At 70.4% G+C, this 111,884-nt stretch carries 117 protein-coding genes, 1 tRNA gene and 2 riboswitches (2 of these 120 cut by a window edge); of the genes, 63 read left to right on the forward strand and 55 right to left on the reverse strand.

Annotated features, from left to right (window positions below):
* The 5 genes from JOF40_RS08070 to JOF40_RS08090 all read right to left on the reverse strand — a co-directional run.
* On the reverse strand, window positions 1-80 hold the start of the coding sequence (locus JOF40_RS08070) for a hypothetical protein (protein WP_129185398.1). It extends 526 nt beyond the left edge of the window; only the first 80 of its 606 coding nucleotides appear in the window; its start codon is at window positions 78-80; its stop codon lies off the left edge, out of view.
* Window positions 77-1,135, reverse strand: a complete 1,059-nt coding sequence (locus tag JOF40_RS08075; RefSeq protein ID WP_149712875.1) for a hypothetical protein — start codon at window positions 1,133-1,135, stop codon at window positions 77-79. Before JOF40_RS08075 ends, JOF40_RS08070 begins: the two co-directional genes overlap by 4 nt.
* Window positions 1,084-1,515 carry a hypothetical protein gene (locus JOF40_RS08080; protein WP_129185400.1) on the reverse strand — a complete coding sequence of 144 codons (432 nt, stop codon included), beginning with the start codon at window positions 1,513-1,515 and terminating at the stop codon, window positions 1,084-1,086. Before JOF40_RS08080 ends, JOF40_RS08075 begins: the two co-directional genes overlap by 52 nt.
* Window positions 1,516-1,641: 126 nt before the next feature.
* Window positions 1,642-2,415: a sulfite exporter TauE/SafE family protein gene (locus tag JOF40_RS08085; protein ID WP_281286534.1), complete on the reverse strand. Its 774-nt coding sequence runs from the start codon at window positions 2,413-2,415 to the stop codon at window positions 1,642-1,644.
* 62 nt (window positions 2,416-2,477) lie between these two features.
* Entirely contained in the window at window positions 2,478-4,664 is a 2,187-nt protein-coding gene (locus JOF40_RS08090) for an MMPL family transporter (RefSeq protein ID WP_129185401.1), read from the reverse strand.
* A gap of 138 nt (window positions 4,665-4,802) precedes the next feature.
* Here JOF40_RS08090 and JOF40_RS08095 point away from each other — a divergent pair, with 138 nt between their 5' ends.
* Both JOF40_RS08095 and JOF40_RS08100 read left to right on the forward strand, forming a co-directional pair.
* Window positions 4,803-6,116 carry a sensor histidine kinase gene (locus JOF40_RS08095; protein WP_129185402.1) on the forward strand — a complete coding sequence of 438 codons (1,314 nt, stop codon included), beginning with the start codon at window positions 4,803-4,805 and terminating at the stop codon, window positions 6,114-6,116.
* The gene (locus JOF40_RS08100; protein WP_129185403.1) at window positions 6,068-6,715 is read left to right on the forward strand and encodes a response regulator; all 648 of its coding nucleotides are present in this window, start codon (window positions 6,068-6,070) and stop codon (window positions 6,713-6,715) included. Before JOF40_RS08095 ends, JOF40_RS08100 begins: the two co-directional genes overlap by 49 nt.
* Before the next feature lie 4 nt (window positions 6,716-6,719).
* Here JOF40_RS08100 and gluQRS read toward each other — a convergent pair whose 3' ends face one another.
* Genes gluQRS through JOF40_RS08115 form a run of 3 tightly spaced genes read right to left on the reverse strand, consistent with a single transcriptional unit; the run spans window position 6,720 to window position 8,798 of the window.
* Window positions 6,720-7,592: a tRNA glutamyl-Q(34) synthetase GluQRS gene (gene gluQRS, locus JOF40_RS08105; RefSeq protein ID WP_129185404.1), complete on the reverse strand. Its 873-nt coding sequence runs from the start codon at window positions 7,590-7,592 to the stop codon at window positions 6,720-6,722.
* Entirely contained in the window at window positions 7,589-8,089 is a 501-nt protein-coding gene (locus tag JOF40_RS08110) for a GNAT family N-acetyltransferase (RefSeq protein ID WP_129185405.1), read from the reverse strand. Before JOF40_RS08110 ends, gluQRS begins: the two co-directional genes overlap by 4 nt.
* A gap of 28 nt (window positions 8,090-8,117) precedes the next feature.
* Window positions 8,118-8,798, reverse strand: coding sequence for an SGNH/GDSL hydrolase family protein (locus JOF40_RS08115; RefSeq protein WP_188111898.1), 681 nt, complete (start codon window positions 8,796-8,798; stop codon window positions 8,118-8,120).
* 133 nt (window positions 8,799-8,931) lie between these two features.
* On the opposite strand from JOF40_RS08115, the gene JOF40_RS08120 reads away from it, so the two are divergent.
* The 7 genes from JOF40_RS08120 to JOF40_RS08150 all read left to right on the forward strand — a co-directional run bounded on the left by JOF40_RS08120 (window position 8,932) and on the right by JOF40_RS08150 (window position 17,833).
* Window positions 8,932-10,164, forward strand: a complete 1,233-nt coding sequence (locus tag JOF40_RS08120; RefSeq protein WP_129185407.1) for an ATP-binding protein — start codon at window positions 8,932-8,934, stop codon at window positions 10,162-10,164.
* 83 nt (window positions 10,165-10,247) lie between these two features.
* A riboswitch (cobalamin riboswitch) is annotated at window positions 10,248-10,430 on the forward strand.
* Window positions 10,431-10,490: 60 nt separating this feature from the next.
* Window positions 10,491-11,486, forward strand: a complete 996-nt coding sequence (locus JOF40_RS08125) for an ABC transporter substrate-binding protein (RefSeq protein WP_129185408.1) — start codon at window positions 10,491-10,493, stop codon at window positions 11,484-11,486.
* Window positions 11,486-12,544: a FecCD family ABC transporter permease gene (locus JOF40_RS08130; RefSeq protein WP_129185409.1), complete on the forward strand. Its 1,059-nt coding sequence runs from the start codon at window positions 11,486-11,488 to the stop codon at window positions 12,542-12,544. Before JOF40_RS08125 ends, JOF40_RS08130 begins: the two co-directional genes overlap by 1 nt.
* Window positions 12,541-13,302 carry an ABC transporter ATP-binding protein gene (locus JOF40_RS08135; RefSeq protein ID WP_129185410.1) on the forward strand — a complete coding sequence of 254 codons (762 nt, stop codon included), beginning with the start codon at window positions 12,541-12,543 and terminating at the stop codon, window positions 13,300-13,302. Before JOF40_RS08130 ends, JOF40_RS08135 begins: the two co-directional genes overlap by 4 nt.
* A complete protein-coding gene (locus JOF40_RS08140) occupies window positions 13,299-13,943 on the forward strand; it encodes a (2Fe-2S) ferredoxin domain-containing protein (protein ID WP_129185411.1) in 645 nt (214 codons plus the stop codon). The genes JOF40_RS08135 and JOF40_RS08140 overlap by 4 nt, the downstream gene beginning before the upstream one ends.
* Window positions 13,944-13,968: 25 nt before the next feature.
* A riboswitch (cobalamin riboswitch) is annotated at window positions 13,969-14,200 on the forward strand.
* A 142-nt stretch (window positions 14,201-14,342) separates the two neighbouring features.
* A complete protein-coding gene (locus JOF40_RS08145) occupies window positions 14,343-16,850 on the forward strand; it encodes a ribonucleoside-diphosphate reductase subunit alpha (RefSeq protein WP_129185412.1) in 2,508 nt (835 codons plus the stop codon).
* Complete coding sequence (locus tag JOF40_RS08150; protein WP_129185804.1) at window positions 16,847-17,833, forward strand: ribonucleotide-diphosphate reductase subunit beta; 987 nt, start codon at window positions 16,847-16,849, stop codon at window positions 17,831-17,833. Before JOF40_RS08145 ends, JOF40_RS08150 begins: the two co-directional genes overlap by 4 nt.
* Before the next feature lie 39 nt (window positions 17,834-17,872).
* Here the strand turns inward: JOF40_RS08150 and JOF40_RS08155 are convergent.
* Window positions 17,873-17,945: transfer RNA gene (locus JOF40_RS08155), tRNA-Glu, on the reverse strand.
* A gap of 26 nt (window positions 17,946-17,971) precedes the next feature.
* Between JOF40_RS08155 and JOF40_RS08160 the strand changes: the two genes are divergently transcribed.
* From JOF40_RS08160 to JOF40_RS08185, 6 genes are all read left to right on the forward strand, one after another.
* Window positions 17,972-18,322, forward strand: coding sequence for a metallopeptidase family protein (locus JOF40_RS08160; RefSeq protein ID WP_129185413.1), 351 nt, complete (start codon window positions 17,972-17,974; stop codon window positions 18,320-18,322).
* Window positions 18,315-18,974, forward strand: coding sequence for a pirin family protein (locus JOF40_RS08165; RefSeq protein ID WP_129185414.1), 660 nt, complete (start codon window positions 18,315-18,317; stop codon window positions 18,972-18,974). Before JOF40_RS08160 ends, JOF40_RS08165 begins: the two co-directional genes overlap by 8 nt.
* 74 nt (window positions 18,975-19,048) lie before the next feature.
* Entirely contained in the window at window positions 19,049-20,407 is a 1,359-nt protein-coding gene (locus JOF40_RS08170) for an FAD-binding oxidoreductase (RefSeq protein WP_307800764.1), read from the forward strand.
* Window positions 20,404-21,693, forward strand: coding sequence for a class I SAM-dependent methyltransferase (locus JOF40_RS08175; RefSeq protein ID WP_129185416.1), 1,290 nt, complete (start codon window positions 20,404-20,406; stop codon window positions 21,691-21,693). The genes JOF40_RS08170 and JOF40_RS08175 overlap by 4 nt, the downstream gene beginning before the upstream one ends.
* A 21-nt stretch (window positions 21,694-21,714) precedes the next feature.
* The gene (locus JOF40_RS08180; protein ID WP_129185417.1) at window positions 21,715-24,165 is read left to right on the forward strand and encodes a glycosyltransferase family 2 protein; all 2,451 of its coding nucleotides are present in this window, start codon (window positions 21,715-21,717) and stop codon (window positions 24,163-24,165) included.
* A gap of 84 nt (window positions 24,166-24,249) precedes the next feature.
* A complete protein-coding gene (locus JOF40_RS08185; RefSeq protein WP_129185418.1) occupies window positions 24,250-26,364 on the forward strand; it encodes an acyltransferase family protein in 2,115 nt (704 codons plus the stop codon).
* Here the strand turns inward: JOF40_RS08185 and JOF40_RS08190 are convergent.
* The 4 genes from JOF40_RS08190 to JOF40_RS08205 form a co-directional block, all read right to left on the reverse strand.
* Window positions 26,361-28,043 (reverse strand): CDP-glycerol glycerophosphotransferase family protein, encoded by a 1,683-nt coding sequence (locus JOF40_RS08190; RefSeq protein WP_129185419.1) that lies wholly within the window; start codon window positions 28,041-28,043, stop codon window positions 26,361-26,363. The two genes, JOF40_RS08185 and JOF40_RS08190, sit on opposite strands and share 4 nt — an antisense overlap.
* Window positions 28,040-28,384: a hypothetical protein gene (locus JOF40_RS08195; RefSeq protein WP_129185420.1), complete on the reverse strand. Its 345-nt coding sequence runs from the start codon at window positions 28,382-28,384 to the stop codon at window positions 28,040-28,042. Before JOF40_RS08195 ends, JOF40_RS08190 begins: the two co-directional genes overlap by 4 nt.
* Window positions 28,381-30,843, reverse strand: coding sequence for a glycosyltransferase family A protein (locus JOF40_RS08200; RefSeq protein ID WP_129185421.1), 2,463 nt, complete (start codon window positions 30,841-30,843; stop codon window positions 28,381-28,383). The genes JOF40_RS08195 and JOF40_RS08200 overlap by 4 nt, the downstream gene beginning before the upstream one ends.
* A gap of 78 nt (window positions 30,844-30,921) precedes the next feature.
* Window positions 30,922-32,073, reverse strand: coding sequence for an HNH endonuclease signature motif containing protein (locus JOF40_RS08205; RefSeq protein ID WP_129185422.1), 1,152 nt, complete (start codon window positions 32,071-32,073; stop codon window positions 30,922-30,924).
* 382 nt (window positions 32,074-32,455) lie between these two features.
* Between JOF40_RS08205 and JOF40_RS08210 the strand changes: the two genes are divergently transcribed.
* From JOF40_RS08210 to JOF40_RS08240, 7 genes are all read left to right on the forward strand, one after another.
* Window positions 32,456-33,379, forward strand: coding sequence for a C39 family peptidase (locus JOF40_RS08210; RefSeq protein ID WP_129185423.1), 924 nt, complete (start codon window positions 32,456-32,458; stop codon window positions 33,377-33,379).
* A gap of 185 nt (window positions 33,380-33,564) precedes the next feature.
* Window positions 33,565-34,602 (forward strand): hypothetical protein, encoded by a 1,038-nt coding sequence (locus JOF40_RS08215; RefSeq protein WP_129185972.1) that lies wholly within the window; start codon window positions 33,565-33,567, stop codon window positions 34,600-34,602.
* A gap of 654 nt (window positions 34,603-35,256) precedes the next feature.
* A complete protein-coding gene (locus JOF40_RS08220) occupies window positions 35,257-35,640 on the forward strand; it encodes a peptidase inhibitor family I36 protein (RefSeq protein WP_129185425.1) in 384 nt (127 codons plus the stop codon).
* A gap of 57 nt (window positions 35,641-35,697) precedes the next feature.
* Window positions 35,698-36,243 carry an RNA polymerase sigma factor gene (locus tag JOF40_RS08225; protein WP_188111897.1) on the forward strand — a complete coding sequence of 182 codons (546 nt, stop codon included), beginning with the start codon at window positions 35,698-35,700 and terminating at the stop codon, window positions 36,241-36,243.
* On the forward strand, window positions 36,240-37,352 hold the full coding sequence (locus JOF40_RS08230) for a hypothetical protein (RefSeq protein ID WP_129185427.1): 1,113 nt from the start codon (window positions 36,240-36,242) through the stop codon (window positions 37,350-37,352). The genes JOF40_RS08225 and JOF40_RS08230 overlap by 4 nt, the downstream gene beginning before the upstream one ends.
* Window positions 37,353-37,877: 525 nt before the next feature.
* On the forward strand, window positions 37,878-38,240 hold the full coding sequence (locus tag JOF40_RS08235) for a glycosyltransferase (RefSeq protein ID WP_129185428.1): 363 nt from the start codon (window positions 37,878-37,880) through the stop codon (window positions 38,238-38,240).
* Window positions 38,241-38,276: 36 nt separating this feature from the next.
* On the forward strand, window positions 38,277-39,017 hold the full coding sequence (locus JOF40_RS08240) for a glycosyltransferase family 4 protein (protein WP_129185429.1): 741 nt from the start codon (window positions 38,277-38,279) through the stop codon (window positions 39,015-39,017).
* Window positions 39,018-39,040: 23 nt separating this feature from the next.
* Here JOF40_RS08240 and JOF40_RS08245 read toward each other — a convergent pair whose 3' ends face one another.
* From JOF40_RS08245 to JOF40_RS08280, 8 genes are read right to left on the reverse strand one after another with little or no spacing between them, the layout of a single operon-like run.
* Complete coding sequence (locus JOF40_RS08245) at window positions 39,041-40,267, reverse strand: hypothetical protein (RefSeq protein ID WP_129185430.1); 1,227 nt, start codon at window positions 40,265-40,267, stop codon at window positions 39,041-39,043.
* Window positions 40,268-40,309: 42 nt separating this feature from the next.
* Window positions 40,310-41,101 carry an exodeoxyribonuclease III gene (locus JOF40_RS08250; protein ID WP_129185431.1) on the reverse strand — a complete coding sequence of 264 codons (792 nt, stop codon included), beginning with the start codon at window positions 41,099-41,101 and terminating at the stop codon, window positions 40,310-40,312.
* Between the two features lie 9 nt (window positions 41,102-41,110).
* A complete protein-coding gene (mnhG, locus tag JOF40_RS08255; RefSeq protein ID WP_129185432.1) occupies window positions 41,111-41,479 on the reverse strand; it encodes a monovalent cation/H(+) antiporter subunit G in 369 nt (122 codons plus the stop codon).
* Window positions 41,476-41,862, reverse strand: coding sequence for an MrpF/PhaF family protein (locus JOF40_RS08260; protein ID WP_129185433.1), 387 nt, complete (start codon window positions 41,860-41,862; stop codon window positions 41,476-41,478). The genes mnhG and JOF40_RS08260 overlap by 4 nt, the downstream gene beginning before the upstream one ends.
* A complete protein-coding gene (locus tag JOF40_RS08265) occupies window positions 41,859-42,410 on the reverse strand; it encodes a Na+/H+ antiporter subunit E (protein WP_129185434.1) in 552 nt (183 codons plus the stop codon). The genes JOF40_RS08260 and JOF40_RS08265 overlap by 4 nt, the downstream gene beginning before the upstream one ends.
* A complete protein-coding gene (locus tag JOF40_RS08270) occupies window positions 42,407-44,014 on the reverse strand; it encodes a Na+/H+ antiporter subunit D (RefSeq protein WP_209674457.1) in 1,608 nt (535 codons plus the stop codon). The genes JOF40_RS08265 and JOF40_RS08270 overlap by 4 nt, the downstream gene beginning before the upstream one ends.
* Window positions 44,011-44,541: a Na(+)/H(+) antiporter subunit C gene (locus JOF40_RS08275; RefSeq protein WP_209674459.1), complete on the reverse strand. Its 531-nt coding sequence runs from the start codon at window positions 44,539-44,541 to the stop codon at window positions 44,011-44,013. The genes JOF40_RS08270 and JOF40_RS08275 overlap by 4 nt, the downstream gene beginning before the upstream one ends.
* Entirely contained in the window at window positions 44,538-47,405 is a 2,868-nt protein-coding gene (locus JOF40_RS08280; RefSeq protein WP_129185436.1) for a Na+/H+ antiporter subunit A, read from the reverse strand. The genes JOF40_RS08275 and JOF40_RS08280 overlap by 4 nt, the downstream gene beginning before the upstream one ends.
* Before the next feature lie 129 nt (window positions 47,406-47,534).
* Here JOF40_RS08280 and JOF40_RS08285 point away from each other — a divergent pair, with 129 nt between their 5' ends.
* The gene (locus JOF40_RS08285) at window positions 47,535-48,701 is read left to right on the forward strand and encodes a peptidoglycan-binding domain-containing protein (RefSeq protein WP_129185437.1); all 1,167 of its coding nucleotides are present in this window, start codon (window positions 47,535-47,537) and stop codon (window positions 48,699-48,701) included.
* A gap of 53 nt (window positions 48,702-48,754) precedes the next feature.
* Complete coding sequence (locus JOF40_RS08290) at window positions 48,755-49,360, forward strand: hypothetical protein (RefSeq protein ID WP_129185438.1); 606 nt, start codon at window positions 48,755-48,757, stop codon at window positions 49,358-49,360.
* Window positions 49,361-49,387: 27 nt separating this feature from the next.
* On the opposite strand, the gene JOF40_RS08295 is transcribed toward JOF40_RS08290, so the two are convergent.
* Both JOF40_RS08295 and JOF40_RS08300 read right to left on the reverse strand, forming a co-directional pair.
* On the reverse strand, window positions 49,388-49,906 hold the full coding sequence (locus JOF40_RS08295; protein ID WP_129185439.1) for a hypothetical protein: 519 nt from the start codon (window positions 49,904-49,906) through the stop codon (window positions 49,388-49,390).
* A gap of 32 nt (window positions 49,907-49,938) precedes the next feature.
* Window positions 49,939-50,784, reverse strand: a complete 846-nt coding sequence (locus JOF40_RS08300) for an SDR family oxidoreductase (RefSeq protein WP_129185440.1) — start codon at window positions 50,782-50,784, stop codon at window positions 49,939-49,941.
* A 152-nt stretch (window positions 50,785-50,936) separates the two neighbouring features.
* Here JOF40_RS08300 and JOF40_RS08305 point away from each other — a divergent pair, with 152 nt between their 5' ends.
* Entirely contained in the window at window positions 50,937-51,779 is an 843-nt protein-coding gene (locus tag JOF40_RS08305; protein WP_188111896.1) for an exonuclease domain-containing protein, read from the forward strand.
* On the opposite strand, the gene JOF40_RS08310 is transcribed toward JOF40_RS08305, so the two are convergent.
* From JOF40_RS08310 to JOF40_RS08320, 3 genes are read right to left on the reverse strand one after another with little or no spacing between them, the layout of a single operon-like run.
* Window positions 51,769-52,608 carry an alpha/beta fold hydrolase gene (locus tag JOF40_RS08310; RefSeq protein ID WP_129185442.1) on the reverse strand — a complete coding sequence of 280 codons (840 nt, stop codon included), beginning with the start codon at window positions 52,606-52,608 and terminating at the stop codon, window positions 51,769-51,771. The genes JOF40_RS08305 and JOF40_RS08310 overlap by 11 nt on opposite strands.
* 39 nt (window positions 52,609-52,647) lie before the next feature.
* Window positions 52,648-53,409, reverse strand: coding sequence for a lysophospholipid acyltransferase family protein (locus JOF40_RS08315; protein WP_246152935.1), 762 nt, complete (start codon window positions 53,407-53,409; stop codon window positions 52,648-52,650).
* Window positions 53,410-53,418: 9 nt separating this feature from the next.
* On the reverse strand, window positions 53,419-54,093 hold the full coding sequence (locus JOF40_RS08320) for a lysoplasmalogenase family protein (RefSeq protein ID WP_129185443.1): 675 nt from the start codon (window positions 54,091-54,093) through the stop codon (window positions 53,419-53,421).
* Between JOF40_RS08320 and JOF40_RS19675 the strand changes: the two genes are divergently transcribed.
* Window positions 54,092-54,262, forward strand: a complete 171-nt coding sequence (locus JOF40_RS19675) for a type II toxin-antitoxin system RelE family toxin (protein ID WP_129185444.1) — start codon at window positions 54,092-54,094, stop codon at window positions 54,260-54,262. The two genes, JOF40_RS08320 and JOF40_RS19675, sit on opposite strands and share 2 nt — an antisense overlap.
* An 8-nt stretch (window positions 54,263-54,270) precedes the next feature.
* On the opposite strand, the gene JOF40_RS20235 is transcribed toward JOF40_RS19675, so the two are convergent.
* From JOF40_RS20235 to JOF40_RS08390, 13 genes are all read right to left on the reverse strand, one after another.
* Window positions 54,271-55,212, reverse strand: a complete 942-nt coding sequence (locus JOF40_RS20235; RefSeq protein WP_281286533.1) for a GGDEF domain-containing protein — start codon at window positions 55,210-55,212, stop codon at window positions 54,271-54,273.
* A gap of 52 nt (window positions 55,213-55,264) precedes the next feature.
* Window positions 55,265-55,639: a VOC family protein gene (locus tag JOF40_RS08335; protein ID WP_246152927.1), complete on the reverse strand. Its 375-nt coding sequence runs from the start codon at window positions 55,637-55,639 to the stop codon at window positions 55,265-55,267.
* Complete coding sequence (locus JOF40_RS08340; RefSeq protein ID WP_188111895.1) at window positions 55,636-55,782, reverse strand: hypothetical protein; 147 nt, start codon at window positions 55,780-55,782, stop codon at window positions 55,636-55,638. Before JOF40_RS08340 ends, JOF40_RS08335 begins: the two co-directional genes overlap by 4 nt.
* A gap of 39 nt (window positions 55,783-55,821) precedes the next feature.
* Entirely contained in the window at window positions 55,822-57,252 is a 1,431-nt protein-coding gene (locus JOF40_RS08345) for an LCP family protein (RefSeq protein ID WP_129185446.1), read from the reverse strand.
* Window positions 57,253-57,400: 148 nt separating this feature from the next.
* Window positions 57,401-57,541 carry a hypothetical protein gene (locus JOF40_RS08350; protein ID WP_188111894.1) on the reverse strand — a complete coding sequence of 47 codons (141 nt, stop codon included), beginning with the start codon at window positions 57,539-57,541 and terminating at the stop codon, window positions 57,401-57,403.
* 85 nt (window positions 57,542-57,626) lie between these two features.
* A complete protein-coding gene (locus JOF40_RS08355) occupies window positions 57,627-57,800 on the reverse strand; it encodes a CsbD family protein (protein ID WP_129185447.1) in 174 nt (57 codons plus the stop codon).
* Between the two features lie 35 nt (window positions 57,801-57,835).
* On the reverse strand, window positions 57,836-58,423 hold the full coding sequence (locus JOF40_RS08360; RefSeq protein WP_129185448.1) for an Asp23/Gls24 family envelope stress response protein: 588 nt from the start codon (window positions 58,421-58,423) through the stop codon (window positions 57,836-57,838).
* Window positions 58,413-58,940 (reverse strand): DUF6286 domain-containing protein, encoded by a 528-nt coding sequence (locus tag JOF40_RS08365; RefSeq protein ID WP_129185449.1) that lies wholly within the window; start codon window positions 58,938-58,940, stop codon window positions 58,413-58,415. Before JOF40_RS08365 ends, JOF40_RS08360 begins: the two co-directional genes overlap by 11 nt.
* Window positions 58,937-59,353 carry an Asp23/Gls24 family envelope stress response protein gene (locus JOF40_RS08370; RefSeq protein WP_129185450.1) on the reverse strand — a complete coding sequence of 139 codons (417 nt, stop codon included), beginning with the start codon at window positions 59,351-59,353 and terminating at the stop codon, window positions 58,937-58,939. The genes JOF40_RS08365 and JOF40_RS08370 overlap by 4 nt, the downstream gene beginning before the upstream one ends.
* Window positions 59,346-59,522, reverse strand: coding sequence for a hypothetical protein (locus tag JOF40_RS08375; RefSeq protein ID WP_188111893.1), 177 nt, complete (start codon window positions 59,520-59,522; stop codon window positions 59,346-59,348). The genes JOF40_RS08370 and JOF40_RS08375 overlap by 8 nt, the downstream gene beginning before the upstream one ends.
* Window positions 59,523-59,539: 17 nt before the next feature.
* Window positions 59,540-59,815, reverse strand: coding sequence for a hypothetical protein (locus JOF40_RS08380; RefSeq protein WP_129185451.1), 276 nt, complete (start codon window positions 59,813-59,815; stop codon window positions 59,540-59,542).
* Window positions 59,812-60,108, reverse strand: a complete 297-nt coding sequence (locus tag JOF40_RS08385) for an Asp23/Gls24 family envelope stress response protein (protein ID WP_188111892.1) — start codon at window positions 60,106-60,108, stop codon at window positions 59,812-59,814. Before JOF40_RS08385 ends, JOF40_RS08380 begins: the two co-directional genes overlap by 4 nt.
* On the reverse strand, window positions 60,098-60,586 hold the full coding sequence (locus tag JOF40_RS08390; RefSeq protein ID WP_129185453.1) for an Asp23/Gls24 family envelope stress response protein: 489 nt from the start codon (window positions 60,584-60,586) through the stop codon (window positions 60,098-60,100). Before JOF40_RS08390 ends, JOF40_RS08385 begins: the two co-directional genes overlap by 11 nt.
* A gap of 193 nt (window positions 60,587-60,779) precedes the next feature.
* Between JOF40_RS08390 and JOF40_RS08395 the strand changes: the two genes are divergently transcribed.
* The gene (locus tag JOF40_RS08395) at window positions 60,780-61,340 is read left to right on the forward strand and encodes an RNA polymerase sigma factor (protein WP_246152925.1); all 561 of its coding nucleotides are present in this window, start codon (window positions 60,780-60,782) and stop codon (window positions 61,338-61,340) included.
* Window positions 61,331-61,810, forward strand: a complete 480-nt coding sequence (locus JOF40_RS08400; protein ID WP_129185454.1) for a hypothetical protein — start codon at window positions 61,331-61,333, stop codon at window positions 61,808-61,810. The genes JOF40_RS08395 and JOF40_RS08400 overlap by 10 nt, the downstream gene beginning before the upstream one ends.
* Window positions 61,811-61,819: 9 nt before the next feature.
* Here the strand turns inward: JOF40_RS08400 and ptsP are convergent, their stop codons facing one another.
* Complete coding sequence (gene ptsP, locus JOF40_RS08405) at window positions 61,820-63,460, reverse strand: phosphoenolpyruvate--protein phosphotransferase (protein ID WP_129185455.1); 1,641 nt, start codon at window positions 63,458-63,460, stop codon at window positions 61,820-61,822.
* Window positions 63,461-63,664: 204 nt separating this feature from the next.
* Here ptsP and JOF40_RS08410 point away from each other — a divergent pair, with 204 nt between their 5' ends.
* From JOF40_RS08410 to JOF40_RS08430, 5 genes are all read left to right on the forward strand, one after another.
* Window positions 63,665-64,432, forward strand: coding sequence for a DeoR/GlpR family DNA-binding transcription regulator (locus tag JOF40_RS08410; protein WP_129185456.1), 768 nt, complete (start codon window positions 63,665-63,667; stop codon window positions 64,430-64,432).
* Window positions 64,429-65,427 carry a 1-phosphofructokinase family hexose kinase gene (locus tag JOF40_RS08415; RefSeq protein ID WP_129185457.1) on the forward strand — a complete coding sequence of 333 codons (999 nt, stop codon included), beginning with the start codon at window positions 64,429-64,431 and terminating at the stop codon, window positions 65,425-65,427. Before JOF40_RS08410 ends, JOF40_RS08415 begins: the two co-directional genes overlap by 4 nt.
* The gene (locus tag JOF40_RS08420) at window positions 65,405-67,441 is read left to right on the forward strand and encodes a PTS fructose transporter subunit IIABC (protein ID WP_209674463.1); all 2,037 of its coding nucleotides are present in this window, start codon (window positions 65,405-65,407) and stop codon (window positions 67,439-67,441) included. Before JOF40_RS08415 ends, JOF40_RS08420 begins: the two co-directional genes overlap by 23 nt.
* Window positions 67,442-67,484: 43 nt before the next feature.
* Window positions 67,485-67,745, forward strand: a complete 261-nt coding sequence (locus JOF40_RS08425) for an HPr family phosphocarrier protein (protein WP_129185459.1) — start codon at window positions 67,485-67,487, stop codon at window positions 67,743-67,745.
* Between the two features lie 363 nt (window positions 67,746-68,108).
* Window positions 68,109-70,628 (forward strand): ATP-dependent Clp protease ATP-binding subunit, encoded by a 2,520-nt coding sequence (locus JOF40_RS08430; RefSeq protein WP_129185460.1) that lies wholly within the window; start codon window positions 68,109-68,111, stop codon window positions 70,626-70,628.
* An 82-nt stretch (window positions 70,629-70,710) separates the two neighbouring features.
* On the opposite strand, the gene JOF40_RS08435 is transcribed toward JOF40_RS08430, so the two are convergent.
* Window positions 70,711-71,040, reverse strand: coding sequence for a DMT family transporter (locus JOF40_RS08435; RefSeq protein WP_129185461.1), 330 nt, complete (start codon window positions 71,038-71,040; stop codon window positions 70,711-70,713).
* 63 nt (window positions 71,041-71,103) lie between these two features.
* On the opposite strand from JOF40_RS08435, the gene JOF40_RS08440 reads away from it, so the two are divergent.
* Window positions 71,104-71,643, forward strand: coding sequence for a TetR/AcrR family transcriptional regulator (locus JOF40_RS08440; protein ID WP_129185462.1), 540 nt, complete (start codon window positions 71,104-71,106; stop codon window positions 71,641-71,643).
* On the opposite strand, the gene JOF40_RS08445 is transcribed toward JOF40_RS08440, so the two are convergent.
* On the reverse strand, window positions 71,626-72,531 hold the full coding sequence (locus JOF40_RS08445; RefSeq protein ID WP_129185463.1) for an iron-sulfur binding domain-containing protein: 906 nt from the start codon (window positions 72,529-72,531) through the stop codon (window positions 71,626-71,628). The two genes, JOF40_RS08440 and JOF40_RS08445, sit on opposite strands and share 18 nt — an antisense overlap.
* Window positions 72,532-72,577: 46 nt before the next feature.
* Here JOF40_RS08445 and JOF40_RS08450 point away from each other — a divergent pair, with 46 nt between their 5' ends.
* Window positions 72,578-73,360 carry a hypothetical protein gene (locus tag JOF40_RS08450; RefSeq protein ID WP_188111891.1) on the forward strand — a complete coding sequence of 261 codons (783 nt, stop codon included), beginning with the start codon at window positions 72,578-72,580 and terminating at the stop codon, window positions 73,358-73,360.
* Between the two features lie 109 nt (window positions 73,361-73,469).
* On the opposite strand, the gene disA is transcribed toward JOF40_RS08450, so the two are convergent.
* Window positions 73,470-74,570 (reverse strand): DNA integrity scanning diadenylate cyclase DisA, encoded by a 1,101-nt coding sequence (gene disA, locus JOF40_RS08455; RefSeq protein ID WP_129185464.1) that lies wholly within the window; start codon window positions 74,568-74,570, stop codon window positions 73,470-73,472.
* A 67-nt stretch (window positions 74,571-74,637) separates the two neighbouring features.
* Entirely contained in the window at window positions 74,638-76,029 is a 1,392-nt protein-coding gene (radA, locus tag JOF40_RS08460) for a DNA repair protein RadA (protein WP_129185465.1), read from the reverse strand.
* Between the two features lie 168 nt (window positions 76,030-76,197).
* Between radA and JOF40_RS08465 the strand changes: the two genes are divergently transcribed.
* Window positions 76,198-76,854, forward strand: a complete 657-nt coding sequence (locus JOF40_RS08465; protein WP_129185466.1) for a DUF2238 domain-containing protein — start codon at window positions 76,198-76,200, stop codon at window positions 76,852-76,854.
* A 73-nt stretch (window positions 76,855-76,927) separates the two neighbouring features.
* Entirely contained in the window at window positions 76,928-77,908 is a 981-nt protein-coding gene (locus JOF40_RS08470) for a hypothetical protein (protein ID WP_129185467.1), read from the forward strand.
* A 34-nt stretch (window positions 77,909-77,942) separates the two neighbouring features.
* On the opposite strand, the gene JOF40_RS08475 is transcribed toward JOF40_RS08470, so the two are convergent.
* Both JOF40_RS08475 and JOF40_RS08480 read right to left on the reverse strand, forming a co-directional pair.
* Entirely contained in the window at window positions 77,943-78,581 is a 639-nt protein-coding gene (locus JOF40_RS08475; protein ID WP_129185468.1) for a VOC family protein, read from the reverse strand.
* A gap of 42 nt (window positions 78,582-78,623) precedes the next feature.
* Window positions 78,624-79,367, reverse strand: a complete 744-nt coding sequence (locus tag JOF40_RS08480) for a DUF3109 family protein (protein WP_129185469.1) — start codon at window positions 79,365-79,367, stop codon at window positions 78,624-78,626.
* Between the two features lie 65 nt (window positions 79,368-79,432).
* Between JOF40_RS08480 and JOF40_RS08485 the strand changes: the two genes are divergently transcribed.
* Window positions 79,433-80,344: a Ppx/GppA family phosphatase gene (locus JOF40_RS08485; RefSeq protein ID WP_129185470.1), complete on the forward strand. Its 912-nt coding sequence runs from the start codon at window positions 79,433-79,435 to the stop codon at window positions 80,342-80,344.
* 170 nt (window positions 80,345-80,514) lie between these two features.
* On the forward strand, window positions 80,515-81,300 hold the full coding sequence (locus JOF40_RS08490) for a sugar phosphate isomerase/epimerase family protein (RefSeq protein WP_209674465.1): 786 nt from the start codon (window positions 80,515-80,517) through the stop codon (window positions 81,298-81,300).
* An 86-nt stretch (window positions 81,301-81,386) separates the two neighbouring features.
* Here the strand turns inward: JOF40_RS08490 and JOF40_RS08495 are convergent, their stop codons facing one another.
* A complete protein-coding gene (locus JOF40_RS08495) occupies window positions 81,387-82,364 on the reverse strand; it encodes a bile acid:sodium symporter family protein (RefSeq protein WP_129185472.1) in 978 nt (325 codons plus the stop codon).
* Window positions 82,365-82,387: 23 nt separating this feature from the next.
* Here JOF40_RS08495 and proC point away from each other — a divergent pair, with 23 nt between their 5' ends.
* The 6 genes from proC (at window position 82,388) to JOF40_RS08525 (ending at window position 87,322) form a co-directional block, all read left to right on the forward strand.
* On the forward strand, window positions 82,388-83,194 hold the full coding sequence (gene proC, locus JOF40_RS08500) for a pyrroline-5-carboxylate reductase (RefSeq protein WP_129185473.1): 807 nt from the start codon (window positions 82,388-82,390) through the stop codon (window positions 83,192-83,194).
* Window positions 83,195-83,204: 10 nt separating this feature from the next.
* Complete coding sequence (locus tag JOF40_RS08505) at window positions 83,205-84,431, forward strand: acetoin utilization protein AcuC (RefSeq protein WP_188111890.1); 1,227 nt, start codon at window positions 83,205-83,207, stop codon at window positions 84,429-84,431.
* A gap of 168 nt (window positions 84,432-84,599) precedes the next feature.
* The gene (locus JOF40_RS08510) at window positions 84,600-84,785 is read left to right on the forward strand and encodes a helix-turn-helix domain-containing protein (protein ID WP_129185474.1); all 186 of its coding nucleotides are present in this window, start codon (window positions 84,600-84,602) and stop codon (window positions 84,783-84,785) included.
* 192 nt (window positions 84,786-84,977) lie between these two features.
* On the forward strand, window positions 84,978-85,079 hold the full coding sequence (locus tag JOF40_RS08515) for a 30S ribosomal protein bS22 (RefSeq protein ID WP_019143756.1): 102 nt from the start codon (window positions 84,978-84,980) through the stop codon (window positions 85,077-85,079).
* A 12-nt stretch (window positions 85,080-85,091) separates the two neighbouring features.
* Window positions 85,092-86,072: an NAD-dependent epimerase/dehydratase family protein gene (locus JOF40_RS08520; RefSeq protein WP_129185475.1), complete on the forward strand. Its 981-nt coding sequence runs from the start codon at window positions 85,092-85,094 to the stop codon at window positions 86,070-86,072.
* On the forward strand, window positions 86,069-87,322 hold the full coding sequence (locus JOF40_RS08525; protein ID WP_246152919.1) for a lysophospholipid acyltransferase family protein: 1,254 nt from the start codon (window positions 86,069-86,071) through the stop codon (window positions 87,320-87,322). Before JOF40_RS08520 ends, JOF40_RS08525 begins: the two co-directional genes overlap by 4 nt.
* 175 nt (window positions 87,323-87,497) lie before the next feature.
* On the opposite strand, the gene JOF40_RS08530 is transcribed toward JOF40_RS08525, so the two are convergent.
* The 3 genes from JOF40_RS08530 to JOF40_RS08540 form a co-directional block, all read right to left on the reverse strand.
* Window positions 87,498-88,577 (reverse strand): DUF5667 domain-containing protein, encoded by a 1,080-nt coding sequence (locus tag JOF40_RS08530; RefSeq protein WP_129185973.1) that lies wholly within the window; start codon window positions 88,575-88,577, stop codon window positions 87,498-87,500.
* A gap of 121 nt (window positions 88,578-88,698) precedes the next feature.
* Window positions 88,699-89,370, reverse strand: a complete 672-nt coding sequence (locus JOF40_RS08535) for a sigma-70 family RNA polymerase sigma factor (protein ID WP_246152939.1) — start codon at window positions 89,368-89,370, stop codon at window positions 88,699-88,701.
* An 86-nt stretch (window positions 89,371-89,456) separates the two neighbouring features.
* Window positions 89,457-90,332, reverse strand: coding sequence for an HAD family hydrolase (locus tag JOF40_RS08540; protein WP_129185478.1), 876 nt, complete (start codon window positions 90,330-90,332; stop codon window positions 89,457-89,459).
* 58 nt (window positions 90,333-90,390) lie between these two features.
* On the opposite strand from JOF40_RS08540, the gene JOF40_RS08545 reads away from it, so the two are divergent.
* The 7 genes from JOF40_RS08545 to hemB all read left to right on the forward strand — a co-directional run bounded on the left by JOF40_RS08545 (window position 90,391) and on the right by hemB (window position 97,901).
* Window positions 90,391-91,956 carry a class I adenylate-forming enzyme family protein gene (locus JOF40_RS08545; protein WP_246152918.1) on the forward strand — a complete coding sequence of 522 codons (1,566 nt, stop codon included), beginning with the start codon at window positions 90,391-90,393 and terminating at the stop codon, window positions 91,954-91,956.
* Window positions 91,953-92,216: a glutaredoxin family protein gene (locus tag JOF40_RS08550; RefSeq protein ID WP_129185479.1), complete on the forward strand. Its 264-nt coding sequence runs from the start codon at window positions 91,953-91,955 to the stop codon at window positions 92,214-92,216. Before JOF40_RS08545 ends, JOF40_RS08550 begins: the two co-directional genes overlap by 4 nt.
* Before the next feature lie 124 nt (window positions 92,217-92,340).
* Window positions 92,341-93,030, forward strand: a complete 690-nt coding sequence (locus JOF40_RS08555) for a redox-sensing transcriptional repressor Rex (RefSeq protein WP_129185480.1) — start codon at window positions 92,341-92,343, stop codon at window positions 93,028-93,030.
* Entirely contained in the window at window positions 93,027-94,319 is a 1,293-nt protein-coding gene (locus JOF40_RS08560) for a glutamyl-tRNA reductase (RefSeq protein WP_129185481.1), read from the forward strand. The genes JOF40_RS08555 and JOF40_RS08560 overlap by 4 nt, the downstream gene beginning before the upstream one ends.
* Window positions 94,316-95,257 (forward strand): hydroxymethylbilane synthase, encoded by a 942-nt coding sequence (gene hemC / locus JOF40_RS08565; RefSeq protein ID WP_129185482.1) that lies wholly within the window; start codon window positions 94,316-94,318, stop codon window positions 95,255-95,257. Before JOF40_RS08560 ends, hemC begins: the two co-directional genes overlap by 4 nt.
* A gap of 29 nt (window positions 95,258-95,286) precedes the next feature.
* Window positions 95,287-96,921 (forward strand): bifunctional uroporphyrinogen-III C-methyltransferase/uroporphyrinogen-III synthase, encoded by a 1,635-nt coding sequence (locus JOF40_RS08570; RefSeq protein ID WP_129185483.1) that lies wholly within the window; start codon window positions 95,287-95,289, stop codon window positions 96,919-96,921.
* Between the two features lie 2 nt (window positions 96,922-96,923).
* Entirely contained in the window at window positions 96,924-97,901 is a 978-nt protein-coding gene (gene hemB, locus JOF40_RS08575; RefSeq protein WP_129185484.1) for a porphobilinogen synthase, read from the forward strand.
* Between the two features lie 72 nt (window positions 97,902-97,973).
* On the opposite strand, the gene JOF40_RS08580 is transcribed toward hemB, so the two are convergent.
* The gene (locus tag JOF40_RS08580) at window positions 97,974-99,197 is read right to left on the reverse strand and encodes a lytic transglycosylase domain-containing protein (RefSeq protein ID WP_129185485.1); all 1,224 of its coding nucleotides are present in this window, start codon (window positions 99,195-99,197) and stop codon (window positions 97,974-97,976) included.
* A 182-nt stretch (window positions 99,198-99,379) separates the two neighbouring features.
* Between JOF40_RS08580 and hemL the strand changes: the two genes are divergently transcribed.
* Genes hemL through ccsB form a run of 6 tightly spaced genes read left to right on the forward strand, consistent with a single transcriptional unit; the run spans window position 99,380 to window position 105,212 of the window.
* Window positions 99,380-100,696 (forward strand): glutamate-1-semialdehyde 2,1-aminomutase, encoded by a 1,317-nt coding sequence (gene hemL, locus JOF40_RS08585; protein WP_129185486.1) that lies wholly within the window; start codon window positions 99,380-99,382, stop codon window positions 100,694-100,696.
* 42 nt (window positions 100,697-100,738) lie between these two features.
* Complete coding sequence (locus tag JOF40_RS08590; protein ID WP_129185487.1) at window positions 100,739-101,389, forward strand: histidine phosphatase family protein; 651 nt, start codon at window positions 100,739-100,741, stop codon at window positions 101,387-101,389.
* A gap of 4 nt (window positions 101,390-101,393) precedes the next feature.
* On the forward strand, window positions 101,394-101,972 hold the full coding sequence (locus JOF40_RS19980) for a TlpA family protein disulfide reductase (protein WP_129185488.1): 579 nt from the start codon (window positions 101,394-101,396) through the stop codon (window positions 101,970-101,972).
* Entirely contained in the window at window positions 101,969-102,721 is a 753-nt protein-coding gene (locus tag JOF40_RS08600) for a cytochrome c biogenesis CcdA family protein (protein WP_129185489.1), read from the forward strand. Before JOF40_RS19980 ends, JOF40_RS08600 begins: the two co-directional genes overlap by 4 nt.
* A complete protein-coding gene (resB, locus tag JOF40_RS08605; RefSeq protein ID WP_129185490.1) occupies window positions 102,718-104,280 on the forward strand; it encodes a cytochrome c biogenesis protein ResB in 1,563 nt (520 codons plus the stop codon). Before JOF40_RS08600 ends, resB begins: the two co-directional genes overlap by 4 nt.
* Window positions 104,277-105,212, forward strand: coding sequence for a c-type cytochrome biogenesis protein CcsB (gene ccsB / locus JOF40_RS08610; RefSeq protein ID WP_129185491.1), 936 nt, complete (start codon window positions 104,277-104,279; stop codon window positions 105,210-105,212). The genes resB and ccsB overlap by 4 nt, the downstream gene beginning before the upstream one ends.
* 100 nt (window positions 105,213-105,312) lie before the next feature.
* Here ccsB and JOF40_RS08615 read toward each other — a convergent pair whose 3' ends face one another.
* Window positions 105,313-106,299 (reverse strand): type IV toxin-antitoxin system AbiEi family antitoxin domain-containing protein, encoded by a 987-nt coding sequence (locus JOF40_RS08615; protein ID WP_129185492.1) that lies wholly within the window; start codon window positions 106,297-106,299, stop codon window positions 105,313-105,315.
* A 186-nt stretch (window positions 106,300-106,485) separates the two neighbouring features.
* Here JOF40_RS08615 and JOF40_RS08620 point away from each other — a divergent pair, with 186 nt between their 5' ends.
* Complete coding sequence (locus JOF40_RS08620; RefSeq protein WP_129185493.1) at window positions 106,486-107,388, forward strand: ABC transporter ATP-binding protein; 903 nt, start codon at window positions 106,486-106,488, stop codon at window positions 107,386-107,388.
* Window positions 107,385-108,458, forward strand: coding sequence for an ABC transporter permease (locus JOF40_RS08625; protein ID WP_209674467.1), 1,074 nt, complete (start codon window positions 107,385-107,387; stop codon window positions 108,456-108,458). Before JOF40_RS08620 ends, JOF40_RS08625 begins: the two co-directional genes overlap by 4 nt.
* A 9-nt stretch (window positions 108,459-108,467) precedes the next feature.
* Here JOF40_RS08625 and JOF40_RS08630 read toward each other — a convergent pair whose 3' ends face one another.
* On the reverse strand, window positions 108,468-108,743 hold the full coding sequence (locus JOF40_RS08630) for a PLD nuclease N-terminal domain-containing protein (RefSeq protein WP_129185494.1): 276 nt from the start codon (window positions 108,741-108,743) through the stop codon (window positions 108,468-108,470).
* Between the two features lie 68 nt (window positions 108,744-108,811).
* Between JOF40_RS08630 and JOF40_RS08635 the strand changes: the two genes are divergently transcribed.
* Entirely contained in the window at window positions 108,812-109,078 is a 267-nt protein-coding gene (locus JOF40_RS08635; RefSeq protein ID WP_129185495.1) for a DUF4229 domain-containing protein, read from the forward strand.
* On the forward strand, window positions 109,059-110,144 hold the full coding sequence (cds1, locus tag JOF40_RS08640; protein WP_129185496.1) for an L-cysteine desulfhydrase Cds1: 1,086 nt from the start codon (window positions 109,059-109,061) through the stop codon (window positions 110,142-110,144). Before JOF40_RS08635 ends, cds1 begins: the two co-directional genes overlap by 20 nt.
* Window positions 110,145-110,230: 86 nt before the next feature.
* Here the strand turns inward: cds1 and JOF40_RS08645 are convergent, their stop codons facing one another.
* Together JOF40_RS08645 and JOF40_RS08650 are read right to left on the reverse strand one after the other, a co-directional pair.
* A complete protein-coding gene (locus tag JOF40_RS08645; protein WP_246152916.1) occupies window positions 110,231-110,728 on the reverse strand; it encodes a metallophosphoesterase family protein in 498 nt (165 codons plus the stop codon).
* A 1-nt stretch (window position 110,729) separates the two neighbouring features.
* Window positions 110,730-111,614, reverse strand: coding sequence for a 1,4-dihydroxy-2-naphthoate polyprenyltransferase (locus JOF40_RS08650; RefSeq protein WP_129185497.1), 885 nt, complete (start codon window positions 111,612-111,614; stop codon window positions 110,730-110,732).
* Window positions 111,615-111,689: 75 nt separating this feature from the next.
* Here JOF40_RS08650 and JOF40_RS08655 point away from each other — a divergent pair, with 75 nt between their 5' ends.
* Window positions 111,690-111,884, forward strand: the start of a protein-coding gene (locus JOF40_RS08655) for a hypothetical protein (protein ID WP_209674469.1). 366 nt of this gene lie beyond the right edge of the window; 195 of the gene's 561 nt are visible here — the first part of the coding sequence; it begins with the start codon at window positions 111,690-111,692; the stop codon falls past the right edge of the window.

Raw genomic sequence — 111,884 nt, forward strand, 5'->3', positions numbered from 1 at the left:
GCTCGGAATCGTGCGCGGCCCGATGCGATCGACTCCGGTACGGCCACCGTCGACAAGCCGGGCACGGCGAGGTCGATCATGCGACGATCTCGGGCGGTTGGATCCATGGACCGCCCCGGACGATCCGCTCGACGACATCAACGCCTTCTTCGATCGGCAACGTCAGGATGTCGATCAGGTCGCTGACGTCGCGCGCCTGTCCGATCATCTCGACGGCGTCGTCAACCCGGGTGAATGCCTGACTCGCGAACCGCAGCCCCACGAGTCCGGCCGCCACGCCGATGACGTCGTCGATGAAGCTCTCGTCGGTGACGACGGCGAGCCAGTCGCCGCGGTGCTCGGTGAGCAACGGTCCGACGCTCGCGACGAGGCCCAGCGTCGACAGGACGCCGGACAGCACCGGGATCGGTAGGAGGGAGGCCACGCCCAGCGCGTCGGACAGGAAGGCCAAGGCCGGACTGGCCATCATGACGAGGGCGAACGTCTCGTCGCCGAAGGTCAGGAAGTCGATGCCCCACTGCTCGGCGGCCTGCTGGAAGGCCAGGGCGATGGCCACCGCGAGCGTCGGAGCCGTCGGGGCCAGCGAGATCGCCGAACCCAAGGAGTTCGCGAGCTCGGCACCGCGGGTCTCGTAGAGCTCCTTCAGGCTCCAGGCCAGTCCTTGGATGCCGTCGCGGTGCGCCTGGGCCGTGTCGAGGCGATGTCGGGCCTGCTCGTCCTCCGGGTCGGCGGCGACCTGCGCTGAGAAGCGGTCGACATCACCCTGGGCGACGAGCGCCTCAGCCTCGAGGCGGCGCGCCCGCGCCTGGAAGTCGCGCAGCTCGATCGACCACGTCGAGATGACGTCCTGGGCGACGCCGAAGGCTTCGGTGGCGGCGGCCACCCGAGGCGCGAACTGGTGCGCGAGAAGATCGCGGAATGCGACGGCAGCCTCGCCGAGCCACTCGCGCTGGTCGGCGGCGACCAGGAGCGCATCCACCTCGGCCATGGACTCGCTGGCACCGGAGATGACGCCCGCCAGGGCGGAGACGTCGTCGGGGTCGCCCGGTGCCGGGTCGAAGCCGAGGGTCGGGTAGGAGGGAATCACGGTCCGGCGCTCCGACCGCCCGTCGCCGGCGCGGGCCAGGTCGGCCACGGCGGACCCGTCGGCAACGGGTTGCCGTTGGCGGAAGGCTGCCACGCCGGTTGCGTGGACCGACCTCCGTCGGCAGACCTCAGCGGTCCGGGCTTGTCGTTGTTGAGCTCGGCCGCTAGGTCTTCGTCGGCGGTGATGAAGGCGAGCCGGATGTCATCGAGTGCCTCGACGGCCTCGGCGGAGCATCGCCCCAGCTCGTCGATGCCGTACGCCCACGCGTCGGAGAACTCCTCGACTGCCAGCGTCAGCCTCGTCCGGCCCAGATCGTGCAACGTGGCGGACTGCATCGCCCGTGCGGGGCGTTCGAGCACCCGCTCCATGGTGGCCAACGTCGTCTCGATGCGCTGCAGCATCTCGTCGGTGAAGTACAGGTCGGCCATGGCCCCCCTCGGATCGGGTGCAGACAGCATAAGTGAGAGGACGTCGCGAGTGCACCGGGTCCTCGCCGGGGCGACGCCAGCACGAGCTCGTCTGCCGAGGAATGGCCCGACGAGAAGCGGACGACGTCAGTCGAAGAACACGATGCGCACCAGCGCGAGCGTGCCGACCACGAGGATCACGGCCCGCAGGGCGTTGGGCGGGAGCCGGCGGCCGATGCGGGCCCCGAGGTAGCCGCCGATCAGGCTGCCGCCGGCGATGAGGCCGACGACCTTCCAGTCGATGTGCTCGCGCGCCACGAGCACGAAGACGATCGCGGCGACGCCGTTGACGGCACCGGCGAGGACGTTCTTGAGAGCGTTGATGCCCTGCATGCCGATCGTGAGCATGACGCCGAACAGGCCGACCAGCAAGATGCCCTGGGCGGCACCGAAGTAGCCGCCGTAGACCCCGAGCGCGAAGACCAGCAGCACCAGCGAGACCCGCGGACGGGCAGAGGCAACGGCGTCGGCGTCGGCCCCTCGTCGCGCCGCCGTCCGGCGTTGCAGCGTCGGACCGACGACCACCATCAGCAGGCCGATCGCGATCAGCACCGGCACGATCGCGCCGAACGCCTCCGCGGGCAGCACCAGGAGGAGCAGTGCCCCGACCAGGCCGCCGGCGACGGACGCCGGCAGCAGCCTGACCACCAGGCCGAGGTGCTGGCGCGCCTCCGCGCGATAGCCGTAGATGCCCGACGCGCTGCCGGCCAGGAGCCCGATGTTGTTCGAGACGTTGGCGGTCAGCGGCGGGTAACCGAACAGCAGCAGCACCGGGAACGTCACGAGCGTCCCGGAGCCGACGACCGTGTTGATCATGCCGGCCCAGATGCCCGCGGCGAAGATCGCGCCCAGCTCGAGCACAGCGTCTCCGATCGCAGTCCGGCCGCGGAGGTCCCCACGTCAGCTGCCATCGTGCCCGAAGGTCAGGCGGGCTGCAGACCCGCAGGCTCGGGCTCATGGTCGTCCTCCTCAGTGCGGCGGACGTCGCCCAGGCCCTGCAGGCGTCCCTTGAACCCCAGCAGGAGCGCCGGCAGCAGCACGAGCCGCACGACGGTCGCGTCGAGCAGGATCGCGACCGACAGCCCGACGCCCATCTGCTTCATCTCCAGCAGGTCGAGCGTCGCGAACACCGCGAACACCGACACCATGACCGCGGCGGCGCTGGTCACGACGCTCGCCGTGTCCCGGACGCCGTGCTCGACCGCGGCCTCGTACGGGAGACCGCGGCGCAGCCCCTCGCGCACCCGGCTCAGCACGAACACGTGGTAGTCCATCGACAGGCCGACCAGCACCACGAAGCAGAACAGCGGGATCCAGTCGACGACGAACCCCGACGACGTGTAGCCCAGCAGGCCGTCGGCCCACGAGTGCTGGAACACCAGGGTCAGGACGCCGAACGCCGCACCGACCGACAGCAGGTTGAGCGCCGTCGTGATGAGGGCCAGCGTGAGGTTGCGGAACGTCCACATCATCATCAGGGCGGTCAGTGCCAGCACGAACCCGATGACCAGCGGGAGCCGCGACGTCTGGTGCTCGTAGTCGTACGTCTCGGCGACGCCGCCGCCGACCGCAGAGGTGACGCCGGGCAAATCGCGGACGGCATTCCTGACGGTGACATCGCGCAGCTGCTCGACGGCTCGGTCGTTGCGGGGGTCGCCGTCACGGTGCGCGGCCGACATCGTCAGGGCCAGCGTGCGCCCGTCCTTCGAGGCCCGGACGTCCTGGTCGCCGGCATCGGTGACGCCGGACGAGACGGCGTCCGCCGCGATGTCACCCAGCGCCGATCGCGCGGCGTCCGCACCGCCCCGCGTGGTCTTCAGGACGACCTCGAACGTCGGGTGCTCGGACGGGAAGCTCTGCTGCACGCGCTGGAAGGCCTGCACGGCGGGGATGTCCTGCGGCAGCGCGTCGACCGTCGACTGGTGGGTCGACATGCCGAGCGCGGGCACGGCCAGCGCGACGAGCGCCCCCACGGCCAGCGCGGCGGACAGGAAGGGCCGGCGGACGACCGGTCCGACCAGACGGCTGCTGATGCCGCCGGTGCCGATGCGGCGGTTGAGCCGCCACAGCAGGGGGATGCGGGGACGGTCGACGAAACGTCCGAACGCCACCAGCATCGCCGGCAGCACCGTCAGGGAGCCGACGATCGCGACCAGGACCACGATGATCGCGCCGGCGGCGATGGAGGTGAAGACGGGCTCGCCCGACAGGAACAGCCCCGACATCGCGACCATCACGGCGAATCCCGACACGACGACGGCGCGTCCGGCGGTGGCTGCAGCGATCTCGACCGCGTCGATCGTGGAGCGTCCGCGCTGACGTTCCTCCCGCTCGCGCTTGAGGTAGAACAGCGAGTAGTCGACGCCGACGGCCATGCCGATCAGCAGCACGATGTTGGCGACCGATCCGGAGTCGGGGGCGAGGTACGACAGCGGCGCGTAGAGGCCGAGCGCCGTGACGACCGAGGTGATCGCCAGCAGCACGGGGATGCCCGCGGCGATGAACGCGCCGAACGCGACCAGCATGATCAGGAACGTGATCGGCAGGCTCGACGTCTCGGCGGTCGCGAGGTCCTCGCCGACCTTGTCGTTCACGCCCGCGTCGAGGGACGCCGCGCCGGCCTGTTGCACGTCCAGCTCGGGATGGTCCTCCTGCACGCGCTCAGTGGCCCGGATCAGCGCGCCGACGTGATCGGCGGCCGTCTCGGCGTCACCGGTCATCTCGATCGGCACCAGGACGGCGTCCTTCTTCGGTGACACGACGGGCGGGCCGACGTCCGAGACGCCCTTGACGTCCGTGGCCGCCCTGCTGACCTGCGTCGCCACGGAGGAGGCGCGGTCGAGGTCGAGCGGCCCGCTCGGGGCCGTGATGAGCACCGACTCGGTCGGGCTGGCGACCAGGCCGGCGTCGTCGAGCATCGCGGCGGCCCGGCCGGACTCGCCGACGCGGAAGCTGTCGTCGGGCAGGGTGCGGCCGGGCACGAGGGACGACAGGGCGACGGCGACCGCGACGAGCGCGAACCACCCGCCGATCGCACGCCAGGGGTGCGTCGCGCTCCAACGGGCGACGCGGACGGTCGAGGCTCTGCGGGGACTGGGTGGGCGAGACATCGAGGTCTCCTCTGGGAGGCGGGGTGGGTTGCCTCCAGCCTCGTGATCCGGTGCCCCGCGCACGATGGTGCTGGGACCCGCTGTCGAGGTGGGTCCAGGCCCACTGTGGTCGGCGCTCACGTCTGGGAGGCTCGAGCCATGACCACTCCGATCGCCTTGGCTGTGCCGCGCCGCGAGAGCTTCGTCGCCGGCCTGCGCCGCCGCGTCGCGCTCACCGGGGTCTCGCTGGGATACGTCCTGCTGGCACCCCTCGCCCTCGTGATGCTGTGCGCGCTGACGACGGCCCTCAGCGTCGCGGTCGTCGGCGTCGGTCTCGTGCTGCTCCTGGTGCTGGTGCCGCTGACCGGGCAGCTGGCGGGGCTGCACCGCCGGCTGGCCGGACGGCTGCTGGGCGTCACGATCGACACGCCCTACGCCCCGGCGCGCACGGGATCGTGGTGGGCCCGCCTGCGCGGGTGGGCCGCTGACCCCGCTCGCTGGCGCGACGTCGCCTGGACGTACGTGTCGGTGACGCTCGGCTGGGCGCTCGCGTGGCTCGGCTTTGGCCTGGGGCTCGCGGTGGTCTGGTACGCGGTCTTCCCGGGCGTCTACGCGCTGGTGCCCGAGGGGGCCCTCGCGAACGACTACGGCTTCGTCAACCTCGACACCCAGTCGGAGGCGTACCTCAACTGGGTCCTGGTGCCGGTCGTTTTCGCGCTGTGGTGGTGGCTCGAGCCCGTCCTCGTCCGCTGGATCGCGCAGCTCGACCGGGCGATGCTGGCACCGTCGCGGGCGGCGCTCGAACGGCGCGTGGCCGAGGTGTCGCAGTCGCGGGCCGAGTCGATCGACCACTCGGCCGCCGAGCTGCGGCGCATCGAGCGCGACCTGCACGACGGGGCCCAGGCGCGGCTCGTGGCGCTCGGCATGAACCTCGGACTGGCCCAGGAGCTCCTGGCGGACGACCCCGATGCGGCAGCTCGCCTCATCGCGGAGGCGCGCGCCGTGACGACGTCCGCCCTCGGCGACCTGCGGTCGGTCGTGCGCGGCATCCACCCGCCGGTGCTGGCCGACCGGGGACTGGCCGGCGCGGTCCAGGCGTTGGCGCTCGACATGTCGTTGCCGGTCTCGGTCACGGTCGTGCTGCCGGGACGTCCGCCTGCCCCCGTCGAGTCGGCCATGTACTTCGCCACGACCGAGCTGCTGGCCAACGTCGTCAAGCACGCGGGTGCCCGCCGGGCGTCGATCGACGTCGGGCACGACGGGCGGGTGCTGCGGGTCGTCGTCGAGGACGACGGTGCCGGCGGTGCCTCGGTGTCGTCGGGATCGGGCCTGGCCGGGGTGGGTCGACGGCTCGCGGCGTTCGACGGCACGATGGTCGTGGCCAGTCCCGCCGGGGGACCGACCACGATCACCCTGGAGGTGCCGTGCGCGTTGTCATCGCCGAGGACCTCGCCCTCCTCCGGGACGGCCTGACCCGGCTGCTCGAGGCGTACGGCTGCGAGGTCGTCGCGGCCGTCGAGGACGCGGTCGCCCTCGCCGAGGCGCTTCGCGTGCACGAGCCGGACATCGCGGTCGTCGACGTGCGGATGCCGCCGACGTTCACCGACGAGGGGCTGCGGGCCGCGATCGCTGCGCGTGCCGAGCGTCCTGGGCTTCCGGTCCTGGTGCTGTCGCAGTACGTCGAGCAGCTGTACGCGCGAGAGCTGCTGAGCAGCGGTGACGGGGCGGTGGGCTACCTGCTCAAGGACCGGGTGGCCGATGTCGCGACCTTCGTCGACGCGGTGCGCACCGTGGCCGCCGGCGGGACGGTGCTCGACCCCGAGGTCGTGTCGGCGCTCATCGCCCGTGCGCCCGACGACGGGCCGGTGTCGCGGCTGACCCCGCGGGAGCGCGAGGTGCTGGGCCTCATGGCGGAGGGTCGCTCGAACGCCGCGATCGCCGCAGCCCTGTTCGTCACCGAGAAGGCCATCAGCAAGCACACCAGCAACATCTTCATGAAGCTCGACCTCGACCCCGACGACGACAGCAGCAACCGCCGGGTCATGGCCGTCATCGCCTACCTGCAGGCGTGAGGTCTCACGTCCGTTCCGGGTCGAAGATCCAGGGCGCGCGGGGGATGGCGGCGACGTCGAACGTCCGCAGCAGCTCGTGCGGCGTCGAGCCCTCGAGGCCCAGCGAGGCCGCGATGAGCGCAAGGACGTCGACGCCCCGGGCCTCGAGCTCGCTGCGCGACACCGCCCCGTCGCGCTTCGCGAGCCGCTGGCCCGCGGAGTTGAGCGCCAGGGGCACGTGCACGTACGTCGGGGGAGTGGCACCTAGGAGCGTCGCGAGGTAGGCCTGCCGTGGTGCCGAGCTCAGCAGGTCGTCGCCGCGCACGACCTGGTCGATGCCCTGCTGGGCGTCGTCGACCACGACCGCGAGGTTGTAGGCGACTGCGCCGTCTCCTCGGCGCAGCACGACGTCGTCGACCACGCCGCTGAACGCACCGTGGAGCTCGTCGTCGACCGTGAACGTCGACACCTCCGCGCGCAGGCGCAGGGCCGCGGGACGGTCGCGACGTCGCTCGTCGCGCTCGGCCTCCGTGAGGTCGCGGCACGTCCCCGGATAGGCACCCGGCGGGGCGTGGGGTGCCGAGGGCGCGTCGAGGATCTCGCGGCGCGTGCAGAAGCACTCGAAGACGAGGCCACGTCCGGCCAACGAGGCCAGCGCGGCGTCGTAGAGGCGAGCCCGCTCCGACTGGCGCACGACCGGGCCGTCCCAGTCGAGGCCGATGGCCGCCAGGTCGTCCAGCTGGCGCTGCTCGGCCCCCTCGCGCACCCGGTCGAGGTCCTCGACGCGCAGGACGAAGGAGCGTCCGGTCGATCGTGCGCACAGCCAGGCCAGCAGGGCCGTGCGCAGGTTGCCGACGTGCAGGTCGCCCGACGGCGACGGCGCGAACCGGCCGGTCACTCGAGGCCGAGCCGCGAGCGCTCCTCGACCTGACCCTCCCACACGAAACGCAGGGTCTCGGTCGACTTCTCGTACGAGCGGTAGACCTCGTCGAGCTGGTAGCCGTGGCGCTCGTAGACGGCTTGTGCGCGGGTGTTGGTGTGCGCGGTGCTCAGCTCGACGGCGACGGCTCCGGCATCGGCGGCCATGCGGGCGACGGTCTGCAGCAGCTCGTCGACGGCTCCCGTGCCGCGGGCGTGCTCGACGACGTAGAGGTCGTTGAGCACCCAGACCCTCGCGAGACGGGTGGACGAGAAGAAGGGGTATATCTGCGCGAAGCCGACGACCTCGTCGTCGTCGAGGCCCAGCAGGACGATGGACTCGTCGCGCACGATGCGAGCAGCCAGGAACGCCCCCGCCTTGGCGGTGTCGTAGGGCTCCCCGTAGAACTCACGGTAGGCCGCGAAGAGCTGGGCGGCCTCGAGCACGTCGGCGAGCTCGGCGCGGATGACGGTCACCCGTCCAGCCTCCCACGAACCGGCCGGTTCAGGGCGCTGACGCGATGGCCCGTCGCATCGTCTCGGCCAGGTACGCGGCACCCTCGCGGTTGGGGTGCTTGTCGTCGAGCGTCATGCGCGACGGGAGCGTGCGGGTCTCGACGTACGTGAAGCCCTCGTGCTTGCGGTTGGCGAACAGCCGCATGTAGCCCTGGATGCGGTAGCCGCGCTTGCGGTCGGCCTTGCCCCACGGCGACACCAGCAGCACGTGGCTGCGCGGGATGCCCAGCGCGTCGACGCGGGCCCCCAGGCGGTCGAGGTACGCCCCGATGCCCTTCTTCTGCTGGGCCTTGGTCAAGGTCTTCTTGGTGTTCGTGCTCGTGCACCCGTACATGTCGTTGCGACCGCCCTGGATGATGACGTAGTCGACCTTGGTCAGTGCCTGCAGCCGCTGCCCGTAGGTCGTGCCGAGGCACTTGTTGCCGCGCACGTTCATGCCCGATCCTGCCTCCGCCAGGGTGCGCACCGAGGCGGACAGCTCGCGGCCGAGCATGGCCCACCACCCGTCCGAGACGCTGCCGGGCTCGTCGCGGAACCATGACGTGATGGAGTCGCCGACCACGATGATGCTGGGTCCGGTCGGTGCCGGGTCGGCGGCGTTCGCCGGAGCTGCGAGGACGACGGTAGACGTCACGACGGCAGCGACGGACAGGGCGAGGGCGCGGAGCATAGGGAGAAGGCCTCTGGTCGGTGGGGAGGTCCGCACATCGTACGTCGTGGGGGTTGCGGGGCGACGCGGCTGGACAACCGAACAACTTGTTAAGTTTAACTCCTTGTCACGGTGGTGTGTTAAATTTAACAGCATGCGCACTGCCGTCGAGAACCCGTTCGTGCCTGGATCGGACACGATCCCTGAGGTGTGGGCCGGTCGCACGAGCCAGGTCGGCGACTTCGAGAACGTCGTCCGGCCGCGGCGGATGGCGGGCCTGTCCGAGCGGGGACGCACGATCTTGGGAGAACCGGGACTGGGCAAGTCGACTTTGGTGCGCCGGTTGGCTGAGCGTGCTCGTCGCAACCACGGCGACTGGACAACCGCACAGCTGCGGATGCCGGTGGGTGCCGATCCGCTGCAGATCGTCGCGACTGCACTGCTGGGCCTGGCTGCGGATGCCGGGTTGGCGGCGGCCACGGAGAAGCGCTTGCGCACGCTGATCGACCGGGTCAAGGCGATCTCGGTCGCCGGGTGGGGGCTCACGCTCGAGCCCACTGCCGGGCCCCAGCCGTTCGTTGCGCTGACGGACCTGCTGATCGAGATCGGGCTGGCCGCGCACGAGCAGAAGCGGCTGGTGATGATCCACGTTGACGAGGTGCAGAACATCACCGACCAGGCGGCGTTGTCGCAGCTGCTGGTCTGCCTCGGTGACGCGTTGACGTACGAGCACACCGTCGTCGTTCCTGGAGGGGCACACATCGACCGGGTGCTGCCGGTAGCGGTCTATCTGACAGGGCTGCCGGACTTCGACGACATGGCCGGCGCGCGCAAGGGTGCCACGTTCACGCGCCGCTTCAAGACGATCACGCTGGCACCGATCTCCGACGACGACTTCAAGCTGGCATTGACATCTTTCCTGGACCCCGGGTGGCCGGTCGAGGTCGACGGGTTGCCGGCGACGGTTCGGATGACGCAGGAGGCGCGGGACGCGATCGTTGCCTGCTGCTGCGGGGAGCCGTTCCTCTTCCAGCTGGCAGGGCAGGAAGCCTGGTACGCGTCGCCGGACTCGCCGCTGATCACCGTCGACGACGTGCGCCAGGGGTGGGAGGAGGCCAAGCCCGAGGCGGTGACGCACGTGGAGCGCATCCTCGGGCGTCTGCCCGAGCGGGAGCAGCAGCTGATCCGGGCGATGTCCCTCCTCGACCCGCAAGAGCGCACCGCGTCGGCGATCGCCGCCCGGATGGGGTTCGACTCAGCGACGCAGATCGGCCCGTTCGCGTCCCGTCTCGATACGGTGCGGGGGATCATCAACCGCGGCAAGCCGTACTCGTTCCGCCATCGCGCGATCGAGGCGTACCTGACGACGGAGTGGCCGCACATCTGAGACAGGGCGGGACGTGGAGCCAGCGGCATACCCGCCCCGGCGGGTTGCTGAGACGCACGCCACATCGTCACTCGACGGATCGCTGCTAGATTGCGACGGCCAGTCAACTCAGTGATGAGCCAGGGAACCCGGTGTGAGTCCGGGACTGTCGCGCAGCGGTGAGGGTGACGGGCGGAGCACGAGGCCACTGGACCGATACGGGTCTGGGAAGGCGCGCCGCCTGGTTGATCCCGAGTCCGAAGACCTGCTGGCCGTGGACCCGATCGTCCGCGTCACCCACTCACCAGGCTTCGCGAAAAAGCCTTCGGACTCGGAAGAGATCTCTCATGACGTCATCTCGTCGTACCCTGCTGCCCCCTGCCCTCCTGGTCGCCGCGGCGCTCTGCCTGTCCGCCTGCGGCGGTGCTCCGGAGGCGGAGAAGACCGCCGCGGCCGACTCCGCCGACCACCCCGTCAAGGCCACGAGCTGCGGGTTCACGTCCACCGTCGCCGCCGCGCCCGAGCGGGCCGTGACGATGAACCAGGGCGCCACGGAGGTCATGCTGGCGCTCGGTCTCGAGGACCGGCTCGCCGGTACGGCATACCTCGACGACTCCGTGCCGACCAAGTGGCAGAAGGCCTACGACTCGGTGAAGGTCCTCTCCAAGGAGTACCCCGACCACGAGAGCCTGCTGGCGGCCCGGCCCGACTTCGTCTACGCGTCGTACATCAGCGCCTTCGATCCCGAGGTCGCCGGCTCGCCCGCCGAGCTGGCCACGCTCGACATCGGCTCCTACAACTCTCCCCTCGGGTGCGGTGACAACGACCTTCCCGCCGTCTCGTTCGACACGGTCTGGGACGAGATCGAGACCGTCGCCACGGTCTTCGGGGTCCCCGAGCGCGCCGATGCGATCAAGGCCGAGCAGCAGAAGGCCCTCGGGACCCTGGCGAAGCAGGGCGCCGGCGACGGTGTCGACGTCTTCTGGTTCGACTCCGGCGACAAGACCCCGCTGGCCGGGGCGGGAGAGGGCGGGCCGCAGCTGATCCTCGACGCGGTCGGAGCCACGAACCTGTTCTCCGACCTGAAGGGCGGCTGGGCCGACGTCAGCTGGGAGCGGGTCGTCAAGGCCGACCCCGACGTCATCGTGCTCGGCGACGCGAGCTGGTCGTCGGCGGACGACAAGATCGCCCTCCTGCAGAAGGATCCGGCCCTCAAGCAGCTCGAGGCCGTGCGCGAGAAGCGGTTCGTGGTGCTGCCGTACTCCGAGACCACCCCCGGCGTGCGTCTGGCCGACGGCGCGCAGGCCGTGGCCGACGGGCTCGACGCGCTCGACCTGCGCTGATGCACCAACAGGTCAGCCCGCGGTCTGCCGGGACCGCGGGCACGGCAGCCCCGTTCGCGCTGCTCGGGGTGGTGCTGGTCGGGACGATGACCGTCGCCCTCGGCATCGGGGCGGTCGGCATCCCGGTGCCCACGGTCGTCGACGTCCTCCTGCAGCGCCTCGGCGCAGGTGTCGACGTGTCGGCGCTCGACGACCAGATCGTCTGGCAGCTGCGGATGCCGCGGGTGCTCGGTGCCGCCGCGACGGGGGCAGGCCTCGCGCTGTGCGGTGCCGTGCTCCAGTCGTTGACCCGCAACGACCTCGCCGATCCCTACCTGCTGGGCATCTCCGGCGGGGCGACCGTCGGTGCCGTCAGCGTCATCGTCCTGGGAGTCAGCCTGGCCGGTCTGGTCTCGGCCACGATGATCACGCTCGGGGCCTTCGCGGGGGCGTTGGCGGCGATGGCGCTGGTGCTGGCCCTGGCGACGGGACGGTCGGGGGCGCTGCCGCCGGGACGCACTGTGCTGGCCGGTGTCGCGATCGGCCAGATCTGCGCGGCGTACACGTCGTTCGTCGTCATCATGTCGGGCGACCACGACGCAGCACGCCGGGTGCTGAGCTGGACGCTGGGATCGCTGGCCGGGCTGCGCTGGCACTCGTCGCTGTTCCTGTGCGTGGCGGCGCTCGTCGCGGGCGTCCTGATCATGGCGTTCACGTCGGACCTCGACGCCTTCGCGTTCGGTGAGTCGTCGGCCGGGTCGTTGGGCGTCTCGATCACCGCGACCCGGTGGACGCTGCTGGTCGGGACGGCCCTGCTGACGGCCTCGCTCGTGGCGTTCACGGGAGCCATCGGTTTCGTGGGGCTCGTGGTGCCGCACGTCGTCCGACTCGTGTGGGGTCCGCTGCACCGACGGCTGCTCCCGCTCAGCGCCCTGCTCGGCGCGATCCTGCTCGTGTGGGCCGACACCATCGCGCGGTCACTCGTGTCTGGCCAGGAGATCCCCATCGGCGTCGTCACCGCCGTGGTGGGAGCGCCGTTCTTCGCCTGGTTCCTGCGGCGCGAGGGGAGGGACGCATGAGGGTCGTCGTCGACGCCGTCGACTGGGGTGTCAAGGACGGTCTGATCCTGCACGACGTCTCGGCCGAGTTCCCCGATGGCAGCGTCACCGGGCTGATCGGTCCGAACGGGTCGGGCAAGACGTCGCTCCTGCACGTCGTTGCGGGCCTGCGGCGTCCCGAGCGGGGGACGGTGCGCATGGCGGACGATGACGTGCACGCGTGGCCCGACCGTGTGCGGGCGCGCCGGGTGGCGTTGCTCGAGCAGCACGCGTCCACGACGCTCGACCTGACGGTCCGGCAGGTCGTCGAGCTCGGTCGCGTGCCGCACCGCGGACGCTGGCCGGGTCGTCTCGACGAGGGACACGAGCAGGTGGAGGAGTCGCTGCGCCTCGGCCGCGTCGCCGACCTGGCCGACCGGCGGTGGCAGACGCTCTCGGGTGGCGAGCGTCAACGGGTGCAGCTGGCTCGTGCTCTGGCGCAGGAGCCGTCGGTGCTGATGCTCGACGAGCCGACCAACCACCTCGACCTGCGGCACCAGATCGACTTCTTGTCGACCGTCAAGGCGCTCGGCATCACGACGATCGCGGCCCTGCACGACCTCGACCTCGCGGCGGCGTTCTGCGACCGCCTCGTCGTGATGCGCGACGGGCACGTCGTCGCGGCCGGACCGGTCGAGGACGTCCTCTCGGCCGAGCTCGTGCACGACGTCTACGGCGTCCGGGCGACGGTCGACCACCACGAGGCGGCCGGCCGTCTGCACGTGGTGTGGCACCGATGACTGCGCTGGTGCTCGTGGGCATGTCGATCGCCGAGGTGAACGACCGCCACGTCCTCGCGGCTCGCGCCGCGGACGAGGGCGCGACGGTCGCGTTCCTGCAGCACGGGGAGCCGTCGCTGGTCGACGAGCTCACCCGCCTGGCCGGCGACGGGGTCGACGTCATCCGCCTCGAGCCCGTCGTGCTGACGGATGCCCGGTCGCCGGGGCGGTCGTGGGTGCGCCGGGTCGCGGGGCACTGGCTGCGCGAGGCGCGCCGGCGTCCGACGATCCTGGTCGGCGGCACACCTGTCACGGGGGAGGAAGCCGCACTCACGTCATCCGCGTGGGAGCACGTGCCGGGACACTCCCGGCACCTGCTGGTGTGCCGCGGCCCGCGGTGCTCGGCCCGTGGGGCCCAGCAGACGTCCGAGGCGTTCGACTCGGCGCTCCGCGAGGCGGGGCTCGGCGACGACGACGTGCTGGTCACGCAGACCGGCTGCCTGTTCCCGTGCAACCAGGCACCCGTCGTCGTGCTGCACCCCGACGACGCGTGGTTCGGCGGGGTCGACGAGGCGGCAGCGCGACGCATCGTGATCGAGCGGCTGGGCTGGGGACTGTCTGTCAGCGATCTGCTGCTGCCGCGCAAGAAACACCAGATCTAGTAGTTACAAGCGTGTGGTTTCCATATACAGTGGTTGACGCAGCTGGTTCGGCTCCTCAGCCAGGGGAGTCGTGGCAACAGGGAACCCGGTGAAAATCCGGGACTGCCCCGCAGCGGTAAGTGGGAACGACCTTCGTCATCAGCACTGGGACTCGTCTGCATCGTCAGGCGGCCTGGGAAGCGACGAACAGTAGGCGGCGGCGCGCGAGCGTCGCCTGGCCCGTGAGTCCGAAGACCTGCCAGTGCCGCACCGTCCAGACGACGGTGTGGGTCCGCGACCTCGTGGGAAGGTCAGGGGATCAGGTCGTGCTGCCACGTCTCCGACACCGGAGCCGACCCCTCCTCTGCACCCCTCAGGCTCGGACTGCGTCCACGCACCAGTTCACGAGGGGTGAACCGCATGACCATCACAGTCATCAAGCGCGACGGATCGCGCGCACCGTACGACGGCTACGAGATCGCCAGGTCCATCGAAGAGGCCAGCACAGGGCTCGACGACCAGGTCGCCCGCGTCACGCAGCTGCAGTCTGAGCTCGAGATCACGCTGTTCGACGGCATCACGAGCGAGCAGCTGGACGAGGCTGTCGTCCAGGTCGCGCTGCAGAACGTCAAGGACGACCCGGCGTTCGACACCATCGCGTCGCGCCTGCTGGTCAAGACGCTCTACAAGAAGATCTTCGGCGAGGGCGTGACCCGCGACGAGGTCTACTCCTTCCACGGTCCGGCCTTCGTCGCCTCGGTGCTGCGGGGTGTCGAGCTGGACCTGCTCGACGCGCGCCTGGCCGAACTGTTCGACCTCGAGGTGCTGGGTGCCGCGCTCGACCCCGACCGCGACGACCTGATCCGCTACATCGGTGCCCAGACCATGCGCACGCGCTACATGATCTGCGAGCCCGACGGCACACCGCTGGAGGTGCCGCAGTTCTTCTGGATGCGCGTCGCGATGGGCCTGTCGCTCAACGAGGCCGATCCCACGGCGTCCGCGATCGCCTTCTACGACAAGATGTCACGGCTCGAGTACCTCGCCGCGGGTTCGACGCTCGTCAACGCCGGGACGTCGTATAGCCAGCTCTCCAACTGCTTCGTGATGCAGATGGAGGACGACATCGAGCACATCGCCAAGAGCGTCCGCGACGTCATGTGGCTGACGAAGGGCACCGGTGGCATCGGCATGTCGGTCAGCAAGCTGCGCTCCGAGGGCTCGCCGATCCGGTCCAACAACACGTCGTCGACCGGGCCGATCCCGTTCATGCACACGATCGACTCCACGCTGCGGGCCATCAGCCGCGGCGGCAAGAAGTTCGGTGCCCTCTGCTTCTACATGGAGAACTGGCACCTCGACTTCGCCCAGTTCCTCGACCTGCGGGCCAACTCCGGCGACCCGTACCGGCGCACCCGCACCGCCAACACCGCGGTGTGGATCTCCGACGAGTTCATGAAGCGCGTGCAGGACGACGGCGACTGGTTCCTGTTCGACCCACTCGACGTCCCCGACCTGACCGAGCTGTACGGCGCGGCCTTCTCGGCCCGCTACGCCGAGTACGTCGCGATGGCCGAGGCGGGACAGCGGCGGCACAAGAAGCTGCGCGCCCGCGAGCAGTTCCGCGCGATCCTGGTGTCGCTGCAGGCCAGTTCCCACCCGTGGCTGACGTGGAAGGACACCATCAACACCCGCGCGCTCAATCACAACACCGGCACGATCCACCTGTCGAACCTCTGCACCGAGATCACGCTGCCGCAGGACCGCGACAACGTGGCGGTCTGCAACCTCGCGTCGATCAACCTCTCGCGGCACGTGACCGGACGGCGCCAGCAGGCCCGCATCGATTGGATGCGTCTGGCCGAGTCGACCCGGCTCGCGGTGCGTCAGCTCGACAACCTGATCGACATCACGATCTCGTCGGTGCCGGAGTCGGAGCACTCCAATGCGATGAACCGCGCGCTCGGCCTCGGCGTCATGGGTTTCACCGACATCGTCGAGCGCTTCGGCCACTCGTACGAGTCGGAGCAGTCGTACGAGCTGATGGACGAGATCATGGAGTTCATCAGCTGGCACGCCATCGACGCCTCCGCCGACCTAGCGCGTGAGCGTGGGGCTTACCCCAACTTCGAGGGGTCGCGCTGGAGCCAGGGGATGGTGCCGATCGACTCGATCGACCTGCTCGAGTCTGATCGCGGTGTGCCGGTCGACGTCGACCGCACGACCCGGCTCGACTGGGAGTCGCTGCGGGGCAAGGTCTCGGCCGGTATCCGCAACTCCACGCTGATGGCGATCGCCCCGACGGCGTCCATCGGCCTCGTGGCCGGTACGACACCGGGGCTCGACCCGCAGTTCAGCCAGATCTTCAGCCGCGCGACGAGCTCGGGCAAGTTCCTCGAGGTCAACCGCAACCTCGTCGAGGACCTGCGCGCGCTCGGCCTGTGGGAGCAGGTACGCGAAGACCTGCTGCGCCACCAGGGCGACCTGTCGAAGGTGGAGGGGGTCCCGGCCGAGCTGCAGGAGATCTACCGGACAAGCTTCCAGCTGTCGCCCTACGCGTTCATCAACGTCGCGGCCCGCGCCCAGAAATGGATCGACCAGGCCATCAGCCGCAACATCTACCTGCAGAGTCGTGATGTCGGCGAGATGGTCGAGCTGTACGCCGCCGCGTGGCGCATGGGCGTCAAGACGACGTACTACCTGCACATGATGCCCAGGCACACCGCCGAGCAGAGCACCGTCAAGGTCAACAAGGCCGAGGCCTCGACCTCCGCCGGAGGAGCGGCGCGTCGCGGCTTCGGCGCGGCGAGGACGACCCCGCCCCTTGAGCCTGTCGAAAGGGCCGACCGCGTCGAGCTCGACGTGATCGACGGTGCCGCCTGCCCGGTCGATCCGCAGGAACGACTGAACTGCGAGTCGTGCCAGTGAGCGGCGGCATCCTCGGGACCGGCATCCGCGAGGGGCTCCTGCTCAAGCCCGTCACCTACCAGTGGGCCATGGATCTGTACGACCAGGCGGTCGCCAACACGTGGTTCCCCAACGAGATCCAGCTCGGCGAGGATCTCGCCGACTTCGAGCGGATGAGCGACGAGGAGCGTCACGCGCTGACGTTCCTGATGAGCTACTTCAACCCCAACGAGCTGCTCGTCAACAAGGCGCTGGCGTTCGGCGTCTACCCGTACGTCAACGCCGCCGAGTGCCATCTCTACCTCGCCAAGCAGATGTGGGAGGAGGCCAATCACTGCATGAGCTTCGAGTACGTCCTCGAGACGTTCCCGATCGACCGCGAGGCCGCCTACGACTCGCACGTCACGGTGCCGTCGATGGCTGCCAAGGAGGAGTTCGAGATCCGCTTCATCACGCGGATGACCGAGCAGACCCTCGACATCACGACGACCGAGGGCAAGCAGGACTTCGTCCGCAACCTCGTGGCGTACAACGTGATTCTCGAGGGCATCTGGTTCTACTCGGGCTTCATGGTGGCGCTGAGCTTTCGGCAACGCAACCTCCTGCGTAACTTCGCGTCGCTGATCGACTGGGTCGTGCGCGACGAGAGCCTGCACCTGAAGTTCGGCATCAACCTGATCCTGACGGTGCTGGAGGAGAACCCCGACGTCGCGACGGAGGAGTTCGCCGCCGAGATCCAGCAGATGATCCTCGACGCCGTCGACATGGAGGAGGCCTACAACCGGGACCTCCTGCCGAGCGGCATCCTCGGTCTCAACGCCGACTACATCAACCAGTACGTGCGTTACCTGGCGGACCGGCGGCTCGAGGAGCTCGGCTTCGGGCCGCACTACAACGTCGCCAACCCGGCGAAGTGGATGGCCACGGCCAACGACACGTTGCAGCTCGTGAACTTCTTCGAGTCGACCAACACGTCGTACGAGGTCAATGCCAAGCAGGCCTGACGTGGATCGCCTGCCGAGGAGCGGTCACGGACTGCTGAGCACCCCCAACGGGATTCGAACCCGTGCTACCGCCGTGAAAGGGCGGCGTCCTAGGCCGCTAGACGATGGGGGCCGGAACCCGATCAGCATAATGGACGCATGATCCAGCTGAGCGAGGACCGGTTCGCCGAGCTGGTCGAGGCGGCGTTCGCGGGGGTGCCGGACGAGCTGGCCGCGCTGCTCGACAACGTCGTGCTGTTCATCGAGGCCGACGCCCCGGCCGACGATCCGACCCTGCTGGGGCTCTACGACGGCATCCCGCTGACCGAGCGTGACGGCACGTACGCGGGCGCGATGCCCGACCGCATCTTCGTCTACCGCAACCCGACGCTCGAGATCTGCGACACCGAGGACCAGGTCGTCGAGGAGGTCGGCATCACGGTCGTGCACGAGATCGCGCACCACTTCGGCATCGACGACGACCGGCTGCACGAGCTCGGCTATGCGTGAGGTCCGGCGCGCGGGGCAGCGCTTCCGCACCGTCGGCGACGGGGTGCAGACGTGGCACAGCTTCTCGTACGGCGTGCACTACGACCCCGAGCAGATCGGATTCGGCCCGGTCATGGCGGTCAACGCCGAGCACGTCGAGCCGGGCAGGGGCTACGACGTCCACCACCACGCCGACGTCGAGATCGTCACGTGGGTGCTGCAGGGCGTGCTGCGCCACGAGGACTCGACGGGGCAGTCGGGAGACATCCGGCCGGGGACGGCACAGCGGCTGAGCGCGGGTACGGGCGTGCGGCACTCCGAGCGCAACGCGTCGGACGACGAGCCGCTGGTGTTCGTGCAGATGATGCTGCGCTCCGACCACGACGGCGATCCCGACTACGCCCAGGTCGACGTCCTGCCTGTGCCCGGCACCCTGGTCCCCGCGGTGTCGGTGCGAGCGTCCGCCGAGCTGTTCGTGGTGCGGCTCGACGCGGGGCAGGCGGTCGAGGTGCCGGCCTTCGCCCGCAGCCTCGTGATCGTCACACGGGGGGCGATCGGGGTCGACGGCACCGGGCTGACGGCGGGTGACGAGCTGCGGTCGAGCAACGAGGGGCCGCACGAGCTGGCGGCGACGGTGCCCGCCGAGGTGCTCGTGTGGCAGCTTGGCGGCTGACCACGGCGCTTCGTTGCGCCACGCAACGAACCCCCTGAGGTCTCCCGTCACCGCAGGGTCCTAGGCTGACGGGCGTGAAAGGTTGGCATGCACACGCCGAGGCGGTCGAACGGCTCCTGACGTCCTACGCGAACATCCCGCCGGGTGCGAGGGTGCGTCTGGCCAAGAAGACGTCCAACCTGTTCCGCCCACGGTCGGCCGACGACGCCCCGGGGCTCGACGTCAGCGGTCTCGACGGCGTCATCGCGATCGACGCCATCGCGGGCACGGCCGACGTGCAGGGCGTCTGCACCTACGAGCACCTCGTCGAGGCGACGCTGTCGCTGGGTTTCATCCCCTACGTCGTCCCGCAGCTGCGCACCATCACCCTCGGCGGGGCCGTGACGGGCCTCGGTATCGAGTCGACGTCGCTGCGCAACGGCCTGCCGCACGAGTCGGTGCTCGAGATGGACATCCTCACGGGCTCCGGCGAGCTCGTCACCGCGACGCCCGACAACGAGCACGCCGACCTGTTCGAGGCCTTCCCCAACTCGTACGGCAGCCTCGGCTACGCCACGCGGCTGCGCATCAAGCTCGAGAAGGTGCCGCCCTACGTCACGCTCCGCCACGTGCGCATGGCCGACGCGGCCCAGGCCGTCAAGGCCATCGCCGACATCGCCGAGACCGGGCACTGGCACGGGGAGCGCGTCGACGGCATCGACGGCACCGCGTTCACGCCCGACGAGATCTACCTGACGCTCGCGACGTTCACCGACGTCCCGCAGCGCGTCAGCGACTACACCGGCATGGACGTCTACTACCGCTCGATCCAGCAGCGCGAGATCGACGCGCTCACGATGAACGACTACATCTGGCGCTGGGACACCGACTGGTTCTGGTGCTCGGGGGCGTTCGGCGCGCAGAAGCCGCTGATCCGTCGCCTGTGGCCCAGGCGGTTCCGTCGCAGCGACGTGTTCCACAAGATCGTGGGCCTCGACGAGCGCTTCGGCATCATCCGCACGCTCGACCGCATCAAGAAGATCCCCGGCCGCGAGCGGGTCATCCAGGACGTCGAGGTGCCCCTCGACAAGCTGCCGGAGTTCCTCGAGTGGTTCGACGCCGAGGTCGGCATGCGTCCGGTGTGGCTGTGCCCGCTGCGCACGACCCGCGCCTGGCCGGTCTACCCGCTCGATCCGAGCGACGTCTACGTCAACGTCGGCTTCTGGGGCACCGTCGAGGTGCCGGCCGACGCGCCGGCGGGCCTCGTCAACCGTCGCATCGAGGACGCCGTGCACGGCATGGGCGGGCACAAGTCGCTGTACTCCGAGGCCTTCTACGACCAGGCCACGTTCGACCAGATGTACGGCGGAGACGTGCTCGCCGCCGTGCGCTCCCGATACGACCCCGACAGCAGGCTGAGCACCCTGTACGAGAAAGCGGTGAAGAACTCATGAGCGTTGAGACCGGAGTGCGGATGTCGATCGCCGATGCGCTGGGCAAGCTGATGAAGGAGGGCCTGCCGTTCCGGTTCGAGGCCTTCGACGGCAGCTCGGCCGGCCCGCTCGACGCACCGTTCACGCTGCGACTGCTCAACGAGCGCGGTCTGTCGTACCTCATGACGGCTCCGGGCGACCTCGGCTTCGCCCGGGCGTACGTGGCCGGCGACCTCGAGCTCGAGGGCGTCCACCCGGGAGACCCCTACGAGGCCATGGTGCTCATCATGAGCCAGCTGCGGTTCAAGGTGCCGTCGGCCGGCGAGATGGTGCAGATCGTCCGCAGCCTCGGCTTCGGCAACCTCAAGCCCCCGCCGCCGCCCGAGGAGGAGCACCTGCCCAAGTGGCGCCGTGCCCTCGAGGGCCTGCGGCACAACAAGAAGCGCGACGCCGAGGCGATCCACCACCACTACGACGTCTCCAACCGCTTCTACGAGCTCGTGCTGGGCCCGTCGATGACCTACACGTGCGCGGTCTACCCGACGCTCGAGTCGTCGCTCGAGGAGGCGCAGTACGAGAAGTACGACCTGATCTGCCGCAAGCTCGACCTCAAGCCCGGTGACCGTCTGCTCGACATCGGCTGCGGCTGGGGCGGCATGGTCCGCCACGCGGCGCAGCACTACGGCGTCCAGGTGCTCGGCGTGACGCTGTCGCGCGAGCAGGCCACGTGGGCGCAGCAGAAGATCAAGGAGCAGGGCCTCGACCACCTCGCCGAGGTGCGGTTCTCCGACTACCGCGACGTGCCGGAGGGCGAGTTCGACGCGATCAGCTCGATCGGCCTGACCGAGCACATCGGCGTCAAGCAGTACCCCGACTACTTCGCCTTCCTCGAGGGCAAGCTGCGCGTCGGCGGCCGTCTGCTCAACCACTGCATCACCCGGCCCAACAACAAGACCACCACGACGGGTGCGTTCATCGATCGCTACGTGTTCCCCGACGGCGAGCTCACGGGCGTCGGGCGCATCACGGTCGCGGCCCAGGACGCGGGTCTCGAGGTGCGCCACGTCGAGAACCTCCGCGAGCACTACGCCATGACGCTCAAGGGCTGGTGCGACAACCTGGTCGAGCACTGGGACGAGGCGCTCGGCGAGGTCACGATCGGACGCGCCAAGGTGTGGGGCATCTACATGGCCGGTTCGCGGCTGGCCTTCGAGCGCAACGAGATCGAGCTGCACCACGTCCTGGCCGTCAAGCCCGACCGCACGGGCAACGCGAGCTGGCCCCTGCGTCCCACCTGGGGCAGCTGAGCCGCGGCTAGTCTCGTGGGCGTGACCGATCACCTCGACGTCCTGCGCGACCAGCTCGACTACGTCGACGTCGACCCCTACGCGGTCGCGGCCCACGCACTGCGGTTCGGGACGCCCGACGCGCTCGACCTGCTGGCGCTCATGGCGTCGGAGGGGCGCGACGGGTATGCCGTGCTGCGGGCGGCCGCGGACCGGTACGCCGCCGATGGGACGCTGCCGACCGGGCTGGTGCCGCGGGCCGTGGGTGCTCTCGGGCAGGCCCTGATCGGCAGGCACCACCGATCGGACGGCTCGTACGTCGCGTCGGCGCGCATGCACCGCCTGGCCCACGCGATCGGCACAGCGGACGACCAGCCGACGGGCTTCGCCAAGCTGCTGGTGCAGACCCAGCTGGCCGCAGGCGATCTCGCCGCCCTCGACGCGCTGCTGGCGTCCGGGCCCGACCTGGTCGACGAGCACCTGGCGTGGATCGTGCGCACCGACCGGCTCCGCGGCGATGACACCAGCCCTGCGGCGATGGCGGCGTGGAGCGACTCGTTCGCGGAGATCTTCGCGGAGGGACAGGCCCCCGTCCGGCTCGGCACCGGCGAGGGACGTCCGTTCGACCGGCTCGAAGCCATGCCGTCGGCCGCCACGCAAACGGCCGGCGAGGCCCCGCTCGTCACCGTGGTGATGTCGGTGTTCGCGCCCGACGAGAGCTTCCGCACCGCGGTGCGGTCGATCCTCGACCAGACCCACCGCCACCTCGAGCTGCTCGTGGTCGACGACTGCTCACCCGACGCGGAGGCCACGATCGCCGCGGTCGGCGACTGGGACGAGCGGGTCACGGTGCTGCGCATGCCCGAGAACGGCGGCACCTACCGGGTGCGCAACCACGCGCTGTCCCACGCGCGCGGCGAGCTCGTGACGTTCCAGGACTCCGACGACTGGTCGCACCCCGAACGGCTCGCCCGCCAGGTCGCGGCGCTCGAGGCGCGTCCCGACGCCGTTGCGTCCCTCAGCTCGTGGGTGCGCATGACGCCCGATCTCGAGCTCAACCGCGTCGGCTACGCGGCGACCCGCGTCAACGCCTCGTCGCTGATGTTCCGGCGCGCGCCGGTCGTCGAGCGGCTCGGCGGCTTCGACACCGTCCGCAAGGACGCCGACTCGGAGTTCCGCGACCGCTTGGCGGCCGCCTACGGCGACGACGCGATCGTCGTGCTGCCCGACGTGCTGGCGGTCGCCCAGCTCACCGCTGACTCGCTGTCGCGCGACGACTTCGCCTTCGGCTGGTGGGCACCGACGCGCGAGGCCTACGGCACGTCGTACGCCCACTGGCACGACCGCATCCGCAGCGGGTCGGCGTCGCCGCGCCTCGACCCGGCGGGCCCACGGACGTTCTGGGCACCGGCGAGCTTCGTCGACCGGGTGCCCGAGCCGGTCACGTGCGACGTCGCCTACGTGTCCGACTGGCGGGTGGGCATCAACCGTTATGACGGAGCCCCGCGGCGGGTGCGGGCGCTGCTCGACGCCGGCCTCACGGTGCACGCCGGTCAGTCCGTCAATCTGCGCCACGCCTACCGCACTCGGCGCGAGCAGGTGCCGGAGATCGGGCAGCTGCGGGCCGAGCGCGACCTCGGCTGGCTCGTCTGGACCGAGCCCGTGCACGCCGCCGTCACGGTCATCGACTCCGCCGAGCTGTTGATGTTCCCGCGCCACGCCGCCGACGTTCGGGTCACGACCGGCCGACTCGTCGTGGCGGCCGGCACCTCGCCCCGGCAGTCGTCGCGCGGGTGGACGCTGTACGACCCGGCCACCGTCGAGCGGCACGGACGCGAGCTGTTCGGGGTCGACGTCGAGTGGCTCCCCGCCCACGCGGGTGTCGCCGACGACCTGCGCGCGGCCGGGGCGACGACGACGATTCTGCCGCCGCGGGGCATCGCGGTGGTCGATCCCGGCCTCGCCCGTCCTGCCGTCGTCGGCACGCCGCCCGTCATCGGGGCGGCGCGTCTCGAGAAGATCGGCAAGAACCGTCTCCCCGGGGCGCAGCTGCTGCAGTACCTCCCGGCCGACCCCGCCTACGCCGTCCGGGTGCTCGACGACGACGAGGTCGTCGCCAAGCTGTTCCGCAAGAACCCCATGCCGGCGAGCTGGACGATCGTCGAGGGCGTCCCGCTCGACGTCTTCGCGGCCGGCGTCGACGTGTTCTTCGGCTACGCCCCCGAGGCATGGGGCGACGGGCCGACGTGGCCCATGATCTCCGCGCTGGCGTCAGGGGCGGTGCTGGTCGTCGACCCGCGCCACCGGTCGACGTTCGGCGACGCCGCCGTCTACGCCGGTCCCGACGAGGCGCGGCGCACGATCGACGAGTTGGTGGCCGATCCACGGGCCTACGCGCGGCAGCGTGAGCGGGGCGACGCCTTCGTCCGCGCCGCGCTCGATCCGGCTGCCTTCGCGGCTGACTGCGCGGGCTGGCTTCGGCCCATCGGATAACCTGTCCGGGGCCTGCCGGGCCTCACCGCGACCGAGAGCACCGAGAGCACCGAGATCACCGAGAGCGCCCCTGGGAGGGAAGTCATGTCGTCCGCACAGCACCGCTCGGGTGACACGACCCTCACGAAGCCCGATCACGGCCGCACGATCCGGCTCGACATCGAGGGCATGCGCACGATCGCCGTCGGCTCGGTGCTGATCGCGCACGCGGGCGTGCCGTTCGCGGCCGGAGGGTTCGTCGGTGTCGACGTCTTCTTCGTGCTGTCGGGCTTCTTGATCACGGGGCTGCTGGCGCGCGAGGTCTCGCGCACGGGCCGGGTCAGCCTCGGCAACTTCTGGGCCCGCCGCATGAAGCGGCTGCTGCCGGCCAGCGCGACGGTGCTGGTGTTCTCCACCCTCGTGACCTATCTCTACCTGCCGATCACGCAGCGGGAGGACTTCGGCGGCGACATCCGCTCGGCCGCCCTCTACGTCGTCAACTGGCGGCTGGCCGCCCGCGGCGTCGACTACCTCGCCGAGGACGTCGGCCAGTCCCCGGTGCAGCACTACTGGTCGCTCGCGGTCGAGGAGCAGTTCTACGTCGTCTGGCCCATCCTGATGCTCGTCATCGGCCTCCTCGCGGCACGGCGGTGGAAGCTGGGGGCGTTCGCGGTGCTCGGCGTCGCGACGGTCGCGTCCTTCGCGTACTCGGTGCAGCAGACCGCCGACAGCCCGGCAACGGCCTACTTCGTGTCGACGACCCGCATCTGGGAGCTCGGCATCGGTGCGCTGCTGGCCCTCGCCGCGACCCGGGTGGAGCGCCTCCCGAGCGTCCTGCGCGCCATCGGCGGATGGCTGGGCATCGCGCTGATCGCCTTCGCGGTGTTCGTCTTCGACGAGAAGACGACGTGGCCCGGCACCAACGCCCTCGTGCCGACGGTCGGTGCCGCGCTCATGATCGCGAGCGGCCTGCGATCGACGCCGGGCTCGCCGCAACGGCTGTTGAGCCTGCCGCCGATGGTGTGGATCGGCGGCCTGTCGTACTCGATCTACCTGTGGCACTGGCCGATCCTCGTGGCGGCGCAGGCCAAATATCCCGACCTCCAGCTGCGCTGGGTCGTGCTGCTGATGATCGCCTCGATCGTCCCGGCCTACCTCAGCAACCGGTTCATCGAGAATCCCGTCCGCTTCGGCACGTTCTTCAAGCCGACGGGACGCGCGATCGGTCTCGGCCTGGCCCTCACAGCGGTCGGCGTCGGCGTCGGCTGGGGGCTCAGCGTCTCGGCCACCGCAGGCGGCGTCACCGAGGCCGACACGGCCGCGAGCCCCGGCGCGGCGGCGTTGCTCGACCCGGCCAACAAGGACGTCGACTGGAGCGCGATCCGGTCGGTGGAGCGCATGCGACCGCTCGCGACCGAGGCGGTCGATGACCGTCCGGGGTTCTACGACGACGGCTCGGGCTGCCAGGTCGACGACGGCATCGCCGAGCCCAAGGCCTGCACCTACGGCGACACCTCCTCGCAGCGCACCGTCGTCATCGTCGGCGACTCCAAGATGGCGCAGTGGCAGCCCACCTTCGCCACGATGGCCAAGCGCGAGGGCTGGAAGCTCGTCCAGCTGACCAAGTCGTCGTGCACCTTCGCCGATGTCGAGTTCGCCCGCGAGAACCGCGTCGACTGCCGTGCCTGGGGCCGAACGGTGCTCAAGGACATCCTCGACCTCAAGCCCGATCTCGTGATCGAGTCGCACCGGTTCATCGATGCCCTCCCGCCCGGACGCACCGATGACGCCGACTCGACCGAGGAGGCCATGGTCAACGGCCTCACGAGCTACTGGCGCACCATCACCGACGCAGGCATCCCGCTCGTGACGCTGCTCGACAACCCGTCTCCGCCCAACGCACCGGTCTACGAGTGCGTCGCCGCGGCACCCGACGACTTGAGCAGCTGCTCGTTCGAGCTCGCCGGGGCGGTCAAGGCGTCCGGTGCGGTCGCGCAGCGCAAGGCGGCCGCCGAGGTGCCGGGCGTCGGCATCATGGACATGACGTCGACGATCTGCCCCGACGGCGACCGGTGCGCGGCCGTCATTGGCAACGTGCTCGTCTACCGTCAGGGCACGCACCTGACCAAGACCTTCATCGACACCGCGGAGCGTCAGCTGTCGGCCGCGCTCTACGACGCCTCCGACGGCGCGTTCGGCACGACCATCGATACGCCCTAGACAGCCCCGCGCGTCGCCACGAGGCGCTCGATCGCCTCGACCGCACGTCGCGAGTTGCCGCGGTCGTGGAACGTGAATGCGGCCTGCGCGCGCTGCTCGTAGACCGGCTCGCGGCGGTGGTCGCCGTCGAGGTAGGCCTCGATCGCGTCGATCGTCGACTCGACGTCGTGGGTCACGGGCCCGAAGCCGTCGCGCTCGTGGTCGAACCACGACGGCTCGGCGTGGCCCGCGTCGAACTCCTCGCGGTCGAAGTGCGTGTAGATCAGCGGGGTGCCGAGGTAGGCGAGGTCGAAGTGCACCGAGGAGTAGTCGGTGATGAACAGGTCGCACCGGCGCATGACGTCCTGGATGTCGGACGCCCCGCCGTCGAGGATCGTGACCCGCTCGCCGACGGCCGCGGCACCGTCGAACTGGGCCATCAGGTTGTAGTGCGGCATGAGCTCGAAGCGGTGGTCGTGCTGCTCGAGCAGGGCGTGCAACCGCGGGCTGCGCAGCAGGCCGTCGACGAACCGCTGGTAGGTCGACCCCTCGAATGGCACCTCGCCCGTCGCGCCCGACGTCCGCAGCTCGGTGCTGTAGAGCTCGGGGGCCAGGTAGCGCCGCCACGTCGGCATGAACAGGATCGTGCGGCTGGGCGGCGTCGGCACGAGCGCGTCGAAGCGGGGCAGGCCGGTCTCGACGACCTGCTGGTCGTAGCCGGACGTGTGCCGGATCGCCTCGGTCTCGCGGCTGCTCGCGGTCAGGTAGAGGTCGTAGCCGCCGGTGCGTCGCCGCACGTCGGTGGTCTTGTCGTTGATGCCGTGCTTGAGGTAGACGCGGTAGGCACCGGTGCGCCAGCCGAGCTGACGCATGTAGTGCTGCTTGGGCCACTGCGACGGCACCATGTGCTTGATCGAGTAGGCATTGGCCAGCACCGTCGCGTGCACCATCAGCAGCCGGTGCCGCAGCGACGAGTGCCGCACGACGCGTCCGAGCCGGCTCAGCTCGTCGAACCGGTCGCTCGACGGGTCGAGCACGTAGTAGGCCCGGACGTCGGGGCGCTCACGGCGCAGGTAGGTGAACAGGTGGTAGCCGTTGTCGCGGGCCGTGTCGGCGCGCTCGCCGACGAGCCAGACCTGACGGCCGAGGAACAGCGGACGGGTGAGGGCGCGCACGGGCTGCACGAACGCGAACGGACGCCGCCGCAGCACGTCCTTGACCGCACGGGCGGCCAGCGCCGCCGTCCAGCGCAGCCCCGCGAACCGCCGCGGATACGCCTGCGCCACGAACTCCGCGTGCTCGGTGACGGACGGGAACAGCTGCACCCGCCTGCCGTCGACCGCGATCGGGCGCGACGAGGCCAGCGAGCCGGGAGCCGCGCCGACCGGCACGACGGACGCACCGAGCGAGATCTCCATGCCTGTGGTGCCGACCGGCACCTGCTCGATCGGCACGTCCGCGACGAAGCCGGTCCAGCGGTCCGCGCCGTCCTCGTGCCGCAGGCGGGGCTCGGTGGCGACGGTGAGCTCGCGGGTGCCGTCGGGACGCAGCCAGTGCAGCAGCAGCTGCTGGTCGGCGGGCTGCTCCCCGTCGGTGCCGGGCCGGCGGCACGTGCCGACCAGGCGGAGGACGCGTCCCGCATCGACGACGTCGACCCCGTGCAGGCTGGCCGCGATCAGCTGGACCGGCTCGTCACTCACTTGCCCTTGGCCTCCAGCTCGGCGATCGCGTCGAGGATCGACTGCCGGGCGTGCGCGAGGTCGGTGAGGGTGCGCGCCGACGAGCGGTCGACCGCGGCGCGCAGCTCGTCGACCGTGCCGACCCCGCTGGTGCCGGCCTCCTCGCCGGGCGACGTCAGCAGGTAGCCGACGATCGTCGCCTGCAGGGCCAGGATGCACAGCAGGCTGAGGTCGTACTCGTCGGCGATCGTCGCGATGACACCGATCACGACGAGCACCGCCGTCGCGACGACCAGCACGAGGGTGCGCTCGGCGATGAGTCGACGCACGAGCGTCTTTGCGGTGCGCTGCCAGGTGCTCATCGGACTCCTCGGGTGCTGACGGGCATGGTGGTGAGGGCCTTGACGGCCGCGGCGTACGAGGCGGGGGCGAGGTCAGTCTCGCAGAACCGCAGGGAGCGTTGCTGCTGCGCGGCGTGCAGCTGCGGGTCGGACGCCAGCCGCTCGATGGTGCCGGCGACGTCCGGGTCGTCGAGGTAGAGCGCGGCGTCGCCGAGCAGCGGACGCAGAGCCGGCTCGACCACGACGACGCACCCACGCGACATCGCCTCGAGGGCCGGACGCAGGAGCGTCGCGCCGGGCACCTTGGTGGGCGGCACGACCACGATGTCGCACAGGTCGTGGAAGGCCGTCGTGCCGATCGCGCCGGCCGAGAAGCGCAGGGCGTCCGGACGGAGAGGACCCCGGGGCTCGCCCTCCAGCACGCGCACGTCGGCCGACGCCGGCAGCAGGCCACCCAGTCCTCGGCGGTCGGCGATCTCGAGCGCCTCGGTGGCCGCGTCGACGATGCCGACGACGGGGGCACCGGGGACGAGCCGCCGTCGCGGGAAGCGGGCGGGCCGCACGACCTGCATCGCCCGCGGCGGGTGGACGGTGCCCGTGGCACCTGACGCGGTGATCGCGGCGGCGACCTCGGCGGTCGCGGGCAGCCACTGGACGTCGACCCCGAACATCGTGCGCACGACCGACTCGACGTGCGCCGGGTCCCACCCGACGGGCAGGCGGTCGGCGACCACGGCGACCGCCTCGGGACGCATCGCGACGGAGTCGGCCGAGCGGGGCAGCGCCAGCAGGTCGACATCGCGCACGAGCAGCACCTTGGGCGTCATGGGAGCGCCCAGCAGGGCCCAGTCGGTCACCCGGCGGTACATCAGCTCGAGCAGGTCGGCACGTGGGTAGTGGCGCTGACGCGACGAGAAGCGCAGGGCGTCCATCCGGGCGACGCCGACCGTGAGACCGGCGTCGGCCAGCGCGGCCACCTCGTCGGCTGCTCCCGCGTGTGCCAGCGGACCCGGACGCGGATCGGTCAGCACCACGACGTCGGGGGCCAGGTCGGCATAGTCGACGCCCTCCATGTCGGGCGGCGCGGGGAATGCGCGGGTTCCGTCCGGCAGCGACGAGTGTGGCGGCGTGAGGCCGGCCGCGATCTTGCCGTGCCAGTGGCGGAACGCCGAGTGGTAGGTCGCGCGTGCAGGACGGTGCCAGCTGGGCCGGAAGTCCTCGCGCGACAGCGAGCCGCCGGTCAGCTGGTACAGCGACAGCGGCACCTTGAGGTTGACGATGCTCTTCAGGCCGTAGACCGTCGCGATGCGCTCGATGTACTCGGTGTCGGCACCCTTGCGCATCAGGTCGAACGGGCCCAGGGCGTCGAACACCTCGCGCTTCATGAGCAGCGATGGGGCGCTGTGCGCGAACGCCAGCGAGCCGACGCGGGTGATGTAGAGATCGGTGTGCAGGCGGATGGCCTTCGACAGCGTCGCGACGACCTTCGCATCGGCGAACTCGGCCATCTGGCGCTCGAGCCGGCGCGGGTGCGACCAGTCGTCGCCGTCCTGGATGCCGAGGTACTCGCCGCGTGCGATCGAGAGACCGTGGTTGCGCGCCCGGTACGCCCCGCCGTTGACCGGCATGCGGTGGTAGCTGACCCGCTCGTCGAGAGCAGTCGCCCGCTCGAAGACGTCCTCGAAGCCGGCCGGGCTGTGGTCGTCCACGAGGATGACCTCGAGGTTGGCCCACGTCTGCTCGAGGATCGACCGGGTCGCGGTGAGCAGGCTCTCGGTCGGCGACCAGACGGGCATCACGATGCTGATGAGCGGCCCGTCGACCGAGCCGGCGGGGGCGTCGGTGCGGACCGTGTCGAACGGGCTGTCCGTGGCCTCGAAGCGCATCGGGTCGAGGCCACGCTCGAGGAACGGCGCGTTGAACCGCTCCTGCCACGTCTCGAGCGGGGCCGGCTCGATGCCGCGGAACGGGCTGACGATGTCGAGGTTGACCGCCCAGTGGTACCAGGACTCGGCGCTGTTGGTCGTGACGTCGGGCGTCGCCTGCGAGGTGTGCCGGCGCACGTAGTCGGCCCGGCCGACGGCGAGGTGCGCCTGGACGTCCTGCCGGTCGTACTCATAGGGGTTGCCGTCGCGGTCGGCGATCGTGCGGGCGAGGGCGAACAGATCGGCCGCGGTGCGGAAGTTGCCGTCGGAGCCGAAGGCGCGACCGAGCATCAGGTACGCGAAGCCGTACAGCGACGGGCCGTGCAAGGGTGCCAGCGTCGCGGCGTCGGGCGCGCGGCCGGCGGTCGCCTCGGCGGCCATGCCGGCGAGCTCGTCGACGCCGTAGTGGCCGCGTGACGCTTTGCGCGCCAGCATCTCCTCGCCGCCCTCGTACTCGTAGCGCAGCAGCGTCGCAGCGAGCCGTGCGCTCGACATGACACCGGAGTCGGCGAGGTCGGCGAGGTGCGGGGGCAGGCCGTGGATCGGGGTGTTCACCGGTGGGACTGCTCGCTTCCGGGTCGACGACGTCGCAGGGCTTCGGGGGTGCCTCGCCAGAATACGGGCTCGGTCGACTCAGGCCGCGTGGTGCTCCGACGCGTCGTTGGGGCGGGTGGTCCACCGCAGGACGCCGTGGCCCTTCATGATGTGGTGCCTTCGGCACAAGGGGCCGAGGTTCTCGGCCCGGGTGGGTCCGTGGGGCCAGGGGGTGACGTGGTCCTGGTCGCACCGAGTGGCGGGCACCATGCAGCCGGGTGCCTGACAGACCTCGTGGAGGTACTGCAGCGCCAGGTCGAGGATGTCGGGCGCGAACCTGCCGAGGTACTCGTGGCTGAGGATGTCGCCGGACACCGGATGGGTGACGATTCTGTGCCAGAAGGTGCTGCCGCCAGAGACGACGTCGGCGATCCACCGGGCGGGGACGGCCCAGCGTCCGTCGGCGGACTCGGCGAACCCGGCCACAGCACCCGCGAGGACGTCGGCGTCGATCGTGACGGCGATGTTCGCCGCGACGGCCGAGCTGGTGCGTACCTCGTCGTCCCTTGAGCCTGTCGAAAGGCACCAGGCCACCAGGAGGTCAGCCTCCCGCTGGGCGACGGTGCGGTCGTCATCGTCGGGTGCGGGCTTGCGGGCCTCGGTGCGGAGGCGGTGCTCGATCGCGGCGGCTTCGTGGGAGGGCAGGTAGGCGTTGAGCCAAGACATGGCGTCGTCGCCGTGGGTCACGGACACGTGCCGGTCGCGGCGCTGGGCCTCGGCGCGCTCGACCGCGAGGTCGGGCTCGACCCGCTGGACGAATCGCCTCAGCCATTGCCGGAGCTCTGCGGGCGTGTGCTCGGCGGCGTAGCCGACGACCAGCCGCTCGAGCCGGTGCACCGACTCAGCCCGCTGCAGCTTCTCGAGCGTTGCCGAGATGTCGCGCACGCGATTCCAGTCGAGGGTGCCGTGGGAGAACGCGGCCCACACCGAAGGTGTCTGTTGGCGGATACGGTCGGCCACCGACAGGCGCAGCTGGACCTGCCCCTCGGACAGCTGGGTGGCCTCGGCGATCGCGAGCGCGATCGCCGACCGTTCGACCTGTCGCAACCGTGCCGGCTCGACGTGAGCGGTGCGGGCCATCTCGGCGTCGCGGTAGTCGAGCATCCGGGCGACCTCGAACCACTCGGCTCGCGCACGCCAGCTCGTCACATCGCCGAGATCGGCGAGGATCGAAGCGGTCGAGGTGGCCATACATCTAACCTAGAACCAGCCACTGACAGTTGGTTCGGGCCAGGATTGGGCTGTGCACAGCGGAGTCACGTTCCTGGCCGACCTGCCGAGATGTGGCAGCGGAGAGTATCGAATACTCCAAGTTGCCACCGGATCGCGCACCAGTCCTGTATCGGTCCCGGGGTCAGTTGAGCAGTCACCCCCACACCCGGCAACGAGTCCCCCCGGCCCTGACGCGTGTCTCTAGCCTCTCCCAAACTGCGTTCTCGCAATCCGACGACGATTGTCTAGGCGGGAGACGTGATCCACCGTGTCCGACTGGGACTAATCATCGCGGAGCCATCTCGGAGTCCTGCGCGAACCTCGAGCAGGACGGCTTCCAATTCCGGATGAAGGATCAAAGATGAGTTCCAGAAGAACACGATCTCTAGCAGTCGCGGCTATCGTCGGTGCCCTGTTCGCGGTATCGAACCCGCGGACTGCCACGGCCTCGGTCCAGGCGACCGACGATTCGGGCCCAGTCTTCGACGGAATCGGGCCCGGTGTCGATTACGTCCCTGGCGTCGATCCTGAAGCTGACGCCCGGCGTGCGTTGTACACGGCATACGGTGAGGCTGTGCAAGGGCGTTTGGATGCATCCGCGCTCACCGAAGCGGTAGAAACCTTCGAGGACACCACTGGCGAATCGGTTACCGAAGGTGCTGCCCCGATTCCTGAGCTGGCGAAGGTCACAACAGGGATGGTCGCTGGCAAGGCTGCAACTACAGCTGCCACGACCGCGCACTCGCTGGCAGTTCCGTACTACTCACAGGGGACGGACAACAACTACTGCGGACCGGCGACGGCCAAGATGATCTTGGCTTGGGAGGGCCACAACACGAGCGCCTACAACCCCTCCCACAACAACACCGAATCGCGCCTCGCGACTTCGGACTACTTGAAGACCGATCTGCACGGGGCGACTAACTGGGGCACGAAAGACATGGAACTGGGTTTCGACAAGTTCTACGGAAGCAACTATTTGCTGCAAGACGACTCGCCGAGCGTCAGTTCGTACGTAGGCACGGTTGTTTCACACATCGACGGTTTTGACGCACCAGCCGTCGGAACCCACGAACCCGCGGGCGGCTATCACTACAACGGGCATCCGGCCGGGCAGACCATCAGGCACTGGCTTGTCGTCAAGGGTTACACCACTAATGCTGTGGGAACGACCTACCTCGACTCCTCCACGTCGATCTGGACTGGCGTGGATCAACAGTTCAACTACGGGAACAGCGCGTTCGTGCCGCGATACATCACGGGCTACTACGGTATTGCTTCATGAGAATGGTGGGGGCGCGGTCTCTGATCGCTTCGTTTCTTTTGATTCTCGGAGGATGTAGTGGTGGTACTTCGTCCCCACCGCCTGCGGGTGTCCCGTCAGCGAGTGCAAGTTCTGGCGCAACAGGCGGTACAACGCCGCCCAGCATCCCTGTAGCCAAATTCGAAAGACCCCTGACGGAAGCCACCTTGATCCGAGATGGTGTCGACGCCAAGACGGTTGCGGTCTTGAGGCAGGAGTTCGGCTCGGAACAGGCCATCTACTACGGCCTGGACCGGCGCGCCGGGATCGCCTTCGGGAGCATCAGCAAGTTGGACGGTGAGTCAGGATTGGCACCACGAGATGCCTTCATCACCGATCTGAAGACCAAAGAAATGGTCCGGATCTCCAACGGGCGAACACGCCCTGACCCCACTCAGTTCACGTCGATGACGTTTTCCAACGGGCACCTCGTCTGGGTAGAGACCGACTCCGACAACTTATCGGCCAGCAACTGGGTGATGTACGCGTACGAGCTGGGTCCCGGTGGCCAAATTCGCGGCGGGCATACCGTCGAGTTAGCCAGAGCTCCAGACGTCGGCGTGAAGCCCGTACCGATGGCAGCAGGCTCAACAGTGCCAAGGATCTCGGGCTCGGAGGTGTATTTCGCCGCAGTCTCTGCCGTTCGAAAGAACAAGAACGAGACGTCGGCATACAGAGTTCCTCTCGACGGCTCGTCGAAAATGTCCCTCTTCGAACGAGACGTGGATGGTGTATTCGCAGACGACGACTGGGTCTACTTCGGCCGGGGCGATGACCTTCTACGCCGTTCTGTCCGCGCCGGATCAAAGGCTGAGCCAGTGGCAGCTATGGACAGTATTCGTTCGTTTTGCGGCGGGGCGTTCGCACACGGCATGTTCGTAGCGTGCAGCAACAGGGCCCGCACCCAGAACCTCAAGATATTCGACACGAAAGACAACCTGATCGCCGATATCGACGTAGGTGAGAACTCGATCTCCGCGTCCACGTTGGACATCACAAGCGACCTCGTTGCCTTCGACATCGTCAGTGGGATGGGAAGCAGGATCCACCGGTATGTCTTCGATGTGCACAGCGGTCGTCTGAGTCTCCTCAGCAAGAAGAACGTCAACACCATCGCGAGTGGGTCCGGCCGGATTCAGCAACTTCGGGTCCAGCCGGAAAAAGGGATCGCCGAGTCGTTCGAATTTGTCGAGATCCTTGCATGATGCTGACGGATGCCTGCTTAGGCTGAGCACGTCGAAGATGAATGCAATTCAGACCGTGCCGGAGCAGCGCGCCGAGACCCGCCGTGACCAAGGCCCTGAAGGCACCAATTCTTCGCGGGCACGGCGGCGCGTGATGAACGTCTGGAACACTGGACGCTTGACGGCGACTGACGGCGACTGACGGCGACTGACGGCGACCAGGGCGGCGTCGGTCGTGTCGGTCCTCTCGGCACCGGCGATCGGATGTCGCGGTAGGTCGAGACAGTGACCTCGATCTGTGTTCAGTCAGCACGCGACAAATCCGTCCGACCGTGGGCTCCCACCGGTGGTCGGCATGGAGTCGAGCAGAACCTGTTGGAGCGGTCGACCTCCGCTGCGACGAAACTCGATGCTGTCTCCAACATGCCGTCGGTCCGGCCCAACCCGGCGTTCCTCCTGAACGCTCGGATCTCGCACGCGCTCACACTGGAACGCCGATAGGCCGTTCTCGCTGCCAACAGCGCGCCCCGATTGGAGATAAGGCGAGCCCGCGCGGTGCACGGATCGGAGCCTGCGCGCCAGCTTCTTGCTGTCACTGTTGAGGACCGCGGATCACCGTCCGTCGCCATTTCTCCTGCAGCGGTGACGCATCGTCGTGTTGGCCGATGAGTGAGCATGAACTACTCGAACTTCGTAGCCAAAAGCCTGCCCGCGTTGCTGCTTGGAACCGTTCTGTTCCTGCAGCCCAACATTGCTCAAGCAAACGAGATGAGCCCAAACATCATGTCTCAATGCTCGGCCGGCTATTTCTGTGTGTGGTCTGGAACAAATTTCACCGGGCAGTTTCAACGCATCGCAGCGACAAACTCGTACCGGGGCATCACGCTCACAGCGACCAAGTCGTACTACAACAACCGCATGCAACGGACGTGGTTGCATTCAGATCCGTCTGGCGGCGGATCCAGTTTGTGCATCAACCCAGGTGCCGCCAAGGCGAACACAAGTGGATGGCAGGCGGAAGCCGAAGCAGCCTACCTCGCGACTGTCACTTCTTGCTGACAGTGGGAAACAGCACGCGGTCTACGGTGGGCCGGGCTGCCGTATATCGTGACGCTTGTGACCGAAGAGGACTTCCGAAACCTCTACGACGCTCTCCGCGACTCGGTCCATCTTTTCGCGTTGCGACGCGTCGGATTTGAAGCAGCAGGTGATGTCGTTGCCGAGACGTTCGAAATTGCCTGGAAGAAGCGAGACGAGTTCCCCACCGACCCGACGGCTTGGGCTGGGTGGGTCGTAGGCATCGCGAAAAACAAGGTGCTGCAAGAGCTACAACGACGGACGCGTAAACATCACGACAACAGGTTCGTGGAGGACCGGCAGTCTTCCCAACCCATGCTGGCGCACGACGATGTGGCCCAGACCGTTGTCGACTCAGACGCCGCCCGCCTCATCTACGACCAACTGACGCCGGCCGAACAATGGCTATTCGACGTGGCCTTCATTCGAGAACTGACGCCGAAGGACGGGGCCAAGATTCTCAATATATCGGTATCTGCTTTCACCAGCCGAGTCAATCGCCTACGCCGACGCTTGGGTGCTTTGGAACTGAAGGGAAACGTTGAGCCTCAACACCCGCTGTGGTCAGGAGGCGCACCCTTGTGAACTCTGAATACGACGATCAAGAAGCAGCGAGCCAGATCGAACAGTTCCGTCGAGACGCTGAACGACTGGGTTTCGGACGGTCCGCTGACCTGTTCGGGGCTAATCAACTAGAGACGTCTGACGATTTCATACTTCGTATGAAATCTGCGGCGACGGAGCGCCGTCGGCCCGAAACGAAGCCCCGAGACAAGTCGTCGACACGGCGTTGGAAGACCCGACCTAGAATGGTCGCTGCAGCAATTGCGGCCGCAGCCACGGCCGCTCTCGTCTTCGGGATGGGGCAGTTTGGGGATTCTCCAGCGTCGGCCGACACACCTGCTGTTCTCGATTTCGAGTTCGCGTCGGCCGTGCGCATCGCTTACGCGCCTGGCACCGACCCCGATTCGACACTGGCTCTGCTGGCGAGCGCCGCTGATGCGGACCTTCGGCATGGACCCGCACACCAGGGACCTATCCAGTACAAGAAGTCCGACAACTGGTACATCGAAAACGATGACGGCAAAACCTCCCGGATTGTCCCACGCGTCACAGAGACTTGGCTGCGCCCAGACGGATCTCTTACAACTCGTGAGGCGGTAGGTAAGCCGTTGACCCAGGACGGGCGCGGAGCAACCGGTTCCGCCAGCCGAAAGGCGGTCAGCGAGACGCTTCCCCCTGGAACGGTCGATGCCGCTTTTGCCGAATCCCTACCCCTCGACCCATCACGACTGTCCACCGCCTTACTCGTTCACAGCGGGTGTCAGTCGACAGAACTGAGCGACGTCAGGTCGATGTGCCTGTACAGGGAAGTAGTAGACCTGACGGAGACGTACGTCCTACCGCGTGGCTTGACAGAAGCAATCTGGACCATGCTTCGATCCGAAGTAGGCTTCCGAAGTTTGGGGACGGTAAAGGACCGCGCTGGACGGGACGCTCTGGGCCTGTCGATCATCGACTCGAACCGGCCCACCGTGCGGCATCTCCTTCTGGGAGACTCTGACGACGGCCGGATCGTCGGGTTTGAAGAGATCCTCATTAAGCGGGATCCAGATATGGACACCCGTCCGCCATCGGTACTTTCGTTCTCAACGGTCTTGAAATCCGAGCGCTCGACGACGGTGCCGGAATGACCAATGTCGACGTCGGCTTTGCTGAGCTCGCCGGCCCGATGCCCAGTTGACGGTTCTCCTCCAGCACGTCGGTGGTCATACCTCGCGCACGGCCTTGGTATTCCTGGCAGCCCAGCCACATGGCGGACGGCCGCGGACTTATCTGTGTGCTCAGGTATCGCCTCGGCAAGCATCCGCAGCGCACGCTCATGAGTCTCGGGCTCAAACGTGTTCGGCACCCCTCCCGGCTGCCAAGGCGCAGCATCGACCCACCACTGGTGGTTGAAAATGGCACCCCACTTCGCGGGGAGGTCTGGCCATCGTCCGGAGTGGCCTGCTCACGCTGGTCGGCGGGCCGCCGTCGCTTTTCCCTGAACCACGTCTCAGCCCGGTGCTCAGAATGATCCCGCTGCAGATCCATGTCCCGCGTCAGCTCGGTCGCAGTGACATCACCCGCCACCGGGCAGAAGAAAGTTCCAACGGGCGGGAGATCCTCGCGCGGACGTGATCCGGTTGTCGCGGTGGTCCGCGGGCAGCCATGACGCCATGGTCGACGGCAGGCACGTGGCGCACTTCGTGATGATGAATCCCAACAAGCGAGGTCCGGTCGAGCTGCTGTTCCCGGTTCTCGCACGCGAGTGGGCTGCCCGCGGGGGCCGCACGTCCTGCTGGTTCACCGCGGAGCCACCGGCCTGGTATGCCGCGATGCTCGATGACGCCGGGGTCGAGCACGGTGTGATCGACGGCGTCACCGACGGAGTCATCGACAAGGACGCGTGGAACGCGGCCGTCGAGCGAGCAGCCCTCGACCTGCGGCCCGACCTCGTGCACATCCATCACGGCTGGCACGGATCGGCCGCTGCCCTGGCACGGCAGGGCATCCTGGCGGTGCAGACGGAGCACTCGTGACGCTCTCCGCAGCGGCTCGAGCCGCTGCGACGGCTGGTGCGTCACCACGGCCAGCGTGCGGTCAAGCGCTTCATCGCCGTGGCCGAGCTCATCAACGTGCAGACCCAGCGCGACTTCATGGTGCCGGCGGCCAAGGTCGTGACCGTGCACAACGGCGTCGACACCGAGCACTTCCGGCACCGCCCCGACGAACGAGCAGCACTGCGGCACGAGCTGCTGGGCATCGACGACGACCGCCTGGTCATCGCGCAGGCCGCCTTCCTGGACGCCCGCAAGCGTCAGGCGATGCTGATCGAGGCGATGCCCACGGTGCTGCTCGCCGATCCGCGCACCCACCTCGCACTCGCGGGCGGGGGCGACGACGAGCCGATGCTGCGTGAGCTGATCACGTCGCTCGGTCTCGGCGACAACGTCAGCCTGCTCACCGGCGACAACGACATCGCTGCGCTCTACGCGGCCTCGGACGTCGCCACGCTCGTGTCGACCCACGAGGGCCTGCCCGGCAGCGCGATCGAGGCGCTCGCCTGCGGGCTGCCGCTGCTCATCGCGCCCAACGGTGGCAGCGTCGAGGTCATCGAGCACGAGGTCAGCGGCCTGTTCCTGCACGACGAGACCGTTGCCGGCACGGCAGCCGCGCTCACTCGGCTGGTGACGGACGCCGGCCTGCGCGAGCGACTCGCTGTCGCGGGGCTCGAGCGGGTCCGCGAACGGTTCGACATCCGGGTCACGGCCCGGCGTACGGCTGACGTGCACGAGAGCGTCCTGGCAGCCGGCTGATCGCCTCCAACCCCGTGACCCTCTCATCTGGCCGCTGGCGGCGCGCGGTGATCGTCGGCGTCATCGTCCTGTTCGCCTGTGGCGCGGCGACCGTGTCGCTGACACGGAACGACGACAGGTCGGGCGTCCTGCCCTACTCGGCGCCGGACGTCGTCAACCCGATGCGCGGGCAGTTCGACAACATCCTCACCGGCCTCTTCCCACAGTCGAACGAGGCGAACCGCGATCTGCCCGCATGGCCCGGGACGCGGGACGCGGCGCTGCGATTCACGTGGCGGTCGCTGCAGCCGGTCGACCCCGCTGACCTGCCGGCCGATGCACCGGACGACGAGCGCTACGACTTCAGCGTCATCGATCGGGCGCTCGACGCCTACGAAGCCCGCGGCATGAGGCTCACGCTGCGCATCTCGTCGTACGACTCGTGCTGCGAGCAGCTGCGGCCGGGGGACGTCAACATCGGGGTGCCCGACTGGCTCGCCGCGAGGGACGGTGCGGTTGACCGGTACGACCGCGACGGCACCGTGCAGGTCATCCCCGACTGGAACAGCGTCGCCTACCTCGACGGGTTCACGTCCTTGGTGGCAGCGCTCGGCCGCCGCTACGACGGCGACGAGCGGCTGGCGATCTTCGAGATGTCCGGTTGCGGCGACTTCAGCGAGAACGTCCTGCCGGTGCTGAGGGACGATCTCGACGCCCCGGGCCCCGCCGAGGAGGTCAGCGAGGAGGTCCTCGGCCACTACAGCCAGTACCGCGACCAGTTCATCACCGCGGCGTCCGCCCGGCGCCTCGTCGCCGCCAACCTGCGTGCCTTCCCGCGGACGCAGATGCTCACGGCACCTGGGAACGCGCTGATCGTCAAGGAGCTCATGCGTGACAGCGACGCCCTCGACGCCGTCACGCACCCGGTCGGGATCAGGTCGGACTGCCTCGGCGTGCAGGAGGTGCTGCCGACATGGGCGACCGACCCGTCGTCGGAGTACGTCAAGCGTGGCGACGCGATCATCGACGTCGTGAAGCGGCGTCTCGTCGAGGCGCCGGTCGTGACCGAGTGGTGCCAGGTCGTCGCGGAGACGGGCTCCGACCTGGACCTGAGGCAGGTCGACGTCGACCAGGACGGCGGCGACGAGATGCCCACCGCCGCCACGGCCACCGACACCGTGGCCTTCGATGCCGACGCCGACCTCGAGCCCGGCACCTACACCGTCACGGCGGTGGTCTCGTGGGACGAGCACAAGGCCGGGGCGACCCACCGCGTCGACCTCGGACCCATGCTGCCCGCGCGGGCGGCTGTCTCAGGCCAGGTCGACGATGACGGGGGCGTGGTCGCTGGCGCCCTTGCCCTTGCGCTCGTCGCGGTCGATCCACGCGTTCTCGACCCGGGCGGCGAGGGCGGGGGAGGACAGGACGAAGTCGATGCGCAGGCCGCGCTTCTTCGGGAACGCGAGCTGCTGGTAGTCCCAGTAGGTGTAGACGCCGGGGCCCGGTGTGAACGGCCGGACGACGTCGGCGTAGCCCGCGTCGACGACGGCCTGGAAGGCGTCGCGCTCGGGCTGCGACACGTGCGTCTTGCCCTCGAACGCCGTCACGTCCCACACGTCGTCGTCGGTGGGGATGACGTTCCAGTCGCCCGTCAGCGCGATCTGCGCCGTGGGGTCGTCGGCGAGCCACTGGGCCGAGGCCTGTCGCAGGCGCTCGAGCCACTGCAGCTTGTAGTCGTAGTGCGGGTGGCCGAGCTCGCGGCCGTTGGGCACGTAGAGGCTCCAGACGCGCACGCCGCCGCACGTGGCTCCGATTGAGCGGGCCTCGACGATCTCGGGGTCGCCGAACATCGGCTGGTCGTCGGCGAACTGGGTCGCGACGTCGTCGAGTCCGACGCGCGAGATCAGCGCGACGCCGTTCCACTGGCTCAGCCCGCGGTGGACGTATTCGTAGCCCATCGCGGAGAGCTCGAGGCCGGGAAACTGGTCCTCGCGGCACTTGGTCTCCTGGACGGCCAGGACGTCGATGTCGTGACGTTCGAGGAAGCCCGTGACGCGGTCGATGCGGCTGCGGATGGAGTTGACGTTCCAGGTGGCGATACGCACGTCACGAACCTATCGCGTCGGGCTGACGGGGCCGCCGTCGTCCTCGGTGTCCCAGCGGCCGTCGTCGTCGAACTCGCACACCGTCAGCTGGTCGCGGCGCGCGAACCCGGTGCGGAACGCCGCGCGACCGACCATGTGCGCCGACACGGGCGCGGTCAGCAGCTGGAAGACCGCGATCAGCACGATGACCGTGACGTCGGACAGGTCGCGTAGCCGCAGGGCCAGCCCGGTGAGGATCAGCAGCAGGCCGACGGTCTGCGGCTTGGTGGCCGCGTGCATGCGGCTCAGCACGTCGGGGAACCGCACGATGCCGATGGCCGCGATCGTGGCCATGAGCGATCCCGAGACGAGCAGCGTGCCGGCGATGACGTCGATCATGGCGTCCCCTCCCCGCGCGGCAGCCGGGCACCCGTGTCGTCGCGGTCGCCGGTCTGGTCGTCGTCGAAGGGCTGCCGGGCGACCATGTCGTCGGGATCGGTCGGCTCGGCGTCATAGGCCCGCCGGTCGGTGTCGGGTGCCGCGAAGCGCGCGATGCTGACCGAGCTGAGGAATCCGACCAGGGCCAGCACGACCAGGATCGAGAGCGTCGTGCCGTGGCGCTCGACGGCGGCCTCGATGCCGATCGCACCGGCGCTGGCCGCGACGAAGACGTCGGCGGCGACGGTGCGGTCGAGCATCGTCGGACCGCGGACGATACGGACGATGCAGAGCACTCCCGTGATCGACAGCAGGACGACGCAGATGGTGCCGACGACGGTCATGCGTGTGCCTCCTGGTGTCCGCGGCACGCCACGACCTCGTGGTCTGCGCCGAGTGCCGCGATGACGCGACGCTCCTGCGCGAGGGCCTTCTCGCGCGCGCGCTCGACCTTGGCCGGGGTGCTGCCGTCGAGCAGGTGCAGCCAGATGATGCCCCGCCGGCTGTCGAGCTCGATCAACAGCGAGCCGGGCACCAGAGAGATGAGCTCGGCGGTGATCGTGAGCAGGAGCTCCGAGCGCGTCGCGAGCTGCACGCGGATGACTGCGCTGGCCGGCGGGGCGGCGGGCCGGATCGCGAGCCACGCCACCTGCACGCTCGCGCTGATCAGGTCGACGAGGAACGTCGCGACGAGACGGACGGCGGCGAGCGGCCTGAACCGTCCCTGCCAGCCGACCGCCGGGAACGGGAAGACCGTCATGACGACCAGCGAGACGAGCGCCCCGCCCAGCACCGTGATCGGGCCGACGTTGCCCCACAGCAGCACCCACACGAGCGTCAGCGCGACGACGACGGGCAGGCGGCTCAGGAGGTCGCGGCCGGCGGCTCTCATGCGCCACCCCCGAGCACCGCGACGATGTAGGGGCTGCGCTGCATCAGCTCGTCTGCGGCGCGGGTCGTGAACGCGAGCATGGGGCCGGCGACGACCGTCAGCGCGACCGAGCAGCCCACCAGCAGCACCGTCGGCAGCACCATGCCGAGCGGGAGGCGCTGCTCATCGCTCTCGTCGGCGACCTTCCAGGTGCTGGTGCGCTCGGTCTTGGTCGAGACGCCCGATCGTCCGTGCATCGAGCCGCCGTGCGAGTCGGACCCGAGGTCGTCGCCCGCCTCGTGCTCGGGCTCGGCGGGCTGCCAGAAGGCACGGTTCCAGACCTTGGCGATCGCATAGAGGGTCAGCAGGCTCGTGACGACCGCCGCGGCGACGGCGACGTACGACAGCCACCGGTGGTCGTCGACACCGGCCTGCACCAGCGCGAGCTTGCCGAGGAATCCCGAGAACGGCGGGATGCCGGCGAGATTCATGGCCGGCACGAAGAACATGACCGACAGCACCGGGGCGGCGCGGGCGAGACCGCCCAGCTTGTCGAGGTTGGTCGTGCTGCTGCGGTACTCGATGAGTCCCGCCACGAGGAACAGCGTCGTCTGCACCGTGATGTGGTGCGCGATGTAGAAGATGGCACCCGACAGCCCCGCGGTGCTGCCGAGCGCGACGCCGAACAGCATGTAGCCGATGTGGCTGACGAGCGTGAACGACAGGATGCGCTTGATGTCGGACTGCGCGACCGCGCCGAGGATGCCGACGACCATCGTGAACACCGCGGCCCACAGCAGCAGCGTGCGCAGGTCGCTGTCGGGGAAGAGCAGCGTCTGCGTGCGGATGATCGCGTAGATGCCGACCTTGGTGAGCAGGCCCGCGAACACCGCGGTGACGGGAGCGGGCGCCGTCGGGTAGGAGTCGGGCAGCCAGGCCGAGAGCGGGAACACCGCGGCCTTGATGCAGAACGTCGTGAGCAGCAGCAGCTGCAGCAGGGTCGACACCTCGGGAGGCAGATCGGCGATGCGGCCCGAGAGCGCCGCGAAGTTGACCGTGCCGGTGGCGGCGTAGACGCACGCGATCGCGACGAGGAAGACGACCGACGAGATCATGCTGACGACGATGTAGATCGTGCCCGAGCGAACCCGTGCGCCGGTGCCGCCCAGCGTGATCAGCACGTACGACGAGACCAGCAGGATCTCGAAGCCGACGAACAGGTTGAACAGGTCGGCCGACAAGAAGGCGTTGGAGACGCCGGCGCTCAGCACCAGGAACGTCGGGTGGAACACCGACAGCGGCGCGTCGCGGCCGAACTCGACGATGCCCTGGCCGAAGGAGTAGAGCAGGACGCAGAGCGTCACGATCGTCGAGACCAGCAGCATCAGCGCCGACAGCCGGTCGGCGACCAGGCTGATGCCGATGTCGGCGGGCCAGCCGCCGACGTTGACGGTCTGCGGTCCGAAGTGGTCGGCGCGGTAGAGCAGCACCGCCGACACCGTGACGACCAGCGCCAGGATCGCGATGCTGATGACGCGCTGGGCGCGGGCCGATCGCCCGAACACCAGGCACAGTCCCGCGCCCAGCAGGGGCAGGATGACGGGAAGGAGCACGATCTGGTTCACGAGTCCTCGCCCCCTGAGTCGTCCGCTTCGCCCCGTGAGCCTGTCGAAAGGGCCTCCGGCACCGTCGCGTCCGGCACCTCGTGGATCTCGGGGTGCTGCGCCGGGGCGTCGGAACCCTCCTCGTCGGGGAGTGCCGCATCGGCGGCGTCGAAGCTCGCGGAGGTCTCGTCCTGCTCGGCGCGGCGACGGATCAGGTCGTCCTCGACGTCGTCCTGGACGTCGTCGTGGCCCGTGAGCTGCCACGCGCGGTAGGCCAGGGCCAGGCCGAACGCCGTGACGCCGAGGGTGATGACGATTGCCGTCAGCACCATGGCCTGGGGCAGCGGGTCGCTCATGGGCTTGTCTGACAGGCCGACGATGGGGGCGGTGCCGGCGGGTCCGGAGACCACCAGGAACAGCACGCTGACGCCGTTGCCGATCAGCACGAAGCCGATCAGGATGCGCGTCAGGCTGCGCTCGAGCACCAGCGTCACGCCGGCCGCGACCATGACGCCTACCAGGATCACCAGGGGGAGGTTGGGGGTCATGCGGTGGCCCTTTCGGCACCGGCGGCACGGTCGGCATCGGCCTCGATCTGGTGGTCGATGCCGCCGCCCAGGCTGCGCAGCACGTCGAGCGCCAGCCCGATGACCACGAGGTAGACGCCAACGTCGAAGAACACCGAGGTCACGAGGTGCAGCGTGCCGAGAACGGGGATGTGGACGTCGACGATCGCGCTCTGCAGCACGCCGCCGCCCAGCAGCGTCGGGATGAGCCCGGAGAGCGCGGCCGTGGCCAGGCCGATGCCCAGCACGACGCCCGCGTCGATGGGGGCGGCCTCGTCGAGCTCGGCACGACCGCCCGCGAGGTAGCGGATCATGAGGGCGAGGCCGGCGACCAGGCCACCGGCGAAGCCGCCGCCGGGCAGGTTGTGGCCGACCAGCATGAGGTAGACCGAGAACACCATGACGGTGTGGAAGATCAGCCGGGTCACGACCTCGAAGACGACCGAGCGGCGGGCGTCGGTCGACGGTCGACCCGCCCGCAGCCAGCGGCCGTTGGCGCTCGGGTCGGAGCCGATCGTGGGCTCGGCGCGGCGTGGGCGTCCGGACCGGTCGGTGATGAGGAAGATCAGGCTCGCGACGCCCGTGGCCGCGACGACCAGCACCGACAGCTCGCCGAGCGTGTCCCAGGCGCGGATGTCGACGAGCGTCACGTTGACGATGTTGTCGCCGCCGCCGTACTCGACGGCGGGCTTGGCGAAGCCGTCGGAGACGGGACGTGCGGTGCGTGCGTTGGCCGCGACGAGGGCGAACCCCGCCACCGCGGTGCCGGTCGCGACGCCGATCGCGACCCTGACCCAGCGCGCGACGTTGAACGGCCGGTCGGAGAAGAACGGTGGCAGCCGGCGCAGCACCAGCACGAACGTCACGAGCAGGAACGTCTCGACGAGGATCTGCGTCAGCGCGAGGTCGGGCGCACCGTGCGCGACGAACAGAAGGGCGGTGCCGTAACCCGTGATACCCACCAGCAGGACGGCGCGCAGACGCCGGCGAGAACGCACCGTGAGGATCGCCGCCCCACCCATCAGCACGGCCGCCGCCAGCTGGATGCGGCTGTCGGCACCGCGCACGGAGACGTCGTCCCACGCGCCCACCAGGGCGGCACCCGGCACGAGGATCAGGACGACGAGGATCACGCCGAGGTAGATCGGGAGGGAGCCGCGCTGCGTCAGGCCGGTGACCTCGACCGACAACCGGTCGACGCCTCGCATGATCCAGTAGTACGCGCGTTCCGCGTCCGGCACGCGCACGTGGTCGGCGACGGAGTGCTGGAGGGCCGCCACGGGCCTGCGCCACCAGAACAGCGCGAGCCCGGCGACGACGCACAGGACGGACAGCGCCAGTGCGAGGCTGAAGCCGTGCCACAGGGTCAGCTCGGCCTCGTGGGCCCCGGGCGCGAACTCCTCGGCGTACGACATGACGCGCGGCGTGAGCCAGGGGCCGGCGAGCCCCGTGACCACGGTCAGCACCGCGAGGACGACGGGTGCCGCCTGGAAGCCGGGCGAGAAGTCCTTGGGCATGCAGGCCGGCTGGCCGGGCTTGGTCGCGAAGATGCCCCACACGAAGCGGGCGCTGTAGGCGACGGTCAGGATGCTGCCCGCGACGATGCCGGCGAGGGCCAGCACCGACCATCCGCCCCAGCCGAGGTCGTCGCCGAGGTCGGCGAAGGCCGCGAAGCCCGCCTCCTTTGCGGTGAAGCCGAACAGCGGCGGCAGTCCGGCCATCGAGCCCGCAGCGACGAGCGTCACGACGAACAGCGTCGGGCGTGCCTGCCGCATACCCGACAGCTCGCGCAGGTCGCGGGTGCCGACCGACCGGTCGACGATGCCGACGACGAGGAACAGGGTCGACTTGAACAGGCCGTGGGCGCACACCAGGGCGAGCCCTGCGAAGGCCGCCGAGCGGCTGCCGGCACCGACCATCGCGACGAGGAATCCGAGCTGGCTCACGGTGCCGTAGGCCAGCAGCAGCTTGACGTCGTACTGCCGCAGCGCGCGGAGCCCGCCGAGGATCATCGTGACGATGCCGAGCCCGACCAGCACCGGCCGCCACCCGGGCACCTCGGCGAAGGACGGGGCCAGCAGCGCGATGAGGAAGATGCCGGCCTTGACCATCGCGGCAGCGTGCAGGTAGGCGCTGACCGGGGTGGGCGCGGCCATGGCACCGGGCAGCCAGAAGTGGAACGGGGCCAGTGCCGACTTGGAGATCGCTCCGACGACGATCAGCAGCACGGCGACCGTGACGCTGCTGCCGGTCGGGGCGGCCTCGAGGATCTCCTGCAGGCGGGGGCTGCCGGCCTGGTCGGCGAGCATCACGAGGCCCACGAGCATCGCGAGGCCGCCGAAGGTCGTGACGAGCAGCGCGTTGATCGCGGCGCGACGGTTGGCCCGGCGCTCGGGGTTGTGCCCGATCAGCAGGAACGACAGCACCGTCGTGAGCTCCCAGAAGATGTAGAGCACGTAGACGTTGTCGGACAGCACGAGCCCGAGCATCGATCCGGCGAACGCCGTCAGGACGCCCGAGAACCGCCAGATCTCGTGGTCGCCGGGCTTGAAGTACCACGTGCAGTAGACCAGCACGAGCGCCCCGACCCCCGTGACGACCAGGGCGAGGATGCCGCTGAGCGGGGTGATGACGAAGTCGAGGTCGAGCCCGATCGTGGGGATCCAGGTCAGGCGCTGGTGCTCGGGGGCACCGCCGTCGGTGACGCGGGCGACGTGCGGGAGCAGCCAGGCGAACGAGGCGGCAGGTGCCAGGGCCAGCGCGAGGAACGCTCGGCGTCCCATGAACCGGACGAGGACGGGGGCCCCCGCTGCAGCAAGAAAATGGAGCGTCAGGAGGGCAGTCATGGCGTCCCCCCACCCTATCGGAGGGGGTGGCGGACCGCCGAATTCGCCGATGTCGGGACAGGTGGTGCCCGTGGGGCGCACGATGGTGGTCGCTGTAGGGAGCAGCCGCCCCGGGGAGGGGGCCTCATCATGCGCGATCTCATCATGCGCCGCGCCGTCGTCGTGCTCGCGACGCTGGCCGCGGCCGTCTGCGCCGGCGGTGCGCCCGCAGGAGCCGTGGGTGCCGCCGGCGCGCCCCCGGTCGAGCTGCCGGCGGCCCCGGTCGGGCTCACGTCCGCCGTGCCGCAGCCCGCGACGCTCGACCCCGTCTCGCCCTACCTGCCGCAGGTCTCGTGCAACCCCGTCGACATGGTCGGGCCCCGCATGCTGCGCGACCTGCTGTTGAGGACGTACGGCATCGGACGTGCCGGCGGCATCTCGCGCGGCTGCACCGAGGGGTTGTCGGAGCACAGCGAGGGCCGGGCGATGGACTGGATGGTCAACGTCAAGGTGCCGGCCGAGAAGGCCGCTGCCGCCGACTTCCTCGCCTGGGTCACCCGCGACGACGGGGTCAACGCGCGGCGCCTCGGCATCATGTATGTCATCTACAACAAGAAGATCTGGTCGGTCTACAACACCTCGGCGGGCTGGCGTCCCAGCTACGCCCACACCGATCACGTCCACGTCTCGTTCAGCTGGAACGGTGCGCGCGGCAACACGTCGTTCTGGACCGGGACGACCGGGGTCACAGACTTCGGGCCGTGCGTGCGGTTCAAGGGCTCGTACGCCGCACCCACCGACGCGCCGCGGGCCACCAGGTGCGCCGCTGCGACGACGGCACTCGTGAGGACGTCACGGGCGCCCCGGGCCTTCGGCAGCACGGGCCGCGCCGTGAGTGCCGCGCAGACGCTGCTCGGCGTCCCCATGACCGGACGGTTCGACACCGCGACGTGGACGGCCACGCGTGCCTGGCAGCGGGTGCACGAGCTGCCCGTCACGGGTGCCCTCGACCACCCCACCTGGGCGTCGCTCGACCGTCCGAGCATCACGCGCAGGACCGTCACCGGTTTCACCCGTTCCAAGGCTGCTGCCTACGGCGTGGCTCACTACTCGGGCAAGACGCTGGCCCCCGGCCGGGCGGCCAAGGCCGTCGCGATCCTGCAGACCGGGCTTGGCATGCAGGCTGTGGACCGCACGGGCTACTTCGGGCCGGGGACGCTCGCGGCCGTGGTCGAGCTGCAGAGGCGGGCCGGCCTCGTCGCCGACGGGCTCGTGAGCGGCGAGGAGTGGCGGGCGATCCGGTCCGCCGCCGGGTGATCCGGCGTGGCGTTTGGCCGGGCGGATCGTCGGCGGACTGCCATCATGAATCCATGAATGACCAGAGCTCGGCCGCGCACAACCCCGAGAACGAGGACGACCACCTCGAGCGCCGCATCCGCGAACAGCCCGATGTCACCCCGCACCCGATCGTGCGACGCATCGTGCTGGCGATCGTCATCGTCGCGGTCGCCTACGTCGTCTACCTCCTGTCGGCCGCGTTCTTCCCGCGCGAGTGGGCGCAACGCGTCGGCGACCAGGCGGGTGGCAGCCTCACGCGGGGCACCACGTGGGGGCTGTTCTACGGCGTCGTGTTCACCGCGGTGCCTCTGCTCGTGCTGGTGCAGGTGCGGCGGCGCTTCTTCAGCTGGATGTGGCGCGGCATCGTGGTCGTCGTCGCGATCGCGTTGGCCGCCCCCAACTGGCTGACGTTGTCGGTCGTCGCGGGCGACAGCAAAGCCGCGCGTGCCGGACGCAGCATCATGGACAACGAGGCCCCGGGCTTCCGGGCCGCGACGCTGATCGGCGTCGTCATCGGTGCCGTGCTCGTGATCGGGTTCACGATCGTCACGATGCGGCTCAAGAGCCGTCGCAACGAGGTCAAGCGGCTCAAGGGCGAGCGCGACGAGCTGCGTCGTGGGTCGGACGCGGAGCGGTAGCTCCCGTTCCAGTCGTCGCCGCGACGGTCAGGGGGTGACGTCCCGACCGTTCGCGGCGTTGAAGGCGGCGATGGCGTCCTTGCCGATCCGCAGGCACTCGGTGCTGACGAAGATGTTCTGCCCGGCCGATCCGCCGCGCTTCTCCTGCGACGACAGGTCGACCTGCAGCCCGTCGACCGTGTAGGTGCCCCTGCCGGTCATCTCCAGGCCGCTGAGCTTGAGGGACGCGCTGTCGAGCGCCCGGGAGACGTCGGAGGCGGCCTGCTCGGGTGGGCGGACGTCGTAGGTCACGAACGTGTCGACGAAGTACGCGGCCTCGTCGGGATCACCGTTGTCGCAGCCGGCGAACAGACCTCGGCCGAGACTGTCAGGGCTCGGCGGCTCGGCGCCCATCCCGGTCACGAGCGCGCCGACCACCCGCTGCGCCGCGGAGTCCACGCGGTCCTGTTGCTGGGACAGCGCCGTGGCACCGATCAACCGTGGCGCGTCGTCCCCGCACCCAGCCAGCACCACGCACATCGCGATGAGGACGAGGACGCGGCGCATCCCGTGACCGTACACGTCATCGGCGGTGCGGGTCAGACGGATCGGGCCGCGTCCATGACCTCGCCGATGCGACGGTTGAGCCGGCGCATCGCGAGGTCGTAGGCCCAGGGCACCCACCGCTGGGCCAGGTGGCCGAGCCGCACGTCGCGCGAGGTGAAGACCAGGTGGTCGCCCCGCTCGACCCCGCGGATCATGGCCGCGGCGGCAGCCTCCGGCGTGACGGCGTGCCGCTCGAAGTGCTCGACGGTGCGCCGCACGGCCGGGTGGTCGCGGTCGACGCCGACGATGTCGACCGTCCCGACCAGCGGCGTCCGGACGGCACCGGGGCACACCAGCGTGACGCCGATGTCGTGGCGCTCGAGGTCGAACCGCAGCACCTCGCTGACGCCGCGCAGGCCGAACTTGGCCGCGCTGTACGGAGCGTGGAGCGGGAGCCCGAACAACCCGGCGGCCGACGAGACGTTGACGACGTGCCCTCCCGTGCCGGCCGCGATCATGGGCGGCACGAAGGCCGACAGGACGTGGATCGGCCCCATCAGGTCGACCTCGACGCAGTCGCGCCAGTGCTGCGGCGACAGGTCCTGGATGCGTCCCCAGGTGGAGATGCCGGCGACGTTCATGACGACGTCCACGGGCGCCCGGTCGAGGCTGCGGCGCGCGAGGGCGGCGACCGCGTCCTCGTCGGTGATGTCGAGGGCCTCGTGGTGGACGACGTGACCCTCGACCAGCTCGACGGTGCGGGCGAGGCCGACCGGATCGCGGTCGGTCAGCACGAGACGGGCTCCACGCTGCGCCGCCAGCACGGCAGCGGCCCGGCCGATGCCGCTCGCGGCTCCGGTGACGACAGCCGTGCGGCCCTCGAAGGTGGTCCTGCGCATGTCGTCCCTCGTCTCGTCGCCACGTAGAAGTTGGACGACCGTATCAGTTGCGTGTCGCGGTCCGGCCCTGTCCGTGCCCGCGGCTAGCGTGGCAGGAGTCCACCCGGGCGGCAGAAGCGCGGATGGCAGGAGCACAGAGGGCAGGAGCACAGATGAGAGCCAACAAGTACGCAGGTGCGTGCGCCCTGTGCGGTGTCGCGGTCGCGATCGCCGCAGGACGTCTGATCGGTCTGCCCGGCAGCTGGCGCACGATCTGTCTCGGCTGCTCGCCCACCCCGCCGCCGCAGGGCGACCATGACGGTTGGCATGTCGCGCCGATGGCCTCCCTCGATCTCGAGACCACGGGCACCGATCCGCTCGCCGACCGCATCCTCAGCTTCGCGCTGCTGGGCGACCGCAGCGTCGACGTGTGCGGGCTGGTCGACGCCGGCGTCGACATCCCCGAGGCGGCCTCGGCCGTCAACGGGCTCACCGCCGAGGCCCTGGCCGGTGCCCCGCAGCCCGTCGAGGCGGTGGGACTCATCGTGCAGTGGCTCGACGACCTCATCGAGCGGGGCGTGGGGCTCGTGGTCTACAACGCGGCGTACGACCTGACGATGGTGCGGGCCGAGGCGGCCCGGTGGGGCGTCCGCCAGCCCGACTGGCAGCGGCTGCTGGTCGTCGATCCCTTCGTCATCGACTGGGGCATCGAGCGCGGCGGGCTCGGACCGCGCAGGCTGTCCGACGTCGCGGCCTACTACGGCGTCGCGCTGACCGACGCCCACGATGCGACGGCCGATGCGCGAGCGGCCCGATCGATCGCCCGCGAGATCGGTCTGCGTCACCCCCTGGTCGCCGCGGGGACGCTCGACGACCTCATGGAGCGCCAGCGGGCGTGGTTCGCCGACCGCGCCGACGACTGGAACCAGTACGCCCGGCGCGTCGGGCGCACCCTCGACGACCCGATGGGCTGGCCGCTGGCCCGGCTCGGTGCCGAGCCCCTCGTCACCGCCTGACGCGCTCCAACACGGCGTCGGCCAGTGCGTCGGGAGCCTGTTCGGGCACCCAGTGGCCGATGTCGGCCAGCTCGACGAACCGGTAGTCGGCGTCGACGAAGTCTCCGCACGCCTCGGCCGGCACCCGGCCGATGGCCTGGTCGAGCGCGCCCCACACGAACGTCGTCGGCACGGCCGTGCGCGGCACCGACCCCAGTCCGGCCCCCATCGCGCGGTACCAGCTCAGCGCGGCGGTCAGCGCTCCGGGCTCACCCAGGTGCGCGACGTAGCGGACGGCGAGGGCGGTCGGCACGGCGTCGCCGTAGATCGCCGTCAGGCGCCGGGCCCCGTCGGCGAGCAGCAGGTCCTCGGCGACGCCGGGCTGCCGGAACACCGAGATGTACGAGGCCTTCTCGGCCTGCTCCGGATCGTTGCGGAGGGCGTCGTTGTAGGCCGTCAGGTGGGGCACCGACACCGCGGTGAGCGACCTGACCCGCTCCGGACGGGTACCGGCCGCCAGCCAGGCGACCGCCGATCCCCAGTCGTGGCCCACGAGGTGGAACGTGTCGATGCCCAGTGCGTCGGCGACGCCGAACACGTCGCCGGCCAGCAGCTCGGTCGCGTACGAATCGACCCCCTGGGGCCGAGCGCCGGGGGAGTAGCCCCGCTGGTCGAACGCCACGACCCGCAGGCCGGCATCGGCCAGGCGTGGGGCCACCTGCGTCCACGACAGCGAGGTCTCCGGAAATCCGTGCAGCAGCAGGACGGGATCGCCGTCCTGCGGTCCGGCGAACCGGGCGTCGAACGTCAGGTCGCCGACTGTCACGGGGGTGGTCGAGTCGAAGGTCATGAGGTCTCCTGCGTCATGCGTGGGGTCATCCACGCGGGGTCATTCGAAGGTCTCGCCGATGCGGGCGACGGCCTCGCGGTCGAGCACTGCCGCCGTCTCGACATCGGGTGCCGAGCCGCCGCGGTCGTGCGGCAGCCACCAGCGGTCGGCGTCGTCGCGAGGCGACTCCGGGTAGGTGTCGATCGCCTCGGCCAGCAACAACCCCATGCTGGCGTGGAGGCGCTCGGTGAGACCGTCGACCGTCTCGCCCGGCTCGGCCTGCAACGGCTCGCCGACCACGATCGTGATGGGCACGCGACGACGCAGCGACCGGTGACCGTCGACGGTGTAGATGCGGTGTCCGCCCCACACGACGACCGGCACCAGGGGGGCACCCCGCTGCAGGGCCAGACCTGCGGCTCCGCGCTTGAACGGCTTGAGCAACCACGACCGGCTGATCGTGGCCTCGGGGAACACCCCGACCACCTGGTCGGCGTCGAGCAGGGCGAGCCCCCGGCGGTACGCGCTGGCCCCGCGCGACCGGTCGACCGGCACGTGGTGCATCGCGCGCATCAGCCGTCCGACGACCGGCAGCTCGAACACCGAGGTCTTGGCCATGAAGCGGATCCGCCGGCCGCGAACGCGGGCCACGTAGCCGATGAACGTGAAGTCGAGGAAGCCGATGTGGTTGCCGGCGACCACGGCCCGTCCTGATGTGGGGAGGTGCTCGACCCCGCGGACGTCGAACCTGTAGCCCATCAGGCGGAACAGGTGGCCGAAGACCCAGATGACGAAGCGGTACGTCTTGTCGTTCCCCGGCACCTGCTCACCCTACGTCCGACGCGAAGCCTTGCGCGGGAGGCCGGAGGGGTCCGCGGGGTGCTCGTGGCTGACGATGCCCGTGGCCAGCAGGAAGACGGCCGCGATGTACAGGGCCATGATGGCCAGGCCCGTCGCCGTGGCGTCGGGGTCGATGCGGCCCGCCTCGGACAGGGCGATGATGCCGTCGGAGACCAAGAACAGGGCACCGCCCAGGCCAGCGCGGGTGCCGGCAGCCAGCGACACGCACGCCGTGCCGACCAGCAGCGCCGCGTAGACCGGGATCGCCGGCTTGAGGTCGGGCTCGAGGCCACCCCAGCACCACGCGACCATGCCGATCGCGATCACGACGTAGACGATCACGATGGCGGGTCTGGCCCGCAGTCGGGTGAGGGCCCCGCGCTGCACGAACAGCGTGATGAACGCGATGTGGGCGCCTGCGAAGGCCGCCATGCCCACGATGAACAGGTCGTCGAGCTCGAGGAACAGGTCGCCCAGGAAGCACAGCGCCAATGCCGCGACGAGCAGTCGAGGCGCATGCTGCTGCACGGCCCACGCAGCCAGGAGGGGTGCTAGCAGGCACTTGCTGATGCTGTCCCACGGCTGCGCACCTGCCGCGTTGAGCGTCAGGTGGACGAGCGCGACGACGCCGAACGCCGCGAGCCACGGGTTGCGGACGGCTGACATGCCCGACACCGTACCGCCCGGCCGACATGCTGCCCGGCGTAGAGCTCGCGCCGGCGAGTGGCGGGTTCGCACGGGCGACTACCGCGTCGTCTACGAGATCCGCGACCGAGTCCTCGTGGTGCTCGTGCTGGCAGTGGGCCGCCGCCGAGACATCCACCGCACCCGGTGACGGATGCTCTAGCTGGCGCGGCCGTCGAGCTTGCTGACGTACATCTCGGCATCGGCGCGGGTGAAGGCCTCGGCGACGCTGACCACACCGGCCGCTGTCGGCGCGTAGCCCATCGAGGCACGGATGCCGGCGTCTGCGAGTGCCGTGACGAAGCGGTCGAAGTGTGGCTGGAGCCTGCTCATCGGCAGGTTGTTGGCCAGGACCACGAACTCGTCGCCGCCGTAGCGGGCCACCCGGTCGCCGTGACCCGCGGTGGCCGTGAGCACCTCGGCGGCTCGGCGCAGCAGCTCGTCGCCGGCGGCGTGGCCCTCGACGTCGTTGACGAGCTTGAGCCCGTCGAGGTCGATGACCGCAACGGCCACGGGGTCGCCGTAGGCGCTGACCCGCTCCTCGGCGTCGTCGACCAGCAGGTCCCAGCCCCGGCGGTTGACCAGGCCGGTCAGCGCATCGGTCTCGGACAGCGCCAGCGCGATCTCGGCCGAACGTCGCTCACGGTCGGCGATGCGCGACATCGCCAGCTGCGACGACAGCAGGTCGCCCATCAACGCGACGAGGTCGGCGTCGACCGCGTCGATCCCGGCCAAGGGCTCGGTGCCCACGCCGCACAGCGTGCCGAAGGCGTGGCCCTCGTCGTCGGTGATCGGGAACCCGACGTAGGCGCGGACCACCTGTGCGTCGGGGTGGTCCGCGTAGTCGGCGTCGGCCTGGGCGTCGAGCACGATGCGCGACGCGCCGTTCGACATCCGGATGCAGAACGTGTCGTCCCACGGGACGCGCCGGCCGAGGCTCAGCAGGCCCTGGTCGTGCACGTGCAGGTGCACCTGCTCACCGGCCGCGACCCGCGAGACCGACCAGTCGGGGATGGGAGTGTGGGCGTTGAGGTAGTCGACGACGCGCTGCGCCGCTGCGCTGAACATGTCGGCACCGTTGGCCATCTCCCGAGGACTCACTGCACAAGTGTGCCTGTCCGACGGTCGCGGCGCAGCGGAAGTGGGACGTGGCTCAGGTGACCAGGCAGAACGGATGGCCTGCCGGATCGGCGAAGACCTGCCAGTCGCCGTCATCCTCCTCGGACACGACGTCGCCGAGCTGTCGCGCGCCGAGCTCCAGCACTACCGCCCGAGCCTGGGCCAGGTCGTCCACCTCGACGTCGAGGTGCGCCTGCTGCTCGCCGTGCCCGCCCGGCCACGGGGGAGCGACGTGGTCGGCGACGACCTGGAAGCACACGCGGGCCTCGTCGCCGCGGCGCTCGAGCGACCACCAGTCGTCGTCGCGCTGCACGATCGGACGGTCGAGGACCGCGGCCCAGAACGTCGCGAGCGGCTCGGGCTCGCTGCACTCCAGCACGATCGACCGGAGCCGGCCCACGCCGCTCACGACGCCTCCTCGTCCGTCCCGTCGGCGTCGGGGTTGGTGACGCTGGGCTCGAACGGCTGCCCCGACGGCTGCTCGAGAGGCTGGTCGTCGGGATCCGTGCGGGTGTCGGGCGTGGTCGGGTGCTCGGGCGATGTCTCGGTCATGCCCGGGGGTTACCCCGGTGCGGCGGCCGCATGCGCCGGTCAGGTGCAGAGCGAGTCGTTGGCCTTGCGGGTCGTGGCCTTGACGGGCTCGGGCTTGACCGGATCGGTGCCGGCCTGGATGCGGTCGGAGCCGATGATGAGCCACACGCCGGTGATCTTCGACGTCTGCTCGATGATCTGGGCCTTGAACCCGAAATCGGCGTTGATCTGGTCGGCGGTGGCCTTGGCCTCGGGGGTGCCGTCGACGAAGATGCGCGTCGCGGTGGCGGGCTTCTGGGCCGTGGCGACGCCGTTCACGGTGTAGCCGAGGGCGGTCAGCGACGCCTGTGCCGAGGTGCCGAGACCCGAGGTCTGTGCCGCGTTGAGCACCTTGACGGGTGCCGACCGGGGGTTGCTGACCTCGGTCGCGGTACCGCCGCTCGCGGGCTTGTCGGGCGTGTCCTCGCCCTCGACCGGCATCTCCTGGTCCTTCGCGACGGCCTTGAAGATCGTGTCGGCGTCATCGGTCTTGACGACCCGGTTGGCGTCGAAGGGCGCGGCTCCGTTGGGCATCGTGACGAACGTGATGCCGGAGTCGGGCACCGCGCGGGCGCGCTTGGCCAGGCTGGTGAGCTCGGGGATCGACGAGATGCCCTCGTCGACCGTGATCGACTTGGTCAGCGCGTTGACGAACCGGAAGAGCTTGTCGGGCCGGGTCAGCACGCTGGTGCTGCGGGCCTGCTCGATGATCGACGACATGACGACCTGCTGGTGACCGAGCCGGCCGATGTCGCTGCCGTCGCCGACGGCGTGGCGGGTGCGGGCCAGGGCGAGCGCGTCCTTGCCGGGGATCTTCTGCTCGCCGGCGGGCAGCTTGAGCTTGGCGAGGGGGTCGACGAGCGGCTCGTCGAGGCACACCTTGACGCCGCCGAGGGCGTCGACCATCGAGGCGAATCCCTCGAAGTCGAGCTGGACGAAGTGGTCGATGCGCACGTTGCTGATCGTCTCGACGGCCTTGACGGAGCACGCGGGTCCGCCGTCGAGAGCAGCGTTGATCATCTGGTTGGTGCCGCCGGCGAACGCCCCGCTGCCGGTGTTCTTGCAGGCGGGCAGGTCGAGCACGGTGTCACGGGGGATCTGCACAGCGTCGATGCGGGTGTTGCCGCGCGAGAAGTGCACCAGCATCAGGGCATCGCTGCGCTGAGATCCGGTGCCCTTTCCGTACTCGTTGGTGCCGAGGTCGCGGGAGTCGGAGCCGATGAACAAGATGTTCATGGCACCCTTCGGGGTGTCGTCCTTGACGACCGAGTCGCCCAGCTTGGCGGTGTCGATGTTGCCCTGCAGCTTCCAGATGGCCCCGGCCGCTCCGATGCCGAGCACCAGGACGAACACGCCGAGCCCGACGAGCGTGCGACGCACGATCTTGCGGCGTCGCGACGGCTCGCGTCGGCGCTTCGGCGGGGTGCTCGGCGCGATGTCGGGCGTGGTCACTGGCGTGCTCCTGGTGTTGGCAGAACTTCCAGAGTACGAGCAGAACCTGAGGACATGCTAGGAAAGCGGCGTGACGTGTCGCGCACCGCGCGTGCGCCGACGAGGGACCCTCCAGGCGCGGGAGCCCGCTCGTCCGCGACGGGGTGCGTCAGCGCCGGCCGCGGAGGCCGCGGCGCTGCGTCCTGCGCTCCTCGAGCTTCTTCTGCGCCATCGGGATGCCGACGAGCGCCAGGAGCTTCCAGACGGCCCAGCCGAGGACCGTGAAGAGATTGCGCTTGGGGTGTGCCATGGTTCCTTCTCTCTGTGGGCAGACGTGCCCTGTGGTGGGACGTGCGACGGGGACGGCGCGAGCCGTCCCCGTCCCGTGATGCGGACTACTTCTTGAAGGCGTCCTTGATGTTCTCGCCGGCGTCCTTGACGGACGACTTGGCCTGGTCCTTCTTGCCCTCGGCCTTGAGCTCGTCGTTGTTGGTGACGTCTCCGACGACTTCCTTGGCCTTTCCGGCGAGGTCCTCGGCGGCGTTCTTGGCCTTGTCTGCGATGCCCATGATGATGCCTTTCTTCGTGGTGGGTTGGGGTGTTGTCAGTGCACGCGAGGCGTGCCCGCTCGGGTGGGCCGGATCCGACGACGGTCGTGGCCGAGCAGGACTCGGCAGACCGTGGTGCCGTCGGGAAACGCTTCCGAGACGTCTTGGGTGCACCGGGCGGCAGCGGACTCGATGCTGTCTCCGGTGGCGTGGGGGTCGAGCTGGCCGCGCAGCTCGATGACGTGGGTGCCGCGGTGGCGGCGAGCCGTGCCCTTGACCCGCGTGGTGCTGGTGCGGGCCTCGAAGTCGGCCGCGACGGCCTGGGCGACACTGTGCAGGTCGATGCGGATGGCACCCGTGCGGTCGGACGCCTCGGACAGGCGCACGGTCCGCTCGCCGCGACGAGGGGCGTGCGACAGCAGCCAGGCGAGCCCGACCAGGCCGATCACGACGCCGGCCGCGGCGAAGGCCCACGGCCACCAGGTGCTCGACTCCATGTCGTCGACGCCGCCGAGGTCGAGCCTGGCGGGCCAGGACCCGATCCAGTCGTACCGCCAGTTCAGCAGGGCGAGACCGCCGGTGATCAGGGCGATGCCGACGAGGGCCGTCACGAGCCGGTCGATGGTTGCGAGCCTACGAGTCATGCTTGACCTCCTCAGTGCGGACGACGACCTCGTGGGTGCTGAGGCCGTCGAGCGCGGTGCGCACGTTGGCCTCGACCTCGGCAGCGACGCCGGGTCGATCGGACTGCACGGTCACGACGACCCGCCCTCGACGGTGCCGCGAGCTGGCGGCCGCGACGCCGGGGGTGTGCTCGGCCGCGCCGGTGGCGACGGCTCGCACGGCGCTGCGGGTGATCCACACGTCGGACGGTCCGGAGGTCGTCTCGTGGGTGCGGGCCGCGGGACGTACCGAGGTCAGCAGCAGCCACAGCCCGACGAGGGCCAGGACGACGCCGACGATGACCGCGGGGACTCCGGCTGTCGTGCCGTCGAGACGGTCGACGAGGTCGCCCGTCCACGTCGTCCCGTCGGCCCAGCCGCGGTCGACCGCGAGGTCGCGCACGGCGACGACGGCGATGCCGACGAGCGCGAGCGCCAGGACCAAGGAGACACTGGATGCCGCGGGGCGTGCCTTGGGGGAGCCGATCGTGGTGCTCACGAGACCCTCCTCGAGGACGGCTGGGCGCCCTGCGCCGCGTCGGCCGACACGATGTGCAGCGTCACGTCGACGCGCTCGATGTCGGTGCCCGACAGGCGGGAGGCCTCGGCCCGGACCGATGAACGGATCGTCGCCGCGAGCTCTTCAGCACGGCACGGCCAGGTGGCGGCCGCGTGCAGGTCGGCGACGGCGATCGCGCCGCGGAAGGTGACGGTCGCCGACGGCAGGTTGCGGGTGCCCAGCTGCTGCACGCCTGCGGGCCGGGCGACGCACCCGGGCACCTGCAGCGAGGCCTGGGCGACGATGTGCTCGACCGCCTTGGCGCGGACATCGAGTGTCCCGCGCTCGTCGACCGGCCGATCGGCGCCTGCGCCGGGCAGGTCGGAGAGGGCGAAGGTCTGGGTGTCAGTCACGTCGGCCCCGCGCGATCGAGGTGAGGTCGATGTCGCCGTCGAGGTGGGCGCCGATGGCGAGGCCTGCGGCACCGATCACGAGGGCACCGAGGAAGGCGCTGAACCCGCCGATCGCAATGGCGATCGCGAGCAGGAGGCCGACGAACAGGCCGATGGTGGAGAGCTTCATGCTGTGGTCCTTGGGAGTCAGAGTTGGATGTAGCGGCGGGAGCCGGGGACCCACCTCGGGAGGCGGCGTCGTGCTCGTGCGACCGCAGCGCGCAGCATCCGTGTCACGGGCGATTCGCTGCGGTCGCGGCGCTGGATGGGTGTGACGCCGGAGACGTCCTGCGAGCCGGTCGTGCGTTCCAGGGCCCGCAGGGCCGCGTCGAGGTCCTCGGCGCGGCCGCCGCGGTCGGGGTGGTGCTGCTTGATCGCGGCGCGACGGGCAGCCCGGCGGGCCCGGTCGTCCGCGGGTGTCACGGGGCGGAGTCGGGGGCGGCGATGTCCTGGACGGTCACGTCGACCGGGCCGTCGACCAGGGGCTCGACGGCGACCCGCACGGCGTCCGCGGTCTGGAGGACAGGCGTCCCCCAGTCGAGGACGACGTGCACCTCGCAGGCGTCATCGCCCAGCCGGACACCGGTGATCCGTCGTCCGGGCAGGTACGTCGCGACCTCGCCGAAGACGCCGGCGTGCAGTGCGTTGACGCCGGGGACGGCGAGCACTGCCGATGCGACGGCCTCGGCCCGGTCGGGCGTCGTGTCACTCGACACGGGACTCACTGGTGTCGGCGTCGGTCTCGTCGCCCTCGAGGTGGACGTCGAGGACCGTGATGTTGACCTCGGTCACCTCGAGCCCCGTCATGCGCTCGACCGAACCGATGACGTTGCGCCGCACTCCCGTCGCCAGCTCGGCGATCGAGACGCCGTACTCGGCGATCAGGTCGACGTCGACGGCGGCCTGGCGCTCGCCGACCTCGACGTTGACGCCCTGGCTGAGGTTGGTGCGCGATCCGGGGATGCGGTCACGGATCGCGCCGACGGCGCGGGCGGTGTTGCCGCCGAGGTCGTGTACGCCGCTGACCTCGCGGGTCGCGATGCCGGCGATCTTGGAGACCACGGCGTCGGCGATCGAGGTGCGTCCCTGGTCGCTCACGAGCGGCCCGGTGGGGGCGGCCTTGACGAGCTCGGCGGAGGCGGAGCCGGAGTCGGCGATCTTCGCGGGAGCGGTCGCCTTGAGTGTGTCAGCCATGTCTGTGCCTGTGCCTTTCTGTTGATCGAACATCTGTTGGTCGTCCCGAGCCGGCAGTTCGTCACGCCGTCAGGAGGTGATCTGGGTCACGGTCCCGGCGGTGGTCGTCGAGCCGGTGTCGTTTCGGATGGCGCGATCAGCCGGCGGCCTCCACGCTGAGGGAGTGCTCGACGGTTCACCACAGGACGACATCGTGTCGGCCCCGGACGCCGCGGTCCCGGACACCGTGCTGGTGCGCCGGGTGCGGCTGGGCGATCGCACGGCGTTCGACGAGATCATCACGAAGCACGGTCCCGGCATGTACCGGTTCGCCCTGCGGATGGTGGGCGGTCACCAGGCCGATGCCGGCGAGGTCGTGCAGGAGGCGTTCATCTCGGCCTGGAAGAACATCGAGACCTTCGAGGCCCGCTCGTCGCTGCGCACGTGGCTGTTCAGCCTCGTGTCACGGCGCGCCGCAGACCTGCAGCGCAAGCGCCGTCCGACCCCCATCGACGACGACGTCCTGTCGGCCATCGCCCCGGCGTCCCACCGCGACCCGCTGCAGGACGTCATGGACAAGGAGCTGATCGCCGCGCTCCAGGTGGCGCTGGCCGAGCTGCCCCATCAGCAGCGCGCGGTCTGGCTGCTGCGCGAGGTCGAGGACATGAGCTATGACGAGATCGCCACTACCCTGACGATGACGCCCGACAGCGTCAGGGGACAGCTGCACCGGGGCCGCAAGAACCTGGCGGAGAGGATGGCGCAATGGCGGTAGAGCAGACACCTGACCCGCTCGAACGGGCGACGCGTGCCCTCAGGGACGAGCCCGATGCCGGGTGGATCGAGGTCTCCCAGGCGGTCATGAGCCGTGTGCGCACGCTGGTGATGCCGGCCTCGGTCGTCATCACCTTCGACGAGGTCGGCTCGTCGGAGCGCGGAGACCGCGGCTCGATCGTGCGGGTGTCCGGACGCGTCCTGACGCCGCGGCTGCGCGAGGCGGTCGACACCCCGACCCGGGCCGCCGACTCCGTCGACATCGAGGTCGCCGACGACCGGTGCACGGCCATCCACCTCGGCCTCGTCTGCGTCTACGGCGCCGATCTGCAGCAGGAAGGACGGGACGCGCGTGCCGCGGCGGCGTCGGTCGTGCACGAGCTGCTGGGCCGCGACCCGGCGTTCGACCCCGAGCGCGACATCACGGTCGAGATCGTCGACGTCGTCGAGGGCGACCCCCACACGCAGTAGGGCACGCGGTCAGGCGAGGATCGCCCGCACCCGGTCGCGTCCCGCAGCCGGGTCGGCGGCGGCCAGCGCGGCCTCGGCGGCCTCGCGGCACTGCTCGAGCGTGACGGTCGCGAGCATCGCGCCGACGCTGCGGACGGCGCTCGCCGCGCACGACAGCGACGTGACACCGAGGCCGACCAGCACGCAGGCCAGCATCGGGTCGGCGGCGGCCTCGCCACACACCCCGACCGGCTTGCCGGCGCGTTCGCCCGCCGCAGCGACCGACGAGACGAGCATCAGCAGCGCCGGCTGCCACGGATCGGTCAGGTGGCTCAGGGACGACGCCATGCGGTCGGCGGCGAACGTGTACTGGCTGAGGTCGTTGGTGCCGATCGACACGAAGTCGACGTGCTCCAGCAGGCGGTCGGCGAGGAGCGCGGCCGACGGCGTCTCGATCATGACGCCGGCCGTGAGCCCCCGCTCGCGGATGCGCTGCGCGACGTCGGCGGCCTCCGACACGACCGCCACCATGGGGGCCATGACCCACACGTCGGCGTCCGATCGTGCAGCGGCAGCGGCGATCGCATCGAGCTGGTGGTCGAGCAGCTCGGGCCGCTCGGTGGCGATGCGCAGCCCACGGACGCCGAGGGCCGGATTGGGCTCGGTGCCCATGTCGGCGAAGGCGAGCGGCTTGTCGGAGCCGGCGTCGAGCGTGCGGACGACGACCTTGTGCGTGCCCGCGGCGTCGAGCACGGCGGCGTAGATCTCGGTCTGCTCGTCGACCGTCGGCTCGGAGCTGCGGTCGAGGAAGCTCAGCTCGGTGCGGTAGAGGCCGAAGCCCTCGATCGGCTCGGCCGCGGCACGGACGGCGCCCGCGGCGTCCTGCACGTTGGCGAGCACCTGCACTGCGTGGCCGTCGCTCGTCGCGCCGGGGCCGGTCCACGCCGCCCCTGCCGCGCGCCGCTCGGCATCGGCCTGCGCTCGCGCTGACGCGTCGGCCGGATCGGGGTCGAGCACGATCTCGCCCGTCGAGCCGTCGACCAGCGCCGTGACGGCCGATCCGTCGATCGGCAGGTCGCGCACGCCCACGACACACGGGATGCCGAGCTGCCGGGCGATGATCGCGGTGTGGCTCGTGGCACCGCCGAGGCGGATCGCGATCGCGACGATGCGCTCGGGGTCGAGGCCCGCGGTGTCGGCCGGGGCCAGGTCGTCGGCGAACAGCACGGACGGCACGTCGGGGCTGGGCACGCCGGGCTCCGGCAGCCCGAGCACCTCGGCGACGACCCGGTCGCGGACGTCGTGCAGGTCGGTGACGCGCTCGGCCATCAGCCCCCCGGCGGCGCTGAACATCGCGGCGAGCTCGGCGACGGCGGCCGTGACGGCGGTGGCCGGGCCCGAGGCGTCGGCGTGCTTGGCGACGAACGTGGCCAGACCCCGGTCGCGGGCCATCGCGGCGGTGGCCTGCAGCACCTCGGCGGCGGCACCGGAGGCGTGGGCCGCGCGGGCGGTCAGCCGGTCGGCGACGACCTCGCTGGCGGCGGCGACGGCGGCGACGGTCGTCTCGCGATCGACGTGCGGCTCGTCGGTGGGGGCCTCGACCCGCTCGGCCGTCACGACGACGGGTCCGGTGCCGACGCCGGGGACGACCGGTGTTCCGCTGCTGCTCATGTGTCTCTCCTACGAGGCGAGTTCCTGGAGGCCGGGTTCTGTGAGCGAGGCTACGTGAACGCGAGGAAATCTGACCGAACCCCTTGACTTCGAGGGACGTTACCGCGTAGAACAACAGATATCAACAAAAAACCACACAAATCCACACGAGGATCGATGGGCACCTCGCCGTCGTCCCGTCCGACGATCAGAACAGGGGATCGCGTGTACGCAGCAGAACGACGAGCAGCGCTGGCCCTGCGCCTCGAGCAGCACGGACGCGTCAGCGTGCTCGACGCCGCCGGCGACTTCGGCGTCTCCGGCGAGACCGTGCGGCGCGACCTGGCCGCCCTCGAGCGCCGCGGCATCGCCCGCCGCGTGCACGGCGGTGCCGTCGCCCGGTCGTCGGTGCAGGCCGTCGAGCTCGATCTGCTCGAGCGCGAGGCGCGCCAGTCGCCGCAGAAGCAGCGCATCGCCGCCGCGGCCCTGGCCTTCCTGCCCGCCGTCGACGGCAGCGTCATCATCGACGCCGGCACGTCGACCGCAGCCCTCGTCGACGCGCTCCCCGACGAGCACTCGCTGACCGCCGTCACGCACGGCGTCGCGACCGCCGCCCAGCTGGCCCGCCTCGGCCAGGTCGACCTCCACGTCATCGGCGGGCACGTGCGCGGTGCCACGGGTGCCGCGATCGGCGCCGGCACCGTCGCCGCCTACGAGACGGTCGGCGTCGACGTGGCCTTCGTCGGCACCAACGGCATCTCGATCGAGCGCGGGCTCACGACCGTCGACTTCGGCGAGGCCGCGGTCAAGCGCGCCATCGTCGCGCGTGCCGCACGCACCGTCGTGCTGGCCGACTCCTCCAAGCTCGACACCGACTACATCGTCACCTTCGCCGCGCTGTCGGCGATCGACGTGCTCGTCACCGACAGCGACGCGTCGACCGAGTGCGTCGCGCGGCTCCGCGAGGCGGGCGTCGAGGTGGTGCTCGCATGATCGTCACCGTCACCGCCAACCCCGCGATCGACCGCCTGCTGACGCTCGACGGCCCGCTCGTGCGAGGAGCCGTCGGCCGCACCGACGCCTCGCTCGACCAGCCCGGCGGCAAGGGTGTCAACGTGGCCCGCGTCATCGCCGCTGCGGGCCACGAGGTCGTCGCGGTGTTCCCGGCCGCTGCCCACGACTCCTTCGTGACCGCGGTCGAGGCGACGGCGCTGTCGCACCTCGCCGTGCCGACCGCCCACCGCGTCCGCGTCAACCTGACGCTGGCCGAGGCCGACGGCACCACGACCAAGCTCAACGCCCCGGGTGCAGAGCTGTCGACCGACGAGCTCGAGCGACTCACGGCCGCGATCGTCACGGGGTCGAAGGGTGCCTCCTGGGTCGTCCTGTCCGGCTCGCTGCCGCCCGGCGTGCCCGACGACTGGTACGCCGGCCTGACCCGCACCCTGCGGGCGCAGGGCTCCCGGGTCGCGGTCGACGCTTCCGGCGCGCCGCTCCTGGCCGCCCTCGGCTCGCCCGACCACGCGCCCGACCTGGTCAAGCCCAACGCCCACGAGGTCGTCGACCTGGTGGGAGGCGACGCCGACGCGATCGAGGCCGATCACGAGCTCGCCGCCGCGACGGCCCAGCGCGTCCGCCGCGAGCACGGGCCCGCAGCGGTGCTCCTGACGCTGGGTGCCTCGGGCGCGGTGCTCGCGACCGCCGACGGCTCGTGGTTCGCCGCATCGCCGCCGATCGTCCCGGTCAGCACCGTCGGCGCGGGCGACTCCTCGCTCGCCGGATACCTCCTCGCCGAGGTCGACGGGCACGATGCGCCCGGCTGCCTGGCGGTCGCGGTCCGGCACGGCAGCGCCGCCGCCGCGCTGGCGGGGTCGACGCCGCCGACCCCCTCCGACGTGGCCCGGCTCGACGCCGTCCATCCCCAGCAGCTCTCGCTCCACTCACACCTCTCACAGAAGGATGGCCATGTCATCACTCATCACGGCTGACCTCGTCAGCCTCGACACCGACCTCGGTGCCGACGCGCCGAGCGTCATCACGGCTCTCGCTCAGCGGGTCGCCGACGCCGGCCGGGCGACCGACCCGGCACAGCTCGTCACCGACGCCCTCGCCCGCGAGACGCAGTCGGCCACGGGCCTGCCCGGTGGTATCGCCATCCCGCACTGCCGCTCCGAGGCCGTCACCGAGCCGACGCTGGCCTTCGCCCGGCTCGTGCCGGGTGCCGACTTCGGCGCATCGGACGGTCCCGCCGACCTCGTGTTCCTCATCGCTGCCCCCGCCGGCGGCGGACAGGAGCACCTCAAGCTGCTCTCGTCGCTGGCCCGTGCGCTGGTGCGCCCCGACTTCACCGCGGCCCTGCGCGCCGCCCCCGACGCCGCTGCCCTCGTCGCGCTGGTCGACGAGGTCGTGTCGCCCGCGCCGGCTGCCGAGGCCGCTGCCGCCGCTCCCGCCGCCGCGACGTCGTCCGCGACCGTGACGCGCATCGTGGCCGTCACCGCGTGCCCCACGGGCATCGCCCACACCTACATGGCCGCCGACTCGCTGACCCAGCAGGCCGCGCAGACCGACGGCGTCGAGCTGCAGGTCGAGACGCAGGGCTCGGCCGGTGCCAAGCCGCTGTCGCCCGAGACGATCGCCGCGGCCGACGCCGTGATCTTCGCGACCGACGTCGGCGTCAAGGACCAGGCGCGCTTCGCCGGCAAGCCCGTCGTCGTCAGCGGCGTCAAGCGCGCGATCAACGAGCCGTCGGTGATGATCGCCGAGGCCGTCAAGGCCTCCACCGATCCCCGTGCCCGCCGGGTCGAGGGAGGTGCCGCGACCTCCGAGGAGCACGGTGCCGAGGGCGGCAGCTGGGGCCTGCGCCTGCGCCAGTGGCTGCTGACGGGTGTCAGCTACATGATCCCGTTCGTGGCCGCCGGCGGACTGCTCATCGCCCTGGGCTTCCTGCTCGCGGGCTACGACGTCGCGGGCGACCCGGCGTCGAAGATCCTCTCCGAGAACACGCTGAGCAACCTGCCCGCCGCGGGCGACCACGCCCTGTTCGGCAGCAGCCTGCTGACCTACATCGGCGCCCTGCTGTTCCTGCTCGGCTCGTGGGCGTTCGGCTTCCTCGTGCCCGCGCTGGCCGGCTACATCGCCTATGCGATCGCCGACCGTCCGGGCATCGCACCGGGCTTCGTGATGGGCTTCCTGGCCAACCAGATCGGCGCCGGCTTCCTCGGCGGCATCGTGGGCGGCATCATCGCCGGACTCATCGCGCACCAGATCGCCAAGCGCGAGGCACCCCGCTGGCTGGCGGGACTCATGCCCGTCGTCATCATCCCGCTCGTCACGACGATCATCGCCGGCATGCTGATGCTGCTGGTGCTCGGCCGGCCCATCGCCGACATCACGAACGGCCTGACCGACTGGCTCAACGGCCTCTCCGGCGGATCGATCGTCCTGCTCGGTCTGCTGCTCGGCGCGATGATGGCCTTCGACATGGGCGGCCCGGTCAACAAGGCCGCCTACGTCTTCGCCACGACCGGCCTGACGGCCCAGGCGATCGCCGCTGGCGGCACCGAGGTCAAGATCATGGCCGCCGTGATGGTCGGCGGCATGGTGCCTCCGCTCGCGATGGCCCTCTCGACCGCGCTGCGGCCGGGCCTGTACACGTCCTCGGAACGCGAGAACGGCAAGGCGGCCTGGCTGCTCGGGGCCGCGTTCATCACCGAGGGCGCGATCCCGTTCGCGGCAGCCGACCCGCTGCGCGTCATCCCGTCGATGATGCTGGGCTCCGGCGTGGCCGGTGCGATCTCGGCCGGCGCAGGCGTGACGCTCGCGGCTCCGCACGGCGGCATCTTCGTGTTCTTCGCGGTCGACCAGGTGCTGTGGTTCCTGGTCGCGATCGCAGTGGGCACGATCATCAGCGCCGCGTCCGTCACAGCGCTGAAGCAGCTCGGTCGGGGAGCCGGCGACGTCGTCGCCGACGCCGAGACCGCCAAGGTGCCGGCCCACGCCTGACACCCTGAGACCACACCCACCACGCGCCACTGAAGGAGCACCCATGCCCAGCAAGACCGTGACCGTCGGCTCGTCCGTCGGACTGCACGCCCGCCCCGCCGGCACCATCGCGGCGGCCGCCGCCGGACTCGACGTCCCGGTGACGCTCGCCCTCGTCGGTGGCGACCCGGTCGACGCCGGGTCGGCGCTGATGATCATGACGCTGGGTGCCGGTGCCGGCACCGAGGTCGTCGTGGAGTCCGACGACGCCGCGGCCGTCGAGACCATAGCGGCGCTCGTCGAGGCCGACCTCGACGCGGAGTAGCGCGCCCCCTGGGGCCGATTTCCCAGGTGCACCCCGGAAGTTTTCGGGGTGCACCTGGGATTCCGTCGCTTCACCCCTGATGAAACCGGGGTGAGGTGATGGTTTTCTGTGTCACCCCGGAATTCGCGAAGCCTCCGGGACGATTCCGGGGTGCACCTGGGAAACCGCCGAAAACGGCTCGAGGCGGTGGACGGCGCACGGGGCGGCAGGTGCTGGCGGCGTGATCGGACGGGAGGGGTTACGCCGACGGCGAACGAGGGAACGCCGGGCCGCCCATGACGGTTGGGTTAAGCAACTGGGCATCCGGCGCGCGGATTTCCAGAGCCGACTAAACTGGTCGGATACTCCACCCCAGGGGGAAGAATGTTCGAAAGATTCACCGACCGTGCTCGTCGCGTGGTCGTGCTCGCCCAAGAAGAGGCGCGCATGCTCAGCCACAACTACATCGGCACCGAGCACATCCTCCTCGGCCTGATCCACGAGGGCGAGGGCGTCGCCGCGAAGGCGCTCGAGAGCCTCGACATCTCGTTGGAAGCCGTCCGCGGCCAGGTCGAGGACATCATCGGCCAGGGCCAGCAGGCCCCCAGTGGCCACATCCCGTTCACTCCTCGGGCCAAGAAGGTCCTCGAGCTCAGCCTCCGCGAGGCCCTGCAGCTCGGCCACAGCTACATCGGCACCGAGCACATCCTCCTCGGCCTGATCCGCGAGGGCGAGGGCGTCGCCGCCCAGGTGCTCGTCAAGCTCGGAGCCGACCTCAACCGCGTGCGCCAGCAGGTCATCCAGCTGGTCAGCGGCTTCCAGGGCAAGGAGGCCGAGTCGGCCGGTGCGCCGAGCGAGTCCGCTCCCAGCACGTCCGCCGTGCTCGACCAGTTCGGTCGCAACCTCACGCAGGCCGCCCGCGAGGGCAAGCTCGACCCCGTGATCGGTCGCGACGACGAGACCGAGCGCGTCATGCAGACGCTGTCGCGGCGCACCAAGAACAACCCGGTGCTCGTCGGCGAGCCCGGCGTCGGCAAGACCGCGGTCGTCGAGAGCCTCGCGCAGGACATCGTCCGCGGCGACGTGCCCGAGACGCTCAAGGACAAGCAGATCTACACGCTCGACCTCGGCGCGCTCGTGGCCGGCTCGCGCTACCGCGGTGACTTCGAGGAGCGCCTCAAGAAGGTGCTCAAGGAGATCCGCACCCGCGGCGACATCATCTTGTTCATCGACGAGATCCACACCCTCGTCGGTGCGGGTGCCGCCGAGGGCGCGATCGACGCCGCCAGCATCCTCAAGCCGATGCTGGCGCGTGGAGAGCTGCAGACCGTCGGTGCCACGACGCTCGACGAGTACCGCAAGCACTTCGAGAAGGACGCGGCGCTCAACCGTCGCTTCCAGCCGATCCTGGTCGACGAGCCCTCGGTGGCCGAGTCGGTCGAGATCCTCAAGGGCCTGCGCGACCGCTACGAGGCGCACCACCGTGTCTCCATCACCGACGAGGCCCTCGTGGCCGCGGCGACGATGGCCGACCGTTACGTCTCCGACCGGTTCCTGCCCGACAAGGCGATCGACCTGATCGACGAGGCCGGTGCCCGTCTGCGCATCCGTCGCATGGCGTCGCCGCCCGAGCTCAAGGAGTTCGACGACCAGATCTCCGACGTGCGCCGCCGCAAGGAGGGTGCCATCGACGCGCAGGACTTCGAGGCTGCCGCCTCGCTGCGCGACGAGGAGAAGAAGCTCATCAACGCCAAGAGCGAGCGTGAGAAGGCCTGGAAGTCCGGCGACCTCGACACCGTCGCGGTCGTCGACGAGCAGCTCATCGCCGAGGTGCTGGCCAAGGCGACCGGCATCCCCGTCGGTCAGCTCAGCGAGGCCGAGTCGAGCCGTCTGCTCAACATGGAGGCCGAGCTGCACGAGCGCGTGATCGGTCAGGACGAGGCCATCAAGGCCCTGTCGCGGGCCATCCGGCGCACGCGTGCGGGTCTGAAGGACCCCAAGCGTCCGGGCGGATCGTTCATCTTCGCCGGGCCCTCGGGCGTCGGCAAGACCTGGCTGTCCAAGGCGCTGGCCAACTTCCTGTTCGGCGACGAGGACTCGCTCATCCAGCTCGACATGTCGGAGTACAGCGAGAAGCACACCGTCTCGCGCCTGTTCGGCTCGCCTCCCGGCTACGTCGGCTACGAGGAGGGTGGCCAGCTCACCGAGAAGGTGCGCCGCAAGCCGTTCTCGGTCGTGCTGTTCGACGAGATCGAGAAGGCGCACCCCGACATCTTCAACTCGTTGCTGCAGGTGCTCGAGGAGGGTCACCTGACCGATGGTCAGGGACGCGTCGTCAACTTCAAGAACGCCGTCGTCATCATGACCACCAACCTCGGTGCCCGCGAGATCTCCAAGGGCGTCAACCTGGGCTTCAGCCAGGCCGGCGACACCGCGGGTTCGTACAACAAGATGAAGGAGCGCGTGTCGATCGAGCTCAAGCAGCACTTCCGGCCTGAGTTCCTCAACCGCGTCGACGAGATCATCGTCTTCCCGCCGTTGACGCAGGACGAGATCCTGCAGATGGTCGACATGATGATCGGCTCGCTCGAGAAGCGTCTGGCCGAGAAGGACATGAACATCGAGCTCACGATGGACGCCAAGGACCTGCTGTCGAAGCGCGGCTTCGACCCGGTGCTGGGTGCTCGTCCGTTGCGCCGCACGGTGCAGCGCGAGATCGAGGACGTCATGGCCGAGAAGCTGCTCTACGGCGAGCTGCACCCCGGACAGATCGTCCTGGTCGGCGTCGAGGGCGAGGGTGCCGAGGCGGTCTTCACGTTCGAGGGTCGCAACAAGGCCGAGCTCGAGCTCGAGATGCCCGACGTGCCCCCGGCCGTCGAGGCGGGCGCTCCCAGCGGGGAGTGACCTCACCGGTCCGACCGTTCGAAGCCCCCCGTCGCGTCTGCGGCGGGGGGCTTCGTGGTGCGGTGCTTCGTCGGGCCGGGGGTCAGGCGTGCGAGCCCTGCAGGTTGATCAGCACGACGCCGGCGATGATCAGCGAGATCGCCACGATCTTGAGCACCGTGACCGGCTCGTCGAGGAAGATCACGCCCACGACGGCGATGGCCGCGGTGCCGGCACCGGCCCAGATCGCGTAGGTGACCGACACCGGGATCTCCCGGACGACGAGGGTCAGCAGCCAGATCGACACGGCGTAGCCCGCCACGACGACGGCGGACCATCCCGGATCGGTGAATCCCTCGGCCCGGGGCAGGACGGCCGTCGCGACCACCTCGGTGGCGATGGCGACAGCCAGGAGGGCGGCGGCGATGAACATGGATCGTCCTGACGTAGACGTAGCGAGTGCTACAAGAATGTAGCAGATGCTACGTTGTGGTGCATGGGCAAGCGCGACGAGCTGGCACAGGCGACCACCGACCATGCATTCGAGCACGGACTGATCGGGCTGAGCCTGCGCCCCTTGGCCGCGGCCATCGGCACGAGCGACCGCATGCTGATCTACCACTTCGGGTCGAAGGAGCAGCTCGTCGACGCCGTGCTCGACATCTCCAACGAGCGGTCGATCGAGGTCATCAGGTCGACGCCACCAGCAGCCTCCGTCGCCGAGGCGATCACCGCCTTGTGGGACGTCTTCACCTCCAGCCAGCTGCAGCGGTGCCAGCGGATGTACGTCGAGGCGGCGGCGCTGGGACTGTTCGGCCGCGAGCCCTATGCCACGTCGGTGCGCGAGTCCAACGTCGTCTGGCTCGACGCGATCGCGAGCCACCTGCGGGCCTCGGGTGCCGCGGAGAGCGCCGCCCCGCGGCTGGCGGCCCTCGTCGACGCGACCTTCAACGGGTTGCTGCTCGACGGCCCGCTCGACGACGACGCGTCCGCACGGGCCGTCGTCGACGACCTCGCCTCAGCGGTGGCCGGGTAGCGCGAACGAGTCGGCGTCGACCGGCTCGACCAGGCCATCGGCCACGAGGGTGTCCAGGCAGCGCTCCCGCTGCTGTACATCTGGCCACACCACGTCGAGCGATGCCTTCGGCACGGCCGTGACGGCGTCCCGCAGCACGGCCATGAGCCTCCCGCGGCACTGACGGTCGGTGCCCTCCCACGACTGCCCGCGACGTGCCGGTCCCTCGTGCGCGGGGTAGCCGGCAGCTCGCCAGCCGCACAGCTCGGCCACGGGGCACTCCTGGCATCGCGGCGATCGTGCGGTGCAGACCAGCGCCCCGAGCTCCATCGTCGCGGCGGCCCACACGTGCGGAACGTGGTCGGGCACCAGGGCCGTGGCCAGCTCGCGCTCCGCCGCCGTGACCGCCGTGGCCGGGAACTGGACGCCCGACACGACGCGCGCGAAGACCCGGCGGATGTTGGTGTCCATCACGACGGCCCGGCCGCTGAAGGCGAACGAGATGATCGCCGCGGCGGTGTAGTCGCCGACCCCGGGCAGGGACAGCAGCGCGTCCCGCTCGCGCGGCACCTGGCCGCCGTGGTCGGCGACGATCGCGGTGGCAGCCGCGTGCAGTCGCAGCGCCCGGCGGGGGTAGCCCAGCCGACCCCACGCGCGGACGGCCTCGCCTGGAGGGTCCGCGGCGAGTGCGGCGGGCGTCGGCCAGCGGTCCATCCACGCCTCGTAGACCGGCATCACCCGGGCCACCGGCGTCTGCTGCAGCATCAGCTCGGAGACCATGACCGCCCACGGCGACACGCCCCGCCGCCACGGAAGGTCGCGGGCCGCCGATGCGAACCACGTCACGACGTCCTCGTGCAGGCGCGCCAGCTCGGCGGGGCTTGGCGGCAGAGGGGTGCGGGACGTCATGGCGCGTCGATCTTCGCACGCCCGCGCGGCCGCCTATCGTGTGACCGTGAGTCAGCGCCGGTTGCCAGCAGAGATCTACTGGCGACGACGGATGCTGCTCCTGGCCTTGGTCATCGCGATCGTCTGGGGCGTGCTGCAGCTGACCGGATCGGACGACGACCCCGCCCCCAAGGCAGCGCCCAAGCCGTCGGCCACGACCGCCAAGCCGTCACCGTCGTCCTCGCCGAGTGCCGCGCCCGAGCCGCGCACCACGGTCGACGGCCTGGTCGACGTCGCGCTCGTCGGCGCGTCCGCCAAGTGCGACCCCGAGAAGGTCCGCATCACCCCGAGCGTCCGACCCGGACAGCTGACGAGGGGCGTGATCGACGTCAACCTGGTGGTCAGCACGACCCAGACCACCGCCTGCACGCTGCAGCCGGACGACGCCGACGCAATTGCGGTCATCGCCGCCAACGGCACGCCCGTCTGGGACTCGACGGTGTGCAAGACCTCGCTGCTGTCCACCCCCGTGCAGCTGACGCCGCAGTGGGCGACGCTCGCGCCGGCGCAGTGGACGGGGCGTGGATCGGGCTCCAACTGCACCAGCAACCAGGCATGGGCCTCGCCCGGCACGTACACGCTCGAGATCGGCACGCTCGGCGGAGAGCCCGGCAAGACTTCGTTCACGCTCGACGCGCGACCCGCACCCGTCAAGACGACGCCCCCGCCGACGCCGGACCCCGCGGTCACGCCGGATCCCGCGGCACCGGCAGCCACGCCCGATCCTGCGGCGACGCAGGCACCGGCCGCAGGCTCGGACGTTCCCGCGCCTCTGCCCGAGGGGGAGTAGGCGCGGAGAGTCCGGAGTTGCGTCGTCCTGCTCGGCGCTCGGGCACGGGTCGGGATCACGACGGCGATCCGACTCGAGCCGGATCGTCCGCCTTCTCGAGGTGGTCGGGCTACACGTACCGCTCGAGGATGCTCGACTCCGCGAGCCGGGAGAGACCCTCGCGGACGCCGCGGGCGCGCAGGTCGCCGACCCCGTCGACGTTCTGGAGGTCCTCGATGCTCGCCGCGAGCAGCTTCTGCAGCGAGCCGAAGTGCTCGATGAGCCCCTCGACGACCGGGATGGGTAGACGCGGGATGCGCGCCAGCAGGCGGTAGCCGCGCGGGGCGAGGGGACCGTCGAGGGTCTCCTCGGTGCCGATGCGCAGCGCCCGGGCGACGCCGCCGAGGTCGACCAGGTCGGTCGACTCGATCGCGGCGAGCTCGGCGAGGACCGCCTCGAGGGGACGCGCGCGCCGCCCGGTAGGCATGTAGTCGCGGATGATGAGCTCGCGCTCGGCGTCGACGCCGCCGATGAGCTCCTCGAGCTGCAGGGCCAGCAGGCGTCCGTCGGTGCCGAGCTCCAGCACGTAGGTGTCGATCTCGCCGGCGATGCGGCTGACCATCTCGAGCCGCTGGGCCACGGCCGAGACGTCGCGGACCGTCACGAGGTCCTCGATCTCGAGCGCCGACAGGGCATCGCTGACCTCGTCGAGCCGGTTGCGGTAGCGCTCGAGCGTCTGCAGCGCCTGGTTGGCGCGACCGAGCACGGCACCGGTGTCCTCGAGCACGTGGCGCAGGTCGTCGAGGTACAGCGCGATGATGTGCATCGAGGCAGACACCGAGATGACGGGGACGTTGGTCTGGCGGGCGACCCGGTCGGCGGTGCGGTGACGCGTGCCGGTCTCCTGGGTGGGGATCGACGGATCGGGCATGAGGTGCACGCCGGCCATGACGATGCGGCTGGCGTCCTTGTCGAGCACGATCGCGCCGTCCATCTTGGCCAGCTCGCGCAGGCCCGTGGCGGTGAAGGGGACGTCGAGGCGGAAGCCGCCCGTGGAGATCGCCTCGACGCTCTTGTCGTGGCCGATCACGATCAGGGCGCCGGTGCGACCGCGCAGGATGCGCTCGAGCCCCTCGCGCAGCGCCGTGCCGGGCGCGACCGACGAGAGGGTCGCGCGCATGCGGGCCGACGCGTCGAGCGTCGCTGCGTGGCGCTCAGCCGCAGTTGCCATGACACGTCCTCCCGATGCAGTGACCATCCGGTCGTCGCGGGCCGGCGGTGCTCGCGCGGTCCGGCGCTCAGTCTACGGTGCGCAGGGACCGCGGTGGGGCATCGAGACAGAGCATCGCCTCGCCGATCGTGTGCACGGCCTGGATCGACATCTTGCCGGTGAACGAGTCGAGGCCCTCCGAGCCCGCGGGCACCACCGCCCGGCGGAAGCCGATGCGCTCGGCCTCGCGCAGCCGGGCGGCGAGGTTGCTGACCTTGCGGACCTCGCCGGCCAGGCCGACCTCGCCGATCGCGACGAGGTCGGTGGGGGCCGCCCGCCCCGAGACCGCCGAGAGCGTCGCGACGGCGACGGCGAGGTCGACCGAGGGTTCGACGAGCCGGGCACCGCCGACCGACGCGGTGTAGACGTCGAGCTGGCCGAGGTTGAGGCCGCAGTGCTTGGTGAGCACCGCCAGGATCATCGCGACCCGCGACGAGTCGAGGCCGCTGGAGGTGCGTCGGGGAGACGGCGTGGACGAGGCGACGCTGAGTGCCTGCACCTCGGCGAGCAGCGGCCGGCGACCCTCCATCGTGACCGTGACGCACGTGCCGTCGACCGGCTGGTCGTGCCGTGACACGAACAGCCCCGTGGGGTCTGGGACCTCGACGATGCCGTCGTCGACGAGGTCGAAGCAGCCGATCTCGTCGACCGGCCCGAAGCGGTTCTTGACCGCTCGCAGCAGGCGCAGGCGCGAGGCGCGGTCGCCCTCGAACTGCAGCACGACGTCGACCAGGTGCTCCAGCACCCGTGGTCCGGCGACCGAGCCGTCCTTGGTCACGTGCCCGACCAGCAGGGTCGCGATGTTGTCGCGCTTGGCGCGCTGGATGACCGCGGAGGCGACCTCGCGCACCTGGGTGACGCCACCGGGCACGCCGTCGACGTCGGCCGACCCGATCGTCTGCACGGAGTCGATGATCAGCAGCGACGGGGCGACCGTCTCGACGTGCGTGAGGACGCCGCCGAGATCGGTCTCGGCCGCGAGGTAGAGGTTGTCGTCGACGGCACCCGTGCGCTCGGCCCGCAATCTCACCTGCGCGGCCGACTCCTCGCCCGAGACATAGAGCGTGCGGCGACCGGCGCGCGCCCATCGCGCGGCGACCTCGAGGAGCAGGGTCGACTTGCCGACACCGGGCTCGCCGGCCAGCAGCAGGACGCCGCCGGGCACCACGCCGCCGCCGAGCACCCGGTCGAGCTCGCCGATGCCGGAGCCGACCGACCGGGCCGACTCGATCGCGACCTGGCTGATCGGCACTGCGGGCGTCGCGACGGGCGCGGCCTGCGTGCGTCCGGCCCGGGCGGGGGCGGCGACGTCGACGGTGCCCCAGGCCTGGCACTCGCCGCAGCGACCCACCCACTTGCTGGTCGTCCAGCCGCACTCTGCGCAGACATATGCCGGACGGGCGGTCTTGGTGCTGGCCATGGCGTCAGCCTAGGCGAGCGGCCCGACAGATCCGCTCGCGTCGGTGGGCCGCGTGGACCGCGGGAGAACCGTCGGCGGACGTCGTGGTCTCCATCCGGCGATGGTAGGGCGACGCGCTCTCCGGCGTCCGATGATCCGACGACGTGCGTCCGCCCCTAAACTCGGTGCATGTCGTCCGTCGCCCTGGCCACCCGGTACCCCGCGCCGCCTCTGCTTCGATCGGCCGACATCGCCGCGAAGACGGGCCTGATCCTGCTCGTGGGGCTCGCGCTGATCGTGCCGGGCCTCGGCAACATGGACGGCAAGGGACTCCTGCCCCGCGCGATCGGCTATCCCGTCGCGGCGTTCGCGATCCCGTTCATCTGGTTCACGTGGTGGCGCCAGCGCGCCTCGTTCCCGTGGGCGGCCGACTTCCTGATCACGTTCGCGTGCTTCAGCGACATCTTCGGCAACTTCCTCAACCTGTACGACTCCGTCGACGCGTTCGACAACGTCGTGCACTTCGTCAACACGGGCCTGCTGACGGCCGCCGTCATCCTGCTGACGATGCACCGCTCCACCCGCCTCAGCGCGGTCCTCGAGCGGGCCCTCGCCTTCGGCGTCAGCGCCGCGCTGGTGTGGGAGATCGCCGAGTACTTCGCCTTCCTGCGCTGGTCGCCCGAGCGTCTGGGTGCCTACGCCGACACCCTCAGCGACATGTCGCTCGGCGCGCTGGGCTCGCTGCTGGCGGCGTTCACGGTGCACGCACTGTGGAGCAGGGGCCACCTCACCGAGGTCGCGCCGCAGCTCGAGCTGGCCCACCAGGAGCGGGCCGGACGACGCTAGGCGCGTCCGACCCAGCTCGTCACGTGCCGAGCAGGGGCTGTTCCGTGCATGGTGAGGGTGCAGAATCGAGCGCGTGAAGCTGTCGCTGGTTGCCGAGGTCCCTCTGCCTGACGGAGTCGAGGCGCTGCACCTGCCCAAGACCTCCCTGACCGCCGGGGACGGAGCCCTCTGGGGTGTCGTGGGCGTCGAGGTCGGGGACGACTGGGAGACCTGGGTCGTCCGCGCGGACGGACACGGCCTGGCGCATCACGCGCTGTCGGCAGCCGATGTCGACGACGTCTTCAGCGGGCAGGCGATCGTCGACGTGGGAGGTGGATCGGTCGCCGTCGTGCTCTCGACCGAGGCGGTGCGGGTCCTCGACCCCGCATGCTCGGTGGTCGCCGATCTCGTCATCGAGGGGGCGCACGAGGTGCGTCAGGCCGAGCTCGAGATCACGCCCAGCACGGCACGAGGCCAGCGCGGCGGTACCTACGTCCTGCGGCTCGGATCGAGGTTCGGTGCGCGCACCCTCGTTCCCCTGCGGCTCGATCTCGCTGCCGGGTCGGCCAGCTGGGGCACTCCGTTCAGCCTCGACCCCTCCGCGTATCCCGTGGACAGGTTCGGCAGCGACGACTTCGAGGGCAACGGCGACCCGACGCCGCCGATCGTCGGCGACGTCGTGAACCTCGACGACGGCATCCTCGTCGCCACCGAAGGATCGGACGAGTTCGTGCTCCGCCACGGCGCGGACTACTTCACCGTCGACCGGGTGGACGACGACGGGAGCGTCGCGGCGCGAATCCACGAACAGTCCGGCTGGAAGCGGATGCCCGGAAAGCACGGGTGGCAGGGGCGCATCACGTCCAACGGCGACGCGGTCATCGTGACCCCGGTGTTCTCCTCCGGGGAGTGGAAGGGCAAGCAGAGGATCCTCCGCCTCGCCGACGGCTCCATGGAGGCCCCGGCCATGCCGCGCGGGGCGTCGAGGAGCACGCTCCTCGACGTCAGGGACGGACGGGCATGGCTCGTCGACGGCGGCGCTCGCCTGCTGTGCTGCGATCTGCTGGGCGAGTGATCGCCTCGACCACTCCCGACCGAGCAGACCTGCCTCAGATGCGGACGTCGCCGTTCGGGGTGCGGAAGGTCGCCGCCATGATGCCCGGCAGCCCGTGCGGGGCGGTCCAGTTGACGTCGATCTGCTCGAGCGCATCGACGGCGGGCTCGCCCAGCCAGTCGGACAGCCGCTGCGGCGATCCGGCGATGTCGAGGGCGGTCAGCTCGATCTCGGAGTCGGCCATCTGCGAGGGGTGCTCGGACGGGTCGATGTCCCACGCGGTGACGTAGGGCAGCTGCGGATCGGCCCGCATGCTGCTGGTGCCGATCTGTCGCCACTGCAGGTTGAAGCCGTCGGGACGGCGACGGTTGCCGGGCACCGCGTGACGTCCGATGCGGCGCTCGACCTCCTCCATGTCGTCGACCGAAACGCACCACGCCATCCAGCCGCCACCGGCGTCGGAGCGCTCGCGCACGGCCTTGCCGAAGGCCGCCTTGTCGGACGCCGGGTGGTCGAGCACCTCGACGACCTCGAGGTACTGCCGGTTCTTGAGCGGCAGGATCATGTTGCGCGTGCCGAACCGCGGGTGGGCACCCCCGTCGATGAACGAGGCGCCGAGAAGTCGGCCGAGCTCGGCGGTGGTGCCGGCGAGGCCGTCGGCGCCGACTGCGAACGAGACGTGGTCGAGATGCATACGGCATTCTGACCCAGCCGCCGTGCGGCCGTGGTCAGGGGGTCATCGGACCGGATCGGCGGGGTGTGGTGTATTGGCCCCGCGAGCCTCGTGCTCTCTGCAATACCGGGCCAGCTCGGCGTATCCGGCCTCGCCCATCAGGGCCGTCAGCTCGTCGCGATTGGTGACGTAGACGGGCTCGGGAGCGACATGTGCCTCGGTGTTGGACGAGCAGTACCAGTCGAGGTCGGCGCCACCCGGACCCCAGCCCTGTCGCGTGTACTCGCCGATCTGGGTCTCGGTGTACGTCGTGCCGTCGCCGCGGTCGACGTCGCGGAACTGTCGGCGCAGCGGCAGCTGCCAGCACACGTCGGGCTTGACGGTGTGGGGCTTGAGGTCGTTCTCGAGCGCGAGCGCGTGCAGCGCGCACCCGTAGCCCCCGGCGAAGTCGCGCGCGTTGTGGAAGATGCACGCCCCCTCGAAGGCGCGGGTCTTGAGCTCGCCGTCGTCGTCGGTCTCGGTCCAGCCGCCGCGGTGCCCCTCGTCATGGTGCTGCCAGTGGGTCGGCGTCAGCTGCTCCATGACGGCGCGGGTGCGCTCGGCGTCCTCGTCGTCGGAGAAGTGCGCGCCGAGCGTGCAGCAGCCGGCGTCGGGGCTCGACGCGTAGATGCCGGGGCAGCCCTGCCCGAAGATGCAGGTCCAGCGGGACGTCAGCCAGGTCAGGTCGCACCGGAACACCTCGTCGGCGTCGGTGGGGTGCGCGAACTCGACGAACGTCCGCGGGAACCCCAGCTCGACCTCTGGCACCCGATGGAGTTTACGCCGGGTCGCCCGGTGCCGCCGTGCACCGCGGGGGTGCGAGGATGGTGGTCATGCGCATGGGCGTCCTGGACATCGGGTCCAACACCGGCCACCTGTTGGTCGTCGACGCCTTCCGGGGCGGTTCGCCGCTCGCGGCCCACTCCTACAAGGAGCCGCTGCGGCTGGCCGAGCACATCGACGCCGAGCAGGCCATGACGGTCGAGGGCATCGACCGGCTCGTCAAGTACGTCGTCGAGGCGCGGTCGGAGGCCGAGGACAAGGGCTGCACGACGATCCTGGCGTTCGCGACGTCGGCGGTGCGCGACGCGGTCAACGTCGACGACGTGATCGCCGCGGTCAACCAGGCCAGCGACCTCGACCTGCAGGTGCTCGCCGGCCCCGACGAGGCGCGGCTGACGTTCCTCGCGGTGCGACGCTGGTTCGGCTGGTCGTCCGGACGCCTGGGGGTGTTCGACATCGGCGGCGGTTCGCTCGAGATCGCCGCGGGTGCCGACGAGACCCCCGACGTCGCGCAGTCGATGGCGCTGGGCGCCGGCCGGCTGACCCGCGAGTGGCTCGCGGCCGGCCGCACGCACGCCGAGCTGCGGCGCTACGTGCGCTCCCGCATTGCCGACGAGGCCGGTGCCGTGTTGCGGGGCGGTGCCTTCGACCGCGCCGTCGCCACCAGCAAGACGTTCCGGTCGCTCGCCCGCATCTGCGGGGCGGCCCCTTCGTCCGAGGGGCAGTACGTGCGACGCGTGCTGCGCAAGCACGACCTGTCGGTGCTGGTCGAGCAGCTGCGGTCGATGCCGCCCGAGGAGGTCGGCCGCCTGCCCGGCGTGTCGGTCGACCGGGCGCACCAGATCCAGGCCGGTGCCCTCGTGGCCGAGGCGACGATGGACCTGTTCGACCTGCAGGAGCTCGAGATCTGCCCGTGGGCGCTGCGCGAGGGTGTCCTCCTCGAGCACCTCGACGGACTCTGACGCGGCCCCGCATCCCGCCTGACAGCGTTATCGTCGGTCGGCGCACAAGAGCGGTGCGCCCTCCCTCCTCTGCCTTGTCAGCCGGGCGCGGCTGCCACGTCACAGGTGATTCGTCTCCGGACCGTCCCGCGCGACCTATCGATTGAGTCTCGCGTCCTAGAGTGGTCGACGTGCCCGCTCCCATCCGCGTCTCCCTCTCGACCTCCTCGGTCTACCCGGGGTCGACGGCCAGTGGATTCGAGGCCGCGGCGCGGCTGGGCTACGACGGTGTCGAGGTCATGGTCGGCATCGACGACGTCAGCGCCGACATCACCGCGATCAAGGCACTCAGCTCGTTCCACGGCATGCCCGTCGTGTCGGTGCACGCGCCGTGCCTGCTCGTGACCCAGAGGGTGTGGGGGTCAGACCCGTGGGACAAGCTGCACCGCAGTGCCGAGATGGCCCACGAGGTGGGAGCCTCGGTCATCGTGGTGCACCCGCCGTTCCGCTGGCAGCGCGACTACGCCCGCACCTTCGTCGACGGCATCGCCGACCTCGAGGCGCAGCACGGCATCACCTATGCCGTCGAGAACATGTACCCGTGGCGCACCGGCAAGCGTGAGTTCCAGGCGTACGCGCCGGGCTGGGACCCGGTCGACGAGGACTACGCGCACGTCACGCTCGACCTCTCCCACAGCTCGACGGCCGGCAGCGACCCCGTCGAGATGGCCCGCACAGCCGGCGACCGGCTCGCCCACGTTCACATCGCCGACGGCAGCGGATCGGCCAAGGACGAGCACCTCGTGCCGGGTCGGGGCACCCAGCGGTGCCGGGAGTTCCTCGAGACCGTGGCGGCGTCGGGGTTCGCGGGCGAGATCGTCGTCGAGATCAACACCCGCAAGGCCAAGGACCAGGCCGAGCGCGAGGTCGACCTGGTCGAGGCCCTCGAGTTCACGCGCCAGCACTCGGCTCACTGACCCCCTGCGGCCCGGGGCGGTGCGCTGGCGTCCAGCCACGCCGCGATCTTGGACGCTGACGCACCGCCCCGGGGGCCGGGTGGACGCTAGGTCACCGCCACGGGGTCGGGCGGGGCGAGGCGACGGGCCAGGACGGCCCCGGTGATGATCTGCATCTGGTGGTAGAGCATCAGCGGCAGGACGATCAGCGCGACCTCGTCGGACGCGAACAGCACCGTGGCGATCGGCAGGCCGCTGGCCAATGACTTGTTGGAGCCGCAGAACAGCAGCGCGACGCGGTCGGCTCGCGGCATCCGGGCCAACCGGCCGACCAGCACCGTCCAGCCCATCGCGACGGCCAGCAGCACCGCGCACACCGCGGCCACCGCGAGCACCGACCAGACGCTCAGCGACGACCAGACGTCGGCCTCGGCGGCCTCGCTGAAGGCCACGAAGACGACCAGCACGATGCTGCCGCGGTCGAACAGCCGCAGCTGCGCGTCGCGGCGGGTCACGAAGCCCCCGACCAAGGGGCGCAGCAGCTGGCCCAGCACGAACGGCGCGAACAGCTGCAGGACGATCCGCACGACGGCGCCTCCGTCGACCGAGGCGTCGGCCGTCATGAGCAGCGCGACGAGCGCCGGGGTGATGAACACGCCGAGCAGGTTCGACATCGAGGCGCTGACGACGGCTCCTGCGACGTTGCCGCCGGCGATCCGGGTGTAGACGATGCACGACTGGACGGTCGACGGCACGAGGCACAGCAGCAGCACGCCGCTGGCCAGGCCGCTGGTCAGCGCCGTGCCGGCCAGCGCCGTGTCGTCGAGCAGCTGCACCGCGAGCCCGGCGAGCGGGAAGGCCACGAACGTGGTGGTCAGCGCCGCGAGGTGCAGCCGCCACCGGGTAAGGCCGCTGATCGTCTCGGCGGTCGACAACCGGGCGCCGTACAGCAGGAACAGCAGCCCGACGGCCACGACCGCCGCCCGCTTGAGCACCTCGAGGACCTCGCCCGTGGCGGGGACGAAGGAGGCGGTGACCGCGGCGACCAGGATGGCCACGATCAACGGGTCGGGTCGGAGTCGCACGAGCCGACACTAGTGTGAAGGGCATGACTCAACGGATCGCGATCCTCGGTGCCGGCGTGATGGGCGAGACGCTGCTGTCGGCCATCCTCGCCTCGGGCCACCCCGTCGACCAGGTGGTCATCAGCGAGAAGCGAGCCGACCGCGCCGCCGAGCTGAGGGCGGCACACGGCGTCGATGTCGCCGACAACGCCGAGGCCGTCGCAGGTGCCGACATCGTGCTGCTCGTCGTCAAGCCGCAGGACGTCCCGGCGCTGCTCGACGAGATCGCCGGGTCCGTCAGCCCCGCTGCCACCGTCGTGTCGCTGGCGGCAGGCATCCGCACCGACACCATGCGTGCCGCGCTGCCGGACGGCGTCGCGGTCGTGCGGGCGATGCCCAACACGCCAGCCCTCGTCGGCGAGGGGATGTTCGGCGTCTCGCCCGGTCCGGGTGTCACCGACCAGCAGCTCGCCGCCGTCGTGTCGCTGCTGGAGTCGGGTGGACGTGTCGCGGTCGTCGACGAGAGCCTGCAGGACGCCGTCACGGCCGTCTCCGGCTCCGGGCCGGCCTACGTCTTCTACCTCGCCGAGGCCATGATCGCCGGGGGTGTGGCCCAGGGCCTCGACCTTGACACAGCGCGGACGCTCGCGGCCCAGACGCTCGTCGGTGCCGCCAAGCTGCTGTCGGAGAGCCCCGACACGGCCGAGGAGCTGCGCCGCCGGGTCACGTCCCCGAACGGCACGACGCACGCCGCCATCACGACGTTCGACGACCGTGGCGTCAAGGACGGTCTGGTGGCCGGGGTCGTCGCGGCGGCAGCCCGGTCCGCCGAGCTCTCGGGCCCGGCATAGGCTCTTCGGTATGACCGAGGCCACAGCCGAAGGACACCACGACGGCACCACGGCGGCGTCCGTGTCCGATCGCGCCTGCATCGTCTACGACGCGCAGCTCCTGGAGTACGACTTCGGCCGCTCGCACCCCATGGCCCCCGTGCGGGTCGATCTCACGATGGCCCTGGCCGGCGAGCTCGGCATCATCGACGGACTCGAGATCGTCGGGGCGCAGCCGGCGACCGACGACGAGCTGCACCTGATCCACTCCGCCGCCTACATCGAGGGCGTCCACAAGCTCAGCGACCACCCGTCGTACACCGACCTGTCGATCGGCCTGGGCGGCGACGACAACCCCGTCTTCGCGCACATGCACGAGGCCAGCGCGCTCGTCGCGGGCGCCAGCGTCGAGGCGGCCCGTCGGGTGTGGACGGGGCAGGCGCCTCGCGCCATCAACATCAGCGGTGGGCTCCACCACGCGATGCCCACGACGGCCAGCGGCTTCTGCATCTACAACGACGTCGCCCTGGCGATCCGGTGGTTGCTCGACAACGGGGCCGAGAAGGTCGCCTACGTCGACGTCGACGCGCACCACGGCGACGGGGTCCAGAAGATGTTCTGGGACGATCCGCGCGTCCTGACGATCTCGATCCACGAGGGACCGCAGACCCTGTTCCCGGGCACGGGCTTCTCGACCGAGACCGGCGGCGAGGGCGCCGAGGGCTCGGCGGTCAACATCCCGCTGCCGCCCGGCACCTCCGACGCCGGCTGGCTGCGGGCGTTCCACGCGGTCGTGCCGGCACTGGTGCGCGAGTTCTCGCCCGACATCCTGGTCACCCAGCAGGGCTGCGACTCCCACATGGACGACCCGCTCACCAACCTCATGCTGAGCGTCGACGGCCAGCGGGCGTCCTACCTCGCCCTCAAGGCGCTGGCCGACGAGGTGTGCGACGGCAAGTGGGTCGCCACCGGCGGAGGAGGCTACGCCGTGATGGACGTCGTCCCGCGCGCCTGGGCGCACCTCATGGCGATCGTCGCCGGATCGCCGATCGATCCCCAGTCGCTCACCCCGGAGCGCTGGCGCGAGCGCATCGAGCTGATGCGGGGCATGCCCGGTCCGCAGCGCATGACCGACGGTCGTGCGGTCGGCTACCGGGCCTGGGAGCAGGGCTTCGACCCGGCCAGCTGGCTCGACCGGTCGATCCACGCGACCCGCGAGGCGGTCTTCCCGCTCAACGGCCTCGACCCTCTGCCCTGACCCCCCGCACTGACCCCCGTCCGGCCCGTCGAGACAGCGATTTCGTCAATTTGGACAACTACTGTCGCGGAGGTGTCGCGAGGCACTAGTCTCGTCCAAGGCACGCGCGCTGTTTCTCTGGTGGGGAAGCCAGAGAGCGCGCGTGCCACTCAGGAAGCAGGTGGACGCATGGCATCCGGACCGACGTTCTTGACCGTCGCCGAGGTGGCGAGTCAGATGCGCGTCTCGAAGATGACGGTCTACCGTCTGGTGCACTCCGGTGAGCTCGAGGCAGTCCGCGTCGGCCGTTCGTTCCGTGTCCCCGAGCGCGCCGTGCAGGCGTTCCTCGGCAAGTCCTACTTCGAGGCCGGCTGAGCCCGACCCGCCCCATCGGCCGTGCGCTCTCGCACGGCGGTCGGCATCCGCGCACCCCGCGACCGACGTGTAGGCTGATCGCTAGCCACGACCGGAGGCACAGGCCATCTGCCTGAGTCCTCCTCCTGGCGAATCAGTCTCTGACGAACAGCAGCCGCCTTCGCGCGGCCGACAAGAATTGAGTAGTGACCCGTGGGTTCAGTCATCAAGAAGCGTCGCAAGCGGATGTCGAAGAAGAAGCACCGCAAGATGCTCAAGCGCACCCGAGTGCAGCGTCGCCGTCTGGGCAAGTAGGCCCATCCCCTCATGAGCCGGGTCGTCCTTGTCACAGGCGTGGCTGGCTCTTTCGCGTCCTTGGTCGCGAGACGGCTCGTCGAGCTGGGTGACGAGGCCGGCATCGAGAAGGTCGTCGGCATCGACACGACTCTTCCCGACGCCGATCTCGGCGGCATGAAGTTCGTCCGGGCCGACATCCGCACCCCGGTGATCGGCAAGGTCATCGCGGTCGAGGACGTCGACACCGTCGTGCACCTCGACGTCAACCCGCCGCAGCGCGGACGGGTGGGCGGCAAGGAGCTCAACGTCATCGGCACGATGCAGCTGCTGGCCGCGTGCCAGCGCTCCGGCACGGTCGGCAAGCTCGTGCTGGGCTCGTCGGCGGCGGTCTACGGATCGTCGCCGCGCGATCCCGCGATGTTCAATGAGTCGCTGCTCGCTCGCAACGGCGTCCGGTCGGGCTTCCCGAAGGACATCGTCGAGGTCGAGTCGTACGTCCGAGGGTTCGCCCGGCGGCGTCCCGATGTCATCATCACGACGATCCGCGCGGCGCAGGTGCTCGACGAGGCCGTCGACAGCCCCCTGCGCAACTACTTCAGCAACCCGGTGCTCCCGTCGGTGCTGGGGTTCGACCCCCGGCTGCAGTTCCTGTCGCTGGCCGATGCCCTCGCGATCCTCGGCGAGGCGGTCGAGCACGACAGGCCGGGCACCTTCAACGCTGCGGGCGACGGTGTCGTCCTGCTCAGCCAGGCCGCGCGCCGGCTCGGACGACCGTTGCTGCCGATGCCCCGACTGGGCTTCGCCACGGCGGCCAGCCGCGTCGTGCGTGCGATGGGCTCCGACATCCCACCCGACCTGCACCGGCTGCTGACCTTCGGTCGCGCCATCGACACGTCGGCGCTGCGCGACATCTTCGGCTACGAGCTGACCCGCACGTCCGAGGAGACCCTCGACGACTTCGGGCGCACGCTGCGCCCCGGCATCATGTCGGCACTGGGGAGGCGCGCGTGAGCGACGAACGCAAGACCATCGGCTCGGGCGGCACCCCCGGGCGCGGCAACCGGCAGACGTCCCCGTCGGCCGCGGCCCGCTCGCTGGCCGGTGGTGGCGCGGCCAAGAAGGCTGTCGCCAAGAAGCCGGTCGCCAAGAAGCCCGTCGCGGGCACGACGGCTTCAGCCAAGCCGACTGCCAAGAAGTCGACCCCGCGCACGAGCGCGCCCAAGCCGCCGCCGGCCAAGAAGTCGGCCGCGCAGCCCACCAAGCCTCGCCTCCGCGCCGTCACCGACGAGGACGCCGCAGCAGCTGCCGCGGCCGCCGCCGAGGAGGCTGCCCGCCGCACCCGCACCGCGGGGGCCGCTCCGCTGTCGGCCGGCATCCCCATCGACGAGATCCTCGTGGCCGTCGTCCAGGCGGCCCAGCGCGTGCTCGGCTCCGACTGGGAGTCGCGCGTCGCGACGCTGCTGGCCACGGTGCGCAAGCGGCTGAGCGGCGACTACGAGATCGACGAGTTCGGCTTCGACCCCGAGATCGCACAGGTGCTGACCGCCGCCGTCGAGCCGATCGCCGAGAAGTGGTTCCGGCTCGAGGTGCGCGGCATCGAGAACATCCCCGAGGACGGAGGAGCGCTGCTGGTGGCCAACCACTCGGGCACCGTGCCGCTCGACGGTCTCATCACGGGCTATGCGGTCAAGAAGTACTCCGGCCGCGACCTGCGGCCTCTGGGTGCCGACCTCGTGTTCTCGCTGCCGCTGGTCGGTCAGGTGGCCCGCAAGGTCGGGGCCACGCTGGCGTGCCAGGAGGACGCCGAGCGGTTGCTCACGACCGGCGAGCTCGCCGGGGTCTGGCCCGAGGGCTTCAAGGGCATCGGCAAGCCGTTCGCGGAGCGCTACAAGCTGCAGCGGTTCGGCCGCGGCGGATTCGTGTCCGCCGCAATGCGCGCGCAGGTGCCGATCGTGCCGGTGTCGATCGTGGGTGCTGAGGAGATCTACCCGCTGGTCGGCAACGTGCCGTCGCTGGCTCGCCTGCTGGGGCTGCCGTACCTGCCGATCACGCCGTTCTTCCCGCTGCTCGGTCCGCTCGGGCTCATCCCGCTGCCGAGCAAGTGGATCATCGAGTTCGGCGAGCCGGTGCGCACCGACGCCTACGACCCCGAGTCGGCCGACGACCCCATGCTGCTGTTCAACGTCACAGACCAGGTGCGCGAGACGATCCAGCAGACCCTCTACAAGCTCTTGGTCGAGCGGGGCAACGCGTTCTTCTGAAGCGCGCGGCTCCTTCGTCGCCGCTCCAGCGGCTCGTGCCTCGCCGCTGCTGGGCTTCGCCCAGGCGCCTGCCATCGCGCCCCCTACTCGCTGCGCTCGTGGGGCGACCCCCAGCTGGGCTCGCTCGGCCCGTGGTCACCACGTGGCTCGCGTCGTACGCGACGCTGCCGTGGTTTTACTGCTGGGGCTTGGTGCCGAGCAGGCCGCCGAGCAGGCCGGGGACGAGTCCTGTCTGCTCCTCATTGCCGAGCAGTCCGCCGAGCAGCGGGTCGGTCACGGAGCCCAGCAGAGGCGTGCTGGACGGAGTGGTGGGCGCGACCGGCGAGGCGGACGGCGTCGGCGACGCGGAGGGGGTCTTGCCGCCGCTCGACGAAGGTGACGAGTTCTTGGCCGGCTTGCCAGCCGGCGCGCCGGGTGACGCCTTGGCGGGCTTGGGGGTGCCCGCGGAAGCTGTGCTGCGGGTGAGCTCCTCGACCGAGCTGACGAGCGCGCCGACGTCGGCGGGGTCGCACGCGGCGCACAGCGTGGATGCCTCGCTGGCCAGATCGGTCACCGCGGCACTGGCGGCGGCCAGCGAGTCGGACACGCCATCGGGCAGCTGCGACGACAGCGACGACAGATCGATGCTGGACGCGGCCGCGAACTCGTTGACCTTGCGGATCGACTTCTCCTCGCCGCTGGCGGAGTAGTCGGTGAAGAGGCTGCTCGACCCGTCGGCCGCGGACGCCGCGAAGTCGTCGAGGGACTCGGCGATGAGCGATGACGAGCTGCCGTCGGCGGTCAGGCGGCGCACCTCGGCGAGCCGCTCGGAGGCCTGGGCGAGCTGGAACGAGCCGCGCGAGGCGTCGCTGCGGTGCAGCTGCAGCTCGACGGACTCGACCGAACGCTTGACGGGGTAGAGCACCTCGCCGGGGACGGCAGACGCGCTCGACGCGACGATGCCGACGACTCCGGCCGACGCGACGAGACCCGCTGTGACCCGGGCGACCCGGCGGCGTCCCGATCCGGCGGTGGGCCGGTCGGCGACGACCAGCCGCGGACGGGCAGGCATCGGCACGAGCACCGTGGCCGCCTCGGCCATGAGCTGGCTGCGCAGCGAGTTGCGGAACATCGGGGTCGGCTCGACCGTCGCGGCCTGGCAGAGGTCTTCGGCGAAGCGGACGAGATCGGCGATGTGCTCGTCACGGGGCGCGCGCCCCGTGGTCAGGGCATCGTCGAAGGACTGAGCCTCGTCGTGCGAGCGACGGCCGATCATGATGCCTCTCTCCATGCAGCGGTACTCGCTGCAGATGGTGCGGACGTGTCGTGGAGGACAACGACGCACGAGGCCGGAAGGTTACGGGCAGGGGACGGGACGAAGGTCCTGACATATCGCTTCACCGGATGTCTCCCGGCACGGACTTGGCCAGGCTGCGCACGGCACGCAGCTGCAGCTGCTTGACGGCACCCTCGCTGCGGCCCAGGGCGGCAGCGGTCTGCGCGATCGAGAGCCCCTGGATGAAGCGCATCAGGATGCAGTCGCGCTGTTCGGTCGGCAGGCCGCTGACCGCCTCGAACAGCATCTCGTTGGAGATGAGCGCCAGCACCTCCTGCTCAGGGCTGGGGGCGTGCGTCTTGCCCTCGGGGATCGTCTCGGAGACGATCTCGAGACGCGAGCGGCTCGACTTGAAGTGATCGGCGATCAGGTTGCGGGCGATCGTCGTGAGCCAGGCCCCGAAGTCCTTGCCCTGCCAGTTGAACCGCTGGATGGCACGGAGACCGCGGACGAAAGTCTCGCTGGTGAGGTCCTCGGCGAGCTGGCGCGACCCGACCCGGTAGTAGACGAAGCGGAACACGCCCGAGACGTAGTGGTCGTAGAGCTGGCCGAAGGCCTCGGCGTCGCCTTCCTTGGCCAGATCGACCAGCGCGCGCAGGCGGGTGGCCTCGGGGTCGCTGTCGTCGCGCGGCGTCTGGCCGCCGCTCGACGGGGCGTACGCGGGCGAGTCGGCGACGGCGAGCGCGATCTGCAGCGACGAGTCGTCGGGGATCGCCAGTGAGAGCGACAACACGTCGCGCAACGCGTCCCACCTTGAAGCCACAGGCCCTCCCTGATCACCGCGATCGTAACCCGGAGTTAGGACCAAAGTCAGCCGGTTTACCGATTCTTTCGGCGGAGCGCGTGCCAGGTGCCGCCGGCGGCGACGGCCGCGACCATGCCCTTGCCGCCGACCAGCGCGACCTTGCGACCGGTGCGGTAGTCGCGCACCCGCCACCCGTGGGCCTTGGCGTACGAGCGCAGCGCGGAGTCGGGGTTGACCGCGCACGGGTGCCCGACGAGCGAGAGCATCGGCAGGTCGTTGCTCGAGTCGGAGTAGGCGTAGCACTCCTCGAGCACCAGCGACTCGCGCTCGGCGATCTCGCGGATCGCGACGGCCTTGCCCTCGCCGTGGAGCATGTCGCCGACGAGCGCGCCGGTGTAGACGCCGTCGACGTGCTCCGAGACGGTGCCCAGTGCGCCGGTCAGCCCGAGGCGGCGGGCGATGACCTGGGCGATCTCGACGGGGGCGGCGGTGACCAGCCAGACCCGGTGTCCGCGATCGAGGTGCCACTGGGCGATGGCGCGGGTGCCCGGCCAGATCTTGGCGGCCATGTGCTCGTCGAAGATCTCCTCGCCGATCTCCTCCAGCTCGGTGACGCTGTGGCCGGCGATGAACGCCAGGCCCGACGCCCGGGCCCGCGCGATGTGCTCGGGATCCTCGCTGCCGACGACGCGGAACCAGGCCTGCTGCCACGCGGCGCGCACGAGGTCGCGGGTCGTGAAGAACTCCCGACGGTGCAGCCCGCGGGCGAGGTGGAAGATCGACGCGCCCTGCATGATCGTGTTGTCGACGTCGAAGAACGCCGCGGCGACGGGGTCCTGCGTCGCGGTCAGCTCGTGCTCCATCTGCGAGGACGCGGCGGCGGCCTGGCCGGCCAGCACTGATCGCGACTGCAGGTTGCGCTGCCGATCGGGTGTTGCGTCCCGTGCCATGGGGGCGAGCCTAACGCCCTCCGGCCGGTACGACCTGTGGTTGACTCGAAGGGTGACGGTGAATGTCAGTGACTACCTGCACGCGGCCGCATCCACCATGCCCGAGGGCGTAGCGCTGGTCGAGCACCGCGCCGCGCGCCGCCAGCTGACCTGGCGCGAGCTCGACGAGGCGGCGGACGCCGTCGCGCGTGCGCTGTCCGCCCGCGGACTGGTCGCGGGCCAGCGGGTCGCGATCGTGATGGCCAACCGGGTCGACCTGCCGATCGCCTACTACGGCATCCTGCGCGGCGGCATGGTCGCCGTCCCGATCAACCCCCGCTCGACGACCCGCGAGATCGGCCGGATGCTCGCCGACTCGCTGGCCCGTGTCGTGCTGTGCGACGAGGCCGGAGTCGCCCAGGTGCGCGAGGCGGTGACCGACGACCACCGCGTCCACGTCGTCGTCGACGGTGCCGAGCCGCTCGAGGGAGAGACGTCGTTCGAGCGCTTCCTGGCCGACGCCACGGGTGCCGCGCCGGCGGCACCGGTCGATGCCGAGGCGCTCGCGGTGATCCTCTACACGTCCGGCACCAGCGGCAAGCCGCGGGGCGCGATGCTGACCCACCGCGCGCTGATCGCCAACACCGAGCAGATCGCCCGACTCGACCCTCCCGCGATGACGGCCGACGACATCTGCCTCGGCCTGCTGCCGATGTTCCACATCTACGGGCTCAACTGCGTGCTGGGCCAGGCGGTGCACCAGGGCGCGACGGTCGTGCTGGTCGACGGGTTCGACCCGTCGGGGCTGCTCGACCTGATCGCCGAGGAGGGCGTCACCAACCTGCCGCTGGCTCCTCCCGTCATCGCCGCCTGGGCCGGCCGCGACGACCTGCGCGACAAGCTCGCGCACGTCACGACGATCCTGTCCGGTGCCTCGGCGCTCGACGCCGACCTCGCCGAGGCGTTCAGGGAGTCGTCGGGTCACCAGATCGAGCAGGGCTACGGGCTCACCGAGACCTCGCCGGTCATCGCGACGACGCACGGGTCGCCGCGCGACGTCGACAACCACATCAAGCACGGCTCGGTCGGACGGGCGCTGCCCGGCATCGAGCTGCGCATCGTCGAGGCGGGCGGCGTCGACGCGGCGCCGGGCGATCCGGCCGAGATCTGGGTCAGGGGCGACAACCTCTTCTCGGGCTACTGGCCCGACGGCGTCGACGGTCCCGATGCCGACGGCTGGTACCCGACCGGCGACATCGGGTATCTCGACGACGACGGCGACCTCACGCTGGTCGACCGTCTGCGCGAGCTCGTGATCGTGTCGGGCTTCAACGTCTACCCGTTCGAGGTCGAGGACGTCATCGCCGAGGTCGCAGGCGTCGGTCAGGTCGCCGTCGTGGGCCTGCCCGACGAGGAGACCGGCGAGGCCGTCGTCGCCTTCGTCGTCCCCGCCCACGACGCGCCCACCGACGAGGCCGTGCTGCTCGAGGCCGTCGACGCGCACTGCCGCACCCGGCTGGCCCGGTTCAAGCAGCCGCGTCGCACGATCGTCGTCACGGGCCTGCCGCACTCGGCCACCGGCAAGGTCGCGAAGGGCCGGCTGAGGGCCTTGGCGCGCAGCGAGACGCTGGGCCTCGACGGGTGACGATCCCGCACGCCTCCGACGCCCGCGTCGTCGTCTACACCCGGGTCGGCTGCCACCTGTGCGAGATCGCCGAGCAGCAGGTCGCCGAGCTGTGCGCCGAGACCGGCGACTCCTGGGCGCGGGTCGACATCGACGACGACCCCGACCTGCGCCAGCGCTTCACCGAACAGGTGCCCGTGACGTTCGTCGACGGCGCCCAGCACGACTTCTGGCGGGTCGACCCGACGCGGCTCCGGAAGGCGCTGGCACGCGGTCGATGAGGTGTGACCTGCGCCACCGGATGCCGCTCGATTTGGTTCCCACGTTCACAAACTCTTAAACTGTCGGGGCACCCGATGCCCGTCCCGCGAGGGATAATCCCCAGCATCGCGGCGCAGGAGCACCGTGACGATACTTCGCAGCCCTCGGCTCGCCGACGGAACTGCCCGTGGCATCCCTGATGCCACCGTGGCCCGTCTGCCTGTCTACCTGCGAGCGCTCAACGCGCTCGCCGAGCAGGGAGTGCTGTCGTGCGCGTCCGGCGAGCTCGCCGAGCAGGCCGGGGTCAACCCCGCCAAGCTGCGCAAGGACCTGTCGTACCTCGGCTCCTACGGCACCCGCGGTGTCGGCTACGACGTCGAGTACCTCCGCTACCAGATCGCCCGTGAGATGGGGCAGACCCAGGACTGGGACGTCGTGATCGTGGGTGTCGGCAACCTCGGCTCCGCGCTGTCGGCCTACCAGGGCTTCAGCACCCGCGGCATCCGCGTCGCGGCGCTGGTCGACGCCGATCCGCGACGCGTCGGCACGACGATCTCCGACATCGTCGTGAGCCCCGTCGACCAGCTCGGCGCGATCGTCGCCGAGCGCCGCATCTCGATCGGCGTCATCGCCACGCCCGGCGAGGCCGCGCAGGAGGTCGCCGACCGTCTGGTCGAGGCCGGCATCACGAGCATCCTCAACTTCGCGCCCGCCCTCGTGCAGGTGCCCGACGGGGTCGACGTCCGCAAGGTCGACCTCTCGATCGAGCTGCAGATCCTGGCGTACCACGAGCAGCGCAAGACCAGCAGCGAACCGAAGGTGATCGAAGCATGAGCGTCCTGGTGGTGGGAATGTCCCACAAGTCGGCCCCGATCGACGTCCTCGAGCACGCCTCGCTCGACGTCGACGCGGCGGTCAAGCTCTCGCACCTGGCGCTCGAGACGCCGTTCGTGACCGAGTCGGTCGTCATCTCCACGTGCAACCGGGTCGAGATCTACGTCGAGGCCGAGCGGTTCCACGGTGCCGTCGAGGAGGTGTCGCGGCTGCTCGCCGAGCTGTCGGGTCTCGATCGCGACGAGTTCGTCCGTCACGTCTACGTGCACTTCGACGAGGCCGCCGTCGCCCACCTGTTCGGGGTCGCGTCGGGCATGGACTCGATGATCCTCGGCGAGAGCCAGATCCTCGGCCAGGTGCGCGAGGCGCTGCACTCCGCGCAGGCCGAGTCGACGGTCGGCTCGGCGCTCAACGCCCTGTTCCAGCAGGCGCTGCGCATCGGCAAGCGCGGTCACGCCGAGACGGGCATCGACCGGCTCGCGCCGTCGATCGTCACGGCGGGTCTCGATGCGGCCGGCGAGATCGTCGATGCCCCCGACACGAGGTTCCTGGTCGCCGGAGCAGGCACCATGGCGAGCCTCGCGGTGCGCACGCTGGTCGACCGCGGCGTCGCGCCGCACCGCATCATGGTGGCCAACCGCACGTACCAGCGGGCCTACGCCCTCGTCGCGACGTTCGGCGTCAGCGCCGTGCGGTGGCAGGCCCTCGACGTCGAGCTGTCCGCCGCCGACGTCCTGATCAGCTGCACGGGCGCCAGTGCCGTCGTCTTCGACCGCGAGCGCATCGCCGCCGCCTCGAGCGGACGCCCGATGTCGCTGATCGACCTCGCACTGCCCCGTGACATCGACCCTGCCGTGCGGGATCTCGACGGCATCGAGCTGATCGACCTCGAGGTGCTGTCGCGTGCCGCGGCCAACGCCGAGCTCGCCGCCGACGTCGTCCAGGTGCAGTCGATCGTCGAGGCCGAGGTGCGCACGTTCCTGGCCGCCAAGGCCGCCTCGCACATCACCCCGACCGTCGTCGCGCTGCGCACCATGGCGACTGACATCGTGGCCGCCGAGCAGGCCCGCATCGAGTCGCGGCTGCCCAACCTCACCGACGACGAGAGGGCCGACGTCCGCAAGGCCCTGCACCGGGTCGCCGAGAAGCTCATCCATGCGCCGACCGTGCGCGTGCAGCAGCTCATCGACGGCCCCGCCGACCTCACCTACGCCGATGCGCTGGCTGATCTGTTCGCGCTCGACCAGAAGACCGTCGACGCGGTCACCCGGGCGGGGGAGAAGCCATGACGACCCCCGTCCGTCCGACCCTGCGACTCGGCACGCGCGCCAGCGCCCTGGCCGTGACCCAGTCCGGGATGATCGCCGACCGCCTGCGCACCGAGTGCGACGTCGACGTCGAGCTCGTCACGATCTCCACCGAGGGCGACCGCAGCTCCGCGCCGCTGGCGTCGATGGGCGGCCAGGGCGTGTTCGTCGCAGCACTGCGCGAGGCACTCGTGCGCGGTGACGTCGACCTCGCCGTCCACTCGCTCAAGGACCTGCCCACGTCGGCCGATCCCCGGCTGACCGTCGCTGCGATCCCGCGGCGCGAAGACCCGCGCGACGTCCTCGTGGCCCGCGACGGCCTGACCCTCGGCGAGCTGCCGCAGGGTGCCCGGATCGGCACCGGCTCGCCTCGTCGCGAGGCGCAGCTGCGGGCCCTCGGCCTGGGCGTCGAGGTCGTCGGCATCCGCGGCAACGTCGACACCCGCATCGGCCGCATCGCCGCCGGCGAGGTCGACGGCGTGCTGCTGGCCCGTGCCGGTCTGCTGCGCCTCGGTCGCGCCGACGAGGCCACCGAGGTCATCGATCCCCTCCAGATGCTCCCCGCCCCCGGGCAGGGAGCCCTGGCCTGCGAGTGCCGCGTCGACGACGACGCGACCATCCAACTGCTCCAACGGCTCGACGACGGCGACACCCGTGCCGCCGTCACGGCCGAGAGAAGCCTCCTCGCCACCCTTGAGGCAGGCTGCAGCGCCCCGGTGGGAGCCCTGGCCGAGATCGCCGAAGGCGATCACGGCGACGAGCTCTGGCTCCGTGCCGTGGTCGGAGACGTCTCCGGCTCGCCCACCATCCGACTGTCCGCGACCGGCCTGCCCTCCGAGGCCGCCGCGGTCGGTGAACGTCTTGCTGTCGAGATGCTCGCCGAAGGGGCCGACGCCCTCATGGCCGTCGCCTCCTCCTGACCCCCTGACAGACCGAGAAAAGGACCACAGTGACCATCACCACTGCGACTCGAGAAGCCGCGACACCCGATGCACCGACCCCGAGCGCGCGCAAGGCCCCCCGCGGCCACGTGAGCTTCGTCGGTGCCGGTCCGGGTGACGCGAGCCTGCTGACGGTACGAGCAGCCGAGCTGCTCGCCCAGGCCGACGTCGTCATCACCGAGCTGCCCGAGCAGGCTGCCCTCGTCACCAACGGTGCCGAGATCGTCGACGGCGGCATCGGCGAGGACGGTGAGCAGCTGACCCACGCGGCTCGTGGCCGTCTCGTCGTCAGGCACGCCAAGACCGGCGTCCACGTCGTGCGCCTGATCGCGGGAGACCCGTTCACGTACGCGACCGGGCCCGAGGAGGCCGCGGCCTGCAGCAAGGCCGGCATCGGCTTCGAGATCGTCCCCGGCATCTCCTCGATCTCCGCGGTCCCGGCCTACGCCGGCGTGCCGCTGACCAACCGGACGCACCGCGAGTACTCGGTCGTGAGCGTCGGCGACTCGAGCATCACCTGGGCCGACCACGTCAACGAGGACACCCTCGTGCTGCTGTCGGCCGTCGCCCGCATCGGCGAGGTCGCCAGCGGCCTGATCGACGCGGGTCGCAAGCCCGACACCCCGGTCGCGATGACCCGGGTCGGCACGACGACCGAGCAGACCACCGTCGTCTCGACGCTCGCCGAGATCGCGTCCGACGCGAAGGCCGCCGGCATGACGGCCCCGGCCATCACGGTCGTCGGCGAGGTCGTCACGATGCGCGAGGCGCTGTCGTGGTTCGAGACCAAGCCGCTCTACGGCTGGCGCATCCTGGTGCCCCGCACCAAGGAGCAGTCGGCCGGTCTGGCGTCGCGCCTGCGCGGCTTCGGCGCGATCTCCGAGGAGGTGCCGACCATCTCGGTCGAGCCGCCCCGCAACCCGCAGCAGATGGACAAGGCTGTCCGCGGCCTCGTCGAGGGCCGTTACGAGTGGGTCGCGTTCACGAGCGTCAACGCCGTCAAGGCCGTGCGCGAGAAGTTCGAGGAGTACGGGCTCGACGCTCGTGCCTTCTCGGGCCTCAAGATCGCCGCGGTCGGCGACAAGACCGCCGAGGCCATCGCGACGTGGGGCATCCGCGCCGACCTGATCCCGTCGGGCGAGCAGTCCGCCCGCGGCCTGCTCGACGACTGGCCGCCGTACGACGACCTGCTCGACCCCATCAACCGGGTGTTCCTGCCGCGCGCCGACATCGCCACCGAGACGCTCGTGGCGGGCCTGATCGACCTCGGGTGGGAGGTCGACGACGTCACGGCCTACCGCACCGTCCGGGCCGCCCCGCCGCCGGCGCCGACGCGTGAGGCGATCAAGACCGGCAAGTTCGACGCGGTCATGTTCACCTCGTCGTCCACGGTGCGCAACCTCGTCGGCATCGCCGGCAAGCCGCACACGTCGACGATCATCGCGTGCATCGGTCCCGCGACGGCCAAGACCGCCGAGGAGCACGGCCTGCGCGTCGACGTCGTCGCCGACTCGCCGTCGGTCGACGTGCTGGCCGACTCGCTCGCCGAGTTCGGCACCGCGCGTCGTCTCGGCTTCGTCGAGGCCGGCGAGCCCGTGACCAAGCCGTCGCAGAAGCGCCCCTCGGCGCGTCGGAAGGCCTGACCTTGTCGTTCCCGTCCGACCGTCCTCGTCGCCTGCGCTCGTCGCCGGCGATGAGGCGGTTGGTCGCGGAGACGCACGTCCAGCCGTCGCAGCTCGTGCTGCCGATGTTCGTGGCCGAGGGACGCACCGAGGTGCGCCCCATCGCGAGCATGCCGGGCGTCGTCCAGCACACCCGCGACAGTGCGCGACGTGTCTACGCCGAGGCGGCCGAGCTGGGCCTGGGTGGCGTCATGCTGTTCGGCCTGCCTGAGCGCAAGGACGCTGTCGGCTCGGGCGCGCTCGACCCCGACGGCATCCTCAACGTCGCGCTGGCCGACGCCCGGGCCGAGGTCGGCGACGACCTGCTGGTCATGGCCGATCTGTGCCTCGACGAGTTCACCGACCACGGCCACTGCGGCGTGCTCGACTCGCGGGGCCGGGTCGACAACGACGCCACGGTCGAGATCTACGCGCAGATGGGCGTCGTGCAGGCCGAGGCAGGTGCCCACGTCGTCGGCCCCAGCGGCATGATGGACGGCCAGGTCGGCGCGATCCGGGCGGCGCTCGACGACGCCGGCCACGACGAGACGGTCATCCTGGCTTATGCGGCCAAGTACTCCTCGGCGTTCTACGGGCCGTTCCGCGAGGCGGTCGACTCCTCGCTGCAGGGAGATCGCAAGACGTACCAGCAGGATCCGGCCAATGGCCGCGAGGCGATCCGCGAGACGCTCCTCGACATCGAGGAGGGGGCCGACATCGTCATGGTCAAGCCGGCGCTGTCGTACCTCGACCTCATCGCCGACGTGCGGGCTGCGGTCGACGTGCCGGTGGCTGCGTACAACATCTCCGGAGAACTGGCGATGGTCGAGGCCGCGGCAGCCAACGGCTGGATCGACCGCGATCGGGCGATCGACGAGATCATCATCTCGATCCGCCGGGCCGGCGCCGACATCGTGCTGACCTACTGGGCCGCCGAGCTGGCCACGCGACTGCGTCGCTGACGCCCCACGACGTGCGAAGGGCCCCTCTCCGGTGTGGAGGAGGGGCCCTTCATCATGTGCTGCGTGCTTGCGTCAGAAACCGTACGTGGCCATGCAGGCGGCGTACTTCTCCTTGGGGAGGCCGAACGGCACCTTGAACAGGCACTGGGTCTGCGCCTCCAGGTAGGAGAGCGCGTCGGTGACCGGCTTGGTGATCGGGGCCAGGGGCGTGTCCTTGACGCCGTCCTGGACGCCACCGCCGAGGGTCGGCGCCTTGGTCGTCGCCGTGGGCGACGGAGTGGCCGTGGGAGTCGACGGCTCGTCGAAGCTGTCTCCGCCGCCTGAACCGCCGGGCTTCGGCGTGCTGCCGCCGCCGGGGGGCGTGGTCGGGCCGGGCTTCGACGGCTTGTCGGTCTTGGTGCCCTCGGACGCCTTCTTCTCGGCGGCCTTCTGCGTCTTGGCAGCCTTGCTGCGCTGCTCGGGCGTCAAGGTCTGGTCGTAGGAGTTGGACGTCAGGATGGGTGAGGTCGAGATGCCGTTGGGCGACTGCGTGAAGTCGCCGCTCGCGTAGGCCGCGGAGATCTGCAGGACCAGGTCGACGTAGGCGTCGGAGTTGTTGTAGCGCTTGACCGCGACGGCCGCGTCCTTGGGATCGGACAGATCGCCCTCGCCGGCGCACAGGTAGATACCGGCCGACGTGGCCGCATCGTTGATGCTCTGCGGGTTCTTGCTGCCGTCGTTGTCGGAGTCGACCCCGACCGAGGCCCAGGTGCCCGGGATGAACTGCATGGGACCGACCGCCAAGTCGTAGACCGAGTTCTTGTCGAGCGCGCCGCTGTCGGTGTCGCGGATCTCGGCGCGGCCGTCGTTGCCGTCAAGGGGCACGCCGTAGATGCCGGGCTGGGCGATGCCCGTGGTGTCGAGCGCGTTGCCGTTGGTGCGTCCGTGGTTGGACTCGACCCGGCCGATCGCTGCGACCAGGTTCCAGGGCAGGTTGCAGGCCTCGTCGGCCTTGCCGAGCAGCGTCTCCGCGCGGCGGTAGGCCGCGAGCGCGGCGGTCGGGATGCCATTGGTCGACAGCGTGGCGACGGTGCCCGCGGCCCCGGCCTTCTGGTCGACACCGCCGGGAGCCTGCTGGACGCTGGCGGGCTGCTCGAACGCCGTCGCCGGGACGTCGGGGATCTCGCTGTCGGAGATGCCGTCAGAGGCGTTCGCGAGGCCGGAGTTGCCGAGAGCGGCTCCCCAGGCACCGACCAGCACAGCCATCGGTACCAGTGCGCTGGCCTTCTGCCAACGCGTGAGCTTGTGTGCTCCCATGTCATACCCTCCCAGATCGACACTGCGTGCACGCCAGGTGCGTCAACCGAGTTTACAGGCCGCCCCGGTGGGTGGCCAGTCGGTGGTGGCGTGGACCACATCGTCAACGACACCCGAGTGTCGCAGGTTACGGTCCGCGACGCCGCCGTCCGCCGGTTTCGGTCCCGGGAGACAATGAGCGGGTGACTTCTTCCTCCGCCTCGCAGCAGCTGTTCGAGCGTGCACTCGCCGTCTCGCCGGGTGGCGTCAACTCGCCCGTCCGGGCCTTCCGGGCCGTCGGCGGCACGCCGATCTTCATGGCATCGGGCCAGGGTGCCTGGCTGACCGACGTCGACGGGCGCCGCTACGTCGACCTCGTCGGGTCGTGGGGTCCGATGCTGCTGGGCCACGCCCACCCCGAGGTCATCGCCGCGGTGGGTGCCGCGGCCTCCCGGGGCACGTCGTTCGGCACGCCCAGCGAGCCCGAGGTACTGCTCGCCGAGGAGATCGTCGATCGCACGTCTGCCGAGATGGTGCGCATGGTGTCGTCGGGCACCGAGGCGACGATGTCGGCCATTCGTCTGGCCCGCGGGTTCACGGGGCGCGACAAGATCGTCAAGTTCGCCGGCTGCTACCACGGCCACGTCGACGCGCTGCTCGCCGAGGCTGGTTCGGGCGTCGTGACCCTCGGCCTGCCCGAGACGCCGGGGGTGCCGGCGCACGTCACGGCCGACACGATCGTCCTGCCCTACAACGACCGCGCCGCCGTCGAGGCCGCCTTCGCCCAGCACGGCGACCAGATCGCGTGCATCATCACCGAGGCGGCGGCCGGCAACATGGGCGTCGTCCCGCCCGAGCCGGGCTTCAACGAGTTCTTGTCGCAGACCTGCGCCGCCCATGGCGCGCTGTTCGTCAGCGACGAGGTCATGACGGGCTTCCGGGTGACCCGGTCGGGTCACTGGGGACTCGACGGCCAGGTCGAGGGCTGGGCCCCCGACCTCGTCACGTACGGCAAGGTCATGGGCGGTGGCTTCCCGGCCGCGGCGTTCGGCGGACGCCGCGACGTCATGGAGCAGCTCGCCCCGTCCGGGCCCGTCTACCAGGCCGGGACGCTGTCGGGCAACCCGATCGCCACGACGGCCGGCCTCACCACGCTGCGTCTGGCCGACGCCGAGGCCTACGCGCGCCTCGACGCGGCGTCGCAGCAGCTGCGGGGGCTCGTCGCCGATGCACTGACCGGAGCGGGCGTCGTCCACACCCTGCAGAACGCCGGCAACATGTTCAGCGTCTTCTGGGGCACCGACCAGCCCGTCACCGACTTCGCGGGAGCACAGGCGCAGGAGGCCTGGCGCTACAAGCCGTTCTTCCACGCGATGCTCGACGCCGGCGTCTACCTGCCACCGAGCGCCTTCGAGTGCTGGTTCGTCTCGGCGGCCCATGACGACCAGGCACTCTCTAGAATCGCGGAGGCGTTGCCTGCCGCCGCGCGCGCCGCAGCCCAGGCCACGCCCGCGAACTGAACCGGTCCGACCGACCGTCACCGTCCGAGAAGAAGAGGCAGCATGTCCGAACGAACCATCGTGCACCTGATGCGCCACGGCGAGGTCCACAACCCCGAGGGCGTCCTGTACGGCCGGCTCCCGAAGTTCGTGCTGTCCGACCTGGGCCACCAGATGGCCGCCCGGGTCGCCGAGCACCTGTCGAAGAACGAGATCGTCCACATGGTCGCCTCGCCGCTCGAGCGCGCGCAGCAGACCGCCGAGCCGCTGTCGACGCTGCTCGAGGTGCCGATCGTCACCGACGAGCGCGTCATCGAGGCCGACAACCTGTTCGAGGGCAAGACCGTCGGCGTCGGCAACGGCGCGTTCACCAACCCCCGCAACTGGTGGATGCTGCGCAACCCCCTGCGGCCGTCGTGGGGCGAGCCCTACAAGGAGATCGCGGCCCGCATGCAGTCGGCCGTGCAGGACGCCCGTGAGGCGGCGCGCGGTCACGAGGCCGTCATCGTGTCGCACCAGCTGCCCGTCTGGATCGCCCGTCGGGCCTTCGAGCAGAAGAGCTTCGTGCACGACCCGCGCAAGCGTCAGTGCACCCTCGCGAGTCTGACGAGCCTGACCTTCGACGGTGACGAGTTCGTCGGCTTCACCTACAGCGAGCCCGCTGGCGACCTGCTGCCGGCATCGCTGCGCGGCGGGGTCGTCGGCGGCGCCTGACGTGGTGCGCGGCCGCACGCGCGTCGGCGCGGCGCTCGGAGTGCTCCTCCTCGTGCTCGTGGCGGGATGCAGCGGGGCCGGCAACCGCGGCACGACCAACGGCTTCGTGTCGGGCGACGGGTCCATCACCCGCGTCGACGCCGCCGACCGTGAGAAGGCGCCCGTGCTCACGGGCGAGGGTCTCGACGGACGTCCGCTGTCGACCGCCGACTTCGCCGGCAAGACCATCGTGGTCAACCTGTGGGGGCCCTGGTGCCCGCCCTGCCGCGCCGAGGCACCTGCCCTCGACCAGGTCGCCGAGCAGTACGCCGACAAGGACGTCCAGTTCGTCGGCATCCTGACGCGGACCAAGGACCCGACGACGGCCATCGCGTTCAACCGCAACAAGGGCATCACCTACCCGAGCTTCACCGACGAGGGCGGACAGCTCGAGCTCGGCTTCAACGACAGCCTGCCGAGCCTGGCGATCCCGACGACGTGGATCATCGACGCGAAGGGCCGCGTCGCGGCGCGCGTCCTCGACAAGGTCTCGGCATCGACACTGGCCAACCTGATCGACGACGTGCAGAAGAGCACGCCATGAGCGACTGGTTCCAGGACACGGTCTACTCCGGCAACCTGCTGCTCGCCGTCCCCGTCGCGGTGCTGGCGGGACTCATCTCGTTCTTCTCGCCCTGCGTCGTCCCGCTGCTGCCGGGATATCTGTCGTACGTCTCGGGCGTCGCGGCCCAGGACCTCGAGTCGGCGCGCCGCGGACGTGTGCTGCTCGGGGCTCTGCTCTTCGTGGCCGGGTTCTCGTCGGTCTTCGTCCTCGGTGGTGCGCTGTTCGGCTCGGTGGGGCTCGAGCTGCGGCGCTACCAGGACACGCTGTCGATCGTGACGGGCGTGCTCGTGATCGTCCTGGGCCTGGTCTTCATCGGGGCCGTCCCGCTGCTCCAGCGCGAGCGCCGCGTGCACGCCGTCCCGGCTGTTGGCTTGGCCATCGCCCCGGTGCTGGGCGTGTTCTTCGGAGTCGGCTGGACGCCGTGCATCGGCCCGACCCTCGCCGCGGTGCTGGGGCTGTCGTTCGCGACCGACGACGCGACCGCCGCACGCGGCGCGTTCCTGGCGCTGACCTATTGCCTGGGCCTCGGCATCCCGTTCGTGCTGGCCGCCCTCGGGTTCCGCCGCTTCATGGGCGCGCTGACGTGGTTCCGCCGCCACCAGCGGGCCGTCTCGGTCGCGGGCGGGGTCATGCTGATCGCGGTCGGCGTCCTGCTCGTGACCGGCGTCTGGAACGACCTGGTCGGTGAGATGCAGACCTGGGTCGTCGGATTCGAGGCTCCCGTATGAGCGACAACGCTGTCCCGGCGCTGGGCCGCCGCGAGTTCACGCGGTGGTTCTGGCGACAGCTGACGTCCATGCGCACGGCGCTGCTGCTGCTGCTCCTGCTCGCGATCGCCGCGGTGCCCGGATCGCTCTACCCGCAGCGCGGCGTCGACGCCCGTGCCGTCGAGACCTACTTCCTCGAGCACCCCCAGCTGGCCCCGGCGCTCGACAAGATCGGCATGTTCGCGGTCTACAGCTCGCCGTGGTTCAGCGCGATCTACCTGCTGCTCATGGTCTCGCTGGTGGGCTGCATCCTGCCCCGCTCGTTCGTCTACCTGCGGGCTGCGCGGGCCCGCCCGCCCAAGGCCCCGCGCAACTTCGCCCGCCTGCCGGCGTCCACGTCGTTCGAGACCGATCGGTCGCCCGACGAGGTCGTCGCCGCCGCCCGTCGAGCGCTCGGCCGGTCACGGGTCGACGTCGCCGACCGCGACGGCGTCCAGGAGGTCAGTGCCGAGCGTGGCTTCCTGCGCGAGGCCGGCAACCTGGTGTTCCACGTCAGCATCGTCGTGGTGCTGATCGGCGTCGCCGTCGGCACGCTGTACGGCTACCGCGGATCGGTCATCGTGACCGACGAGGGCGGGCAGTTCGGCAACAGCCTGCCGCAGTACGACGAGTTCAGCTCGGGAACGCTGTTCAACACCAGCGACCTGCCGCCGTTCGCGTTGACGCTCGACCAGGTGACCGCGCGGTTCCAGCCCTTCGGCAGTCCGCAGGCCGGTGCCCCCCGGGAGTTCCGGGCCCAGGGCACGTACACGGCCGATCCCGGCGACCAGTCCAAGCCGTTCGACATCACGGTCAACCACCCGCTGGCGATCGGCAGCACGTCGGTCTACCTGCTCGGCCAGGGCTACGCACCGGTCTTCAAGGTCACCGACGCCAACGGCGACGTCGTGTTCGACGACGCCGTGCCGTTCCTGCCGGCCGATCCGACCTACACGTCCAACGGCATCGTCAAGGTGACCGAGTCCAAGCCCGAGCAGCTGGGCTTCCAGGGTTTCTTCCTGCCCACTGCGGTGACGCAGGGCGGCAAGGAGCTGTCGACGTCGGCCCACCCCGCCGCGGCCAACCCGCTGGTGGGCCTCAACGTCTGGCACGGCGACCTCGGCCTCGACGACGGCACGCCCCAGTCGGTGTTCATCCTCGACAAGAGCAGGATGAAGCAGTACATGGACGGCGGCAAGCCCTTCCGGGTCAGTCTTCAGCCGGGTCAGACGGCCGACCTGCCCGACGGCGGGACGATCCAGTTCACCGAGCTGCGCCAGTTCGCGCGCTTCCAGATCGGATCGTCGCCGCTCGTCAGGGTGCCGCTGTTCGGCATCGTCGCCGGGCTGCTCGGACTGATGACGTCGCTCACGATCAAGCCGCGGCGCACGTGGATTCGTGCCCGTCGGGACGGCTCACGTACCGTGGTGGACGTCGCCGTGCTCGATCGTGTACCCCGGGACGACCTGCCCGCCGACCTGGATGACTTCCTCGAGCGGTTCAAGGACGCGCTCGGGGAGAAGACCGAGGAGACCGCATGACCCTGGAGAACCTCGCACAGATCTCCAACTACGCCGTCGCGTCGGCGACCGGCATTCTGGCGCTGGCTTTCGTGGCCTACGTCGCGCAGTGGGGCTTCGGGCGCAACCTGGCACCCGAGCGTGAGCTGGTCAACGCCGGCTCGGTCGACACACCGTCCGCCGGCACCGACCCCGTCGAGCGCAGCAACATGGCCGGTGGCATCGGCCTGTCGCTGACGACGCTGTCGGCGGTCGTGCTGACGGCCGGCCTCGTGACGCGTGGCCTCGCCGCCCAGCGCGTCCCGTGGGGCAACATGTACGAGTTCGGCTGCGCCGCGACGATGGCGGCGCTGATCGCCTACCTCGTGCTCGTGCGCGTCTGGGAGATCGACTGGGTCGGCCCGATCATCACGGGCTTCGGCACGGTCGTGCTGGGTGCTTCGGCGATGGTCTACGTGCCCGCCGGCCCGCTCGTGCCGGCGCTGCACTCGTACTGGCTCGTGATCCACGTGCTGGGAGCCATCATCTCGGGCTCGGCCTTCCTGGTCGGTGCGGCCGCGTCGGTGCTCTACCTCGTCAAGTCGCGGGCCGAGCGCACGACGCCCGAGGACGAGCGCAGGGGCCTGCTGTGGCGCATCCCGTCGTCGGCCAGGATCGACCAGGTGGCCTACCGCGTCCACGCCTTCGCCTTCCCGATCTGGACGTTCGCGGCGCTCATCGCCGGCCCGATCTGGGCGCAGTACGCCTGGGGACGCTACTGGGGCTGGGACCCCAAGGAGGTCTGGGCCTTCATCACCTGGGTCGTCTATGCCGGCTACCTGCACGCGCGGGCGACCGCGGGCTGGAAGGGCAAGGCCGCCGCGATCCTGGCGCTGATCGGCTTCGCGACGTTCGTCTTCAACTTCGTCGGCGTCAACCTGTTCGTCGGCGGCATGCACTCCTACGCCAAATAGGCGCAGGTGCCGGAATACCACGAGACCCTGGGATTCCGGCACGTACCAAGGTTTGCAACCCGCGGTGAGTGGCAGCTGGCCTTGGTAGGCCGGCGCGTGATCAGGCCAGTGGGATGGTCACGCGGCCTCGCGCGTAGAGCCGGTGGGACTGGTCCAGGTCGGACCGCACCCGCTGCGCCGTGCGACGACCCGCGGTACCCGCGAGGTCGTGCCAGCCCCACCGGCTCATGCCGACCGGATGACGTCGGATCAGGTCCTCACGACGCTTCTCGGCGTAGGCGATCTCCTGGGGCGTCCGAGCATCTCCGGCGATGCCGCCGAACTTGATCTTTCCGTCGAACTCGCCGACGTGGCAGAACTCGAGCCAGCCGAAGTCCGTCCTTCCGATCAATCGCCCGTCCTCGTCGTGGAACGCCACCTGCAGATCGGGCACCGGCAGGTTCTCCCGGCGGAACAGGACCCTGTATCGAGACTCCCCGGGCGACTCCGCGCGCTCATCGGCAAGGGTCAGGGCATAGCGGCCGGTCCGGGCCCCCGGCCACGAGCTGAACCGGGAGCTCATCGCGGCGAGCGTGTCGAGGTCGGCACGGGCGAGGTGGAGCCCGGAGTCGAGGGTCACGACCCCGGACTCGACCGATCCCGTCATCGCGACCTCGAGCATGGCCCTCGCGGGTGTCATGACGAGGACGCCGTCGACGGTCGTGATGTCGTCCTCGGTCACGACGGCGCCGACGTGGTGGGCGAGCCCGTGCTCCCGGCGGCCGGCCGAGCCGTCGAGGCGCGTGACGTGGATCGTGTCGAGGGGCATGCCGTAGGTCGCGATGCCGTGGACGGCGCACGCCGACTGGTGGCTGATGGCGACGGCAGGCCCGAGCTTGTCGGCGACGGACCGGATGTCGACCACGTGGCGCTCGTCAGGGGTGCGGCGGTCATCGTCGGCCGCGTAGACGTAGACGCCCCGCCGTCGTCGGCGGATCACGCCGGCCCGCACAGCGGCCCGGATGTCTCGGTCGTCGTGCCCCTGGCCGAGCAGGTCGGAGCGGGTGACGTAGCCGCGTCCGGCGGCGGGGACGGTGTCGAGGTTCATGGGTCGATCGTCGGCACGCGGACGTCCGGCGACCACCCGCCTGGACGCCCTTGTGGACGAGGCGGGCGGCCATCCGACCTGTGGACGTCGAGGTTCCCGAGGCGTCCTGTCACCTACCTCGGGTTGCAACCGGAGGTAGGTGCGGGAGTACCACGGTCTCGTGGTGTTCGGCGCTAGGGTCGGGCCATGGGAGCTGAGATCCGGGCCGAGGGGCTGGTCATGACCTACGGCGACGTCCGGGCTGTCGACGGTGTCAGCTTCACCGTCGCGCCGGGGGAGTTCTTCGGGCTCCTCGGCCCCAACGGGGCCGGCAAGACCACGACGCTCGAGATGATCGAAGGGCTCCGCAAGCCGCAGTCGGGCACCGTCCGCATCGGCGAGCACGAGCCCTGGCGACGTGAGCCCGAGCTGCAGCGGCGCATGGGCGTCCAGCTGCAGTCGTCGGCGTTCTTCGAACGGCTCACGGCACGCGAGCAGCTCGACACGTTCGGCTCGCTGTACGGCGTCCCGGCCGGACGCACCGACGAGATGCTCGAGCAGGTCGGACTCGTCGACAAGGCAGCCGTCCGCACCGAGGACCTCTCCGGTGGGCAGAAGCAGCGCCTCTCGATCGCCTGTGCGCTGATCCACGACCCCGACGTCGTGTTCCTCGACGAGCCGACCGCCGCCCTCGACCCGCAGGCGCGCCGCAACCTGTGGGACGTCCTGCGAACGATCAACGACTCGGGTCGCACGGTCGTGCTCACGACCCACTACATGGACGAGGCCGAGGTCCTGTGCGACCGCGTCGCGATCATGGACGCAGGCCGCGTCCTCGAGCTCGACACCCCGGCGGCGCTCGTGCGGGGGCTCGACGCGCCGGTGCGCATCACCCTGGCACCCGGGACGCTCTCGTTCGAGGCAGCGCGCAGCCTGGCCGGCAGTGATCCCGTCGAGGACGACAGCGCAGGACTCACGATCACGACACGGCGTCCGGCCGAGGTGCTCTCGGCGCTCGCGCAGCAGGACGCCCTGGCCGGGCTGAGCGTCCGCGGAGCATCCCTCGAGGACGTCTTCCTCGATCTCACCGGACGGGAGTACCGCGCATGACCGACACGAGGCCGAGACCGTTCGTCAGCCTGGCGCGCGCGATGCTGAAGGGCTTCTTCCGCGACAAGATGTCGTTGTTCTTCGCAGTGCTGTTCCCGCTGATGTTCCTCGTGCTGTTCGGTGGGCTGCTCACCGACCAGGGCGTGTCGAAGTCGGAGATCATCCAGGTCGGATCGGTGCCGGTGCTCGACGACGCCCCGCCGGCGGCCAGGAAGGCCTTCGCCGAGAGCCTCGAGATCACCCGGTCGTCCGACGAGGCCGATGCGGTCTCGCAGGTGCGCAAGGGTGACGCCGATGCCGTGATCAGCCAGAGCGGCGACACCGTCACGGTGCGCTACTCGCAGGCCGACCAGGTCAAGGCGGCCACGGTGCAGGGGACGTTCCAGGCCGTCATCCAGTCGGCCAACCTCGCCGAGTCGGGCCAGCCACCGCGCTTCTCGCTCGACACGAGCCAGGTCGAGGACGACTCGTTGACGACGATCCAGTTCGTGACTCCGGGGCTGCTGGGCTGGGCCGTGGCGATGAGCGCGACGTTCGGGGCCGCGTCCAACCTCGTCGTCTGGCGCAAGAACGGCCTGCTGCGCCGACTGCGACTCGCCCCCGTGAGGACGCAGTCGGTCGTCCTCGCACGGGTGGCCGTCAGCCTCACGATCGCCGGCGTCCAGACCGCGATCTTCCTGGCGCTGGGCATGGTGGCCTTCGGACTCCGACTCAGCGGCTCGTGGCCCCTCATCATCCCGCTGCTGCTGTGCGGCACGCTCGCGTTCATGTCGATCGGCCTGCTGGCCGGCTCCGTGGCCAAGACCGAGGAGGGGGCGATCGGCATGGCCAATTTCGTGGTGCTGCCGATGGCGTTCCTGTCGGGCTCCTTCTTCCCGCTCGACGGGGCCCCCGGGTGGGTGCGCGCAGTGGGTCAGGCGCTGCCGCTCAAGCACCTCAACGACGGGATGCTCGACACCATGGTGCGAGGCGAGGGGCCCTCGTCAGCGGTGTTGCCGATCGTGATCCTGCTGGGATTCGCGGTGGTCATGACCGCGATCGCGAGCCGCCTGTTCCGCTGGGACGGCTGAGCGGTCGCCTCAGAGACCCCGCAGGTAGTCGGGGTCGTCGTCGGGGCCACGGGGTGCCGGGGGAGGAGTCCATCCGCCTCCGGTGCTTCCGGGGCGGGGCGGCGCGGAGGGCCTGGCGTGGCCGACGAACAGCCACAGCAGGGGCCCGACGAACGGGACGAGGACGATCACGAACCACGCGATCTTGGGCAGCAGCTTGACCTGGGGCCGGGGCGTGGCGATCAGGTCGAAGATCGCGTAGACGACCAGCACGACGCCGAGCACGAGGACCAGAGCCTTTCCCATTCCCCCACCGTAGCCAGCGCCTGCAACCGGACGCCCTGCGCGTGGGGGCGACCGTTTAGGCTGGCGGCATGAAGGCTTTCTGGACCTACACGCTCGCCCGCCTGGGTGTCTTCGCGGTGTGCTTCGTGATCGTCTGGGGCCTGTCGCAGATCTGGCTGGAGTCGACCGCGGTCCTCAACATCTGGGTGCTGCTGATCTCCCTGGTCATCTCGTCGGTCATCTCGGTGTTCCTCCTCGCGGGGCTCCGCGACAAGCTCGCGCTCAACGTCCACGAGCGGGCCACCCGCATGACGGAGCGCATCGAGGAGTCCCGCCGTGCCGAAGACGTCGACTGAGAGCCGGGCCTGGATCGCCGAGGCGATCCGCCGCGTCGACGCCGACGCCAACCGCAGCGCCGACACGCACCTGCACGTCCTGCCGATCCCAGTGCCGGGCATCGACCTCTACCTCAAGGACGAGTCGGTGCACCCCACCGGCAGCCTCAAGCACCGTCTGGCGCGTTCGCTGTTCCTGTACGCCCTCTGCAACGGCTGGATCGGTCCCGGCTCGACGGTCATCGAGGCGTCGAGCGGGTCGACGGCCGTCAGCGAGGCCTACTTCGCGCGCCTGATCGGGCTGCCCTTCGTGGCGGTCATGCCGGCGTCGACGAGTCGCGAGAAGATCGCGCTGATCGAGTTCTACGGGGGGCGCTGTCACCTGGTCGACGATCCGGGGACGGTCTACGACGTCGCCCGCGACCTGGCCGACGAGTCGGGCGGCCACTACATGGACCAGTTCACGTACGCCGAGCGCGCCACCGACTGGCGGGGCAACAACAACATCGCGGAGTCGATCTTCGACCAGATGTCGGCCGAGCCGCACCCGTGCCCGACGTGGATCGTGGTCAGCGCCGGCACGGGTGGCACGTCCGCGACGATCGGACGGTTCGTGCGCTACCGCCGCTTCGACACCCGCATCGCGGTCGCCGACCCCGAGAACTCGGCCTTCTACGGCGGCTGGGAGTCCGACCGGTCCGACGTCACGACCGGCAGCCCGTCCCGCATCGAGGGCATCGGACGCATGCGCGTCGAGCCGTCGTTCGTGGGCGGTGTCATCGACGACATGGTCAAGGTGCCCGACGCCGCGTCGATCGCGACGATGCGATGGGTCTCGGGCATCCTCGGACGTCCCGTGGGCGGATCGACCGGCACCAACGTGTGGGCGTCCCTGACCCTGATCGGCGACATGCGCGACGCCGGCGAGGAGGGCAGCGTCGTCACGCTGCTGTGCGACGGCGGCGAGCGCTACCTGCAGACCTACTACGACGACGAGTGGCTGGCGGGCCGGGGCATCGACATCGCGCCGTACGCCGCCGCGCTCGAGCAGTTCGGTGCCACCGGGGTGCTCCCGGACGTCGGCTGAATCCCACGAGACCGTGGTGTTCTGGCACGTACCTCGGGTTGCAACCCTGGGTAGGTGCTCGAATCCCACGAGACCGTGGGATTCCGTCACGGGGTGACGGGGATGATGTCGGCCGAGACGAGCACGCCATCGTCGATCACGAGCAGTCCCAGCGTGCCGTGGGGCTGTCGGCGCTTGTCGGTCGGCGACCCGGGGTTGAACAACCGCTGACCGTCCTGCTCGGTGTCCCACGGGATGTGGGAGTGCCCGAACACGACGAGATCGGCGTCGGGGAACCGGCGGCGCATCCGCGCGGCCCGGCCGTCCTTCGACCCGGAGTCGTGGATCATCGCGATGGACAGCCCGTCGAGGTCGAGCTCGAGCGTCTCGGGCGCGCCCCACGCGACGACGTCCGGCCCGTCGTTGTTGCCCGCGACGACGTGCACGGGCGCGAGCTGGGCCAGCTCGTCGAGCACCGAGGGCTGGCATACGTCGCCGGCGTGCAGGATGACGTGGACGTCCGCGAGCCGGGCGGCCACCGCGGGCGGCGTGGCCTTCCAGAAGCGTGGGGCATGGGTGTCGGCGACGACCCCGACGCGCAGCACGTCAGGCCCCGATCGCGAGGCCGATCGCGAGCCCCGCGGCGTAGACGAGCTCGGCCAGCCCCGTGTCGCGCAGCACCGGGATGAGTGCCATCCCGCCGGCACCCGATGCGACGACCTGGCGGGCGCGCACCGCGAACGGCACCATCGCCAGCCCCAGCAGCGCCCACGGGGTCGCGACGGACGCGGCGACGAGCGACAGCACCGCGATCAGCACGAGCAGGGTGAAGAAGTGGCGGGTGCGGGCGTCGCCGAGCACCACCGCGAGGGTCTTCTTGCCCGTGACGGAGTCGGTCGGGATGTCGCGCAGGTTGTTGGCGACGAGGATCGCGCACGCCAGCGCCCCGACCCCGATGGACGCCGCCACGGCGACCCGGGTGATCTCCTCGATCTGCACGTACGCCGTGCCGAGCACCGCGACGAGGCCGAAGAACACGAAGACGCTGACCTCGCCCAGCGCACGGTAGCCGTAGGGGGAGGGGCCGCCCGTGTACGTCCACGCGGCCCCGAGCGCGGCGACGCCGACGAGCAGCAGCCACCACGTCGTGGTGGCGGCGAGCGCGAGGCCGAACGCCGCGCCCAGGCCGAGGAACCCGAGGGCGGCGATCTTGACGGAGCGGGCGGGGACGAGGCCCGAACCCACGAGCCTCAGCGGTCCGACGCGGTCGTCGTCAGTGCCCTTGATGCCGTCGGAGTAGTCGTTGGCGTAGTTGACGCCGATCTGCAGGGCCAGCGAGACGCCGAGGGCGAGCAGCGCCTTCCACCACACGACGGAGTCCGCGTAGGCCGCGGCTCCCGTGCCGGCCAGCACGGGTGCCACCGCGGCGGGCAGCGTGCGCGGCCGGGATCCCGCGATCCAGAGCTGGGCGGGGGAGAGCGAGGTGGTCATGGGCCGCAAGTCTGCCACCTGATCGGCTGTCAAGTTCCGGTTGACGCCATTGGGTCGTCAAGCTAGCGTTGACGCATGAGCATCGACGACGCGGAGTTCTCCGACCTCATCGCCCGGGCCATCGCCCGACTCGACCCGTCGCTGGAACGGCGGCTCGACACCGAGCCCGAGGCGCACCTCGACCTGGTGATGCTGACCCGTCGCGCGCACGACGAGACCAATCGGCTGCTGCACGCCGCGGTGGCGTCCGCGCGCGCCGCCGGATCGAGC

Origin of the sequence: Aeromicrobium fastidiosum, assembly GCF_017876595.1 — a bacterium.
GTDB classification, from domain to species: Bacteria; Actinomycetota; Actinomycetes; order Propionibacteriales; family Nocardioidaceae; genus Aeromicrobium; species Aeromicrobium fastidiosum.

Excerpts from the sequence above, each read along its gene's own strand:
- JOF40_RS08440 (WP_129185462.1), top strand. The coding sequence starts at position 71,104 with ATGGGCAAGCGCGACGAGCTGGCACAGGCGACCACCGACCATGCATTC.
- JOF40_RS08530 (WP_129185973.1), bottom strand. The coding sequence starts at position 88,577 with ATGATCGGCCGTCGCTCGCACGACGAGGCTCAGTCCTTCGACGATGCC.
- disA (WP_129185464.1), bottom strand. The coding sequence starts at position 74,570 with ATGGCAACTGCGGCTGAGCGCCACGCAGCGACGCTCGACGCGTCGGCC.
- JOF40_RS08285 (WP_129185437.1), top strand. The coding sequence starts at position 47,535 with ATGCGCGATCTCATCATGCGCCGCGCCGTCGTCGTGCTCGCGACGCTG.
- JOF40_RS08390 (WP_129185453.1), bottom strand. The coding sequence starts at position 60,586 with ATGGCTGACACACTCAAGGCGACCGCTCCCGCGAAGATCGCCGACTCC.
- JOF40_RS08420 (WP_209674463.1), top strand. The coding sequence starts at position 65,405 with ATGTCATCACTCATCACGGCTGACCTCGTCAGCCTCGACACCGACCTC.
- JOF40_RS08125 (WP_129185408.1), top strand. The coding sequence starts at position 10,491 with ATGACGTCATCTCGTCGTACCCTGCTGCCCCCTGCCCTCCTGGTCGCC.
- radA (WP_129185465.1), bottom strand. The coding sequence starts at position 76,029 with ATGGCCAGCACCAAGACCGCCCGTCCGGCATATGTCTGCGCAGAGTGC.
- JOF40_RS08520 (WP_129185475.1), top strand. The coding sequence starts at position 85,092 with ATGAGCCGGGTCGTCCTTGTCACAGGCGTGGCTGGCTCTTTCGCGTCC.
- JOF40_RS08275 (WP_209674459.1), bottom strand. The coding sequence starts at position 44,541 with ATGACCCCCAACCTCCCCCTGGTGATCCTGGTAGGCGTCATGGTCGCG.
- JOF40_RS08340 (WP_188111895.1), bottom strand. The coding sequence starts at position 55,782 with ATGACCGAGACATCGCCCGAGCACCCGACCACGCCCGACACCCGCACG.
- JOF40_RS08140 (WP_129185411.1), top strand. The coding sequence starts at position 13,299 with ATGACTGCGCTGGTGCTCGTGGGCATGTCGATCGCCGAGGTGAACGAC.
- JOF40_RS19675 (WP_129185444.1), top strand. The coding sequence starts at position 54,092 with ATGCCCGACACCGTACCGCCCGGCCGACATGCTGCCCGGCGTAGAGCT.
- JOF40_RS08290 (WP_129185438.1), top strand. The coding sequence starts at position 48,755 with ATGAATGACCAGAGCTCGGCCGCGCACAACCCCGAGAACGAGGACGAC.
- JOF40_RS08425 (WP_129185459.1), top strand. The coding sequence starts at position 67,485 with ATGCCCAGCAAGACCGTGACCGTCGGCTCGTCCGTCGGACTGCACGCC.
- JOF40_RS08505 (WP_188111890.1), top strand. The coding sequence starts at position 83,205 with ATGACCGAGGCCACAGCCGAAGGACACCACGACGGCACCACGGCGGCG.
- JOF40_RS08135 (WP_129185410.1), top strand. The coding sequence starts at position 12,541 with ATGAGGGTCGTCGTCGACGCCGTCGACTGGGGTGTCAAGGACGGTCTG.
- JOF40_RS08175 (WP_129185416.1), top strand. The coding sequence starts at position 20,404 with ATGAGCGTTGAGACCGGAGTGCGGATGTCGATCGCCGATGCGCTGGGC.
- JOF40_RS08320 (WP_129185443.1), bottom strand. The coding sequence starts at position 54,093 with ATGTCAGCCGTCCGCAACCCGTGGCTCGCGGCGTTCGGCGTCGTCGCG.
- JOF40_RS08615 (WP_129185492.1), bottom strand. The coding sequence starts at position 106,299 with ATGAACCTCGACACCGTCCCCGCCGCCGGACGCGGCTACGTCACCCGC.
- JOF40_RS08445 (WP_129185463.1), bottom strand. The coding sequence starts at position 72,531 with ATGACGTCCCGCACCCCTCTGCCGCCAAGCCCCGCCGAGCTGGCGCGC.
- JOF40_RS08360 (WP_129185448.1), bottom strand. The coding sequence starts at position 58,423 with ATGACTCGTAGGCTCGCAACCATCGACCGGCTCGTGACGGCCCTCGTC.
- JOF40_RS08475 (WP_129185468.1), bottom strand. The coding sequence starts at position 78,581 with ATGCATCTCGACCACGTCTCGTTCGCAGTCGGCGCCGACGGCCTCGCC.
- JOF40_RS08355 (WP_129185447.1), bottom strand. The coding sequence starts at position 57,800 with ATGGGCATCGCAGACAAGGCCAAGAACGCCGCCGAGGACCTCGCCGGA.
- JOF40_RS08235 (WP_129185428.1), top strand. The coding sequence starts at position 37,878 with ATGGTCGACGGCAGGCACGTGGCGCACTTCGTGATGATGAATCCCAAC.
- JOF40_RS08120 (WP_129185407.1), top strand. The coding sequence starts at position 8,932 with ATGCGCACTGCCGTCGAGAACCCGTTCGTGCCTGGATCGGACACGATC.
- JOF40_RS08145 (WP_129185412.1), top strand. The coding sequence starts at position 14,343 with ATGACCATCACAGTCATCAAGCGCGACGGATCGCGCGCACCGTACGAC.
- JOF40_RS08400 (WP_129185454.1), top strand. The coding sequence starts at position 61,331 with ATGGCGGTAGAGCAGACACCTGACCCGCTCGAACGGGCGACGCGTGCC.
- JOF40_RS08635 (WP_129185495.1), top strand. The coding sequence starts at position 108,812 with ATGAAGGCTTTCTGGACCTACACGCTCGCCCGCCTGGGTGTCTTCGCG.
- mnhG (WP_129185432.1), bottom strand. The coding sequence starts at position 41,479 with ATGATCGACGTCATCGCCGGCACGCTGCTCGTCTCGGGATCGCTCATG.
- JOF40_RS08195 (WP_129185420.1), bottom strand. The coding sequence starts at position 28,384 with ATGAGCACCTGGCAGCGCACCGCAAAGACGCTCGTGCGTCGACTCATC.
- JOF40_RS08260 (WP_129185433.1), bottom strand. The coding sequence starts at position 41,862 with ATGACCGTCGTCGGCACCATCTGCGTCGTCCTGCTGTCGATCACGGGA.
- JOF40_RS08205 (WP_129185422.1), bottom strand. The coding sequence starts at position 32,073 with ATGGCCACCTCGACCGCTTCGATCCTCGCCGATCTCGGCGATGTGACG.
- JOF40_RS08510 (WP_129185474.1), top strand. The coding sequence starts at position 84,600 with ATGGCATCCGGACCGACGTTCTTGACCGTCGCCGAGGTGGCGAGTCAG.
- JOF40_RS08375 (WP_188111893.1), bottom strand. The coding sequence starts at position 59,522 with ATGAAGCTCTCCACCATCGGCCTGTTCGTCGGCCTCCTGCTCGCGATC.
- JOF40_RS08310 (WP_129185442.1), bottom strand. The coding sequence starts at position 52,608 with ATGACCTTCGACTCGACCACCCCCGTGACAGTCGGCGACCTGACGTTC.
- hemC (WP_129185482.1), top strand. The coding sequence starts at position 94,316 with ATGACGACCCCCGTCCGTCCGACCCTGCGACTCGGCACGCGCGCCAGC.
- JOF40_RS08560 (WP_129185481.1), top strand. The coding sequence starts at position 93,027 with ATGAGCGTCCTGGTGGTGGGAATGTCCCACAAGTCGGCCCCGATCGAC.
- JOF40_RS08160 (WP_129185413.1), top strand. The coding sequence starts at position 17,972 with ATGATCCAGCTGAGCGAGGACCGGTTCGCCGAGCTGGTCGAGGCGGCG.
- JOF40_RS08080 (WP_129185400.1), bottom strand. The coding sequence starts at position 1,515 with ATGGCCGACCTGTACTTCACCGACGAGATGCTGCAGCGCATCGAGACG.
- JOF40_RS08130 (WP_129185409.1), top strand. The coding sequence starts at position 11,486 with ATGCACCAACAGGTCAGCCCGCGGTCTGCCGGGACCGCGGGCACGGCA.
- JOF40_RS08590 (WP_129185487.1), top strand. The coding sequence starts at position 100,739 with ATGTCCGAACGAACCATCGTGCACCTGATGCGCCACGGCGAGGTCCAC.
- JOF40_RS08210 (WP_129185423.1), top strand. The coding sequence starts at position 32,456 with ATGAGTTCCAGAAGAACACGATCTCTAGCAGTCGCGGCTATCGTCGGT.
- resB (WP_129185490.1), top strand. The coding sequence starts at position 102,718 with ATGAGCGACAACGCTGTCCCGGCGCTGGGCCGCCGCGAGTTCACGCGG.
- JOF40_RS08185 (WP_129185418.1), top strand. The coding sequence starts at position 24,250 with ATGTCGTCCGCACAGCACCGCTCGGGTGACACGACCCTCACGAAGCCC.
- JOF40_RS08630 (WP_129185494.1), bottom strand. The coding sequence starts at position 108,743 with ATGGGAAAGGCTCTGGTCCTCGTGCTCGGCGTCGTGCTGGTCGTCTAC.
- proC (WP_129185473.1), top strand. The coding sequence starts at position 82,388 with ATGACTCAACGGATCGCGATCCTCGGTGCCGGCGTGATGGGCGAGACG.
- JOF40_RS08435 (WP_129185461.1), bottom strand. The coding sequence starts at position 71,040 with ATGTTCATCGCCGCCGCCCTCCTGGCTGTCGCCATCGCCACCGAGGTG.
- JOF40_RS08600 (WP_129185489.1), top strand. The coding sequence starts at position 101,969 with ATGAGCGACTGGTTCCAGGACACGGTCTACTCCGGCAACCTGCTGCTC.
- JOF40_RS08220 (WP_129185425.1), top strand. The coding sequence starts at position 35,257 with ATGAACTACTCGAACTTCGTAGCCAAAAGCCTGCCCGCGTTGCTGCTT.
- JOF40_RS08415 (WP_129185457.1), top strand. The coding sequence starts at position 64,429 with ATGATCGTCACCGTCACCGCCAACCCCGCGATCGACCGCCTGCTGACG.
- JOF40_RS08485 (WP_129185470.1), top strand. The coding sequence starts at position 79,433 with ATGCGCATGGGCGTCCTGGACATCGGGTCCAACACCGGCCACCTGTTG.
- JOF40_RS08165 (WP_129185414.1), top strand. The coding sequence starts at position 18,315 with ATGCGTGAGGTCCGGCGCGCGGGGCAGCGCTTCCGCACCGTCGGCGAC.
- JOF40_RS08280 (WP_129185436.1), bottom strand. The coding sequence starts at position 47,405 with ATGACTGCCCTCCTGACGCTCCATTTTCTTGCTGCAGCGGGGGCCCCC.
- JOF40_RS08540 (WP_129185478.1), bottom strand. The coding sequence starts at position 90,332 with ATGGCACGGGACGCAACACCCGATCGGCAGCGCAACCTGCAGTCGCGA.
- ptsP (WP_129185455.1), bottom strand. The coding sequence starts at position 63,460 with ATGAGCAGCAGCGGAACACCGGTCGTCCCCGGCGTCGGCACCGGACCC.
- JOF40_RS08265 (WP_129185434.1), bottom strand. The coding sequence starts at position 42,410 with ATGAGAGCCGCCGGCCGCGACCTCCTGAGCCGCCTGCCCGTCGTCGTC.
- ccsB (WP_129185491.1), top strand. The coding sequence starts at position 104,277 with ATGACCCTGGAGAACCTCGCACAGATCTCCAACTACGCCGTCGCGTCG.
- JOF40_RS08095 (WP_129185402.1), top strand. The coding sequence starts at position 4,803 with ATGACCACTCCGATCGCCTTGGCTGTGCCGCGCCGCGAGAGCTTCGTC.
- JOF40_RS08625 (WP_209674467.1), top strand. The coding sequence starts at position 107,385 with ATGACCGACACGAGGCCGAGACCGTTCGTCAGCCTGGCGCGCGCGATG.
- JOF40_RS08350 (WP_188111894.1), bottom strand. The coding sequence starts at position 57,541 with ATGGCACACCCCAAGCGCAATCTCTTCACGGTCCTCGGCTGGGCCGTC.
- JOF40_RS08430 (WP_129185460.1), top strand. The coding sequence starts at position 68,109 with ATGTTCGAAAGATTCACCGACCGTGCTCGTCGCGTGGTCGTGCTCGCC.
- JOF40_RS08580 (WP_129185485.1), bottom strand. The coding sequence starts at position 99,197 with ATGGGAGCACACAAGCTCACGCGTTGGCAGAAGGCCAGCGCACTGGTA.
- JOF40_RS08295 (WP_129185439.1), bottom strand. The coding sequence starts at position 49,906 with ATGCGCCGCGTCCTCGTCCTCATCGCGATGTGCGTGGTGCTGGCTGGG.
- JOF40_RS08300 (WP_129185440.1), bottom strand. The coding sequence starts at position 50,784 with ATGCGCAGGACCACCTTCGAGGGCCGCACGGCTGTCGTCACCGGAGCC.
- JOF40_RS08305 (WP_188111896.1), top strand. The coding sequence starts at position 50,937 with ATGAGAGCCAACAAGTACGCAGGTGCGTGCGCCCTGTGCGGTGTCGCG.
- JOF40_RS08620 (WP_129185493.1), top strand. The coding sequence starts at position 106,486 with ATGGGAGCTGAGATCCGGGCCGAGGGGCTGGTCATGACCTACGGCGAC.
- JOF40_RS08090 (WP_129185401.1), bottom strand. The coding sequence starts at position 4,664 with ATGTCTCGCCCACCCAGTCCCCGCAGAGCCTCGACCGTCCGCGTCGCC.
- JOF40_RS08115 (WP_188111898.1), bottom strand. The coding sequence starts at position 8,798 with ATGCTCCGCGCCCTCGCCCTGTCCGTCGCTGCCGTCGTGACGTCTACC.
- JOF40_RS08650 (WP_129185497.1), bottom strand. The coding sequence starts at position 111,614 with ATGACCACCTCGCTCTCCCCCGCCCAGCTCTGGATCGCGGGATCCCGG.
- JOF40_RS08465 (WP_129185466.1), top strand. The coding sequence starts at position 76,198 with ATGTCGTCCGTCGCCCTGGCCACCCGGTACCCCGCGCCGCCTCTGCTT.